Origin of the sequence: Amycolatopsis sp. lyj-112, assembly GCF_046549055.1 — a bacterium.
Lineage (GTDB): Bacteria > Actinomycetota > Actinomycetes > Mycobacteriales > Pseudonocardiaceae > Amycolatopsis.
Window position 1 is genome coordinate 1 of the sequence record NZ_JAJPWS010000001.1, and the last position, 114,033, is coordinate 114,033.

A 114,033-nucleotide genomic window follows, 5' to 3' on the forward strand; every position below is an offset into this window, starting at 1 on the left:
TCCGCTACCAGCAGGGGCGACGGTCTTCACGAAGGTCTCGCAAAACCCAGGCCTCACGAGTGCTCACCCGCCAGCAGCCACCACATCCAAGCCTGCCAAACCCAGCTCGAACACAACCCATTAGGCCTCCTTGAGGGACTCTGATTCCCTCAAGGAGGCCTTCACGGACTCGGTTCCGCGAGGCTCCCGCGGACGTGACCGCCACCAGAGATGCGCGCCCGTTCCCAGTACTCATCACCGAGTTGTCCACAGGCTGATCCCGTTGTGGACAACTCAGCCGTTCAGGCCCGTTTTCGCAGGTCCCGTCGTACCCCGGCGATACGCTGGGCTGGGGACGCCCCCCGGGAAGGGTGGGGGCTGCGCTGGAGTGGCGAGTCACTCACCTTCGATGACGTCGGGTTCGACGCCGAGGTAGCCCGCGACCTGTTCGACGAGGACGTCGTGGACGAGTTCCGCGAGTTCGCCGGGGTCCTTCGCGCGCGCTTCGAGCGGGCGGCGGTAGAGCACGATGCGGGCCCGCGTCGGGAGCCCGGCGCGGTCGACGCCGGCGGGCACGAGTCGCGAGAGCGGGACGGCGCCGTCGTGCAACACGCCGTCGACTCCCGACGGTGCGCCATCCGAGCGAACTTCGGGGACGTCGTCGACGGCCACGTCGAGCTTCGTCAGTTCGTGCCGCCAGCGCGCTTCGATGGGTTCGAGCGCGTCCAAAACGAGTGCGTCGAACCTTTCCGCCCTGCTAGCGGCGGCGGGAAGGGTCGACGGATACAGCGCTCCGCGCAGGCCCCGGCCGTGCCGGTCCCGGCGCATTCGCCGTCGCTGTCGGGAATCACGAGCCGTCGCCACGAACGGAAGGGTACGCGCTCGGCGAGTCGAAGCGCGTGTCGCCGGTACGCCGGGCCCAGGACGCGCTATCGTTCTCGATCGTGCGGAGCGTACGAAAGTGTTCGCGAACGGGTTGCCTCGAGCCCGCTGTCGCCACGCTCACGTATGCCTACAGCGATTCCACCGCTGTCGTGGGGCCGCTGGCCACCGCGAGCGAGCCGCACTCCTATGACCTCTGCGAAGCCCACGCCCTCCGGCTCACCGTGCCCAAGGGCTGGGAAGTCGTCCGGCACGAGGGCGCGTTCGCCGTCCCCGATCCGTCCGCCGACGAGCTGACCGCGCTGGCCGAAGCCGTCCGCGAAGCAGGCCGTTCGGACAAGCCCGCGGCCGCCCCCGAACCCGAAGGTCCCTCCGGCAGGCGCGGCCACCTGCGCGTCCTGCCCGGGCGCGCCTGACACAGGGGCTCGCCGGTAGGCTTTCGACGCGCCAGAGGGCGTTGTAACGAGACTATTGGCGGGGAGCAGGCGTGCCAGACCTTTCGGGCATCGTGAAGGCCTACGACATTCGCGGCGTGGTCGGTGAGCAGCTGGACACCGCGCTCGTACGCGATCTCGGGTCGGCGTTCGCCCTGTTGATCAAACCCGAGTCCGACTCGGTGGTCATCGGCCACGACATGCGCGACTCCTCGCCGGAGCTGTCCGCCGCCTTCGCCGACGGCGTGACCTCGCAGGGCCTCGACGTCGTCTCGATCGGCCTCGCCAGCACCGATCAGCTGTACTTCGCGTCCGGGTCGCTCAACCTGCCCGGCGCCATGTTCACCGCCAGCCACAACCCGGCGAAGTACAACGGCATCAAGCTGTGCCGCTCGGGCGCCGCCCCGGTCGGCCAGGACTCCGGTCTCGCGGAGATCCGCGACACCGTCGAGCAGGGTGTGCCCGCCTTCGCCGGCCAGCGCGGTTCGGTGACCCAGAAGGACGTCCTCGCCGACTACGCGGCCTACCTGCGCAACCTCGTCGACCTGTCGGGCAGCCGTCCGCTGAAGGTCGTCGTCGACGCAGGCAACGGCATGGGCGGCCACACCGTGCCGACGGTCTTCACCGGCCTGCCCGTCGACGTCGTGCCGATGTACTTCGAACTCGACGGCAGCTTCCCGAACCACGAGGCCAACCCGCTCGACCCGAAGAACATCGTCGACCTCCAGGCGAAGGTGATCGAGGAAGGCGCCGACGCCGGCCTGGCCTTCGACGGAGACGCGGACCGCTGCTTCGTCGTCGACGAGCGCGGCGAGCCGGTGTCCCCGAGCGCCATCACCGCGCTGGTCGCGATCCGCGAGCTGGAGAAGGAGCCGGGCGGCACCATCATCCACAACCTGATCACGTCGAAGGGTGTCCCGGAGATCGTCGCCGAGCACGGCGGCAAGCCGGTGCGCACCCGGGTCGGGCACTCGTTCATCAAGGCCGAGATGGCCAAGACCGACGCGATCTTCGGCGGCGAGCACTCCGCGCACTACTACTTCCGCGACTTCTGGCGCGCCGACACCGGCATGCTGGCCGCGTTGCACGTCCTCGCCGCCCTCGGCGAGCAGACCGGCCCGCTGTCCGAGCTGACCGCCGAGTACTCGCGTTACGCGGCCTCCGGCGAGATCAACTCGACCGTGGACGATCAGGTCGCCCGCATGATCGCGGTCAAGGACGCTTTCGCCGCGCGCGACGGGGTCGAGATCGACGAGCTGGACGGGCTGACCGTGCAGCTTCCCGGCGGCGGCTGGTTCAACCTCCGCCCCTCCAACACCGAGCCCCTGCTCCGCCTGAACGTCGAGGCCGCCGATGCCGAGGCCGTCCGGGCACTGACCGAAGACGTACTGGCGATAGTCCGTGGGTAACGAATGTGTCGTGAAAACACACATAGAGATGTCCCACAGGTAGGGAGTAACCATGGCCGTCACGCTTGACGCACAGTTGCTGGAGATCCTGGCCTGCCCGTCCCCCGATCACGCACCGCTCGTGACGGGGACGCCGGCGGATCCGGAGGCCGACGCACTGACCTGCACGGAATGTGGTCGCGTGTATCCGGTCCGTGATGGAATCCCGGTATTGTTGCTGGACGAAGCCACCGAGCCGACGACCCCGGATGGCGCCCATGCCGACGGTCCCTGACGATTCCCTGCTGGACGATCCCGCGCGGTTGGCCGAGGCCGACACCGCGGGGCTTCTGCGTGCCGCAGCGATGGCGGGTGCCCAGGTCCGGGCGACCGCCGAGGCCGCGGCCGAACTCGAGCTGAGCGATCGCCTGGACATCGGGCGCCCGCGTTCGCTCGTGCTGATCGACCGGCCCGGGGTCAGCCGGACGCTGACCCGGCTGGTCGCCGCGCTGCTGACACCGGCGTGCCCGGTGCCGGTGGTCGTCGCCGAAGTGGTGCCGAGCTGGATCGGTGCCCTCGATGTCGTCTTCGCGCACACCGACGACGCCGGTGACCGCGAGCTGGCCGCTTCGCTGGAGCGCGCCGCCCGGTTCGGCGCGACGGTCGTGCTGTCCGCTCCCGGCGAGGGGCCGGTCGCGGCCGCCGTCGCGGGCAAGGGACTGATCCTCGCGCCCAGGCTCCCGGTCCCGCCGGAGATGGCCTTCCCGCGCGGGCTCGCCGCCGCGCTGCTCACCGCGAACGCGCTCGGTCTGCTGGTGGCCGATCTGGAGCAGCTCGCCGACCATCTCGACGCGGAAGCGGAGAAGGACTACCTGGCCAGGGACTCGTTCGCGAACCCGGCCAAGGCGCTGGCGCTGCGGCTGTCCGATCGCCAGCCGCTGCTGTGGGGACTGGACCCGGTCGCGGTCGCCGTCGGCGAGCACGCGGCCCACGCTTTCGCCGCCCACGCGGCCCTCGTCTGTGACGTGGAGGACTATCGCCAGGCGCTGGCCAGGCCCGCTTTGCGGCGTGCGGCATTGTCGGGAACCGTGCAGCGCGATATCTTCGCGGACCCGGAGGAGGGGGTCGGCTTGACGCCGAGGGTGTTACTCCTCTCGGTTCGGACGGGACCTGCCACCGAGGCGGCCCGCTACCAGGCGGAAGACCTGTTGCCCGGTGCGGATGTGATCGCCCCGGCCGAAGAGATCGAAGCGGACGAGATCGTGCGTGCGGCCGTTCTCGCCCTGCGTTTCGAGCTGGCCGCGGTCTATCTGGGGCTGGCCGTGGGCAGCATCGGCGGCGCCGGGAGGTACACGCCCGCAACGGCGTGAACCCCGCGCGCGACGTGAAGGAATGAGGGCCGGCACCACCCGTGCCCGGCGAGGAGTTGAGGTGACAGTGGAGCTGCTGCGCAATGCCGTGCGGCCCTACGCGTGGGGGTCGAGAACGACGATCCCCGAGCTGTTGGGGCGTCCGGTCCCGGCGCCGCACCCGGAAGCGGAACTGTGGATGGGCGCCCACCCGGGTGACCCGTCCCACGTCGTGGGCCCGGACGGCACCGAGCGGAGCCTGCTGGAGCTCGTCGAAGCCGACCCGGTCGGGCAGCTCGGCACGAGCTGCGCCGGACGCTGGGGCGGCAGGCTGCCGTTCCTGCTGAAGATCCTCGCCGCCGAAGAGCCGCTTTCGATGCAGGCGCACCCGTCGGCCGCGCAGGCCTCGGAGGGCTACGCCCGCGAGGAGTCGGCGGGCATCCCTCGCGACGCCTCGAACCGCAACTACCCGGACCCGACGGCGAAACCGGAACTCGTCTGCGCGCTGACGGAGTTCCACGCCCTGGCGGGCTTCCGTGAACCGGAGCGCACGATCGCGCTGTTGAAGGCGATCGAGACGCCCGGGCTGGCGAAGTACGCGGTGCTGCTGGAGGCCCAGCCGGATCCGGCCGGGCTGCGTGCGCTGTTCACCACCTGGATCACGCTTCCGCAGGCCGCGCTCGACGACCTGCTGCCCGAGGTCCTCGATTCGTGCGTGCAGCACATCCGGGACCGCGGCGAGTTCGACGTCGAATGCCGGACCATCCTGGAACTCGGCGAGTCGCACCCGCGGGACGCGGGCGTGCTGGCGGCGCTGCTGCTCAATCGCCTCACCCTCAGCGCGGGCGAGGCGATCTACCTGCCCGCCGGGAACCTGCACCTGTACCTGCACGGCACCGCCGTCGAAATCCTCGCGAACTCGGACAACATCCTGCGCTGCGGGCTGACCCCCAAGCACGTCGACGTGCCGGAGTTGCTGCGCGTCGTCGACTTCGCTTGCGGCGAGATGCCCGTCCAGAGCGGCGAAGCAGACGGTGCCGACGACCGGCGCCTGTCGGTGTACCGCACCGACGCGCCCGAGTTCGAGCTGTCGCGGATCGAGTGGGAGGCCGGTGACGGCGACGAGGTCGCCGTCCACGACGTCGGCCCGCAGATCCTGCTGTGCACCGCGGGCAGCCTGCTGGTGACCGCCGACGACGGCGAGAAGGTCGAACTCCGGCGCGGCCAGTCGGTGTGGCTGCCCGCCGCCGACCCCGCCGTCCGTGTCCGGCCGCTTTCCGGCGACCGCACCCAGGTCTTCCGCGCCACCGCCGGCACCTGCTAGACCCGAACCCCCCCACGCAAGTAGTCCTCTAGTTGCGGTACTTGCGCGTGCAAGTACCGCCACTAGAGGACTACTTGCATAGGTTTCTTGGCCCGAGTTCCTTCCTTGGCCCAAGTGTGTGCGTTCCGTGTGGTGGGTTCCGCGACTATCGCCCGATGGGGTGACCCGGCCGTTGTTGTCGGCTCGTCCCGCAGGTCGATAGCCAAGGAGACAGCTGCAGTGACTTCCCATCCCGACGCGGTGAGCGGGCGCGCCTACCGGGCACTGGCGGCGGCGCCGTCGGCCCTGCGCACCGGCACCTTGCTCGCCGCGCTCGGATTCGCCGTCGTGACCGTGCTCGTCCCGGTCGTCGACGGAGTGAACCTCCTGCCGAGCGGCCACGACCTGGTCTCCTCGGCGCAGGCACTGGCGGGAATCACCGGTGACGCGATCGAGTCCGTCAAAGCCGCCGGCGCCGCCCTGCACGAACTCGCCGTCGACGCGGAGGGCAGGTTGAACCTTCCCCTGGTCGTCATGGTCACGCTCGGCGCGCAGGTGGTGCTCACCGCCGCGCTGGCGGTCTCCGGCGCGCAGCCCGCGCGGGTGATGCTGACCGTCGCCGGACTGATCAACGTGCTCGCGGTCTCGCGGGTCGACGCCACCGAGCCCGCCTGGGACGCCATCGTCAACGGCCTTCTCGTGCTCGTCCTGGCCTGGCTCCCGTCGCTGCGGAGCGCGAACGAGCCGAGGCTCGTCATCCAGTGATTTCCGGGTGGTGCTCGTCTGAGGGGTCGGGCACCACCCGGTCAGGCCGGGGCGGGTTCGGTGAGCGACAACAGCAACCGGACGAGGGTCGAAGTGTTGGTGTCGTGGGGGACTTCCAATCGCTTCGCCTCTTCGCCCGCCGCCTCGGCCGCCTTCGTTTCCCCGACGGCCTCGTACGCCCTGCGCAGCACGTGCAGGGTGAGGCCGGTCGCGGGTTTCCCGCCCATGGCACGGAATTCGTCGAGACATTCGCGCAGCACGGGAATCGCGCGGTCGGCCCGGCCGTCGCCGATCCAGCTGGCCGCGATGGCGCGGGTGCAGGAAAGCTCCCGTGGCCGCTCTTCGAGTGCGCCGGCGAGACGTCGCGCGTTCTCGTAGGCCTTCACCGCGCCGACGCGAAGGCCGGCGCCCGCGAGGATCGCGCCCTGGGTGCGCAACGACTTCGCCAGCGCCGATTTCGCCGTCGTCCGCCGCAGGACTCGGACCGATTCCTCGATCGTCTCCAAGGCCTGCTCCGGACGGCCGTCGAGCATCAGCGACCAGGAAAGTCCTTGCAGGGCAGTGCCGAGCTGGCGGTCGTCGCCGGATTCCCTTGCCTGGAAGAGGATCCTGCGGTCGATCTCCAGTGCTTCGGTGATCTTGCCGAGCCGGTGCAGCGCCGCGGATTCCGCCCGCCGGGCATGGCTCCCCGGCCCCGATGCCTCCACAGTGGACAGTTCGCGGGCCTGGGTGGCGGCGTCCAGGGACTCCCCGGCGCGGCCGAGCCCGACCAGGCAGTGCGCCAGATTGCTCTCCACCCACGCCTGCGCGGAACTGTCGCCGAGCGCCGCCAGTTCCCTCGAACATTCGCGGTATCCCTCGACGGCGCGTTCGTACTCGCCGCGCGCGTGCAGCAGCACCGTCAGGTTCGCCTCGGCGATGGCCGCGATATGCCTGTCGTCCGCCTTTCGGGCGGCGTCGCGCAGGGTTTCGTACGCCGTCCGCATATCGGTGTAGTGGTTGTGCTGGTACAGGTACGCGCTCAGTCTTTCCAGTATTCGCAACGCCTTCCGCCGCCAGCCGAACTCGCACAGCGACGAGACCGCGGAGACCAGGTTGGCGCGCTCCACGGAGAACCAGGTCCCGGGATCGCGCAGCAGCCGCTCGACCAGTTCCTCCGGCAACGGCTGGGCGGGCACGTCCTGATCCGACAACGGCATCGGCACCGTGCGCGGCAGGCGCCGGGCCGCCGTGTCGGCGAGACACAGTGCCGCGTCCGACAGCTTCGCGACCGTCGCCACCCGCTCGGCGAGGGTCTCCACCTCGCGGCCCAGTTCGGTGGCGAACACCCGCACGAGGTCGTGCAGCCGGAACCGCTGCTCGCCCGTCGGGTCGAGGCCGGTCGCTTCGAGGAGGCTCGCCTCGACGAGTTCGTCGATGGCCTCGTCGGCGTCTTCCGCCTCGTTCAGGTCGTCGCCGTCGATGAGTGTCGACACCGCCCAGGCGGGCAGGTCGAGGGTGCGGCAGCGGCCGATCAGCCGGAACGCGTGCCGCGCGGCCGGGTTCAGCGCCTGATAGCTCAACGCGATACTGCCGCGGACCTGCAGGTCGCTCACCTGGAGTTCGTCGAGTCGGGAGACCTCGTCTTCCAGCCTCCCGGCGAGTTTCCCGAGCGCCAGGCCCGGCCGCATGGCGAGCCTGCTGCCGGCGATCCGCAGCGCCAGCGGGAGATTGCCGCAGGCGGCGGCGATGCGTTCCGCGTCGGCCCGCTCGGCACCGACCCTGGCCTGTCCTGCCAGCAGCTCCAGCAACATCATCGCCTCGGCACCGGACAGTGGGGCGAGGTGCAGCCGCTCCGCCCCGGCCAGCCCGGAAAGCCGCTGCCTGCTGGTGATCAGGACGGCGCTGCCCGGTGTGCCGGGCAGCAGCGCGCGGACCTGGTCCGGGCCGGCGGCGTCGTCGAGCACCACGAGCACCCGGCGATCGGCGAGCCGCCCGCGGTAGACCGCCGCCCGTGCCTCGACGTCGTCCGGGATCGCGGGCCCCGTGACGCCCAGCGCGCGCAGCAGGTCGCCCAGAACGTCGGCGAGGTCGCGCGGGCTGGACGCCCCGGCGAGCGGGACGAACAACTGGCCGTCCGGAAAGGACCGCCGGAGCCGGTGCGCGGTGCTGACGGCGAGGGTGGACTTCCCGGCACCGGGTTCGCCGGTGATCACCGCGACCGGGACGCCGGTGCCGCCGTCGAGCAGGCCGGTGAGCCGCGCGATCTCGCGGTCGCGGCCGGCGAGGTCCGCGATATCCGGGGGTAGCTGGCAGAGCGGGAAGACCGGCGGCGCGCTCACCGCCGGGGTGCTCGGCACGGGATCGTCGCCGCGCAGCACGGCGGCGTGCACGCGGCGGACCTCGGCGCCGGGTTCCACACCGAGTTCCTCGACCAGGGTGGCGCGCAGGCCGCGGTAGACGGTCAGGGAATCGGCCTGCCGCCCGGCGCGGTGCAGCGCGATCATCAGCTGGGCGGCCAGTCGTTCGCGCAACGGGTGTTCGGTGATCATCGCCTGGAGTTCGCCGGTCAGTTCGCCGTGCCTGCCGTCGGACAGTTCCGCGTCGACGCAGTCCTCGAAGGCGGCCAGCCGTTCGGATTCGAGCCGGGCGACGTCGGCGTCGAGCAGGGGGATGTGCAGCCCCGAGAGCACCGGCCCGCGCCACAGCGCCAGCGCGCGGCGATAGTGCCCGGCGGCGCCCGCCGGATCACCCGCCCGCGCCGCCCGCTGCCCGGCGGCCGCGGCTTCGCGGAAGGACAGCAGGTCGAGATCGGCGGGATCGATCACCAGCCGATAGCCGTGGGTGTCCCGCTCGATCTCCAGTCCCTCGATCCGGGACCGCAACCGGGAGACGTACGTGTGCAGGTTCGACGCGTACGACTTCGGCGGCGTCTCCGGCCAAAGCGTCTCGACCAGCGTGTCCACCGTGACGGACGAGCTCGCGTTGAGCAGCAGAACGGCCAGCAGGGTGCGCTGGCGATCGCCACGCAGTTCCGTCCGCTGTCCGGGCGGGCTCTCGATCGTCAACGGTCCGAGCACGCCGAATCGCGGCATGGGCACCTCCCCAGGTCATGAGAGGGGCGAGAGTAGCGAGCGGTTCCGACATTTCTGTGACCTGTCCCCGGGCGGGGCCGCCCAGCGCGTCACGGCTGATCTGCACTGCTAGCCTTCGAACCCGGCATATCGGGACACCCTGGGGAGTTGGCACGTGTCAGCAGGTGGCGGAACCAAGGCGATCATCGCCGCACTCGTGGCGAACGCCGGCATCGCGATCGCGAAATTCACCGGCTTCCTCATCACGGGGTCGTCCTCGATGCTCGCCGAGTCGGTGCACTCCCTGGCGGACACCTCGAACCAGGGCCTCCTGCTGCTGGGTCAGAAGACCTCGCAGCGCAAGGCGACCCGCACGCACCCGTTCGGCTTCGGGCGCGACCGGTACTTCTACTCGTTCATCGTCGCGCTGATGCTCTTCAGCCTCGGCTCGGTGTTCGCGCTGTACGAGGGCATCCACAAGATCGGCGAGCCGGAAGCCCTGACCTCGCCGTTCGTCGCGGTCGGCATCCTGGTGGTCGCGATCGGGCTGGAGTGCTACTCCTTCTACACCGCCATCCAGGAGTCGAAGAAGATCAAGGGCGACGCCGGCTGGTGGGCGTTCATCCGCCAGGCGAAGACGCCTGAGCTGCCGGTGGTCCTGCTGGAGGACGCGGGCGCGCTGCTCGGCCTGGTGTTCGCGCTCGCGGGCGTCGGCCTGTCGGTCGCCACCGGCGATCCGATCTGGGACGGCATCGGCACCGTGACGATCGGCCTGCTGCTCGGCATCATCGCGGTCATCCTGATCATCGAGATGAAGAGCCTGCTGATCGGCGAGGGCGCCACCGAGACCGACCACGACACGATCGTCGACGAACTCGCCGCCGGCAAGGTCGAGCGGGTCATCCACATCCGCACCCTGTACATCGGCCCGGACGAGATGCTGGTGGCCGCGAAGCTCGCGCTGGTGCCGGGACTGGACACCGCCGCGGTCGCTCAGGCCATAGACGACGCCGAAGCGCGTGTGCGCGCGAAGGTGCCTACGGCGAAGCTGATCTACCTCGAGCCGGACCTGGACCGCAGTCTGGCCTGATCTCACGCGCTTTCGGAGCGTGTGAGGACCAGGCCCGCGACCGCCGTCCGGAGCGACTCTCCGTGCGGTGCCGACTACCATCCGAACCTCCGCGTACTTCGTTGCTCTCCCACCGCGCTGCCGCCGGGACCTAGGGATAGGGTCGTTCAACCGAGTCAGGCGTAGGAGGTCAAGGGTGCCCGGAAACGGTCTGTGGCGTACGAAATCCATCGAGCAGTCCATCGCGGACACCGACGAACCGGGATCCAAGCTCAGGCGAAATCTGAGCGCGTGGGACCTGACCGTCTTCGGCGTCGCTGTCGTGATCGGTGCCGGGATCTTCACCCTCACCGCGCGCACGGCCGGTGACTACGCGGGGCCCTCGGTCTCGCTCTCGTTCGTGTTCGCGGCCATCGCCTGTGCGCTGGCCGCCCTCTGTTACGCGGAATTCGCGTCGACCGTCCCGGTGGCCGGGAGCGCGTACACGTTCTCCTACGCCACGTTCGGCGAGTTCATGGCGTGGATCATCGGCTGGGACCTCATCCTCGAACTCGCGGTCGGCGCGGCCGCGGTGTCGAAGGGCTGGTCCGCCTACCTCGAAACCGTGCTCTCCTACATTTTCGGCAAGGGCACGAAGACGACGTTCGAGATCGGCGGCGTCCCCGTCGACTGGGGCGCCCTGATCGTGGTGCTGGTGCTGGCCACCCTGCTCGCCGTCGGCACGAAGCTGTCTTCGCGGTTCTCCATGGTGATCACCGGGATCAAGGTCGCGGTGGTGCTGTTCGTGATCGTGCTCGGCATCTTCTACATCAAGGCCGCCAACTACAGCCCCTTCATCCCGGAGGCCCAGACAGGCGCCGAATCGTCGGCCACCGGGGTCGACCAGTCGCTGTTCTCGGTGCTCGCGGGCAGCAGCAGTAGCTCGTTCGGTGTCTTCGGTCTGTTGGCCGCGGCGTCGCTGGTGTTCTTCGCGTTCATCGGCTTCGACATCGTGGCGACCACCGCGGAGGAGACCCGCAACCCGCAGAAGGCCGTGCCGCGCGGCATCTTCGGTTCGCTCGCGATCGTCACGGTGCTGTACGTCGCCGTGTCGCTCGTGGTCGTCGGCATGGTGAACTACAAGGATCTCGCCACTTCGGCGGGTGACGGCAGCAAGAAGACGCTCGCGTCCGCCTTCTCGGTGAACGGTGTCGACTGGGCCGCCAACATCATCTCCGTCGGTGCCCTCGCCGGTCTGACGACCGTCGTCATGGTGCTGATGCTCGGCCAGATCCGGATCATCTTCGCGATGTCGCGCGACGGCTTGATGCCGCGCGGGCTCGCGAAGACCGGTCCGAACGGCACACCGAAGCGGGCGACCATCGTCGTCGGCACGCTGGTCGCGGTCGCGGCGACGTTCTTCCCGGCGGACAAGCTGGAGGAAATGGTCAACGTCGGCACGCTGTTCGCCTTCATCCTCGTCTCCGCGGGCGTGATGGTGCTGCGCCGGACACGGCCGGATCTGCCCCGCGCCTTCCGGGTTCCGTGGGTGCCGGTGATCCCGATCCTGGCGATCCTCGCGTGCCTGTGGCTGATGCTGAACCTGACCGTTTTGACGTGGTTGCGGTTCATCGCGTGGATGCTGCTGGGCGTCGTCGTCTACTTCGCCTACAGCCGTCGTCATTCACTGCTCGGCAAGCAGAACAAGGACGAGACTTCGGCGTCCGTATCGGACTGATCATTCTCGTTTCGGCGGCCCACCATTCCTTTGTGGATGGTGGGCCGCTTTTTTGTCGGCCGGTGGGGGTACCCGCTGTCACCGTAAAATCCGTGTGCGATACCGTCCGGACTCTTACTTCCCCCTGACGGGTGAACGGGGCTCGTGTAGAAGCACCGCGAGTTGACCATCGTCCCTCGGAGGAAGTAACCGCGCTTTGCTCGTTTGTCCCCCGATCGGTACAGGAGAGCTCTGAATGCAGATCATGTCCGGACGGCGCGTCCGTTCCGCAGTCACCATCGTCGCCTTGGCCACCGCCGCCCTGCTGGGCACCGCCGGTTCCGCGCTGGCCTGCCACTCCGACGACGGCCGCGCCAAGCCGATCCCCGGCAGCGCCGCCAAGTGCGAAAAGAGCAAGTCGCTGTCCGACGCGGACTTCAAGTTCACCGGCGGAGCCGGTGAGAAGCGGCTCAACATCACCGGCCTCGGCGAGGGCGTCAAGGTGACCTCGATCGTCGTCATCGGTGGCGACGACGGCTACAACGTCTACGAGCCGGGCAAGCGCAAGCTCGCCGACACCCCGCCGTGGACCGAGCTGCGCGCGCCGTTCAACCGCGACGGCAGCAAGGCGAACATCGACAAGTGGTACGCCTGCGGCGACAAGACCTCCAAGCCGAGCGAGACCCCGAAGCCGACCGAGCCGACGAAGACGACCTCGGCGAAGCCGCCGACCTCGGCTCCGACCACGACGGAGAAGCCGTCCGACACCCCGACCAGCACCACCGCCCCGGCCCCCGCGGTCGGCGGTAACGGTGGCAACGGCGGCGGCCTCGCGGACACCGGTTTCGACAACGCCTGGCTGCTGTGGGCCGGTGGCCTGCTGGTCCTGGGCGGCGCCGCCGTCCTGGTCCTGCTGCGCATGCGCCGCAAGCCCTCCGACAGCTGAAGCTAGCTAGTACGTGAAGGCCCCCTTCCTCGCGCTGGACGCAAGGAAGGGGGCCTTCACGTACTTCAGCGCATCTGCGGGAAGTCCCCGAACAGCGATCCCTGTTCGCCCCGAGTGTTCGCCGAGCCGGGACGGCCGAGGCCCGCGGCCATCGCGACGGCGTTGTCCCATTCGGCGTCCGCGACGTAGTCCGTGTGCTTGAGGACGCCGGGAGCCCAGCGGTGCCGCCCGGTCGGGCCGCGCAGCGGGTCCGGCAGCCAGTGATCGCCGCCGAGGACGAGGACGCCTTCGTCGTCGGCTTCGGCGGCCAGCGGGCCCGTCCCGCCGGTGGTCAGATAGCCGTCGCCGAGAAGTTTCCCGGACACCACCCGGTGCCGCCACGTCGTGACGCCGCCGCCGAAGATGTCCGTGCCGCGGCACAACGACCGCCAGCGGCCGTCGAGATCCTTGTACAGCTCGGACAGCTGCGTTTGCGGCAGCATCGCGGGAAAGGCCCGCTGGTAGCCCCATTGCAGCGGTGAGCCGGCGGTCAGCAGCCCGACGCGTTCGCGGTCCTCCGGCGGGAGATCGGCGAGCACCCGCGCCGCGGCGAGCACGGTCAGCAGGCTGCCGAGGTTGTACCCGGACAGCACGACCCGGGTGCCGGGATCGGCGAGGTGTTCCTTGACCCGGTCGGCCAGTTCCGGGACGACCTTGAGCGCGTAGCTCGGCGGGACGATCGGATGGGCCGCCCGCGGCCAGAAGCACACGAGGTCGGCCAGCGCGCCGAGGTGACGGCTGCGTTTGGGCGTCGTCGCGGCGGCGAACACGACGCGCAGCAGCCCCGCCGCCAGCGCGCCGAGCGCGAACACACCGATCGTCGAAAGCGTCGTGAACCAGCCGGGCAGGCGCCCGAAACCGAAGCGCAGCACCAGAAGAGCGCCCCCGCCCGCCGCCATCGCCAGCGCGACCGTGAGCGCGAGATGGTGCAGGTGCTTGCGTTCCCAGGAGGCGCGGGCCCAGGCACGCGCGGCTTCCTCTTCCTGCGCCTTGTCGATCTCCATCAGCGCGACGATCTTCGGGATGCCCCGCCGCAGCCGCCGCAGCGGCACGGCCACCGCGAACCCGAGGATGCCCAGTACGACCGCCAGCGCGAGCCCGGCGCCCCACAGCACGGTCACCAGGACGTAGGTGTCGGGCAGCCGCAGATCGCCGGCGCCGACCAGTTGCCTTAGCGCGACAGCGAGTCCCGCGCCGAAGCCGCCGCCGAGCAGCCCGGCCAGCGCCACGACCGGCGCCGCGGCCCAGCCGCCGAGCCAGGGCCGCAGCCGGTGCGGCAGATGCTTCCACGTCGACCGGCCCAGCAACGCCGCCGGAATGAGCACCAGTGCGAACAGCAGGGTCACCGCGACCATCGCCGCGCCCAGCGCTTCGACCGTCCCGTCGGCGCCGCCCAGCCCACCACCCGGCAGCCCGGCGGGCAGCGGCGTCCGGCGGACGACGGCGATCCCGACCAGCGCGACGGCCACCGCGATCAGCCCGCCGCGGATCACCGGCCCGGCCGAGAACCCGATCGTCGAGGCCACCAGCGAGGCGAGCACGAGCGCCAGCGCGCAGATCCACACCACCAGGTCGAACGTCGCCGCCGGGATCCGGAACGGACCGCCCAGCATGGGCAGCGCGAGACAGGTCAAGGCGGCGACGGTGTGCAGCGTGCGCAGCCCCGGCGTCCGCGGCATGTCCTGCGGCTGCAACGGGCTCGAACTGGGAGCGCGGTGCAGCCTGTTCCGCGATCGCCAGTCCGACGACGGGATCCGGTCGAGCACGAAGATCAGCACCAGCAGCGGGACCACGCCGATCGCCGTCCGCAGCGGCGCGAACCGCAGGAACGACGGCGCGCCCGCGAGGCACGGCGAACCGGGCGCGAGGCACTGCGCGGCGAAGAGGTCGAGCGAGACCACCGCGAGCTGGCTGATCAGCAACATCGTCAGCAGCAGCGACGCCACCCGCAGAATGCCGCGGCACACCGTGCCGAGCAGCGCCGCGAACCGTTTGCCGGGCGGGACCGGCGGCAGCATCCAGTGCGCGACGTTCGCCAGCGAGAACGGGAACAGCAGCGCCCACGTCGCCTTCGCGGCACCCCCGGAGGTCATCCCGCTCCACAGGTAGCCTTCGAGGATGCGCGGGATCGTGCGACCGAGCGCGGGCAGCACCGGACCGGGAGCGGGCCGGCGCAGCCGGTCCGACGGCCGGATCAGCCTGCCGATCCCGTCGCCCGCGACGTCGACCACCGAGGTCGTGTCCAGCAGGCTTTCACCGCTCGTGCCCACTAGCCCGGGTACGCGTATTTCGACGACGCGGGTATCGGGACCCGGCATGACCACGGTGAAGGCCTCCCAACCGTTTCAGTGAGCTTTGAGCCGACAACGGTACTGTTCCGGTCTCATCCATCCTTGGAGGAAGCGCCCTATGACCCCCGAAAGCGTTGCCAAGCGGCACGACACCCGCAACGGCATCGAGTTCGCCGTCGCCGATCTCGAAGCCGCCGAATTCGGCCGCAAGGAGATTCGCCTCGCCGAGCACGAGATGCCGGGCCTGATGGCGCTGCGCCGCGAGTACGCCGAGGTTTATCCGCTTCGTGGAGCCCGGGTCTCGGGCTCGCTGCACATGACGGTACAGACCGCGGTGCTGATCGAAACCCTCGTTTCGCTGGGTGCCGAGGTGCGCTGGGCCTCTTGCAACATCTTCTCCACCCAGGATCACGCCGCCGCGGCGATCGTCGTCGGCCCGCACGGCACCACCGAGGAGCCGAAGGGCGTGCCGGTGTTCGCCTGGAAGGGCGAGTCGCTGGAGGAATACTGGTGGTGCACCGAAAAGATGCTCACCTGGGACGGTGAGGGTCCCAACATGATCCTCGACGACGGCGGCGACGCCACCATGCTGGTGCACAAGGGAACCGAGTTCGAGAAATCCGGCGTCGTTCCTTCGCCGGACGAGAACACGTCGGACGAGTTCCGCGTGTTCCTCGACCTGCTGCGCACTTCGGTCGCGGCGGACACCGGCAAATGGACCAAGATCGGCGAAGGCATCCTCGGTGTCACCGAGGAGACCACGACCGGCGTGCTGCGGCTCTACCAGCTCGCCGCGGCCGGTGAACTGCTGTTCCCGGCGATCAACGTCAACGACGCGGTGACCAAGTCGAAGTTCGACAACCGGTACGGCATCCGGCACTCGCTGATCGACGGCATCAACCGCGGCACCGACGTCCTCATCGGCGGAAAGGTCGCGCTCGTCTGCGGCTACGGCGATGTCGGCAAGGGCGCCGCGGAATCGCTGCGTGGCCAGGGCGCGCGGGTGATCGTCACCGAGATCGACCCGATCTGCGCGCTGCAGGCGGTGATGGACGGCTACCAGGTCAAGAAGCTGGAGAACGTCGTCGGCGAGGCCGACATCATCATCACGACCACCGGCAACAAGGACGTCGTCCTCGTCGAGCACATGGCGCGGATGAAGCACCAGGCGATCCTGGGCAACATCGGCCACTTCGACAACGAACTCGACATGGCCGGTCTCGCGCGCTACCCGGGCATCCGGCGGATCACCATCAAGCCGCAGGTCGACGAGTGGGTGTTCCCCGACGGCAAGAGCATCCTCGTGCTGTCCGAGGGGCGCCTGCTGAACCTGGGCAACGCCACCGGGCACCCGTCGTTCGTGATGTCGAACAGCTTCTCCAACCAGGTGATCGCGCAGGTCGAACTGTTCACCAAGCACGAGGAGTACGACAACGAGGTCTTCCGTCTTCCGAAGAAGCTCGACGAGAAGGTCGCGAAGATCCACCTCGACGCCCTCGGCGGTGAGCTCACGAAGCTGACCAAGGACCAGGCCGAGTACATCGACGTGGACGTCGAAGGTCCCTTCAAGACGGACCACTACCGGTACTGACCGAATGCCATGAACGGCCCGTTACTTGCGAAATTTGCAAGTAACGGGCCGTTCATGGCACGCGCTAGCGCCACTCGACTTCGATACCGGCCAACCCCGGCCCGGCGTCGCTGAAGTACCCGCTGGTCACTCCGCCCATGTCGCAAGGCAGTTCTTCGGACTCGACCGGCACGGCGTCGTCCCGCGTCCGGAACTGCCGGGTGCAGCGGGCGGGCAGCGTGCCGAGGGCGAACTTCAGCTGCACCAGGTAGCTCGAACACTGGTCCCGCAGCATCCGGAAGTACCCGGGCGACACGGCACCGGAGTCGTCGCGGACCTCGAAGCAGAAGACGTGGATCTCGCCCTCGGCGAGTTTCCGGTCGAAGAGCAGTTCCGTCGCCATCGTCTCGGCCTCGGCGTTGCGCCGGATCCGCCCGACACGGCAGCCCTCGGCGGTGATCAGTTCGACGTCGGCGATATGGCAGCCGGGATCGCCGTTGTAGACCGTGACGTACCGGTCCGGGCCGTGCCGGCGGGCCCGGCACACCAGCCGGGTGTGCAGGGCGACCTGCCGGTGCGCGGCGTCGAAGGTGATCGTGTCGTGGACCGAAAGCATTTCGAGGTCGGCGTTGTAGCGGTTGGCCGAGGGGTAGGCGCCCAGTTCGGCCAGCAGCTGGTCGACGATCGAGCCCATGTCGCCGGAGCGGATGTCGTGAAAGGACGCGGCCATCTGGTGCCCGCGCGCCCGGGTCGTCCGCGGGCCGATCAGCACGACGAGCGCGTCCGGGGGCAGTTGCAGCACCGATTCCAGCGCACGCACGGCCGGCAGTGCCTTGGGTACCTCCGGCTGGCGCAATCCTCGTTGCCAATAGCTCAGCGTCGACTGTCCAATTTGGATACCGCGAAGGCCCAGATGGGCGCGGAGCCTCGCCAGCGAGAGGCCGCGGTAAGCGATCGCTTGGCGCAGCGCGTGGTGGAATTCGCCGCTGCGAAGGGCCTCTACCAGCTCTTTGGGCAAGGCTTCGAGCGGTTGGCGACGCGTGCCATCGATGATCGTCGGGGTGTCCCCGTCTCGTGTCACCGCTCGTCCCTTCACCAGACCAGTGTGTGCGCTGAGCGTGAACACCGCGGAACGTTCACGTTAGCAGCGCACTGTGAACACTACGTCCCCCGTTCGGGGTGGTTGACCCCGGAAGAGTGACCGTTCCGGGGAGGGGGAACGCCCCGGAACGGTCCGTTCCACCGAGTGCCCATCTTGCTCTCTGTGAGCCTTCTGTTCACCGTTGTGACCACATTGGTTCGCCATGGTGACCAGGAGGCCCGCTGTGCCTGAGTTCTCGAGGAGGGTTTGCGCCGCGGGCGCCACGACTCTCGTGGCGTGGCTGGCGATCCAGACCCCGGCGAGCGCACTGCCCCCGCCGGCTCACCAGAACCCCGCTCACGTGAACCCCATAGCGATGCAGGTGCAGGAAAAGTCCCAATGGTGCTGGGTGGCCTCCGGCAACACCATCGCGGCACACCACGGTGTGACCGTCGGCCAGAACGAATTCTGCCGGATCGCCCACGACGAGCGTCGCCGGGAGTGCGCTGACCGCCCCGGAACGCTCGCCGATGTGAAGCACGCCTTCGGCAAGCTCGGCTTTTCCTCGCCGGGGAACTACGTCAAGGGCCGGATCGCCTACTCCGCCGTGCGGGCGCAGACCGGCTCCGGCCGCCCGGTGCAGACCCGGGTCGGCTGGGCGGCCGGTGGCGGTCACATGCACGTGCTCTACGGCCACGACACCGGCCGGAAGTGGGTCTCGTGGGGGGATCCACTGCCCACCGGCAACCGCTACAACTGGTCGACCTACGACTTCTATTCGGGCAACCGGTCCTTCACCTGGACCCACACGCTCACCGGGATCCGGCGATGAGCGCGCGGCGGATCCTCGGGCTCGCCGGGCTGATGGCGGTCGTGCTGCTGGTGTCGGCTCCCGGCGCGCGCGCCGACCAGCTCTCGAATGAAGATCTCGCCGCCGCGAAGGCCGCGGCGGGGGATCCCACGCTCCGTGCCGAACTCGGCCGGTTCTTCACACAGACGGGTGGTTCGGGCCGGACGCCCTCGGTCAGCGTCGTGGACGAATCCTTCCCGGTTTACGAGCTTTCGAGGGATTTCGTCGCCGGGGACGGCGCGGTGGCCGGTCAGCTCGCCTACATCGCGATCCCGGTGACCGCGTCGGACGGGCAGACCGCGACCCTCTGGTCGGTCCGCGGCGAGGACGGCGTCTGGCGCGTCGGCAACATCGCCTCCGGTGACCGGGAAAGCGCACTGGCCCGGCGTCTGCCCGCCGGTGCGACCCTGTTGCACGAACCGCAGGTCGACGCCTGGTACGCGTTGCGGGACGGCCACGTGACCCTGCTCGACTCGGGCGCCGCCGGCTCCGCGGCCGGTGCTTCGGCCACGCTCGCGGAGTACCAGAAGACGGTCTCCGGCCGGTACGGCGGAATGCTCGCGGGCTCGCCGTACGCCCAAGAAGGCAAGGCGGGCGGTTACAACGCCCAAGTGATGCCCCGCGGCGACGGTGGCCCCGCTCCCGACGCGCAGGACACCGGCGTCGTCCCGCTGCTGATCTTCGGCGGTTTGCTCCTCATCGGTGTCGCCGGCTTCTTCCTGCATTCGAAGCGGCGCATCCCCTAGCGGACCGGTGGGCCGGACGTGAGCTGACCCGTCTGGCCCGCCGGTCGACCACGGCGACGTAATCTGTGTGCGTGGGACGACTCGTGGTGATCGAAGGTCTGGACGGCGCGGGTAAGCGCACACTCGCCGACGCGCTGACCGGTGCGCTGAACGCCGCCGGGGCGAGCGTCACGTCGATCGCGTTCCCGCGCTACGGCGAAAGCGTGCACGCCGACCTCGTCCGTGAAGCGCTGCACCGAGGGCACGGCGACCTCGCCGACTCGGTGTACGGGATGGCGATGCTCTACGCGCTCGACCGCCGGGGCGCGGCCGACGAGATCCGCGCCCGGCTCGCCGGGCACGACGTCGTGCTGCTCGACCGGTACGTCGCGTCGAACGCGGCGTACGGCGCCGCCCGGCTGCACCAGGGCGCGGACGGTGAGTTCGTGCGGTGGCTGCGGGAACTGGAGATCGACCGGTTCGGCCTTCCGGTGCCCGTCGCGCACCTGCTGCTTCGGGTCACCGCCGACGTCGCCGCCGAACGCGCCCAGCGCCGCGCGGAGAGCGACGCCGACCGCGCCCGGGATTCCTTCGAGACCGACGACGCGCTCCAGAAGCGCTGCTCGGTGGTCTACGACGAACTCGCCGCCACCGGCTGGCTCGCTCCCTGGCACGTCCTCGACGGTGTCACCGGTGTCGATACCCCCGCCCTGGCCGCCTCCCTCTTACGCGATTAGTCCTCTAATTGCGTGAGCAGCCACTCGTGAAAGCCGCCGATGTGGTGCTCGGACGGCATGAGCACCCCACCGCCGGCGTAGGCACGGGACGCCATCGCGGGCTGGCAGCGCTCGCACGCGTCGAAGTCCTGCTCGTTGACGCGGTGGAACAACTCCACCGACCGTGAGACGTCCCGCCCGGAAGCGACGACCTCCTTCGAGTAGAGCCAGTCGCATTCGACGACCGTCCGGTCCGGCGCGAGCGGGTACATCCGGTGGAAGATCACGTGGTCCGGCACCAGGTTCACGAACACCTGCGGCCGGATGGTGATCGCGTAGTACCGCCTGTCCTGCTCGCCCGCGACGCCGTCGAGCCTGCCGAACCCCGCGCCTCCGTCGATCGTGAAGCCGTCGACGTCCTCGCCGAATTCGGCGCCGTGCCCGACGTAGTACTGCGCCGCGTAGCCGTCGGCGAACTCCGGCAGGACCTCGGTCAGCTCCGGGTGGATCGTCGCGCAGTGGTAGCACTCCATGAAGTTCTCGACGATCAGTTTCCAGTTCGCCTTGACGTCGTAGGTGATGCGGCGCCCGACCGAGAGTTCGTCGAGGGCGTAGCGCTCCATCGACTCGACGTCGCCGAGCCGTTCCCGCACCGCGCCTTCGACGTCGGCCTCGAACGACGGCGGATCCGCGGCGAGGCAGACCCACGCGTAGCCCAGCCATTCCCGAAGGTGCACGGTGTGCAGCCCGTAGGCGGTGCGGTCGAGGCCGGGGAGGCTCGTCAGATTCGGTGCCGCGACGAGCTTTCCGTCGAGCCCATAGGTCCAAGCGTGGTACGGGCACTGGAACGCGCGTTTCACCGTCCCGGATTCCTCGGTGCACAGCCGGGCGCCCCGGTGGCGGCAGACGTTGAGGAACGCACGCAGCCCGCCGTCCCGTCCCCGGCTGACGATCACGCTCTCGCGTCCGATTTGGACGGTCCGGAAGTTCCCGGGAGACGGCAGATCCGACGCCCGCACGGCGCAGAACCACATGCGCTCGAAGAGCTTTTCCTGTTCGGCCGCGAAGATGCCGGGATCGGTGTAGTACCGGCCACCCAGAGTCGGGATCAGGCCGGCCGCCTGGGGTGGCTGCTCGGTCTGCGTCAACTCGGCACTCCCGTCAACCGGGCGGGATCGAACAGTGCGATCGGGTGCCGGGTGGTGCCGTCCACCACCAGGTCGGCGAGCACTTCACCGACCACCGGCACGAATTTGAAGCCGTGCCCGGAGAAACCACAGGCGACCACCACGCGTTCGTGGGCCGGGTGGCGCGAGATGACGAAGTGCTCGTCCGGGGTGTTGGTGTACATGCAGGTGGCCGCGCGCAGGAAACCGCCGGGCAGCGACGGCATCTTCCGGCCGACGAACTCCGAGATCTCGCCGACCTCTTCGTCGTGCACCGTCCGGTCGATCGTCTCCGGCGTGCATTCCTCGCCGCCGCGGAAGAACGCGACCTTCACACTCCCGGCGTCGTCGTGCGAGGGGAACCCGTAGAACTGGCGGCCGTTCTCGCCTTCCCAGACGTAGATCGGATGCCGTTCGGCGCGGAACGGCTCCGCCCCGCCCGACGGCGCGAACCAGTATTGGACCTGACGTTCGATGGTGAAGTCGATGCCGAGTTCGGTGAGCAGCGACGGCGCCCACGCACCGGGGCAGATCACCAGCTGCCCGGCGGTGTAGAAGTTCTGCGAAGTCCCGACCCGGACACCGGTGGAAGTCTCCTGCCACGAAAGGACTTTCTCCTCGTGGTGCAGGTCCGCCCCGGCCCGCGCGGCGAGTTGCAGATGCGCCGCCACGCTGCCTTCCGGCACCACGAATCCGGCATTGTCCTCGTACAAGGCGACTTCGTGATCAGCCGGATTCATCGTCGGAAACCGCCGCCGGATCTCCGGCGCTTCCAGCAGTTCGTGCGGCAGATCCCATTTCCGGGCGCTCAGCAGGCTTCCCGACACCGTCCGCGAATCCGGGCCGCCCAGCATGATCCCGCCGCAGCGGGTGAAGACCTTCCGGCCGGAGTCGCGCTCGATGCCGTCCCACAGTTCGTGTGCCCGCAACAGAAGCGGGACGTACGCAGGATCCTCGAAATACGACTGCCGCGTGACCCGCGAGCCGCCGTGACTGGAACCGAGGTTGTGCACCGGCGCGAACTGGTCGATCCCCAGCACCCGTTGCCCGCGCTGGGCGAGACGGTACGCGGCGGCGCTGCCCATCCCGCCGAGGCCGATGACGATGACGTCGTAGTGGCTCATGCGGCGCTCCTGATCCGGGTCATGCCGGCGTCGAACAGTGGCTCGGCGGCCACGACGGCGGGGATCCGCTCGCCGAAGTACTCGATCTCCAGTGGCCTCCCCGGTACCGAAAGCCCGGCCGGAAGCCAGGCATACGCGATGTTCTTGCCGATCGTGTAGCCATACGCGGCACTGGTGACGTAACCCGCGGGGCGGCCGTCGGCGTACACCGGTTCCTTGCCGAGCACGACCGTGTACGGGTCGTCGACGGTGAGGCAGGTCAGCTTCCGGCTGACGGTCTCCTCCGAGCGTCCCGCCAGCGCGTCCCGTCCGATGAAGTAGCCCTTGTCCATCCGCACGGCGAAGCCGAGCCCGGCCTCGTACGGGTCGTGTTCCGCGGTGACGTCGGTACCCCACAGGCGATAGCCCTTTTCCAGCCGCATGCTGGAGAAGGCGTCCCGTCCGGCGGCGATGACGCCGTGTTCCTGACCGGCTTCCCAGAGCGTGTCCCACAGTTTGCGGCCCAGGTCGGCGCTCGTGTACAGCTCCCAGCCGAGTTCGCCCACATAGGACAGCCGCATAGCGGTGACCGGTACTTGGCCGATGTAGGCCTGTTTCGTCTTGAAGTAACCCATCGACTGGTGCGAGAAGTCCGTTGTGGACAGTGGCTGAAGGACGGCCCTGGCCAGCGGTCCCCACAGGCCGATGCAGCAGGTGCCCGGGGTGGTCTCGTGGATCTGCGCGGCGCCGTCGCCGGGCAGGTGCCGCCGCAGCCAGTCGACGTCGATGTTCCCGTTGACCCCGACCTGGAACCGTTCGACGCCGATCCTGGCCACGGTCAGGTCGCTGCGCACGCCGCCGTCTTCGTCGAGGAGCAGCGTGTAGGTGACCGAGCCGGGTTTCTTGTCGAGCTGGTTCGTGGTCATGGTCTGCAGGAACGGCAGCGCGCCGGGGCCGGTGACCTCGACGCGTTTCAGCGAGGTCATGTCGAACATCGCGACCCGCCGCCGGGCGGCCAGCGCTTCGGCGCCGCCGATCGGCGACCAGTACCGCGCGGCCCAGTCGTTGCGTGCCGGGACGAGATCGACCTCCGGCAGGTTCGCGTTCGCCTCGTACCAGTGCGGCCGCTCCCAGCCGCCCGCTTCGAGGAAGAACGCGCCGAGTTCCGCCTGCCGCTCGTAGAACGGGCTCGTGCGCAGCGGACGCGGTTCTTCCATGGGCTGCAAGGGATGGACGACGTCGTAGACCTCGACGAAACTCTGGCAACTCCGCGCCATCACGTAGTCGGGCGCGAGGTGCACCCGCTCGAACCGGGCGAGGTCGCAGCCGTGCAGGTCCAGTTCGGGCTGCCCGTCCACCAGCCACTCCGCCATCGCCCGCGCGACACCGGCCGAATGCGTGATCCAGACGGCTTCGGCGACCCAGAACCCGTCGAGGTCCGGGTGCTCGCCGAGCAGAGGCATCCCGTCCGGGGTGAACGAGAACAGGCCGTTGACGCCTTCCTCGACCTTGGCCTCGCCCAGCGACGGCAGGAGCCCGACGGCGGCGGACCACGATTCCTCGAAGTCCGCGGGCGTGAACGCGAGTTCCGACGGCATGCCCTCGCTCGTGCGCGGATCGCCGATCTCCCGGGCGGGCAACGGCATCGGCCGGTGCCCGTAGGCGCCGATGCCGAGCCGGTCGCCGTGTTCGCGGAAGTACAGGTCGGCGTCCTGGTGCCGCAGGATGGGCAAGGTGGCTTCTTCGTGTGCGCCGGCGAGGCCGGGCAGGGGACTGGTCCGCGCGTACTGATGCGCCATCGGCACCAGCGGGATCGCGAGCTCCACCAGTTCGCCGAGCACGGGGCCCCACATACCGGCGCAGGAGATCACGATGTCCGCGCGGAAGGCCTCGGTCTCGGTGGTGACGCCGGTGACCCGGCCACCGGCGCGTTCGACGGCGACGACCTTCTGGTGTGAGAGGAACTTCGCGCCGCGGCCGATCGCGCGCCGCGCCTGCGCCTCCGCCGCCCGCAGGGGTTTGGCCAGGCCGTCGGACGGGATGTGGAACCCGCCGAACACCTTGGCCGGATCGAGCAGCGGATGCAGTTCGGCGCATTCGCCCGGTTCGATCAGCCTGCTCTCCACACCCCACGACGTCGCCCAGCCGTGCCGCCGCCGGAGGTCGGTCAGCCGTTCCGGCGTCGTGGCCACTTCCAGCCCGCCGACCGGCTGGAAGCACCGCTTCCCGTCGAGGTCGAGGCCGCCGTATTTGGCGACGGTGTACCGGGCGAATTCGGTCATCGTGCGGCAGCCGGTGGTCTGGAAGACCAGGCCGGGCGCGTGCGAGCTGGATCCGCCGGTGGTGAACAGGTCGCCCTGCTCCAGCACGGTGAGGTCGGTCCAGCCGCGTTCGGTCAGTTCGTCGGCGATCGCGCAGCCGACGATGCCGGCGCCGATCACGACCACTCGAGGTCGGGGGGTCATGGTGGGAGGAACCTCCTGCCCGCCCAGAGTGTCCACAGTGGACACGCGGGCAACGGGGTGACAGGCGCTGTTGCGGACAAGGCACATTGTTCCGTCTTCAGCAACAAAGTGCGGCACATGCGGCGCGCTGTCAAGAGACCGAAAAGGTCGGCCTCTTCAACTCGCGCGTGCTATGAACGGCCCGTTACTTGCAAAATTTGCAAGTAACGGGCCGTTCATAGCGCGCGGTGGGGCCGTGAGCGGGCCGTTCACGTCACTCCGCGAAATACCCCAGCTGGGCCGAGAGGTCCGCGGAGGCTTCGGCCATCGGCCGCACGATCTGCCGCACGCGCTGCTTCGAAAGCCGGTACGACGGGCCGGACGCGCTGATCGCCGCGATGACGTCGCCGCCGGGGCCGAGCACCGGCACCGCGACGGCGTGCATCCCCAGCTCCAGTTCCTCGAAGCAGGCCGCGTAACCGCCCTCGGCGACCCTGTCGAGTTCGGCGGTCAGCTCGTCCGCGTCCACGGTGGTCCGCGGGGTGAACTGTTCGAGTTTCCGCCGGAGCAAACGTTTGCGCTCGACGTCGCCCATATGTGCGAGCAGGATCTTCCCGCTGGACGTCGCGTGCAGCGGCGTGCGCTGGCCGGTCCAGTTCTGCGTGGTGATCGCGGCCGCGCCGCGGGCCTGGCTGATGTTGATCGCGACCCCGTCGTCGGCGATCGCGATGTTGACCGTCTCGCCGAGCGACTCGGCCAGGTCCTGACAGGTCTGCCTGCCCAGTTTCGCCAGGTCCATACGGCCGGTGGCGGCGCCGGCGAGCCGGACGATGCCGAAGCCGATCGCGTATTTGCCCCGCTCGCCGAGCTGCTCGACGAGACCCCGGTTCTCCAGGACGCTCAGCAGGCGCGAAGCCGTCGACTTGTGCACGCCGAGCTCGCCCGCGATCTCCGTGATCCCCGTTTCCCCGTTGCGCGCCAGCAGTTCCAGCACGCTGATCGCACGGTCGACGGACTGCACCTGACTGGGTGTTGCGTTCCCCGGATCCTGGTTCCGCATGACGCAACAGTAGCCGTTTCGCCCGGATCCGCTCGGCTGAGTGGGCGAATCCCTTGACGCACCGGATCCTCAGGGGGATTGTTGCGCAGAGCACGTCCCGTCTCGTAATACGCAACATCAACGAATCCGCCGTCTGGTCCTTTCCCCGGAGGCCCCGATGATCCGTGCCTGTGCTGTTTCCGATCTGCCCGAAGGCGAAGCCCTCCGGATCGAGGGGCCCATGCCCGTCTCGATCTTCCATGCCGAGGGCGGGTTCTACGCCCTGGACGACACCTGCACCCACCAGGACGCGTCGCTCGCCGACGGCTGGATCGAGGGGTGCTTCGTCGAATGCCCGTTGCACGCCGCGCAGTTCGACCTGCGGACCGGCGTCCCGAACTGCCTGCCCGCGAAGCACGCCGTGCGTACGTATCCGGTCGTCGTCGAGGACGGGATGATCTACGTGGACACGGCGGCACCCGAGATCCAGCGGGACGTGGCTTGAGAACCGTCGCCGTCGTCGGAACGTCGCTGGCCGGGCTTCGTTCGGCGCAGGAGTTGCGCTCGCGAGGTTACGACGGACGGCTGGTGCTGATCGGCGCGGAACCGCCTTACGACCGGCCGCCGCTGTCGAAGGATTTCTTGCTGGGCAAGGTTTCCGCCGACGACCTCGCGCTCGCGGACCAGGACGACCTCGACGCGCTGGACGCCGAATGGCATCTCGGTGTCCGTGCCGAGAAGCTCGGCGCGGACGGCGTGACGCTCGATGACGGCACCACGATCGCCGCGGACGGCTACGTGATCGCGACCGGAGCCCGGGCCAGAACCCTGGGCCCGGCAAGGAATCTGAAGGGCGTCCACACCTTGAGGACGCTCGGCGACGCCGTCGGCCTGAAGCGGGAACTCGCGGCCGGGCCCGCTTCCGTGGTCGTCATCGGTGCCGGTTTCATCGGCGCCGAGGTCGCGTCCGCCTGCCGCCTGCTCGGCCACGACGTGACGGTGATCGAGGCGATGCCCGTGCCGCTCGCCCCGGTCGTCGGCGCCGGAATGGGTGCGGTGTGCGGTGAACTGCACACCGAGGGCGACGTCCGGCTGATCACCGGCGTCGCCGTCGCCGGGTTCACCGGCGCCGATCGCGTCACCGGTGTGCGGCTCGCGGACGGCCGCGAACTGACGGCCGACCTCGTCGTCGCCGGGGTGGGCGCGCGACCCTCGACCGAATGGCTCACCGGTTCCGGGCTCGCCGTCGACGACGGGGTGCTGGTCGATTCCGGCTGTGTCACAGTGAATCCCCGAGTGATCGCGGTGGGTGACGTCGCGCGGTACCGCTGTCGCCTTCGCGGCAGAAGGATCCGCGCCGAACACTGGACCGCCGCGAACGAGCAGGCGGGCGTCGCGGTGGAGAACCTGCTCGCGGGCTCGACCGTCACGCATTTCGCACGACACGGTTACTTCTGGTCCGATCAGTACGGACGCCGGATCCAGTTCGCCGGAGTGGCCACGGACGACGTGCGCGTCGTCGAAGGCGATGTCGTTTCGAAGCGTTTCGTCGCCACCTATCACCGTGATGACATCCTGACCGGCGTCTTCGCCATCGACTCGCCACGGCCGTTCACCAAGCTCAGACGCGCCCTCTAGGGGCCGAAGACCCTACTCGGATGGAGCAATTTGCCCGTTTCGATGATCTTTCTGGTGGTCACATCGCCGGGTCGCGCGCCCGCGCGATGAAACTAGTGCGAACATAGGTTTATGAAGGCACGTGTTCTGGTCGTCGACGACGACCCTGCTCTCGCGGAGATGCTCACCATCGTGCTGCGTGGGGAGGGGTTCGACACAGCCGTCGTGGCCGACGGCTCACGAGCGCTTCCCGCGCTGCGTGAGCTGAAACCGGACCTCGTCCTGCTCGACCTCATGCTCCCCGGGATGAACGGCATCGACGTCTGCAAGGCGATCCGGGCCGAGTCCGGCGTGCCGATCGTGATGCTCACCGCCAAGAGCGACACCGTCGACATCGTCCTCGGGCTCGAGTCGGGCGCGGACGACTATGTGGTCAAGCCCTTCAAGCCGAAGGAGCTCGTGGCCCGCGTCCGGGCCAGGATGCGTCGCACCGAGGCCGAGCCCGCCGAGTCGCTGACGATCGGCGATCTCGCGATCGACGTCCCCGGCCACGAGGTCACGCGGGAGGGCAAGGCCATCCCGCTGACCCCGCTCGAGTTCGACCTGCTGGTCGCGCTGGCCCGCAAGCCGCGTCAGGTGTTCACCCGCGAGGTGCTGCTCGAGCAGGTGTGGGGTTACCGCCACGCCGCCGACACCCGGCTGGTGAACGTCCACGTCCAGCGGCTGCGCTCGAAGGTGGAGAAGGATCCGGAACACCCCGAGGTGGTGTTGACCGTTCGCGGCGTCGGGTACAAGGCGGGTCCGCCGTGATCACCCCATGAGAGAACGCCTCCCTTCGTTCGCCCAGGCTGAGTCCACGAGCTCTCCGCAGGATCCTCAGCCGAAAAGCGTTCTTCGAGCCACGATGCGCCACATCCGGCGCATCGTGGTTTTCGTGCGCCGTAAGGCCGTTTCGTTCAACGATCTGTGGCGGCATTCGCTGCAGTTCCGCGTCACCGTGTCCACGCTGGCGCTGTCGTCGGCCGTGGTGTTCGTGCTCGGCATGGTGCTGCAGAACCAGATCACCGACCGGCTGGTGGAGACCAAGCAGAACGCGGCGATCGCGCAGACCAAGGCGGTCGTCGAAACCGCGGCCTCCGAGCTGGTCGGCGTCGGCACCGAATCGCCCGAGGCGATGATCGCGCGGCTCACCAACGCGTTGAAGAAGATCTCCAGCACGACCACGTCGCAGGACGGCGCCGGGTCGGCCGCGGGCACCTTCGAACCGGTGCTCGCCGCGGGCGGCCGCGACCAGTCGAGCTCGCCGGTGGCCGCCGGCCCCTATGACAAGGTGCCGGTGCGGCTGCGCCAGTTCGTGGAGACCGAGCAGATCAGCCATCTGATGCACACCGTCACCGAGGCCGACGGCGGCAAGACGACGTATCTGATCGTCGGGGCCCCGTTGACCACGATGGTCAACCCGCTCCAGCTGTACCTGCTCTATCCGCTGACCAGCGAGCAGAACACCGTCTCGACCGTGCAGAACACGCTGCTCGTCGGCGGTCTCGTGCTGCTGCTCCTGCTGGCGGGCATCACGAACCTGGTCACCCGGCAGGTGGTCCGGCCGGTCCGCCAGGCCGCCGCGGCGGCCGAACAGTTCGCGGGCGGTGACCTGGACCAGCGGCTCGCCGTGCTCGGCGAGGACGACCTGGCCAAACTCGCCGTTTCCTACAACGGGATGGCCGCGAGCATCCAGCGGCAGATCCGCCAGCTGGAGGACTTCGGCGGTCTGCAGCGCCGGTTCACCTCCGACGTCTCCCACGAACTGCGGACGCCGCTGACCACCGTCCGGATGGCCGCCGACGTGCTGCACGCCTCGCGCGAGCAGTTCCCGGCCGGGCTCGCCCGGTCCACCGAACTGCTGGTCGACGAGCTCGACCGGTTCGAGGCCCTGCTCGGCGACCTGCTGGAGATCAGCAGGCTCGACGCGGGTGTGGAGGAACTGTCCGCCGAACTGATCGACGTCCGGCCGATCGCGACCAGGGCCGTCGAACAGGTCCGGGTGATCGCCGGGAACGCGGGCAGTTCGGTCGAACTGGTGCTGCCCGACGACGAGTCGTCCGCCGACGTCGACTCGCGCCGGGTCGAGCGGATCCTGCGTAACCTGCTGGCTAACGCGGTGGACCACAGTGAAGGGAAACCGGTGGAGCTGACCCTCGCGGTCAACGAGACCGCCGTCGCCATCACGGTGCGCGATCACGGCGTCGGGCTCCGGCCGGGCGAGGCGGAACTGGTGTTCAACCGGTTCTGGCGCGCCGACCCCTCCCGGAACCGCCGCACCGGCGGCACTGGGCTCGGCCTGGCGATCAGCCAGGAGGACGCGCGGCTGCACGGCGGTGTCCTCGACGCCTGGGGCGAACCCGGATACGGCGCCTGTTTCCGGCTCGTGCTGCCGCGGCACCAGGACACGCCGATGGGGGAGAGCCCGTTGATCCTGCCGCCACCGGACGCCAAGGTGAGCGACGCGCACGGTTCGCCGTCCGGCCTGCTCGAAGTCCGGCCCGCGCCCGAGGCGATCCTCGCCGAACCCGAGGAGGTCGGCCGGTGAAAAGGCTGCTCGCCCTGCTCGCGGTGTGCCTGCTCCTGGCCGGCTGCGCGAATATCCCGCTCGAATCGCAGCCCGTCGTCGTCCCGGGGGACAAGGCCGGGCAGACGCCGGTGGACGTGCCCGAGCCGGAGGCCGGGATCGACCCGTTGACCGTCGCCCGCAAGTTCGTCCGCACGTCCGCGGAGCCGGGGGCCGCGAACGCGGGCGCGAGGGTCTACCTGGACGACGAGGCCCGGCGCACGTGGAAGCCGTCGCCCGGGCTGACGATCATCGACGACACGTTCGGCACCGTGTACGAAACCTCGGTGCCCTCGGGCGACCCGAGCGAACAGGTGGTGACCGTCCGAGGGTTCAAACTCGGCACGCTCAGCCCCGACAGCGCGTTCATCCCCCAGAAGGGTGACTACGCGACGCAGTTCAAGCTGCGGAAGCAGCAGAACGGCCAGTGGCGGATCGTGAACCCGCCCCAGGACCTCGCGGTCATCGAGACGGACTTCTCGGTCAACTACTTCCGGGTGCCGGTCAGCTTCTATTCGCCCGATTCCGGCGCCTTCGTGCCCGACCTCCGTTACGTCGCGGCCAAGCCGCAGTCCGGGCTGCCGGGCCGCGTGATGGACCTGGTGCTGCAGGGCCCCTCGGACGGGCTGAAAGGCGCGGTCAAGGACCTGCTCGGCGACCAGATCATCACCGACACCAACGTGCGCAGCCAGGACGACGGGACACTGGTCGTCGCCCTCGCCAAGGTCGGCGAGCTCAGCTTCGCGGACCGGAGTCTCATCGCCGCGCAGATCGTCCTCTCCCTGCAGACGGTGACGCTGAGCCGTATCCGGCTGCTGGCCGACGGCGCCCCGCTGGTGCCGGGTCACGAGTACTGGCGCGCCAGCGAACTGCTCGCGTACAACGCCAGCGTCGCGCCCAGTTCCGACCTGAACGGGCTGATGACCGTGAACGGGCGGGTGCGGTCGCTCGGCGACGGTGCCCCGGTCGACGGACCGGCGGGCAACGGCGGCTACAAGGTCGTCAGCGCCGCGCAATCCGTCGACGGGAAACGGCTCGCCGTGGTCGAAGAACGCGACGGCAGACAGTGGCTGCGGGTCGGCGAACTGGGCCGTGACCTCGGCTCGGTGGACCTGTTCGGCGGCAGCCTGAGCCGCCCGACCTGGCGGCCGGTCGCCCCCGGCGGCGGCGTCTCGAGCGAGGTCTGGACGGTCGTCGACCACACGACGGTCGCGAGGGTCACGCTGGCCGCAGATGGGCGCTGGGTGAACACCGGCGTCGACGCGACCGCGCTCACCGGGATCGGCCAGATCACCGAACTGCGGCTTTCGCGCGACGGCTCCCGGCTGGCCGCGGTCGTCAACGGCCAGCTGGTGATCGCCTCGATCGTCCGGACGGCGGACTCGGTGGCCCTGCGGTCACCGCGGGCGCTGCAGGAACGCGAGCTCAAGGACGTCGTCGACGTCGACTGGGCGACGCAGGACCACCTCATCGTCGCGACGTCGTCGACCTCGCTGCCGGTGGTCAAGGTGCCGCTGGACGGGCAGCGGATGGACACGTTCAACAGCTCGAACCTGACCCCGCCGGTGCACGGCGTCACCGCCGCACCGAACAAGCCGAACCTGGTCGCCGACGCCGGCGGGCTGTGGGTCGCTTCCGAGCTGGGCGAGGTCTGGCGGCCGCAGGCGCACACGGTCACCGACGCGGACCCCTTCTACCCGGGCTGAGCGCCCGCTGGTCGGGAGTGGCCATTCGTTCCGCGTGGTCACGGGCTGACGATGCAGGAATTGGGACACTCAACGTCCCAATTCCTGCATCATCAGCCTCACTCCCGCCTTCGTGTCGCCCGCCCGCCCGACCGGCCAGGCAAGTCAGGTCCCGGCGGGAGCAAGGGACCTTTGGTATCGCTAGTTTTCCTAGCAGTGCTAATCAGCCATGAGCGCACGCGCTTCCAGCGAGACCTTCTCTCGACTGCGCACATGACGGGTCACCTCAGGGCCGGAAGTGTCCAAAGCGGACCTTTCGCGACAAAACCGGCCCGGAAGTGTCGGAGCCACCGGCGACACTCGCCGCCATGACCCACCTCCTGGACCTCCTCATCCCCGCCCGCTGCGCTGCCTGCGGAAAGCCCGGCGCCCCGTGTTGCACCACCTGTCAGACCGCTTGGGGTTCGCTCAGCGAGATCGCCCGCGGCCCGACCAGCGGACTCGTCCCCGCGTACGCCCTGGCCCGCTACGCCGACGAAGCACGCCGCCTGATCCTCGCCTACAAGGAACGCGGCCGCCGCGACCTCGCGCCGTACCTCGGGCGAGCCGTCGCCGAAGCCCTGCCCCACCTGCCCTGTCTGCCCCACGCGACGGCCACCGGACACTGCCTCGTCCCGGTCCCGTCCCGGCGGCACGCCTCGCGCGTCCGCGGCGGCCCGCATATCGAGCGACTGGCCGTGGAGTGCGCGAAAGCTTTGGCGGAGAAGGGGATCCCGGTGGCCGTCGCGCCCGCGCTCAAGCTCAGGCCGGGCGTCCGCGACGCTGCCGGACTCACCCGGGCCGAGCGGGCGGCGAACCTCGACGGCCGCGTCCGCCTGGTCCCCGGCGCCGCCCCGCCGGGGGGTGCGGCGGTCATTCTTCTTGACGACGTGATCACAACCGGAGCGACGGTCGCCGCTTGTGTACGAATGTTGGATGCAAGCGGAATTCACGTTTCCGCAGTTGTTGCACTGGCCGCCGCCGGGTGATCGGCTAGTCACCTACAAGAGTGATGAATGATCGGGAACGGGAATGGGTACAACGTCGTTGACGGGATATGAGGGAGCTTCCGGGGAACACATCGGGCGCCCGCCACTCCACCGGGGTGGCGGCGGATTCCCCGGAGTGCGTCACCCTCGGCTTTTCCTTGTCCGAAGGCTTGCGCCGTCCGCGTGAAAACACCTCACCGGGACGACGCACTACAGGTCGGATTGCCCCGCTGGCCACGGCCGCTTCGTCGCGTGCGGTGACGAGGTCTCACGTCCTGATATCCCCCGGCTCGGGGGCTGTTGCTCGCGGCGTGATGCAGCTAACGTGCAGCGCTATCAGCAATCCCGGCAGGCAGGGAGGTGACCAGCCCATGTCTCTGGCGCCGGAGCCGCGCTGAGTCCGCGCTCGGGCATCCGACACGAGACGTCGTGGCCGTATCCCGAGTTCTCTCATCGCCCGCTAACACGGGCTTCGTCCCCGCTTTACCGGCGCCCTACTGAACACATCTACAGCTCGCAGTCATTTCAGCGAGGGAGGTCGTGTATGGACATCGTCGTTAAGGGCCGCAACGTGGAGGTGCCCGAGCACTATCGGGCACTCGTCAGTGAAAAGCTGGCCCGGCTAGAGCGCTACGACAAGAAGGTCATCCGTTACGACGTGGAGCTCTTCCATGAGCCCAATCGCAGGCAGTCGAAGAACTGCCAGCGCGTCGAAATCACCGGGAAGGGCCGGGGCCCCGCCGTACGCGCCGAAGCGTGTGCTGGCGACTTCTACGCAGCGCTGGATTCCGCACTCACCAAGCTCGAGAACAGGTTGCGGAAGACACACGACCGCCGGCGCGTGCACTACGGCCGCAGCCGCCCGGAATCCGTCGCCGAGGCGACTTCGATGGCGGCCGCCGGTGGCATGACCACCGATTCCGGAACTCTGGCAGGCACCGCTGTGCTCGAAGCGCCCGAGGCCGAACCCATGGCCAACGGTTTCGCTGTCGGGAGCGGTGACGACTTCGAGATGCCCCAGCAGCGCTGGGATGACGGGGTGACCGAACATCAGCCCGGTCGCGTCGTCCGCGAGAAGAAGCACGACGCGGAACCCATGACGGTGGATCAGGCCCTCTACGAGATGGAACTGGTCGGCCACGACTTCTATCTGTTCAACGACTCCGACGCCGGCTGTCCGAGCGTCGTCTACCGGAGGCGAGGCTTCGACTACGGCGTCATCCGGCTCAGCTAGCCGGACCTACACGCCCACAGCGTCCGATACGGCGGCCCGCACGAGTTCGCGTGCGGGCCGCCGTCGCGTCCTGTCCAGGGGACACGCACCTCAATCACGAGGTCCCGACGGACGGTGCGTGCGCGAACACCGAGGTGTTCCCTACGATGGGGTCGGACGGTGGTGCGTTACCGGTGCGCCACCGCGTACGAGATTGCCCGGGATCGGCTCGGGTGCGATCACCAAATCAGCTAGTGAGGTCGACCGGATGGTGCTGAACCGCCTGCTCCGCGCGGGCGAGGGCAAGATGGTGAAGCGGCTGCGCAACATCGCCGATCACATCAACACTCTCGAAGACGACGTCAAGGAACTCTCGGACGCTGCCTTGCGCGCGAAGACCGACGAGTTCCGCAAGCGGCACGCGGACGGCGAGTCCCTCGACGACCTCCTGCCGGAGGCGTTCGCGGTGGCCAGGGAGGCCGCGTGGCGAGTGCTCGGCCAGCGGCCCTACGACGTCCAGCTGATGGGCGGCGCGGCGCTGCACCTCGGCCAGGTGTCGGAGATGAAGACCGGTGAGGGCAAGACCCTGACCCAGGTGCTCCCCGCGTACCTGAACGCGGTGGCCGGCAAGGGCGTGCACGTCATCACGGTGAACGACTACCTCGCCAAACGTGACGCCGAGTGGATGGGCCGCATCCACCGCTTCCTCGGCCTCGAGGTCGGCGTCATCCTCGCCGACCAGTCGCCCGAGATCCGCCGCCAGCAGTACGCGGCCGACATCACGCACGGCACGAACAACGAGTTCGGCTTCGACTACCTGCGCGACAACATGGCGTGGAGCCTCGAAGACTGCGTCCAGCGCGGCCACAACTTCGCCATCGTCGACGAGGTGGACTCCATCCTCATCGACGAGGCGCGGACCCCGCTGATCATCTCGGGCCCGGCGGACCAGTCCTCGCGCTGGTACGTCGAGTTCGCGCGGCTGACCCCGCTGATGAAGGTGGACATCCACTACGACGTCGACATCCGCAAGCGCACCGTCGGTGTCAGTGAGAAGGGTGTCGCGTTCGTCGAGGACCAGCTCGGTATCGAGAACCTCTACGAGGCCGCGAACACGCCGCTGGTCGGCTACCTGAACAACGCGCTGAAGGTCAAGGAACTCTACAAGCGCGACAAGGACTACATCGTCCGCGACGGCGAGGTCCTGATCGTCGACGAGTTCACCGGCCGCATCCTGCACGGCCGCCGCTACAACGAGGGCATGCACCAGGCGATCGAGGCCAAGGAAGGCGTCGAGATCAAGGCCGAGAACCAGACTCTCGCCACGATCACGCTGCAGAACTACTTCCGGCTCTACGGCAAGCTGTCCGGTATGACCGGTACCGCCGAGACCGAGGCTGCCGAGTTCCACCAGACCTACAAGCTGGGTGTGGTGCAGATCCCGACCAACAAGCCGATGGTCCGCGCCGACCAGGCCGACCTGATCTACAAGACCGAGCAGGCCAAGTTCGAGGCCGTCGCCGAGGACATCGCCGAGCGGAACGAGAAGGGCCAGCCGGTACTGGTCGGCACCACGAGTGTCGAGAAGTCCGAGCACCTGTCGAAGCTGCTGCTCAAGCTGGGTGTCCCGCACGAGGTCCTCAACGCCAAGCACCACGACCGGGAGGCGCTCATCGTCGCCCGCGCCGGGCGCAAGGGCGCGGTCACCGTCGCCACCAACATGGCCGGCCGTGGTACCGACATCGTCCTGGGCGGCAACCCGGACCTCATCGCCGACGAGGTGCTGCGGCAGCGCGGCCTCGACCCGGTGGAGCACTCCGAGGAGTACGAGGCCGCTTGGCCGAAGGTGCTCGAAGACATCCAGGCCGAGACCAAGGCCGAGGCCGGCGAGGTCCGTGACGCCGGCGGCCTGTACGTGCTCGGCACCGAGCGGCACGAGTCGCGCCGGATCGACAACCAGCTCCGCGGTCGTTCCGGCCGTCAGGGTGACCCGGGCGAGTCCCGGTTCTACCTGTCGCTGGGTGACGAGCTCATGCGCCGCTTCAACGCGACGATGGTCGAGCGGGTCATGACCACCATGCGGCTGCCGGACGACGTGCCGATCGAGCACAAGATGGTCTCCAAGGCCATCAAGAGCGCTCAGACGCAGGTCGAGATGCAGAACATGGAGATCCGCAAGAACGTCCTCAAGTACGACGAGGTGATGAACGAGCAGCGCAAGGTGATCTACGCCGAGCGCCTGCGCGTCCTCGAAGGCGAGGACATGCGTGAGCAGATCGAGCACATGCTGGTCGACGTCATCAACGCCTATGTCACCGAGGAGACCTCTTCGGGCTACGCCGAGGACTGGGACCACGAGAAGCTGTGGACGGCACTGAAGACGCTGTACCCGGTCAAGGTCACCTGGGAAGAGCTCACCGAGGACGACGACCTGGACGCCGACAGGCTGCGCGAAGCGCTGCTCGATGACGCCCACCACGCCTACGACGAGCGTGAGGCCGACATCGACGCCAAGGTCGGCGAAGGCGCGATGCGCAGCCTGGAGCGCCAGGTGATGCTCACCGTGCTCGACCGCAAGTGGCGTGAGCACCTCTACGAGATGGACTATCTCAAGGAGGGCATCGGCATGCGCGCCCTCGCGCAGCGTGACCCGGTGATCGAGTATCAGCGCGAGGGTTACGACATGTTCAAGGCGATGCTGGAGTCGCTGAAGGAGGAGGCCGTCGGCTTCCTGTTCAACCTCCAGGTCGAGCAGGCCGAGCCCACCGCGCCGTCGCCCGAGGCCGCGTCCGCGTTGCCCGCGGGTGTCTCGTCCGGGAACGGCCAGGCCGGCGGCGATGGGCGCCACGCCCGTCCGGCGCCTCCGCAGGGCCCGGCGACCGACACCGAATCCGTGCCGAACGCGTTGCGGGGCAAGGGACTCGGCGGCGGTTCGCAGAGCAACCTGACCCTGTCTGGCCCGTCCGAGGACGGCGGCGTCGAGTCGCATTCGGACAGTGGCGACGGCGACGGTGACGACCAGAGCGGGACCCGCCGGGAGCGTCGCGCCGCGCAGCGCGCCGCCCAGAAGAAGGGCAAGAAGGGCCCGCGCCGCTAAGCAGCACCTGAAGGGGCCTCTCACCGCATGAAAGCGCGGTGAGGGGCCCCTTTCTCATGCCGTGAGGCGGAGACCGGGGCCGCGGGAAGGCTCCAGCAGGTGGAAACGGGTGCACAGCCAGCCGGACTCGGTCCGCTCGAAACGGGCGGCCAGGGCGAGGAAACGGCTCCCGTGTTCGACGGTCGCGCAGGCCTCGATCGCCCCGTCGGCCGGATGGCATACGTGCAGGGACCGGGGCCGGTAGCCGCTTTCCGGACGGGGGCGACGGCGGTCGAGCAGCACGCCGTAGAGCGCGGGATCCAGCAGCGGCCGGACCTGGATCACCGGACGGCGCCCGTCGCAGGCCTCCAGGATCGTGGTCAGCAGCCTGCCGATCTGACGGCCGCCGAGTGTCTCCGGCACCTGCTGCGGCAGGGGCGCCGTCCGGAGCCGCCCGCCGTGCAGGGGCAGGTCCAGCACGAGCTGATCGTCCGGCCGTGGAACGCGGTGCACCGTCCGGCTCCGGCGGCTCACCGTCCGGCAGGCAGGCTCGCAGTCCTTCAGCGGTCTCAGTACGTACATCGCCATCAGGTCGTCCCCCTTCGCGGCCCCCTCGGCCGCGCCCAGCTATAAGGGACCGAGGGGAGTGCGCTCGGTGACAGGGACCGCCCGAGCGGATGAAACCGCCCGTTTCCCCACCGGCGCCCGGGATCGTGCGGTAGTCCGCTGTGGAATCAGTAGAGCGGAGATTCCGGAGTGGACGGCGCCGGTAAGGTCGAACCGGTGCTGAAGGGGCTGGTAATCGACTACGTCGGGGTGCTCACCGAACCCGAGGCGGACGAGCTGTACGACTTCCTGCTCGCCGTCCGGGCACGCGGCATCCGCACCGCGCTGCTCTCGAACGCCCCCGGTGCGCCGGACGAGGCCAGACAGGCGCTGAACCCGTTCTTCGACGCGCTCGTCTTCTCCGGCGAGGTCGGCGTGGGCAAACCCCAGCGCGAGGTCTACCTGCTCACCGCGGACCGGCTCGGCCTGCCCGCCGGCCTGTGCGTATTCGTCGACGACGCCGAGCGCAACGTCCGCGGCGCGGTGGCGGCCGGGATGGCGGGAATCCACCACACGTCGGTCGAGGAGACCCTGACCGAGCTCAGCGCCCTGTTCTTCGAGAGCCGCTAGGTCCGTATTGGCAAGTCCGTGAAGGCCACCTTGAGGGACTCAGAGTCCCTCAAGGTGGCCTTCACGGACTTCAGCTTGAACCTAGCCTCGAGAGGGGTTAGCGCGGCGGGCCAGTTCGAACGAGAGTACGGCGGCGGCCGCCGACACGTTGAGCGACTCGACCTCGCCCGGCATCGGGATCGACACCCAGTCCGTCACCAGTTCGCCGACCTCGGCGCCGACGCCGTTCGTCTCGCCGCCCAGCACGAAGGCCGCGCGCTGCGGCAACTCGACGTCGAACACGGAAGTGTGTGCCGACGCGCCCAGCGCGTAGAGCTCGTACCCGGCCTCGGTGAGCATCTCGGCGGCTTCGCGGGCACTGCCGCACCGCAGCACCGGCGCGCGGAACGCGACCCCGGCGGACGCCTTGACCACCATCGGGTCGAGGGCGGCGACCCCGCGCCGCGGCACCACGACGCCGTCCAGCCCCGCGGCGGTGGCGGTGCGCAGGATCATCCCGACGTTGGCTGGCGTGGTGATCCCGTCGAGCAGCAGCACTCTCGACGGCGGCCTGCCCTGCGAAAGCGCCGCGTGCAGCGACCGCATGCGCGGCGCGACGACGTCGGCCAGCACCCCCTGGTCCTGCTTGCCGTTCCCGGCCAGCACCTTGACCCGGTGCGCGCTGGCGCGCTGCACCGGCACCCCGGCGGCCTTGGCCGCGCGCTCGATCTCGGCGGCGTTCGACCCGCGGACGGTGTCGGCGAGAATCACCTTGTCCACCTCGAGCGCCGCGTCGTCCAATGCCTCGAGCACCGGTTTCCTGCCGTACACCGTCAGGAACCGGTCCTTCGGCGAAATCACCGACTCATCACCCACACCGGCGAGTCTCCCACTGTGTAAGGATCGGCCCATGCCCGACCGCCTCTCCGCGCTGGACGCCTCGTTCCTGTACGTGGAAGACCACTCGACCCCGATGCACGTCGGCGGCGTGGCGATCTTCGAACGACCGCGCGACGGCTTCACCTATGAACAGCTGCTCGCCCTGATCGGTCAGCGCCTGGCCTACCTGCCCAGATACCGGCAACGGGTGCTCGAAGTCCCGGGGCATCTCGCCCGGCCGGTGTGGGTCGACGACGTCGATTTCGACCTCAACTACCACGTGCGCCGGTCCGCGCTGCCGCAGCCGGGTTCCGATGATCAGCTGTTCGACCTGGTGGCACGGCTCATGTCCCGCCGGCTCGACCCGGGAAGGCCGCTGTGGGAGGCGTACTTCGTCGAGGGGCTTTCCGGGGACCGCATCGCGCTGGTGACCAAGACGCATCAGTCCGTTGTGGACGGGATCGGCACCATCGATCTCGGGCAGCTGATCCTCGACGTCGCCCCGCAGGAGCCGGAACCGTTCGACGACCACTGGCATCCGCGCCGTGAGCCGAGCCGCACCCAGCTGATCCTCGACGCGGTCGCCGAGACCGTGCAGCGGCCGACGGAACTGGTGGAGAACGTCCGCTCCATCGCCCACGACGCCACCGCGATGGCGAGCAAGGTCACCGAGACCGTCGGCGACGTCGCGTCGGCGCTCAAGACGATGGTGAACCCGGCGCCGTCCGGGCCGCTCAACGTGCGCACCTCCGGCGGCCGCATGTTCGCGGCGGTCCGCACGCGGCTGGAGGATTTCCGCAAGGTCCGGGCCGAGCACGGCGGCACGGTCAACGATGTCGTACTGGCGGCGATCACCGGTGCGCTGCGGGAATGGCTGCTCTCCCGAGGTTCGACCTTGACCGCGACGACCACGCTGCGCGCGCTGGTGCCGATGGCGGTCCGGGACGCCGAGACGGCCGAGTATTCGACGCCGGCGCTGCTCGGGAACCAGGTCGACGCGTATCTGATCGATCTCCCGGTCGGCGAGCCGAACGCGGTGCTGCGGCTGCAGCACATCGGCCACGCGATGACGGACCATCTCGATTCCGGTCGTTCGGTCGCCGCGCGCGGACTGCTGACGGTCGGCGGGTTCGCACCCGCGACGCTGCATTCGCTGGGCGCGCGGGCGGCCGGGTCGATGTCCGGCCGCATCTTCAACGTGCTGATCACGAATTCGCCGGGGCCGCAGGTGCCGCTCTACGCGGGACAGGCGAGGATGGTGGAGATGTACCCGGTCATGCCGCTGGTGCGCAATCAGGCACTGGCGATCGGGGTCACCTCGTATCACGGGGGTGTCTACTTCGGACTGAACGGCGATCGCAAGGCCGTGTCCGATGTGGACCTGCTCGCCGGGATGATCGAGGAATCGTTGGAAGAGCTGAAGGGTGCGCACTGGTGAGGGTCTATCTACCCGGGACGATCGCGATGCTTCGTGATCTCGAGACCGCCGGTGAGTTCCGGGCGCGCAGCGGTACGGCGTTCGCGCTGACGCCGGCGCTGCGGGAGTCCTACGCCAGCGGGTCCGACGAGGAACTGGAGTACGCCGCGCTGCTGGACGCGGCCAGGGCGTCGCTCCGGCTGATCGCGGCCGAGGAGAAGCCCGAAGCCCGGCGGGTGGTGATCTCCGCCGACGTCGAAGGGGTCACGCTGCGCGCGGACCTCGACGCCGCCGTCGTCCGGCTCGCCGGACCGGTGAAGCTCGAAGACATCGCCGCGATCCACGTCGACGCGGCCGAGGCCGCCGAATCCGTGCAGGCCGCCGCCGCGGTCATCGACGAGGCCGATCTGGGCGACCCGGACGCGGAGTTCACCCTCGGCGACGCCGAAGACCACGAACTCGCCTGGTACGCGCCCCAAGAACTGCCGTTCCTTTTGGAACTTCTCTGACTCGCGTTTAGTCCTCTGGTCGCGGTCCTTGCGCGTGCAACTACCGCAACCAGAGGACTACTTGCCTGGTCTTTTGCGTGGACTAGCCCGCCGGGATCTCCCCGATCTGGTCCGGCGGCGGCGCCTGGATGTCGGCTTGGGTTCCCCACTCGGTGTAGAGCGTGGTGATCCTGGCCATCGCGCTGTCCGGGACGCCCGAAGCGGCGAGGACGGGAGCCAGGTCGAGCAGGACCTGCAGAGGCCGGTGGGAGTCGTCGAGCCAGAGCTCCATGGGGATCTTGACGTTGCCGCGTAGTTCGCCGACGGCCTCCGCCGACAACCCGGCGGGCAGGTCGGTGCCCAGCTTGGCCATGTCGAGGTCGAGCCGGTAGTGCTCGGTGGACACCCCGCCGAGGTCGGCGTGCTCGGCACCGGTCAGCGTGCCGGCCCGCCGGACCTGGTCGAGCACGCGGCCCGAGTCGTTCTGCTTGATCAGCTGGTCGACGCTGCCGCCGAGGACCTGCGAGAACGGGTCGGTGCCGTCGGGGGTGACCTTGACCCACGGCTTGCCGTCGGGAACCTCCTCGCGCGAGGCCTCGGGGACCTGCGCGTAGACGGCCTTGTCGACCAGCCGGAGTTCGAGCGGTTCGCCGAGGAAGTCCGTCGTCATCGCCAGTGCGGTGCCCGCGCTCGCGAACCTGGCCTGCCCGACGCTCTTCGACCGCATCGCGCCGGCCGTGACGTCGGTGGTGAACTTCGCGGTCTTCCCTTCGACGGCGACCGTGGCCCCGTCGGCGAGGGCGCGGGCGTCCGCGAACGTCACGCTGTCGCCGTCACACCCGCCGAGCAACGCGCCGAGTACGAGCACGACGGCGGGCAGGGCCGTTCTCCGCATGGGGACCGTCCTCGGCTGTGGGGCGAAACTGCGGGCACCCCAAGCGAAACACAGCCAGGCTCCTCGACCTGATCGGGGGAACGGCTCAGCGGCTGACGGGCTCGCCGACCGCCTCGGGCGGCGGCGCGATGATCACCACGTCGGAGGCCCAGCTGTCGTACTTGACCGTGGCCTTCCCCAGGCTGACCTGAACCGGCCGCTGTTCGGCGTCGAGCCACACCTCGGCGGGCGCGCCGTCGAGTTCGAGGGTGTAGTGAGTGGTCCGGGTGCCGTTCAGATCGGCCTGCGCGGACTGGGTGACCTTGCCGGACTTCGAGATCCGCTCGATCGTCCGTGTCGGATCCATCGCCTCGACGACGCCCGCCATCAGCTTGCCGTTGGCCGCGGAGACCGCGTCCTTGCCGTCGGCGGAGATCTTGACCCATTCCTTGTCGGTCTTGAGTTCCAGGACCTGCGCCTCGGACAGGTGGTAGTAGAGGACGCCGTCGGAGAAGATCAGGTCGCGCTTCTCGCCGTCGACCTCGGCGACCATGGAGAACTTGCTGTTCGGCCCCTCGTAGAGCCCGGAACTGGTCACCATGACCTTGCGGCCGTCGTCGGCGGTGGTCTCCACGGACACCTTCGAGGAGCGGGCCTTCTGCGTGCTCGCACCGGCTGCCGAGGCCAGCTGCGCCGCGTCCCCGGCCGGTGGTGCCGCCGGTTTCTCTTCCGCGGAACAGCCGCTCAGCAGCAGGAGGGCGGTGCAGACGGCGGCGAATCCGGTGGCACGCATAGGACTCCCTCGGGTGAATGGTCTGTACCACCACCGTAGTGAAGGAAGGCCCGCTCCGGTAGACGCGTGAGGGCCACCTCAGGGACTCAGAGTCCATGAGGTGGCCCTCACGCACTTCAAGGGGCCTAGCGGCCGGACTTCTTCATGATCTCGACCAGGTCGCCGACCTGGTCGGCGGGCGGCGCGGTGACGTTCACCGGGACACCCCAGTCGCTGTACTTGACGGTGGTCTTCGCCTCGCCGGCGCCGGGGGCGCCCATGGCCTTCAGGAACGCGCTCTGGTCCATGGTGACCTGCAGCGGGAGCTGGTCGGCGTTGAGCCACAGCTCGGTGGGGATGGTGACGTTCTTGCCCTTGAGCTTCGCGTCGAGCTGCTTCACGACCTCGGCGGGCAGGGGCACGCCCATGTCGCCCACGACGAGCGCGATGGCCTTCTCGACCTCGATCTCGACGACGTAGTGGTTGGTCAGCTCACCGTTCAGCTCGACCTGGTCCGACTTCGTGATCTTGCCCGCCTTCGAGACCTGCTCGATGGTGCGGGACGGGTCGCTTTCCTTGACGGCCTTCGACATCATCTTGCCGAGCAGCTGCGAGATCGGGTCCTGACCGTCGGCCGCGATCTTCACGTACGCTTTGTCGGTCTTGAGCTCGGCCTTGTCCGCGGCGTCGAGCTTGAAGAACAGGGCGTTGTCGACGAAGAGGATCTCCATCTTCTTGCCGTCGCTGTCCAGGACCATCGAGACTTTGCTGTTCTCGCCGTCGTACAGGCCCTGGCCCGTCGCCGTGCTGGTCTGGCCGCCCGCGACGGACTCCATCGTCACCTTCGACGACTTGGCCTTCTTGGTGCTCTCGCGGGTCAGGGCCGCGAGCTGGATCGGGTCGCCGAGCGGCGACATGAGAGAGCTCTTCGCTTCGGAAGGAGCGGGAGCAGCCGTGCCCGGCTTCGTCTCGGCACCGCAAGCGGACAGCGCCAGGACGGCGGCGGCGCAGACGGCGGCGAGTGTGGATACGCGCTTCAAGTGGACCCCTCAGAACAGTTGTACTAATCCGAACGGGTTATCGAGCTGAGGCGGATTTAGTTACTGCTCGTCTTCATGCCCGGCTCGGGAGCCCAAAAGGCGACGCAAAGAGACCAGTCGCTCCGCGCTGGCGTGACCTTCGGTGACGACGTCGTCGAGGGCGCAGTCGGGGTCGGAAGGCGGCCCCAGGTGCCCGCAAGCCGACGGGCACTCTTCGGCCGCCGCGGCGAATTCCTCGAACGCGAGCACGATGTCGTCGGCGGTCACATGCGCGAGGCCGAACGAGCGGATACCCGGGGTGTCGACCACCCAGCCGCCGCCGGGCAGCGAGAGCGCGACCGCCGCGACCGACGTGTGCCTGCCCTTGCCGATGGCGCTGACCACGCCGGTCGCCAGCCCGGCGTCCGGCACCAGCCGGTTGACCAGAGTGGACTTCCCGACGCCGGAATGCCCGACCAGGGCGGTGACCCGGTCCTTGAGCCGTCCGACCAGTTCGTCCGGGAACTCGTCGTGCCGGGTGACCACGGCCGGGATGTCGAGGCCCGCGTAGCCGGCGAGGAGTTCGTCCGGGCTCGCGAGGTCGGCCTTCGTCAGGCACAGGATGGGTTCGAGGCCGCCCGCGTAGCAGGCGACCAGGCAGCGGTCGATGAACCCGGTGCGCGGCGGGGGATCGGCCAGCGCGGTGACGATCAGCAACTGCGCGGCGTTCGCGACGACGACCCGTTCGAAGGGATCGGTGTCGTCCGCGGTCCGGCGGAGCACGCTGGAACGTTCATCCACCCGGATGATCCGGGCCAGGGTGTCCGGCTTGCCGCTCACGTCGCCGACGATGCCGACGGTGTCGCCGACGACGACCGAGACCCGGCCCATCTCGCGGGCCCGCATCGCGGTGACGACGCGCTCCGGATCGGAGTCGATCGCGCAGGTCCAGCGGCCCCGGTCCTTGCCGACGACCATCGCTGTGGAGGCGTCGGCGTGCTCGGGACGACGTTTGCTGCGCGGTCTGGTGCCCTTCCCGGGACGGATCCGCACATCGGATTCGTCCAGTCTGCTCCAGTCCTTGCCCGTCAAACCGCCTCCTGCTCTTCGAACACCGCGCAAGAATGATCCCATGCCGCTCGCCATCGCTTGGCGAGCGTGTAACGATGACTGCTTCAGGAGGAGGTTTTCCCATGTGCGGGCGTTATGCCGCCACCAAGGATCCCGCCGCGCTGATCGACGAGTTCGCCGCGGTGGACCTGACCGAGGGCCGGGTCCGGACCGATCACAACGTGGCGCCGACCAAGGAGGTCGCCACCGTGGTCCAGCGGCATCCGCGGGACGCCGACGGTGCGGTGCTGGAGGACGAACCCGCCGTCCGGTCGCTGCGGATGATGCGCTGGGGCCTCGTCCCGTTCTGGGCGAAGGACCCCGGAGTCGGTTCGAAGATGATCAACACGCGCGCCGAGACCGCCAAGGAGAAGCCGTCGTTCCGCAAGGCGGTGTCCTCGCGGCGCTGCCTGGTCCCGGCCGAAGGCTGGTATGAGTGGCAGCGCGACGGCAAGGCGAAGCAGCCCTTCTTCATGACCGGCCCGGATGACGCCTCGCTCTCCTTCGCGGGTATCTGGGAGAGCTGGCGCCCGAAGGACGACAAGGACGCCGACCCGCTGATCACCTTCTCGGTGATCACCACGGACTCGGTCGGCAGGCTCACCGACATCCACCACCGCATGCCGCTGCTGATGCCGCGGGAGAAGTGGGACACCTGGCTCGACCCCGACCTGACCGACGTCACCGAACTGCTCGTCCCACCCGCCGTGGACCTGGTCGACACGATCGAGGTACGGCCGGTCTCGAGCCTGGTCAACAGCGTCCGCAACAACGGTCCGCAGCTGCTGGAACGGGTCGATCCGGCGGTGGCGGTCGAGGACGAGAGCGCGCTCTTCGAGCAGCCGAAGTCATGACCAAGCTGGAGATCGACACCGCCTACGGCCCCGCGCGGGCCGAGTTGCACTGCGCCGAGGAAGGGGTCGCGGTGCTGATGCTCGGCCACGGCGCGGGCGGCGGGATCGGGGCGAAGGACCTGGTCGCGGTCACGCGGGCGGCGCAGGCGGCGGGCGTGCACGTCGCGCTCGTGGAGCAGCCGTACCGGGTGGCGGGCCGTCGTGCGCCCGCGCCCGCCAACCAGCTCGACACCGCCTGGCTCACCATCGCCGACGACGTCTCCGAGCGGTTCGACGATCTCCCGCTGGTCTTCGGCGGCCGGTCCTCCGGGGCCAGGGTCGCCTGCCGGACCGCGTCGGCGGGACAGGCGGTGGCGGTGCTGTGCCTCGCGTTCCCCGAGCATCCGCCGGGGAAACCGGAGAAGACCAGGCAGGGCGAACTGGACGCCGTCGAGGTCCCGACCCTGGTCATCCAGGGCGAGCGTGACCCGTTCGGCTTGCCCAAGGCCGGTCCCCATCACGAGATCGTGGTGCTCAAGGGCGACCACAACCTCAGCGCCGATCTCGAAGGCGTGTCACGCGCGGCCGCCGAGTGGCTCGAGCGTGTGCTGCGCCCGCTTGCCTGAGAGACGTCGCCAGGCGTAGTGCGCGGTGACCACGGCCAGCAGCGGTCCCCAGAGCAGCAGCGGCGCGTAACAGACGGCCATCACGACGTCGAAGAACACCGAGTCCTCCCGGGTGCCCGGCACCAGCGTGATCCCGGCGTCGGCCCAGCGGAACGCCCCCGGGGTGATGATCAGCGTGAGGGCGATCGCGCCCGCGGCGGCCGGGACGATCGCGACGAGCGGCGGGATCGCGCGCCCCCGCAGGAACGGGATCCAGCGCGGCCACACCTCGCCCCACGGCCGGATGAGCCCGAGGGTGAGGAAGGCCAGCGCCTCGGCGAACAGGCTCAGCCCGAAGACGTACAGGACGCCCCAGCCGGGGATGGAGAACTCGGCCAGTCCCTTCTCGGTGAACCCGACCGGGATCTGCAGGCCCATCGCGATCCGCCACAGCCCGGACGGCAGCGTCGCCAGCACTGTCGCGTGCGCCGCGATCCTCGCCCACTTCGGCACGTCGGGCAGGGTTTTGGTCATTTCCGTACTCCCCAGGGGTCGTCTTCGTCTGCCGATGACGATTCCCCAGGCGAGGCGCGCGATCTTCCCGCGCGAGACCGATCCTTCTCCCTCCCGAGGGGGAGCGCCCTCCCGCAATTCGTCCTCTAGTTGCGGTAGTTGCACGCGCAAGGACCGCAACTAGAGGACGAAACGCGGGGTGGGTGAGGGGTGGCGAGGGGCCGTCAGCTCGCGATCGGGGCCACGACGGCACCGGTGAGACGTACGAGGTCGGCAGGCGCGAGTTCGACTTCGAGACCGCGTCGCCCGGCCGAGCAGTGCACGGTCTCGAAGGCCTCCGCCGACGCGTCGACGACCACCGGGAGCCGGCTCCGGTGCCCGAGCGGCGAGATCCCGCCGAGCACGTAGCCCGTCGCGCGCCGGGCGGCGGCGGGGTCGGCCATCTTGGCCTTCTTCCCGCCGGCCGCGGCCGCGAGCGCTTTCAGGTCGAGCTGACCGGTGACCGGGACCACGCCGACGGTCAGTTTCCCGTCGACCTCGGCGACCAGCGTCTTGAACACCCGCGCGGGGTCGAGCCCGAGCGCCTCGACGGCTTCGAGGCCGTACGACTCGGCTCGCGAATCGTGCTCGTAGGCGTGCAGAACGTGGGTCACCTTCTGCTTCGCCAGCAGCGCCGTCGCCGGGGTTCCCTTGCCTGCCATGGGCGGGAGTCTACGAGCGCGCGGATCACACCGGGGAATGCCTGACCGGCGAGCACTGTTGGAACGGACGTGTCCACCACACTGGAAGCTCCCCGAATCCTGATCCCGCGCACGCCGGGCGGCCAGGTGATCCGCCCCCGCGTAAACTCGACGACGTCTCATGCGCACAAGCGCATCGACGCCGATCGGGAAGGGAACGGTTTGCCGAGCACGCAGAATCCCGCGCCGGACACGGGTACGGACGCCGAACAGGCGGCCGCGCGGGCCGAGCGCTTCGAGCGGGACGCGATGCCCTTGCTCGACCAGCTGTACTCGGCCGCGATGCGGATGACCCGGAACCCCGCCGACGCGGAGGACCTCGTCCAGGAGACGTATCTGAAGGCCTACGCGGCCTTCGCCTCCTTCAAGGCGGGTACGAACCTCAAGGCGTGGATGTACCGCATCCTCACCAACACCTACATCAACGGCTACCGCAAGCGCCAGCGCCAGCCGGTCCAGCAGCCCACCGAGGAGATCACCGACTGGCAGATCGCCAAGGCGGAGAACCACACCTCCAGCGGGCTGCGCTCGGCCGAGGTCGAGGCGATGGACAACCTGCCTGACGCCGACGTCAAGGAAGCGCTGCAGAAGCTGCCCGAGGACTTCCGTCTCGCGGTCTACCTCGCCGATGTCGAAGGCTTCGCGTACAAGGAGATCGCCGAGATCATGGACACGCCCATCGGCACCGTGATGTCCCGGCTGCACCGCGGCCGCGCCCAGCTCCGTGACCTGCTCGCCGACGTCGCCCGCGAGCGGGGCTTCATCCGCGCGGGCGAACAGCAGGAGGTGGCGGGGCGATGACCAGCGACTACTGCGCCGGCGCGGACGACAAGGTCAAATGCGAGGAAGCCCTCGCCGACATCTACCTGCTGCTCGACAAGGAGTGCAGCGCGGAGCGTGACGAGGCCCTGCGCAAGCACATCGACGATTGCCCTCCGTGCCTCGAGGAATACGGCATCGACGAGCACCTCAAGCAGCTTCTCGCCCGCAAGTGCGGTGGTGACCACGCGCCGGACGACCTGAAGTCCCGGCTGCGGGCCTCGATCCGCCAGACCGTGGAGACCAAGGGCGCGCTCACCATCGAGCGCACCGAGGTCCGGATCGAGCAGACCTTCGAGTAGCCGCTCGAAGTCACTCAGGACACACGCGAAGGCCCCCGTACCGAATCCGGTGCGGGGGCCTTCGCTGTCTGATCGATGATCAGGAGTTGGGCTTCTTGCCGTGGTTCGCGCCGTTCTTCTTACGGTCGCGACGCTTGCGGGCGCGCTTCGACATGTTTCACTCCTTGTCCAGGTGGCCCTCGCGGGGTGATACGACACCGCTGGGCCAGGGTCAACCTCTCCAGTGTGTCATGCGGCCCCCGGCCTGCTTGGATGGGGACGTGTCGACCCTCTCCGATCTTCTCGCCGAGAACACCGGCCTGTCCGGCGAAGCCGCGGACCACCTCCAGACCGTGGTGGCCGAATGGCAGCTGCTGGCCGACCTGTCCTTCGCGGACTTCCTGCTCTGGGTCGCGGTTTCCGAGGAACTGCAGCCCGACGGCGGTGACTTCGTCTGCGTCGCGCACGCGCGCCCGACGACGGCGCCGACGGCCCATCCGGAGGACGTCGTCGGTTCGAGGTTCACCGTGGACGAGCACCCTCAGCTGGCGAAGGCCTGCCGTGAGGTGCGGATCTGCCGTGAAGAGGACCCGCACTGGTATCGCGACCTGCCGATGCGCCGCGAGGCCATCCCGGTGGTGTTCGGCGGGACCGTGATCGCCGTCCTCAGCCGCGAGACGAACCTGGCGGCTTCGCGGGTGCCGAGCCCGCTCGAAATCGCCTACCTCGGCAGCGCCGGCGACCTGTGCCAGATGATCGTCGACGGCACCTTCCCCAGCCCGGGGAACCAGACCGACACGCACACCAGCCCGCGCGTCGGCGACGGCCTGATCCGTCTCGACCCGACCGGGACCGTGGTGTTCGCCAGCCCGAACGGGCTTTCGGCCTATCACCGGATGGGGCACGAATCGGACCTCGTGGGGCAGCGGCTCGCGCCGCTGACGAGGTCGCTCATCCGCGACCCGTTCGACGCGACCGAGGTGTCCCACCGGGTCATCGAGGCACTCGACGGCAAGCCCAGCAGCCGGACGGAGGCGGATTCGCGACGCGGAGCCGTCGTGCTGTTCCGTGCGCTGCCGCTGCGCCCGGCCGGGCAGGCCGCCGGCGCGCTGGTCCTGGTGCGCGACGTCACCGAGGTGAAGCGCCGCGACAGGGCACTCCTGTCGAAGGACGCGACGATCCGCGAGATCCACCACCGGGTGAAGAACAACCTGCAGACCGTGGCCGCGCTGCTGCGCCTCCAGTCGCGCCGCACCTCCAGTGAGGAGGCACGGCTCGCGCTCGGTGAATCGGTGCGCCGGGTCTCGTCGATCGCGATGGTGCACGAGGCGCTGTCCATCTCCGTGGACGAGCGGGTCGACCTGGACAAGCTGCTCGACAACGTCCTGCCGATGGTGGGCGAAGTGGCGACGGCCGAATCCCAGGTCGGGCTTTCGCGCAAGGGCTCGTTCGGCATCGTCGTCGCCGAGATCGCGACGCCGTTGGTGATGGTGCTGGCCGAACTGGTCCAGAACGCCATCGAGCACGCGTTCCCCGGCGGACGGCCCGGCAAGGTCGAACTCGAGGTGGAACGTTCGGCCCGCTGGCTCGACGTCGTCATCCGCGACAACGGGCGCGGGCTGCCTTCGGGTTTTTCACTGGAGCGCAGCGACGGCCTCGGCCTGCAGATCGTGCGGACCCTGGTGGAATCGGAACTGCGGGGCTCGCTTTCGCTCCGCGGCCTGCGCGGCGAATCCGAGGAGTCCGGGGCACGCCGGGCCGGAACGGAAGCCGCCTTGCGTATCCCGTTGTCGCGCCGTCTGTAGCGGACAGTCCTTTTTGATCGTCCTTTGTGGACTGTCTGATCCGGACACGTTTAAGGGCCGGCGCCAGAAGAGAAGATGGCGCCGGCCCTGCAACGGTTCCGCGGGAGGACTTGAAGGTCCTGTGAAGCCATACCCCCGTGGGGATGCTTTGGCTTCGCTTGTTAAGCTGAACTCGGGTAGGTATCACCTCACGACGCACGGCCATACAGCCACTGCGCCGCGGGATTACCCGAAGCTTGGATCCTGCTGAATTGTGGTTTGATCAGGTGAAGCGTGCTGAGCCTTGGCTCAGGCAGAGGTACGCGTGCCGATGTGCGTACGACGGCGCTTCAGGGCCCGTCGCTCGTCCTCGCTCATCCCGCCCCATACGCCTGCGTCCTGTCCGCTGGCCAAAGCCCAGGCCAAGCAGTCGGAGGCGACGGTGCAACGGTGGCACACGGATTTCGCCTGAGTTACCTGCGACAGAGCAGGACCGCTGGTTCCCACCGGGAAGAACAGCTCGGGGTCCTCGTCTCGGCAGGCCGCGTCATGGCGCCAGTCCATGTTTCTGAGCTCCTTCATAACGGCGCGGTACTCCGCGCCATAGTCGTCATGGCGGTCGTTTTTTTGGGTGCTTGTGAATGCTTTCACGAAGCACCCGTTTCGACAAGGGTTTTCTGAAGATCGGTGAGTCAGCTCACCCGGCCGAGCGACGCTTCTGACCTGCGGTTTCGTTCCGAAACGGCCCCCTCAAGGGAAGGCCGATGCGGTGAGTGGAGGTTCTGCGTCGATAAGCGGCAGGTTGCACTTTGCCGCAGGCGATCAGTGGTCCGGTCGTCAGATGGTCACTGTCAGTGCTTCCGGAACGCTGAAGAACTCCACTCGCTTCCGCTGGCCGACAAGGTCGCCGTCCACCTGGAAGTTTACCGGTTCAGCAGCGTCGATGCGGATCATCGGCAGGTCATCGTGACGAAGGAGACGTCGTCCTCGTTGGTTGCTCTTCGTGAGCAATGCTTGCCGTACATGCTTGAACACGGTGGGCAATCCCAGACCGTTCAACGCGAAAAGGCCCAATCCGGTGTCGAACGAGCTGCCCGAGTTGAGGTGGACGGGACGCTCGCCCAGGTAACTCCATGGATCGGTGTTGGACACGAAAGCGGTCAGCACTTCGGTGGGTTCTTCACCCGGTATGCGGACCGTGAGGGGCGGGCGGCCCAGCGGAGGCCGCAGATGGGACGCGACGGCGGCCCTCAGATAGAGGCCCGCGGTGGTCTGTTTGCCCCGGCGCTTGGCGACGCGGCCGACGACGTCGGCGTCCCAGCCCATGCCGGCGTTGAAGGTGAACCAATGGCCGTCGGCGATCCCGAGGCCGACCTTGCGGCTCCGGTCGTTCTCGATGGCGTTGAGAAGCTGGTGGGTCGCTTCCACCGGGTCGTGCGAGATCCCCAGCGCGCGGGCGAACACGTTCGCCGAACCACCCGGCACGACGCCGAGCATCGGGACGTGGCCGATTTCGGCGGGATCGCCGTCGGCGTCCGCGAGCAGGCCGTTGACCACTTCGTTGACGGTGCCGTCGCCGCCGTGCGCTACCACCAGGTCGATCCCGTCCCGGGCGGCGGAGCGGGCCACGGCCATCGCGTGGCCGCGGTAATCGGTCTCCACCACGTCGAGCTTGACCTGGCTGGCCAGCGCGTGTGCCAGCACGTCACGGCCACCGGCGGTGGTCGAGGTGGCCTGGGGGTTCACGACGAGGATCGCACGCATTACCGCAGGGTAAGTGACTTCGGCCCGAAGGGGGGAGCCTCGGGTGACGCACTGCTCAGTCCTGGCCGCGTCGTCGAGGCAGCACCGTATGACCCTGTGGCGGGCGTCCCTCCTCGCTACCGGCGAATGACAGCCCGTCGTGACAAGTGCACCCGGGCCGACCGCCCGCTCATCGACGACACCCTGATTTTCGGCTCTCGGCGGCCGGACGAAAACAGCTGACCGGGTGGCATACGATCGAATGTGCTCACGTACGGTGACCCGCCCTGGTGGAGTGCCGTGTCCGGAAGCCTGGAAGGCTGTTTCGCCGTGTCCATCGCCGACAAGTTCTCGCCCGCGCCCCGTGAAGTCCGCCTCGCCGGGGCCATCACCGCGCTGCCGGGGCTCGCCCTGATCGTTTTCGCGGTCCTCCTGCTGATCAACGGGCAGGCCACCCCGTCGAATCTCCTCGCGGAGGCCGCCTACTACCTCGTCCTCGCCGCCGGAACGCTGGCTTGCGCCGGTGGACTGGCGATGGGGAAGACGTGGGCGAGGTCGCCGGGGGTCGTCGTCGCACTGATCCTGGTCGGCGTCGGCTGGTACGGCGCGGGCCCGTCCGGGCAGCCGGTGTGGGGCGTGCCGTTGGGCCTCATCGGCGTCGCCGTCCTCGTGCTGCTGTTCCGCCGCCCTTCGCGGGCGTGGGCGCTGGGCATGCGGGAGGGCGAGACCGAAGAAGAGGCCGCCGAACGCGACGGTGCCGCCGGCCGGGCCGCGCGCCGCGAACGCGAGGAACGGGACTAGGCGTGCGGCACTCAAGGCAAAGGAGGCTAGACCTGGGCCGCGAGCGCCTTCAGGGGTTCGTCGGTGAGCCGGTCCACGGTCCACTCGTCCATCGGCACCGCGCCGAGCGACTTGTAGAACCCCTGGGCCGGGTTCCAGTTCAGCACCGACCATTCGAGCCGGGCGTAGCCGCGCTCGACACAGACGGCCGCGAGGGTGGCCAGCAGGGCCTTGCCGAGCCCGGAGCCGCGCTGTTCGGGGCGGACGTAGAGGTCCTCGAGGTAGATGCCGTGCACTCCACGCCAGGTGGAGAAGTTGAGGAACCACAGCGCGTAGCCGACGATCTCGCCGTCGACCTCGGCGACGTGCCCGAACAGCGCCGGTGCCTCGCCGAACAGCGCGGTGCGCAGCTGCTCGGGCGTGAGGTGGCATTCGTCCGGGGCGCGTTCGAACTCGGCGAGGTCGTAGACGAGCCGGACGACGGCGTCGACGTCTTCTTCCCGGATACGCCGGATGCGGTCGTCGGCCACTAGTCCTCCGTGGTGGGGAGCAGGTTGAGATGCTCGATCTGCGGCTCGCCGCGCTCGTCTCCGAGTACCGCGACGCCGGCCGGGTCGAGTCCGAAGTGGACGCCCGCGGTGGACGGCAGCCCGACCCAGCGCGCGACCAGGACGCGGCTGAAGTGACCGTGGCCCACCAGGATCACGTCACCCGTGCCGAGTGGCTCGCGGACGCGTTCGATCAGCTTGTCCGCACGGGCGTTGACGTCTTCCGCGCTTTCGCCGCCCGGTATCGGGTGCGTCCAGACCGTCCATCCGGGAACGGTCTCGCGGATCACCGGGGTGGCGATGCCCTCGTAGTCGCCGTAATCCCATTCGGCCAGTTCTTCGGTGACCTCGTCGACCCGCAGCCCGGCCAGCTCGGCCGTCCGTTGAGCGCGGGCGCGGGGGCTGGACAGGACGAGGGCGGGCGAGCCGCCGAGGACCGCGCGCAGGGTGCCGCCCGCGGCTCTGGCCTGCCCTTCGCCCGCGGAAGTCAGCGGGATGTCGGTGCGTCCGGTGTGCCGCCCGTTGACGGACCACTCGGTCTGACCGTGCCGGAGAAGGAAGAGCCGATTCGCCACGGTTGCGAATATAGCCTGCGGTCCGGTTATGCTACTGGTGAGTAACATGATGAGGAGACCGTGATGGCACAGAATTCGACCTACGCGATGTGGACCCGGCTGGCCGGGAAGCCGGTGGGGAAGCAGCTGTTCTCGGCGGCGATGTGCCTGCGTGTGCCGTACTTCCGGACCGTGCTCCCCACGGTGCGCGACCTGGGTCCCGGCCGGTGCGAGGTCACCTCACCCAAGTGGTGGGGTGTTTACAACCACATCAAGACCTTTCACGCGATCGCGGCCTGCAATCTCGCCGAGATCGCCATGGGCATGCTCGCCGAGGCGACCGTCCCGACGACACATCGGTGGCTCCCCAAGGGGATGACCGTCGAGTACGTCGCCAAGGCCGAGACGGGCCTGCGCGCCGTCGCCGAACTGCCGGAGCTGCCGGAATTCGGCGACGAGGGATTCGAGCTTGCGGTGCCGGTGACGATCACCGACACCCACGGCAAGCCGGTCGTCACCGCGACCATCACCATCTGGGTGACCAAGAAGAAGTAAGGTGCTCCCCGACTTTCGCAATTCGTCCTCTAGTTGCGGTCCTTGCGCGTGCAACTACCGCGACCAGAGGACGAAACGCGGTGGGTCAGAGGGGCTTGAACTGCACGTAGGTCACCTGCTTGAAGGTGTTCTTCCCGCTCGCCGACGGCAGGCCGAGCAGGTGGTCGGCGACGGGCTCCAGACGTCCGCAGCCGGTCGTGCGCGGCAGGGCGAGCTGCGAGTCGACGACGCCGAACTTCACCGTCGTCGGGTTCTGCGAGATCACCTCGAACGGGACGGTGGGATCGTCCTTCACGACCGAGTGGAGCGGCGCGTCGAGCGTGCCGATCGTGCATCCCTTGGGCAGCAAGGGATGACGCAGTACCGCGTAGAGGTCCAGTTCCCCGCGTCGCTCGTCGTTCGACAGGAAGTCCGAGTAGCCGCCATACCGCAGTTGCATGCCGGCGCCGAAGCCGTCACGGATCCGGGCGGGGGCGTGGCGCATCTCGCCGAACACCTGCGCGTACTTTCCGTCCACTTTGCCTTCGGAGAACGTCAGGCGGATCTCTCCGAGCGGGATCTCGCGGCCGTCGATGGTCAGGGTTCCTTGGGCGACAAAGGCTTCGCAGCGCCAAGTGCCCGGGTCGGCGTTGGCGGGCGGCGCGGGGCAGGCGGAGAAGTCGAATTCGGGCAAGGGGTCCGGCGCCGCGGAAGCGGGACTGGGAAGGACGACGAGGGCGGCGGCGGACAGTGCGGCCGCGGCCGCTGCGAGAAGACGTCTCATGACCGGAAAGAGTGGTCTGTCGCGGTCTGCGTCACATCGGGGAAGTCACCCAGGGGGATCCCGGAAATTGCCACGTTCGAGTGAACTTAACGGTGTTTACCCAGTTGACGCGAATCCGTTTCGGATTCCGTCTTGAAGGTCACGGAAGCCGCGGGTGATCATCGGCTCATGTCCCCACTGTCGCGCCGCAAGTTCCTCGGGTACACCGCGCTCAACTCCGCCGCAGCCCTCGGGCTCGGCACGATCTCCACAGCGGAGGCCAAGGAGGCCAAGGCTTCACCGGGGTTTTCGCCCGCCGTCGTCATCGGCACCGGGTACGGCGCGGCGGTCACCGCGCTGCGTCTCGGCGAGGCCGGGATCCCCACGGTCATGCTCGAAATGGGCAAGCTGTGGAACCGGCCCGGCCCCGACGGCAAGATCTTCTGCGACATGCTCCAGCCCGACCGGCGGGCGATGTGGTTCAAGAACCGTACGCAGGCGCCGCTCGCGTCCTTCCTTTGGCTGGACCTGGCCAACCGCGACATCGAGCAGCACCCCGGAGTGCTCGACAGGGTGAACTACGGCGACATGTCCGTCTACGTCGGACGAGGGGTCGGCGGCGGTTCGCTCGTCAACGGCGCGATGGCCGTGACGCCGAAACGTTCCTACTTCGAGGAGATCCTGCCCGCCGTCGACGCGGAAGAGATGTACGGAACGTACTTTCCCCGCGCCAACCAGGCCCTCGGCGTCAACCACATCGACCGGCGCTGGTTCGAAACCTGCAAGTCCTACCGCTACGCGAGGGTTTCCCGGAAGGCGGCGGCGCGCGCGGGGCTCAAGACGGTGTTCGTGCCCAGCGTCTACGACTTCGAGTACATGAAGCGGGAAGAGGCGGGCACGGTGCCGCGCTCGGCGCTGGCGTCGGAAGTCATCTACGGCAACAACCACGGCAAGCGGTCACTCGACAAGAACTACCTCGCGGCCGCGCTGGGCACCGGGAAGGTGACCATCCAGACGCTCCACCAGGTCCGCGGAATCACCCGGCAGACCGATGGAACCTACGTCCTGACCGTCCACGAGACGTCCGAGAACGGCACGGTCGTGGCCAGGAAACAGCTCGGCACGAAGTACCTGTTCCTCGGCGCGGGCAGTCTCGGCTCGACGGAACTGCTGGTGCGGGCGCGGGAGACCGGCACGCTGCCCGAACTGAACGACGAGGTCGGACGCGGCTGGGGGACCAACGGCAATGTGATGCTGGGCCGCGCCAACCACGCGTGGAACATCGGCGGTTCGCTGCAGTCGGGGATGCCCGCGCTCGGCATCGACGCCTGGGACGACCCGGTGAACCCGGTCTTCGCCGAGGTCGCGCCGGTGCCGGCCGGGATCGAGACCTGGCTGAGCCTGTACCTGGCGATCACGAAGAACCCCGAACGCGGCCACTTCACCTACGACGCCGGGAGCGACTCGGCGCGGCTACAGTGGAGCGCTTCGCAGGGAAAGCCGTCGATCGACGCGGCGAAGTCGTTGTTCGACAAGGTCAACCGGGCGAACGGCACGATCTACCGGAGTGACCTGTTCGGGGACACGCGATCCTTCGAGAACCGTTTCACCTATCACCCGTTGGGTGGGTTGGTGCTGGGTAAGGCCACCGATCTGTACGGCCGGGTGAAGGGGTACCGGAATCTCTACGTGACCGACGGGTCGCTGATCCCGGGCAGTACCGGGGTAAACCCGTTCGTGACGATCACCGCGCTGGCGGAGCGGAACGTGGAACGGGTCTTGCGCGAAGACGGTCTGCGCTGAGTCAGCCCTGGGCCCTCAGCTTCTCGTAGTGCGCGACGCATTCGTCGTAGTGCGGCAGCAACCCCTTGTCCAGCGCCTCCTGGAAACCGGGCGCGTCAGTGTCCTTTTCGGACAGTACCGGCTCGATGTCCCGCGGCCACGGCAGTGCGAGGTCGGGGTCGAGCGGGTTGATGCCGTGCTCGCCGGCCGGGTTGTAGGGCTCCGAACAGATGTAGGCCATGACCGTCTCGTCTTCGAGCGCGACGAAGGCGTGACCGAGGCCTTCGGCGAGGTACACCGACTTGTACTGGACGCTGTCGAGGACGACCGAGGTCCATTCACCGAAGTTCGGCGAGCCGACGCGGAGGTCGACGATGACGTCGAGCAGCGAGCCGCGCGGGCAGTACACGTATTTCGCCTGACCTGGCGGGGTATCCGCGAAGTGCACGCCGCGGATGGTCCCGCGCCGGGAAAAACTGTGGTTGGTCTGTGCCAGGCGAAGCGGATGACCCACCGCTTCGATGAAGGCCTCCTCTTGGAAAGGCGCCGCGAACAGGCCGCGATGGTCCGGAAAAACACGAGGGGTGAACTCGAAAGAGTCGGGGATGCTGAGGCGCCTGGCTTGCATGGGGTCATGCTAACCGGCCTTCCCAAACCGGATGGACGTCTTGCAATAACGCTTTGAGCTGCGCAAAGTCGGCCCTGTTTGTGACATCAACCGCACCAGAGGGGCACACTGGTCCGTAGTCCTGTCACAATGATCTGACCGCTGCGTCCGCGGCCGTCGCCACACCCACGGCACCGATGGCCGAATGGACGCTTCGCCGACAGGCCGGCGCTACCGCGCTGGGCTGCCGTGTCGGAGGACGAGTACCCCAGGTGGCCGGGCCATGCCCTTGGCGCGCCCATCTACCAGTTCCCCCGCTCGCAGTCCCAGGAGAATCCAGTGACTTACGCACGAATCGAGACTTCGCCGTCCTTAGCTACGGCGGAAGCTATGACGGGAACCACGATGACCACGCCAGTGACCGACACCGAGATCTTCGACGGACACGAGGGCGGCAAGCTCTCCGTGGCCGCGACGCGCCCGATCTCCTCGCCCCGTGACCTCGCGATCGCCTACACGCCTGGGGTGGCGAAGGTGAGCCGGGCCATCGCCGAGGACGCGGCCAAGGCGAAGCGGTACACGTGGGCGGACAGGCTGGTCGTGGTGGTCAGCGACGGTACGGCGGTGCTCGGCCTCGGCGACATCGGCGCGAGCGCGTCGCTGCCGGTCATGGAAGGCAAGTCGGTCCTGTTCAAGACCTTCGGCGGGCTCGACTCGATCCCGCTGGTGCTCGACACCACCGACGTCGACGAGATCATCGAGACCCTGGTCCGGCTGCGCCCGTCGTACGGCGCGGTGAACCTGGAGGACATCTCGGCCCCGCGGTGCTTCGAGCTGGAAGACAGGCTCAAGGAAGCCCTCGACTGCCCGGTCATGCACGACGACCAGCACGGCACGGCGATCGTCACGCTGGCGGCGCTGCGCGGGGCGAACCAGGTCCTCGGCAAGGACATCACCGGCCAGCGCGTGGTCGTCTCGGGAGCCGGCGCGGCGGGTGTGGCCTGCGCCAGGATCCTGCAGAACGCCGGCGTCGCGGACGTCACGGTGCTCGACTCGCGCGGCATCATCCACGAGGGCCGCGAGGGCCTGAACCCGATCAAGCAGAAGCTCGCCGAGACGACGAACACGGCCGGCCTGCGCGGCGGCCTCGGTGAGGCGCTCAAGGGTGCCGACGTCTTCCTGGGCCTGTCCGGGGCGACCATCGACGAGACCCTGCTGGCCGGGATGTCCGATGACGCGATCGTGTTCGCGCTGTCCAACCCCGACCCGGAGGTTCACCCGGGCGTGGCATCGCGGTACGCCAAGATCGTGGCGACCGGGCGCAGCGACTTCCCGAACCAGATCAACAACGTGCTGGCGTTCCCCGGTGTCTTCCGCGGCGCGCTGGACTCCGGTGCGCGGGCGATCACCGAGAACATGAAGCTGGCCGCGGCCGACGCGATCTTCTCCGTCGCGCAGGACGACCTGGGCCCGGACCGCATCGTGCCGAGCCCGCTCGACCCGCGTGTCGCTCCCGAGGTGGCCGCCGCGGTCGCGAAGGCCGCCGAAGCGGACGGCGTGGTCGGATAGTCCCTTTCACGCTCGCTCAAGTGCTATGAACGGCCCGTTACTTGCAAATTTTGCAAGTAACGGGCCGTTCATAGCATCCGGGGGTCGTGCACCTCAGCCGGTCGGGACGGCCAGATCGGCTCCGGTGACGAGTATGGAACCGGTCAGCTGTGAGCCGGGCGAGTGGATCGTGCAGAAGACGGTGCGCACGCCGTGTTCCCAGGTGTCGCGCTCGGGCTTCAGGTAGCTCAGGTCGGCGTAGACACCGGCCGCGTCGAGTCGCGGACGGTCCACGTTCTTGGCCATGATCCGCTGACAGTGGGCCAAGGCTTCCGCTTTCAGTTCTCCGCCACCGGGCCAGGGGCCCTCCGTCGCGGTGAAGGCCCCGATCGTCTCGGTGCTGTGCGCGCTCCCGCACGCGGCGAGTTCGACGCTGGTGAAAGTGCCCGTGACCGTGGGCTGTTGGAAGCAATCACCCGGCTTCAAGGTGCATGCGTTGGCGTGGCCGGGCGACGGGGTCGCACAACTCGCGCTCGGCGGGCTCGCGGTGTAGCGGTCCGGGTTCCCCATGGTGTTCCCGAGCAGGGCGACCCAGCCGACGGTCCAGACCCCGGCGGCCGCGAGGCCACCGATCGCCAGACCGCGGCCCGGCCGCTTCCCCGGACCGGTCTGGGTGAGCGCGACGATGCCCAGGATGATCGCGGGCAGCAACGCCAGCGGCAGGCAACCGGCCAGGCCCAGTACGAGCGTGGCTATCGCCAGGCCGCTGGTCTTGTGGTGTGGTGGCGGGTAGGGAGGCCAGTACGGCGGAGCGGGCACGCCGATCGGTGCTTGCGGTCCGCGCGGTTCGTTCATGGAGCCGAATCTAGGTACGGCTCCATGAAGTTCCGATGACAGCCGGTGGCTCAGGCGAGTAGTTCCGTGAGCCGGTGCCGCGGCAGGTCGATGAGCCGGGCGTCCGTCAGGTCCGACGGGACATCCAGGGAGACGTTCGCCAGCCGTGCGTGCGCCCTGGTCAGCAGCTCTTCGGGATGCTCGACAGAGTCCGCGACGACGATCGCGTGCCGGTTGTCGGGCGTGCTCCGCAGCAGCCGCAGCTTGTACTTGGCCCCGACCAGCCGGTTGAGCGCGCCCTGCGCCTCGGCGTTCGTCAGATCCGGGTGGGAGTTCGGCACCAGCAGCGCCAGCCGTCGCGCGTTGGTGCCCAGTAGCGTCCGCAGCAGCCACGGGCCGGGGTCGGCCGAGAGATCCATGGCGACCGCGTCGCCTTCCGGGCCGGAAACGGACCAGTCGACGGGCCGCGACTCCAGCGCCAGGCCGCCTTCGACGGCGATCTCGTGCAGCTTGTCCAGCAGCGAGGGCTTGGCCGACCCGGCGGACTCCACCGACTGGGGGCCGTGCGTGTAGATCGCTGCCTTCCCCTTGCCTCCACGGTTCTTCTTCGACTTCGCGGTGGGCTGGCAGACGTAGAGGTCCGCCGCGCTCCCGATCGCCTGCGCGCCGAAGTACCGGTTGAAGTCCGGCAGGATCGCTTCGAAGGTCAGCCCGAGCGTCGCCAGTGCCCGCTGCACCTGCGCGCCCAACGCGGGATGCCGGGGGCTGTAACCGTAGGCGAGCAGCAGTCGCCCGTCCGAGGGTTCGGTCAGCGCCTGCACCCCGCGCGCCGCGAACAGCCCCATTCCCTCGGGAGTGTAAGGCGGATCACTGAACACGAGATCCATCCGGCCGGTCACCGACGGTGGCAGCCCGACGCGCAGATCCGTGTGCAGAGTGCGGATGGAGCGTTCGCCGAGTTCGTCGATGTAGGCCAGCACGCGGTCGTCGAGGTCGACGACGGTGAGGTCGGCGTCGGGCCGCAGCGTGCGCACGGCCAGCGAAGTGAGGTCATGGTCACCCAGGAACAGCAGCTTGGCCGTGCCGAGGTCGTACCGCTCGTCCAGCCACAGCGCGCGGTTCAGCACGGTCTCCGGCGTCGCCTGGACGTGGTCGAGCGCGGACAGCGGCGGGGGCACGTTCTCGATGTAGCCGGTGATGGTCTTCAGCAGGTCGGGATCGGTTTTCCGGTCCTGTGCCCCGAAGCGCGCGTACTTCTCGCGGGCGGACGGCGCCAGCCGGAACCGTGATTCGACTCGCTCGAGGTCTTCGCCGAGCGCGCCCAGGACGTCTTCGACGCTCCGGCGCGGCGCGGCGCTGAGCCGGATCAGCTCGCCGAGGTCACGCCAATCCGTCCGGAGCAGGGAAATCACCTGATGGAGCGGTCGCACGTGGACACCGTGCGCCGCGAGGACGTCGTCGACGAGTGAGCTCACGCACGCAGCCTAGGCCGTGTCCTGTGAGGCACGCTCGCGGTCTCCGCGCCCAGGCGGCCCCTGACAGCACGGGCGGGCCGGCCGAGTACGACCGGTACGAGGCCGAACCGCCCGCGCCGCCAGGAACCACCTGGATCACGAAGCCCATCGAGCGTGCCTCACAGGACACGGCCAGACCCGGTTCGTGGGACACCGTGCCAACAGGCGCGACTTGGGCTACGGTTTTTCGACCAGACATGGGGAGAGACACGTGACTATCGAGTTCCGTGGCGTGACCAAGCGGTATCCGGACGGGACGGTCGCGGTCGACGACCTGAACCTCACCGTCGAAGACGGCACCATCACGGTCTTCGTCGGACCGTCCGGCTGCGGCAAGACGACGTCGCTGCGGATGATCAACCGCATGGTCGAGCCGACGTCGGGCGCGGTGCTGCTCGACGGCAAGGACGTCAGCGAGGGCGACCCGGCGCTGCTGCGCCGCGGCATCGGCTACGTCATCCAGCACGCCGGCCTCTTTCCACACAGGACGGTCCTGGACAACATCGCCACCGTGCCGTTGCTGTCCGGCTGGGACAAGGGCAAGGCGCGCAAGCGCGCGGCCGAACTGCTCGAAACCGTGGGCCTGCCCACGGAACTCGGCAAGCGGTACCCGGCGCAGCTTTCCGGCGGCCAGCAGCAGCGTGTCGGCGTCGCCAGGGCGCTCGCGGCGGATTCGCCGGTGCTGCTGATGGACGAGCCGTTCTCCGCCGTCGACCCGATCGTCCGCGAGGAGTTGCAGGACGAGCTGCTGCGGCTGCAGTCGCAGCTGGGCAAGACGATCGTGTTCGTCACCCACGACATCGACGAGGCCGTGCGGCTCGGCGACAAGATCGCCGTGCTCCGCGTGGGCGGTGTGCTGGCGCAGTACGGCACTCCGTCGGAGGTCCTGCGCCACCCCGTCGACGACTTCGTCGCGTCGTTCGTGGGCAAGGATCGCGGCTACCGCGGCCTTTCCTTCCTTTCGGGGGACGGGGTCGTCATCGAAGAGGTCGAGCGCGTCGAGGTGGGCAAGCCGTCGCCGGGCCCGTCCGAGGACTGGCGGGTGGCCGTCAACGCCGACGGGCAGCCGCGCGGCTGGCTCCGGCCCGGCTCCACTGTGGACGGTGAAGTGACCGAGAATGACCTCGTCGCGGGCGGATCGCTGTACGTGCGGGGAACCCCGGTCCGCGGCGCGCTCGACGCGGCGCTGTCGTCGCCCGCGAGCCTCGGCGTCGTCGTCGATTCCGGCAACAAGGTCCTCGGCGTGGTCAGAGCCAGACAAGTTCTCGAAGTGATCGAAGCGCTGCCACTGGGTTCCTGATGGGGGACTTCTTCGCCGAACTCGGGCGCTACCTCGGCAGCGCCAACAACCGCTCACAGTTCTTCGGCGACCTGCTGGACCACATCTATCTCTCGCTGGTCCCGTTGGTGCTGGGCCTGCTCATCGCGGTACTGGCCGGCTGGCTCGGCCACCGGTTCCAGGCGGTGCGCAACGTCCTGCTGGTGGTGTCGAACCTGCTCTACACGATCCCGTCGCTGGCGTTGTTCGTGGTGATCCCGGGCATCATCGGCTCGAAGATCCTCGACAGCGTCAACGTGATCGTCGCGCTCACCGTCTACACGTCCGCGCTGCTGGTGCGCCCGGTGCTGGACGCGCTCGACGCCGTCCCGCCGCATGTCGTCGCGGCCGCGACCGCGATCGGCTACAAACCCGCGCGCCGGTTCCTGTCCGTGGAACTCCCGCTTTCGGTGCCGGTGCTCGCGGCCGGGGTGCGGGTGGCTTCGGTCAGCAACATCAGCCTGGTCAGCGTCGGCGCGCTGATCGGCACCGGCGGGCTCGGCGTGCTGTTCACCGACGGGTTCCAGCGTGAGTACTTCTCCCCGATCGTCGTCGGCATCGTCGCGACCTTGCTGCTGGCGCTGATCGTCGATCTGGTGCTGGTGCAGGTGCGCAATCTCCTCACACCCTGGGACCGGGTGGCGACGACGGCGGGGGCGAAATGATCGGCGACGTCCTGAACTGGTTCGGCGACCCGGCCCACTGGCAGGGCACGGACGGCATCTTCACCCGGCTGCTGCAGCATCTCGGCTACACCTTGCTGGCGCTGGTCTTCGCGCTGATCATCGCGATCCCGCTCGGGCTCTACGTCGGGCACACCGGACGCGGCGCGGTCTTCCTGGTGAGCGGGGGCAACGCGATCCGCGCGCTGCCGACGCTCGGCCTGGTGACCTTCCTGTTCCTGCTCTTCACCGAAAGCGAGATCTCGACGATCATCGGGCTCGTGGTGCTCGCGATCCCGCCGATCCTCGCCGGCACGTACGCAGGCCTGCAGGCGACCGATCACGGCGTGGTCGACGCGGCGCAGGGCATCGGAATGACCGGCTGGCAACGGTTGTGGAAGGTCGAGGTGCCCATCTCGCTGCCGCTGGTGCTCGGCGGGGTGCGGAACTCGGTGCTGCAACTGGTGGCCACGGCGGCCGTCGCCGCCTACGTCGGGCTCGGCGGGCTCGGCCGGTTCCTGCTCGACGGACTGGCCATTTTGGACTATCCGCAGGTGGTCGCCGGCGCCGTGCTGACGACGTTGCTCGCCGTGGCCCTGGATCTCGTCCTGGCGGCGGTCCAGCGCGCGCTGGTGCCCAAGGGAGTGCGGCTGGCGCAGATCGCCAGCGGGAAGAAGGCGAAGGCATGAGGCGGACAGCGGTGGCGCTTCTGGCCGGGATCGCTTTGCTGGCGGTGCTGTCGGGATGTGGCAACCCGCTCGCCGGGGGCGCCGAGGGCGGCGCGACCGGCGACATCATCATCGGCGCGTCCGACGTCGGGGAAAGCCTTCTGCTGGCCCAGATCTACGCCGGCGCGCTGCGCAACGCCGGTGCGGAGAACGTGACCGTGCGCCCGCCGGTCGGCAGCCGCGAGGTCGTCGTCAAGGCGTTGCAGGACAGGTCGCTCTCGGTGGTGCCGGACTACAGCGGGAACCTCCTGCGCTACTTCGACAAGGAGACGCAGGCGACCACACCGCAAGACGTCTACGCGCAGCTGAAGCAGAAACTCCCGGCCGGGTTCGAGGTGCTCGAACAGGCACCTGCCGAGGACAAGGACCTTCTGGTGGTGCGGAAGGAACTCGCCGATTCGGGCGTGAAGACCTTCTCCGAACTCGGAACCCGGTGCAAGGATCTCGTCTTCGGCGGTCCCGGCCAGTGGAGCAGTCGCTGGAAGGACAAGATCAAGACGCTCTACGGCTGCGAGTTCGCCGAGATCCGGACCACCGACACCGGTGGCCCGGTCACGGTCGCCGCGCTGAAGTCCGGGGACATCCAGGTCGCGGACCTGTTCAGCACGTCGTCGACGATCGCCGCGAACGGCTTCGTACCGCTGGTGGACGACAAGAACATGTTCCCCGCGCAGAACATTGTGCCGCTGGTGGCGAAGGGGACGCTGTCGCCGAAGGAGGTCGACGCGCTGAACCGGGTTTCGGCGGCGCTGACCACCGATCAGCTGACCGAATTGAACGTCCAGTTCAGCGAAGAGAAACGGAACCCGCTCGACGTCGCCGAGGAGTTCCTGCGCCGGAACAACCTCCTCGCGCCCGCGTGACCCCTCTCGCGATTAGTCCTCTAGTTGCGGGACGTCAGAGGCGGTCGAAGGCGGCGGAGTAGCGGAACTCGCCCTGGAGGGCGGGGTCGTACGCGCGAAGGGTGCGCACCTGGAAATGCGGCGCCCATTCCGCGACCGGCGGCGTGATCCCGTGCTGTTCGGCGAGCACGAAGCCGAAACGGGAGTAGTACTTCGGGTCGCCCAGCAGAACCACCGCGCCATAGCCGAGTGCGTCCGCCGCGCCGAGTACCGCGTGCACGAGCGCGGAGCCGATGCCGGAGGCGTGGTACTCGGGCAAGACGCCGAGCGGGCCGAGGCCGACCGCCGACCTCTCGTCGGAACCGAGCCGGGCCGGACTGCAGCAGACGTGTCCGACGACCTTCCCGTCGCGTTCGGCCACGATGGACAGTGCGGCGATCAGATCGCCGTCCTCACGCAGTTCGTCGACGAGCTTCGCTTCGACCACCGGGACACTGAGTTTCGCGAAAGCGGCCAGGTGGACGGCGTGGATGGCCGGACCGTCGGCCGGGAGTTCCTGTCGGAGCAGCATGCGCCCGAGTGTGCTCCCTCCGAAGGTAGGATGGAAAACGATTTCTGCTCGGCGAGGTCGCGACTTTAGTCGTCGGCCATCCGTGTGTACTTGAACGGCACTGAAACGACAGGTGACCGGGAAAGCGACCACCACGCGTGCGGATTCCCCATTCTTCGTGGGCCGTACGGCGCAAAACGCGACTAAAGGCGGGGGCTGAACGGTGCCCGACCTGCGCCGGGAGTGCGACCAATACTACCGAGATGTCCGTAATGCAAGGTCTTCCTTGGGGTGAATCCGCGACTTAGTCTCAGCCTGCGCTCCTAAGTGGAACGCGCTTCACCTCTGAGTCATCCCCTGATCCGGCGGGCCATTCCATGCCCGTGGGTCGCCCCTGCCTGGGAGGAATATCTTGAACAATTCCCTGGGAACCTTGAAGAGACGTCTGCCCGTCTTCGGTGTGGCCGCGGCCGTCGCCGTGCTCACCGCGCTCGGTGCCACCTCCGTCGCCTCGGCGGCGGAGGGCTCGATCGTCAACGCCGGCAGCGCCAAGGCGATCAAGGACAGCTACATCGTCGTGCTGAAGGACGGCACGTCGGTCGAAGCGACCGCGAAGAGTTTGACGGCCCGGCACGGCGGCACGGTCGAGAAGACCTTCGCGTCGTCGGTCCGCGGCTTCTCCGGCGCGCTGACCGAAAAGCAGGCGAAGCGCGTCGCCGCGGACTCCGCGGTGGCCTACGTGGAGCAGAACCAGACCGTCTCGATCTCGACGGACCAGCTGAACCCGCCGTCGTGGGGCCTGGACAGGGTCGATCAGCAGAGCCTCCCGCTGGACCAGAAGTACAGCTACAGCACCACGGCGTCGAACGTCACCGCGTACGTCGTCGACACCGGCATCCTCACCACGCACCCTGACTTCGGCGGGCGCGCGACCCACGGTCGCGACACCGTCGACAACGACAACGACGCCACGGACTGCCAGGGCCACGGCACCCACGTCGCCGGCACCATCGGCGGGACCGCGCACGGGCTGGCCAAGGGCGTCAAGCTCGTCGCCGTCCGCGTGCTGAACTGCTCCGGTTCCGGGACGACCGCCGGCGTCATCGCCGGTGTCGACTGGGTGACCGCGAACGCCGTCAAGCCCGCCGTCGCGAACATGAGCCTCGGTGGTGGCGCTTCGGCGACCCTCGACCAGGCCGTCCAGCGGTCGATCGCGTCGGGTGTCACCTATGGTGTCGCGGCCGGTAACGACACCGGCGCCAACGCGTGCAACGTCTCGCCCGCCCGTACTCCCGAGGCGATCACGGTCGGCTCGACGACGAACACGGACGCGCGGTCGAGCTTCTCCAACATCGGCACCTGCCTCGACATCTTCGCGCCGGGCAGCAGCATCACGTCGACGTGGCTGAACAACGGCACCAACACCATCAGTGGCACCTCGATGGCGACCCCGCACGTCGTCGGCGCGGCCGCGCTGTACGCCTCGGCCAACCCGTCGGCCACGCCGGCACAGGTCCGCGACGCGCTGGTCAACGCCGGCACCAAGGGCAAGGTGACCAGCCCGGGCACCGGTTCGCCGAACGTGCTGCTGTACACGGGTTCCGGTGGCCCCGGCCCCGAGCCGACGCCCTGTGGCACGCAGACCAACGGTACCGCCGTCGCCATCCCCGACGCCGGCGCCGCGGTGACCAGCGCGGTCACCGTCGCCAACTGCGCCCGCAACGCTTCGGGCACCACCAAGGTCGCCGTGAACATCACGCACACCTACGTCGGTGACCTGGTCATCGACCTGGTCGCGCCGGACGGCACCTCGTACCGCCTGAAGGGTTCGAGCAACGACTCGTCCGACAACATCAACACCACCTACACCGTCAACGCCGCGGCCGAGGCCGCGAACGGCGCCTGGAACCTGAAGGTTCAGGACGTCTACCGGGTCGACACCGGCCGCATCAACAGCTGGTCGCTGACCCTCTGATCCACCCCCGTAGTACGTGAAGGCCCCCTTTCCCCTGCTGGGAAGGGGGCCTTCCCGTATCCGGAGGGTGATTCGGCACCGAGTTCCCGCGTTCGTCCTATGAGGACCGTCGTGAGGCTTTACCCTCTGCGCATGCAGCCCGGACCGCCCTACCAGCAGGGACCCCAGCAGCCGTATCCGTCACAGGGATTCCCGCAGCAGGGATACCCGGGTTACCCGCAGCCCGGGTACGGTCCGCCGCCCAAGAAATCCAACACCGGCCTCATCGTCGGGCTGGTCATCGGCGCCGTGGTCCTGCTCGGCGGCGGCGGTGTCGGCGCCTTCCTGCTGCTTTCGGGTGACTCCGGCTCGTCGTCGTCCGCGGGCTCCTCGCCGACGTCGTCCAAGAAGTCCGGGCCGCCGGACAAGTACACCGTGATGCCCGGCTGCCAGAAGATCGGGAGCGGGGTGAAGAACCTGCCGCCGCTGGAGACGCCGAAGGGCGAGGAACCGGCGAGCACGTCGAACGACGAGATCACCTACACCCGCTCGTTCTGCAGCTGGCGCGAGCCCGACGCGCCCTCGGCTTCGGTGGGCATGTACCTGTCGAAGTCGAAGGAACCGGGCTCGGGTGCGGGCGAGGCCTGGGCCAAGGCCGGGATCGAGAACGCCGTCGACGACGGTGGTGTGGTCATCCCCAGCATGGCGAAGGCGACGAAGGCCGTGTACGCCAAGCTTAATTCCGCGAGTCAGTGCCAGATCAAGTTCCACCAGGGCAACGTCGAGGCGGAGATCATCGTGACCGGTTCCGACCCGTCCGGGACGGTGGACCAGACGCGCTGCAAGGAGAACGCCCTGAAGGTCGCGAAGGCGACCTCCGAGGCGATCGGCTAGGCGACGTCGAGCCCTTGCCTCAGGAAGGGTGGCGCGGGATCGCCGCCACGGCTTCCACTTCGACGGTGTACTCCGGCGCCGCGAGTGCGGCCACCACGGCCAGCGACTGCGCCGGGAAGTCCCCCTCCGGGAACCAGCGCCCGAAGGCCTCCGCTTGGGCGGCGCGATAGCCGGCCAAATGCTCGGTGCCACTGATGAGCGTCAGCAGTTTCACCAGGTGCCGCGGTTCGCCGCCGGCGGCGGCCAGCAACGCTTCGATGTTGGCGAAGACCTGCCGTCCCTGAGCCTCCGCTTCCGGGCCCGCCAGGGTGCCGTCCGGGAGAACACCGAGCTGTCCCGCCAGGAAGACGATCTCGCACTCCGGTGGCGTGACGGCCAGGTGGCTGTATCGCCCGGCGGGGGGTGCGACTTCTGGGGGATTCCATCGTTGTGGGCTCACCCTGCCATGATCCGCGCCCGCGCCCGAACGCCGTGAAGGCCCCCTTCCTTGCGTCCAGCGCAAGGAAGGGGGCCTTCACGTACTTCTCAGGAGATCAGCTGAAGGCTCGCGCGATGAGCGCCTTCTGCTCGACCTCGTGCACCTTGGACGAACCGGCCGACGGCGCGGCCATCGGGCGCCGCGAGACGACGTCCAGGCTCGAGAACACCTCCGGCAGCTTCCGCGGCAGGTTCAGGCCGAAGAACGGCCAGGCACCCTGGTTTTCCGGCTCCTCCTGGACCCAGACCGCCGGAGCACCGTTGTAGCGCTCGAGTGCCGCCAGCAGCTTCTTCTTCGGCAGTGGGTAGTACTGCTCGACCCGCACGATGGCGACGTCGTTCGCCTCGCGCTTCGTCCGCTCGGCCACCAGCTCCCAGTAGAGCTTGCCCGAGGTCAGCAGGACCTTGCGCACCTTGGCGGGATCGACGACTGCGTCGTCGATGACCGACATGAACTTCGTCTGGCCGGTGAAGTCCTCGACCGCCGAGGTGGCGGCCTTGTTGCGCAGCATCGACTTGGGGGTGAAGACCACCAGCGGGCGGTTCACTCCGTCGAGAGCGTGACGGCGGAGGAGGTGGAAGTAGTTCGCCGGGGTCGACGGCACCGAGACGGTCATCGAGCCTTCGGCGCACAGCGAGAGGAAGCGCTCGATGCGGCCGGAGGTGTGGTCCGGGCCCTGGCCCTCGTGGCCGTGCGGCAGCAGCAGCACGACGTCCGACAGCTGGCCCCATTTGGCCTCGCCGGAGGAGATGTACTCGTCGATGACGGTCTGCGCGCCGTTGACGAAGTCACCGAACTGCGCTTCCCACATGACCAGCGCTTCGGAGTTGGCCACGGAGTAGCCGTACTCGAAGCCGACGGCCGCGTACTCGGACAGCGCCGAGTCGTAGATCATCACGCGGCCCTGGCCGTCGGCCAGGCTCGCCAGCGGCGAGTACTCCTGGCCGGTCTTGCGGTCGATCAGCACCGAGTGGCGCTGGGTGAAGGTGCCACGGCGGGAGTCCTGGCCGGACAGCCGCACCAGGCGGCCTTCCATGGCCAGTGAACCGAAGGCGAGCAGTTCGCCGTACGCCCAGTCGATGCCGCCTTCGCGGGACATCTTGTGGCGGCGTTCCATGACCGGCTTGACCCGCGGGTGCGGGGTGAAGCCCTCGGGTACGTTGAGGAACGCGTCCCCGATGTGCTCGATGACCTCGGTGGTGGTCGCGGTGGGCACCTTGGCCGGGACCTGCTGCTCCTCTTCGACCGAGGGGCTGGCCTTCGCCGGGTGCTTCTCCAGCTCACGGACCTCGTTGAACACGTGCTCCAGCTGGCTGGAGAAGTCGCGCAACGCGGCCTCGGCCTCTTCGACGGAGATGTCGCCCCGGCCGATCAGCGATTCGGTGTAGGTCTTCCGGACCGAACGCTTCGTGTCGATGATGTCGTACATCGCCGGCTGCGTCATCGAAGGGTCGTCGCCCTCGTTGTGGCCGCGGCGGCGGTAGCAGATCAGGTCGATCACGACGTCCTTGTGGAACGCCTGGCGGTAGTCGACGGCCAGCTTGGCCACCCAGTGCGCGGCCTCCGGGTCGTCACCGTTCACGTGGAAGATCGGCGAGCCGATCATCTTCGCGACGTCGGTGGCGTACTGGCTCGACCGCGAGTTCTCAGGCGCGGTGGTGAAGCCGACCTGGTTGTTCACGATGAGGTGCACGGTGCCGCCGGTGCGGTAGCCGCGCAGCAGCGACAGGTTCAGCGTCTCGGCTACGACGCCCTGGCCCGCGAAAGCCGCGTCGCCGTGCATCAGGACCGGGAGGACGGTGAAGCCCTCGCCACCCTTGTCGAGGAGGTCCTGCTTCGCGCGGACGATGCCCTCGAGCACCGGGTCGACGGTCTCCAGATGCGACGGGTTCGCGGTCAGCGACACCCTGGTCTCGCCGTCACCGAACATGCGGAAGTACTTGCCCTCGGCGCCGAGGTGGTACTTCACGTCACCGGAGCCGTGCGCCTGGCCCGGGTCGAGGTTGCCCTCGAACTCCTGGAAGATCTGCGCGATCGGCTTGCCGACGATGTTGGCGAGCACGTTCAGCCTGCCGCGGTGCGGCATGCCGACGACGACCTCGTCGAGCTCGTACTCGGCGGCCTTGTCCAGCAGCGTGTCGAGCAGCGGGATCGTCGTCTCGCCGCCTTCGAGGGAGAACCGCTTCTGGCCGACGTACTTGGTCTGCAGGAACGTCTCGAACGCCTCGGCGGCGTTGAGCTTCGAGAGCACGTACTTCTGGACCGCGGGGTCCGGCTTCTCGTGCGGGATCTCGACGCGTTCCTGGATCCAGCGGCGCTCCTCGGGGTCGAGGATGTGCGTGTACTCGATGCCGACGGTGCGGCAGTAGGAGTTGCGAAGCACGCCGAGGATGTCGCGCAGCTTCATCCGCTCCTGGCCGGCGAAGCCGCCGACCGGGAACTCGCGGTCCAGGTCCCACAGGGTCAGGCCGTGGGAGAGGACGTCGAGGTCGGCGTGGCTGCGCTGCCGGTAGTTCAGCGGATCGGTGTCGGCCATCAGGTGACCGCGCATGCGGAAGGCGTCGATCAGCTCGATCACGCGCGCGGTCTTGTCGACCGGGCCGTCCGGGATGTCGGCGACCCAGCGGATCGGCTCGTAGGGCAGGCGCAGGCTGGTGAAGACGTCGTCGTAGAAGCCGTCTTCGCCGAGCAGCAGCTCGTGGATCCGCTTGAGGAACTCGCCCGACTCCGCACCCTGGATGATGCGGTGGTCATAGGTCGAGGTCAGCGTCATGATCTTCGAGACGCCGAGGTCGACCAGGGCCTTCTCGCTGGTGCCCTCGAAATGCGCCGGGTACTGCATGGCGCCGACGCCGATGATCGCGCCCTGACCGGCCTGCAGACGGGGCACCGAGTGGTTGGTGCCGATGCCGCCGGGGTTGGTCAGCGAGATCGTGGTGCCGGCGAAGTCGTCGGCCGTCAGCTTGCCGTTGCGGGCCTTCTTGACGATCTCCTCGTAGGCCTGCCAGAACTGCATGAAGGTCATGTTCTCGGTGGCCTTGATGGAGGCCACGACGAGCGTGCGAGAGCCTTCCTTGCCCTTCATGTCGATCGCGAGACCGAAGTTCACGTGCTCCGGCGTGATCGCGAACGGCTTCCCGTCGATCAGCTGGTAGTGCCGGTTCAGGTTCGGGAAGTTCTTCAGCGCCCGGACCATCGCGTAGCCGATGAGGTGCGTGAACGAGATCTTCCCACCGCGCGTGCGCTTGAGGTGGTTGTTGATCACGATGCGGTTGTCGGCCATCAGCTTCGCCGGCACGGCGCGCACGCTGGTCGCGGTGGGCACGGACAGCGAGGCGTCCATGTTCTTCGCGATCGCGGCGGCTGCGCCACGGAGCTGCTTCGACTCCGGCTCCGCGTCCTTCTCGGCGGACTTGGCGGGCGCCGCGGCCTTGGACGCGGCCGCCTTCGGCGCGGCCTGGGCGGGCGGCTTGGCAGCCGGCTTCGCGGGAGCCGCGGTCTTCGCCGGGGCGGTCTGCTTCGCGGTGGATTCGGCGTTGCGGACCGTCTGCGCCGTCGGCTTGGTGGCGGCCTGGCCGTTGGCGTCCGGGCCTTCCTTGGCCACCGCTGTGGCGGGCTGACGTGTGTCGTCGGCCTCGGCCTGCGCGTCCTGTGTGGGCTTGTAGTCCGCGAAGAAGTCGTGCCAGGCGGCATCGACTGAGGTGGGGTCTGCCAGGAACTGGTCGTACATTTCCTCGACAACCCACTCGTTGGGGCCGAATTGTGACGCAGGGCTGCTGCTGGACACGGCTTGGGCTCGCCTCTATCCGTCTCGAGATCTTGAACACCGCTGATGCGCCTACCAGGCTAACCCCCTCGGTGACGGCCGTGTGATGGAACTGGCCTGTGTGAGGCGTGGCGCACTAGGTCATGAGTCACTGTCTCGATCAAGAGACCGAAAATGAGCCACCCCGCGGCCGGGCCCGAATCCGCTCGCGGGAGCAAGGGACCTTTGCTGTCACTTCGCCGTCTGCGCAGGTCAGGTCACTGTTTCTTCGGTGAAGGTTGGCGAGGTGGTCGTGCCTGGACAGCCCTTCGTTCATCTCCGAGGGCTTTTCTGGGTGGAGGATGCGGCCGGTGTCGTGCCGGCCGCCGATCGCCGCGAGGTGGTGGCAGACGATGTGGCTGGACGAGTGTCCGTCGTTCTGGGACGAGGGGCGCGTGCGCCCGTTGGTCACCGAGTCCGGGAAGGTCGTGCTGATGTGCGACTCGTGCACCGCGGTCTGGCCGACGCTCTCCGACTTCAAGGAGATGGAGCACGTCGAACCCGACGAGCCGGACTGGGCGGTGACGGCGGGGGTGCACGTCCGGCCGGGGACTTTCCGGTGGGCTTCGGCGGAGGACCTCGAAGTCGCCGGAATGAGCGGGCTCACCTGGCGGCCTTAGCCGGGGTACGGACGCTCCGCGGGGCGCCGATCTCGCGCATGACCGGTGTGACGTCGGTGACAGCGTGATGTCTTTGTCGACATAGCGATCGGCGTCCTCGCCGCTGATGAGTAATTCCCTTGCTCGACCGGGCATGCTGATTTCGAGAAAGGGGGCCGGTATGTCTTTGGTACGCAAGGGGTCGCGGCGGATCGTGGTCGACGAGATCGCTTACCGGTGGGTCGTCCGGCGGAAGCCGACCTATACCCAGGAACAGGGCTGTGCCATGTCCTACGCGGTGGAGCTCGAAGACGCGCGTGGCGCGGTGCTGGTCGTCCAGACCGACCACGCGCACCCGTTGAACTTCATGGGGGAACCGTCGAAAGCGGTGCTGCCTTCGGATGTCGAGCGGGCGATCCGGCTGGCGCTGGCGCAAGGGTGGGCGCCCGAGGTGCCGGGGGCGCAGTTCCAGCTGGACCTTTCGGCCGCGTGAGTCGTGAGTGTTTCGGGTCGTTAGAAGGACCCGAAACACTCACGAGGTCGCTAGCCCAGGGCCCACAGGCGTGCGTAGTGGCCATCGGCCGCCAGCAGTTCCGTGTGCGTGCCCTGTTCGAGGATCCGGCCGTGGCCGAGGACCACGATCCGGTCGGCCTTGGCGGCGGTGGCGAGGCGGTGCGCGACGACGAAGGTCGTGCGGCGGCGGGCGAGTTGTTCCGTCGCGCGCAGCACGGCCGCTTCGGTGGACGGGTCCAGTGCCGCGGTCGCCTCGTCGAGCAGGAGGACGTCGGGGTCCACGAGTTCGGCGCGGGCGAGCGCGACGAGCTGGCGTTGCCCGGCCGAAAGAGATCGCCCGCGTTCGCCGACGGGCTGGTGGAAACCGGCCGGGAGGGCCGCGACGCCGTCGAGTGCGCCGACGGACCGGACGGCCGCCTCGACCTCCGCGTCGGACGCGGAAGGCCTGCCGTAGCGCACGTTGTCCGCGACGGTCCCCGAGAACAAGTGCGCTTCCTGTGGCACCACGCCCATCCGTGTGCGCAATGTGGCCAGGTCGTACTCGCGGACGTCCACGCCGTCGATCCGGACCACGCCGCCGGTCGCGTCGTAGAACCGCGCGACGAGCTTCACCGCCGTCGACTTCCCGGCACCGGTCTCGCCGACCAGCGCGATGGTCTCGCCGGCCGCGACCTCCAGTGTCAGCTGCCTCAGCGCGGGCTCATCCTTGGCCGTGTAAGCGAAATCGACCTCCTTGAAGGAGACCTCACCCCGCAGCCGCTCCGGTACCGCGACCGGTTTTTCCGCCTGCGGAACGGAAGTCGGCGTGCGCAACAGGTCGCCGATCCGTTCGAGACCGACCCGCGCCTGCTGGTATCCGTCGAAGACCGAGGACAACTGCTGGATCGGTGAGAAGAACTGGCCCAGGTACAGCAGGAACGCCACCAGCACACCGGCCGACAGGCTGCCCGCCGCGACCCGGTTCGCGCCGACGACCAGTACGACGACTTCGGCGAGTCCGGAAAGCATTGCGGCGAAGGGGAAGTACGTCGCGACGAGGCGCTGCGCGCGCAAGCGCGAACGCCGGTACTCGTCGCTGCGGGAAGCGAACTTCTCCGCCGTGCGCTCTTCGCGCGTGTACGCCTGCGCGACCCGCAGCCCGTTCACGTTCTCCTGCATGTCCGCGTTGACGACGCTGACGCGTTCCCGCGCTTCGGTGTACGCCTTCGACGAGGCTCGGCGGAAGATCACCGTCGCCACGATGAGGATCGGCAGCACGGCGAGCGCGTACGCCGCCAGCCCGATGTCGGTGATCATCAGGGCCGCCGCGATCCCGACCAGGGTCAGCGCGCTCACCACGGCCTGTGCGACACCGGTCTGCAGGAACGTCGACAGCGCGTCGACGTCGGTCGTCATCCGGGTCATGATCTTCCCGGACAGTTCGCGTTCGTAGAAGTCGAGCCCGAGCCGTTGCAGGTGCGCGTAACTGCGCACGCGCAGCGAAAACAGCACCGTTTCGCCGACCCGCGCGGTCATCTTGGTCTGGAAGTAGATCGCCAGCCAGTCCACGACGATCACCAGCGCGCCGATCCCGGCGGCCAGCCAGATCACCGCCTCCAGCCCGGTGCGCACACCGTTGTCGATGCCGTACTGGTACAGCGCCGGCATCGCGATGGTGGCCAGCGCGTCCGCCGCGACCAGGCCGATCACCACGGCGAGCGGGCCGCGCACCGGTTTCAGCAGCCGGCCGAGGCGGAACTTCGGCTCGGGCGCGGTGATGTCCGTGCCAGGGAGCTTCGGCGTATCCGTGGCGGGTGGGAGTTTCCGGACCCCGTCGAGGAGCTCGCCGGTCGGCGGAAGGTCGACGTCCCACTCGCCGCCGCTGCCCTTCCGCTCGGCTGCCAGTTCATCGGTGTCGTCCTGCGCCGGCCACAGCGCGGCGGTGACGCCCTCGGGACCGCAGTCGAGTCCTTCGCAGCGGTGCGGTTCCTCGACGTCGTCTCCCGGCCCCGCGACGAGTTCGCGGAACAGCGGGCACCGCGCCAGCAGTTCCTCCTCCGTGCCGACATCGACCACGCGGCCCTGGTCCAGGACTGCGATCCGGTCGGCGAGGGAGAGGGTGGAGCGGCGGTGCGCGATCAGCAGCGTCGTCCGGCCTTCGGTGACCGAACGCAGGGTGTCGTGGATCGCGGCTTCGGTGACGGTGTCGATGGCGGACGTCGCGTCGTCGAGGACGAGCACGCGTGGATCGGTCATCAACGCCCTGGCCAGGCCCAGACGTTGACGCTGACCGCCGGACAGCGTCAGGCCACGCTCGCCGACGAGCGTCTCGTAGCCGTCCGGGAGGCGCTGGATGAACTCGTCCGCTTCCGCCGCCCGCGCGGCCGCGCGGATCTCGTCGTCACTCGCGTCCGGCCTGCCGTAGGCGATGTTGTCGCGCACCGACGAAGAGAACAGGAACGCCTCTTCGAAGACGACGCCGATCGCGCTGCGCAGGTCGTGCTGCCGGATGTCTCGCACGTCGAGGTCGCCGACCTGGACCGAACCGCTGTGCACGTCGTAGAACCGGGGCAGCAGCAGGGAGATCGTCGATTTCCCGGAACCGGCCGTGCCGACCAGGGCGAGCGTCTCGCCCGGCCGGGCCTCCAGCGTCAGGCCGTCGAGTACCGGATCCGACCGCGTGTAGCCGAAACCGACGTCCTCCAGCCGGACCCCGAGCGGGCCCTCGGGCAGTGGCCGCGCGTCCGGGCTGTCGGTGACGTCCGGCTGCGCGTCGATCAGTTCGTTGACCCGTTCCGCGCCCGCGCGGGTGAGCTGCGCCTGCACGACCAGGCTCGAGATCATCCGGGCCGGGCCGATCAGGATGGAGAGATAGGTCGCGAACGCCAGGAAGGTGCCGAGGCTGATCTCGCCCTTCAGCGCGAGCACACCGCCGACGGCCAGCACCGCGACCTGGCCCGCCGCGGGCAGCGCCGCCGTCGTGGCCGTGGGCAGCGAGGACAGCCGGGCCGCGCGCATGCGTTCGGCGAAGAGCTTCCTCGCCGTCTTCTCCAGCTTCGCGACTTCGCGCGCCTCCTGGCCGAAGCCCTTAACCACGCGTACGCCGGTGACGGTCTCCTCGACCTGCTGCGCGACATCGGCGGCGCGCTGCTGCGCTGCCCACGTCGCGGGGAACAGCCGTTTCCGGCTCACCGCCATGATGATCGCGATCGCCGGGGCGACCACCATCGCGATCAGGGTCAGCGTCGGCGACATCCACAGCATCGCGCCGAGCGAGAGCAGCGCGAAGATCACCGACCCCGCCGAGAGCGGCACCTGCATCAGGACCGAGGTGACCAGCTGCAGATCCGAGATCGCGCGCGAGGCGACCTGCCCGGTGCGCAGCGCGTCCTGTTTGCCGCCGTCGAGCCGGGAGACCGCGTTGAAAACCTGGCGGCGCAGGTCGTGCTGGACGTCGAGCGCGAGCCGGCCGCCGACGTACCGGCGGGCGAAGGCGTTGCCGAAGGTCAGTACCTGCAGGACGGCCATCACGGCGGCGAGCAGGCCGAGGCGGGAGTTGTCCCCGGCGACCGCGCCGTCGAGCGCCTCCCGGATCAGCAGCGGCCCGGCGGCCTGCAGCCCGACGCCGATGATCGCCGCGCCCAGCGACAGGACGACCAGCCAAGGATGTTTCCAGCACGAAGCGGCCAGCCGGCGGATCCAGCCTCCGGTGGGAATGGGGGCCGTCTCACGGGACGGGCCGGCTTGACGCGGACGAGGTGGAGCAGTAGTCACCTCGCCAGCCTATGTGCCCGCACCGACAGGCTCGGACGAGTTTCGCCGGCCGAACGCTATGAACGGCCCGTTACTTGCGAAATTTGCAAGTAACGGGCCGTTCATGGCACGCGGTGGTGAGGGACTACGTGATGTCCTTCTTCTGGTTCACGGCCCAGCCGGCGAGGAAGAAGATCATCGTCCAGCCGAAGAAGATGAGCGCGGACGCCCACCACGAGAACGCGCCGGGAGCGCCGGCCGCGTACTGCAGTGCCCATGCCGTCTCGTCCTGCAGGCCGGGCACCTTCACGCCGGCGGCGCCGAACGCTTCCGCGCCGATGGCGCCCACGATGCCGTTGACCGTGCCGTTCGGCAGGACACCGCCCAGCCACGTGATGTCGGCGGCGCCGAACATGACGAACACCAGGACGTTCTCGACGACGAGCATCCAGATGGTCAAGGTGATGATGCTGCCGACCACGCTGCGCCACACCGCGCCGACCCCGATGCCGAACAGGGTCGCGAGGATCGTCGCGAGGACGCCGGCACCGAGCACGCCCAGCCACTGGCCCGCCGTCGGCAGGCGCGCGCTGTCGACCGTGATCACTGTGCCGAGGCTCGCCGCGGCCACGATGATCACACCGTAGATCGCGCCCCACGCGACGTAGGTGATCATCTTCGCGCTCAGCGCCGAAACCCGGTTCGGGGCGGTGAGGAACGTCGTCGTGATCGTCTTCTTCGTGTACTCACCGGCGAGCGCGAAGACACCGAAGATGATCGGGATCATCGTGCCGATGTTGATGCCGTGCCCGAGCGCGAGCAGGCCGACGGGCAGTTCGCCGGTCGAGATGCCGAGTGCTTCGGTCAGTTCACGGGTGTCGGAGCGCCCGAGGAAGTCGCTGAAGTCGTTCGTGATCATGCCCCAGAACAGGGCGAACGCGAACGCGAAGACCACCGCGGGGATCATCAGCGCCCACCACGCCTTGAGCGTGAGCGTCTTGCGGAACTCCGCCTTGATCAGGTTGCCCATCAGCCCTGGCCTCCCCAGCCCTCGTTCTGGCCCTGCTGCGCCGGCTGCTGCGGCGGCTGCTGGTACTGCTGCTGCTGTTGCTGCGGCGGCTGTCCCTGCTGGTACTGCTGCGGCGGCGCGAATCCGGGAGCCGGGGTGTTCGGCGGCGCGAATCCGGGCGGCGGCGTGTTCTGCGGGGCGTACCCCGGCGGCGGACCCTGGTAGCCGGGCGGCGGGCCCTGATAACCCGGAGGCGGACCCTGCTGGAACCCGGGCTGCGGGGCGGCGTACTGCCCCTGGGTCAGCTGGAAGAACATCCGCTCCAGATCCGCCGTCTCCTCCTGCATGCCGTAGACGGCGATGCTCGCCTTCGCGGAGATGTCACCGATCTGCTGCACCGTCGCACCGGCGACCGCGACCCGGCCGTCCGGCATCGGCGAGACCTGCGTGATGCCCGCTTCCTGCATCGCGGCCACCAGGCCGTTCGCGTCGGCGGACTGCACCAGCACCCGCGACTGGTTGCTCTTGCGCAACTGGTCCAGCGAGCCGTTGTAGCGCGTCATGCCCTGGCTGATGATGATGACCTGGTCGATCGTCTGCTCGACCTCGTTCAGCAGGTGGCTCGAGACCAGCACCGTGCGTCCCTCACGCGCATAGGCGCGCAGGAAGTTCCGCAGCCACAGGATGCCTTCGGGGTCGAGGCCGTTCGTCGGCTCGTCCAGCACCAGCACCTGCGGGTCGCCCAGCAACGCCGTGGCGAGCGCCAGCCGCTGCCGCATACCGAGCGAGAAACCGCCGGCCTTCCGATCCGCCGCGGACGACAGGCCCACCAGGCCGAGTACCTCGTCCACCCGCTGGTCCGGCATCCCGATCGCGGCCGAATACACGCGCAGGTGATTCCGCGCCGTGCGTCCCGGGTGGAAACCCTCGTTCTCCAGCACCGAACCGACGACCCTGGCCGGAGTGCCCAGCTGGTCGTGCGGGCGCCCGTTGATGGTCGCCGTGCCGTTGGTGGGGGTCACCAGACCCAGCAGCATCCGCAGCGTCGTCGTCTTCCCGGCGCCGTTCGGGCCGAGGAAGCCGGTCACCGAGCCCGGTTCCACCGTGAAACTGAGGTTCTGGACCGCATTGACCGCACCGAACTGCTTGCTGAGGTTCTGTACCGCGATGCGGCCACTTCCGTCGTGCATACCGTCCCCTTTTGTTGACGAAGGCCGATCACGCGACATCCTGCCGTACGCGCCGAGTCCGCACCTGCGGAAGGGGTCAATCCGCCGAAAGCGACCTTCATCACGTTCGGCCGGTGACCGGGTGGTTCCGCAGCGCAGCCGAAGCTGGGCCGAACGGCCGCTGACTACCGGTTTTGGCGCGGCGATCGCGGAAGTTCACCGAGTGCGACGGCATCTCGTGAGGAAATAATTCGAACGACATGGCAACCCCATGCAGCGCTGCGGCGACTTATTACCTACGATGTAGGAGGCGGCCCGCTCCCAATGACCCCCAGGTTGGTTGAGCGGGCCGCCGTTATATCTGGGGCATGTTCGTGAAGAAGCGCGTGAGGGCCACCCTCAGGGACTCAGAGTCCCTGAGGGTGGCCCTCACGCGCTTTGTGCGGCCGGGTCAGGCCAGGACGGACGCCAGGTCCGTGGCCGGCAGGCCGTGGGCGGCCGCGACCGGGGCGTTGGTCAGGGCACCCGCGTGGGTGTTGAGGCCTATCGCCAGCGACGCGTCGGCCTGCAGCGCCTTGTGCCAGCCGTGCTCCGCCAGCTGGACGGCGTAGGGCAGCGTCACGTTGGTGAGGCCGTAGGTCGACGTACGCGGGACAGCGCCCGGCATGTTCGCGACGCAGTAGAAGACCGACTCGTGGACCTTGTAGGTCGGCTCGTCGTGCGTGGTCGGACGCGAGTCGGCGAAGCAGCCGCCCTGGTCGATCGCGATGTCCACCAGCACGCTGCCGGGACGCATCCGCGAAACGAGGTCGTTCGAGACCAGCTTCGGCGCCTTCGCGCCGGGAACGAGCACCGCGCCGATGACCATGTCGGCTTCGAGCACGGCCTGTTCGACCGAAAGCGCGTTCGACGTCACCGTGCGGATGCGGCCGCCGAAGTCGTTGTCGATCTGGCGGAGGCGGTCGACGTTGGTGTCGAGGATTTCGACGTCCGAGCCGAGCCCGAGCGCGACCCGTGCCGCGTTGATGCCGGCGACCCCGCCGCCGATGACGACCACTCGCGCCGGGTGGACGCCGGGGATGCCGCCGGGCAGCACACCGCGGCCACCGCTCGGCTTCATCAGCGAGTACGCGCCCACCTGCGGGGCCAGCCGGCCGGCGACCTCGGACATCGGCGCGAGCAGCGGCAGCGCGCGATTCGGGGTCTGCACCGTCTCGTACGCGATCCCGGTGGTGCCCGCCGCGAGCAGCGCGTCGGTCAGCGGGCGGTCCGCGGCGATGTGCAGGTAGGTGAACAGCACCTGGTCGCCCCGCAGCCGCGGGTACTCCGAGGCGATCGGCTCCTTGACCTTGAGCACCAGTTCGCCTTCGGACCAGGTCTCCTCGGCCGTCGCGAGCACCTTCGCGCCCGCGGCGACGTACTCCTCGTCGGTGATGGACGAGCCCAGGCCGGCGCCGGTTTCGACGAAGACGTCGTGGCCGCGCCCGGTCAGTTCGTGCACGCCCGCCGGGGTGAGCGCCACCCGGTACTCGTGCTTCTTGATTTCACGGGGGACGGCGATACGCACTGCGTGCCTCCTGCTGCGGTCTACGGATGTACGGGCGTACACAAAGGTGCTGCCACTCACGGTGATGTACCCGGACGGCGGTGTCATCGTGCGGCGGGAACAGTCTTGAAAGCCAACCGTGGTGACCTCGGCACAATCCCTTGACCTCCAGTCAGCTGGAGCTTGCACCTTGGGTGACATGAGAGCCGTGTGGTTGAAAGAGTTCGGCGGACCCGAGGTGCTCGTCGCCGGGGATGCCCCCGACCCGGTCCCGGCAGCGGGCCAGGTGCTGATCGAAGTGGCCTTCGCCAACATCACGTTCGTCGAGACGCAGTTCCGGGCGACCGGGAGCGGGCCCTATCGCGCGGAATTGCCGATGATCCCGGGCAACGGCGTCGGCGGCGTGATCAGCGCGATCGGTGAAGGCACCGATCCCGGACTGGTCGGGAAACGGGTCGTGACCTCGACCGGCGGCTCCGGGGGATACGCGCAGCGGGTCGCCGTCGCGGCCGAGTCCGTGTTCGAGGTCCCGGACGGCCTGGCCCTCGACGCGGCGGTGGCGATCCTCGCCGACGGCCGCACGGCGACGGCGCTGGTGACCGCCGCGGGGATCGAGCCGGGGGAGCGCGTGCTGGTCGAGGCGGCGGCCGGGGGTGTCGGCGGGCTGATCGTCCAGCTCGCCAAGGCCGCGGGCGCCGAGGTCGTCGGGGCGGCAGGCGGCCCCGCGAAGGCCGGTCATGTCCGGGAACGGGGCGCTGACCTGGCGGTCGACTATCTCGAACCGGACTGGGCAGCGAAGGCGGGCGAGGTCGACGTCGTGTTCGACGGGGTCGGCGGGGAGGTCGGGACGTCGGCGTTCGGGTTGCTGAAGCCCGGCGGGCGGATGTTGATCTACGGGTTGTCGAGCGGCTCGTGGACCGAGGTGTCCGAAGAGGACGCGGCCGCGCGCGGGGTCACCGTGATCCAGCGGCTCGGCGGTCCGGCGCAGATGCGGGCGTTCACCGAATCCGCGCTCGCCGCCGCCGCGGCCGGGCTGCTGGAACCCGTCATCGGGCAACGATTCCCGCTCGATCGCGCGGCCGACGCGCACGCCGTCATGCAGTCGCGGGGCGCGATCGGCAAGACGTTGCTCGAGGTCTGATGCGGCATCGGTGAAACGAAAGGGGATGGCGGGATTTCGTTCTTGTCTGCACGATGATCGGAGGATGTACGGCCGCGTTCGCTGGGGGTGAGCGCGGCCGTGCATCCTGCAGATCGGTAAATGCAGCACGATCGAGTCAAGATGTTGATCTTACTGGCCGGTAAGGTGCCATTCTGTTCCGCATGACAAATCAGGACTGGCGGCGGGAGCGGCGTGTCCGCACCGTCGACACCGAAGGCAATCCGGCTGATGTCATCGTGGGCCTGGTCGAAACTCCAGGACACGGTTACGAAGCCGCGTTGCGGGTCGATGGCGGCCCCGGTGTGCTTCTGCCGCTTTACCCCGGGGCGGATCTGCTCGCCGCGGTACGCCAGACCATTGAGGACGGATACCGGGCCAGCGCTCACTAGCCGCCGGATGTCAGGAAAGGGTCTTTCGAGACGCGCCGGGAAATCGGCGCCGGTGTCTTGAAAGACCCTTTCATGACGTCCGCACATCTTTTTGTCACGCTACAAAGTGTTCGTTTGTGAAGACTCTTTTGTTGAACCTGTCAGCTCCACCGCAGGGAAACGAGTTGTGTGGTCAACGCGAGCCGGACATCGGGATCGTCCAGGTCGAGCGGGACGAGATCGAGCAGCCGCCGCATGCGGTACCGCAGGGTATTGGGATGGATCCGGAGTTCCTTCGCGGCCGCGCGCGGGTTCCCGGGATGTCGCAGCCACTGGTACAGCGTGTCGACGTAGCCGGTCTCGTGGGTTTCGTCGTGTGTCCGCAACAGACCGAGCGGGCCGAGTTCGGCGACCTTCGCGGTACTCGCCACCGTCGCGCCGCGGTGTAGCGAAAGCGCCGTCCACGCCTCGTCGAAGACCACGACGCGGCCGGGAACGAGTCTCGCGCGCAGAAGCCCCAGCGCTTCGTCGGCCTGGATCCGCGAGGTCGCGAGTTCGCCGATCTCGCAGGCCGACCCCGCGGCCGCCCGCGGTGTCCCGCCCCGGCGCGACGCCGGCAGTGCTTCGAGCGCGGCGCGGAGTTCGTCCCAGCCGTCACCGTCCGGGACGACGGCGTAGAGCAGGCCGCCGAGTTCGGTGGCCATCGGCCGTCTGCCCACTCCCTGCGAGATCCGTTCGAGGAGGGCGAGCCGCAGCCCTTCGTCGTCACGGCCGTCGCCACCGGAGACCTCGATGACGACGACGCGATGTGGTTCCTCGGAGAGGTCGAGCTCCGCGATCGCCTTGCGCGGGCTGACCTTCCCTTCGAGCACGGCACGCAGCAGTTCGGCCGAGACGCGGCGCTGCGAGTCGGTATGCGCGCGACGGCGCAGCAGGTGCAACGCGACGACGGGGGCGGCGTCGGCGAAGGCCGCCGCGCGTTCGTCGGACACCGGGCCCGCGACGACCGCCCACATCGAACCCAGCAGTTCACCGCCCATCCGGATCGGCACGATGAGCCGGGGCAGCGTTCCGTCGCGCTGCGCGGGCACGAAGATCGTTTGCCGCCCCCGGGAAAGCTCGCGGAACACCCCGCGTGAACGGAACCGCGCGAGGACGTCGTCGGGGATGCGGCGGCCCATGATCGTGGACACGCGCGCGGAGTCGGTCAGGTCCTGGCGGGCCGAGTAGGCGAGCACCCGCGAGTTGGTGTCCTCGATGGTCACCGGCGCGTCGACGACCGAGGCGACCGCGTCCGCGAGCCGGAACAGGTCGCCGGAGCCGGGGCCGCCGCCGTCCTCCAGCGCGTCGGATTCGTCGGCCAGCGCGTCGAGGACGGTCCGGAGCAGCCAGACGAGCTGGGCCCACGACGTCGCCGAGCGCACCTCGATCAGCGCGATTTCCGCCGTTTTCGCCGCCCGCTTCACCGACGGTTTCGCCGCGAGCGGCGGTTTCAGCAGGACCGCGGCGGCACCTTTCGACGCGCTGAGCCGGACGAGTTCGGCGGCCTCCGACGTCTCGGTGATGGCCACGCCGAGCACGAGGTCGCCGGCGGCGAGGGTGGCCGGGCTGCCGGGTTCCGCGATGACGACGTCGCCGACGGCGGGAGACTCTTCGGGGACCTGCAGCGCGTGCAACAGCGTCGGCCCCACCCGGTCGACGACGCTGCGCACAGAAACCATGAGGTGATTGTCCAGCAGGTGAGACCGCGGCACACGTCAGACCTCGGGCGGGGTCCTCGCGTCGATGTCCTCGGGGGTGAACTGCTCCCGTTTGGTCGTCAGCGCCCACCGGTGCCCGTCGGGATCGACGATCCGGCCGTACCGCTCGCCGAAGAACATCTCCTCGACCGGCGCCTCCACCCGGGCACCCGCGAACACCGCGCGCCGCACCACGTCATCGGGGTCTTCGGTCTCCATCGTCAGCAGCATGGGCGTGCCGCCGAGGGTGGCCGGCGCCAGGGCGTCGAGCTGTGGGATCTCCTGGCTCACCAGCAGCCGCGCGTCGCCGACGGCGAGTTCCACGAACAGCACGACGCCGTTCGGCAGTACGTTGCGGAACAGTTCCACCGCGCCGAACGCCTTGCCGTAGAAGGAAAGTGACGTGTCGACGTCCTTGACGAACAGATGCGGCACGAGGCCGAGCGCCCGGCTCACGCCGATTCCGCCCGCTTCAGCAGACCGGCCTGACCGGCGACGGCGACGAGGCGGCTCAGGAACTCCGCCTCGCGCGCGGCGACTTCGCGGCCCGCGCGGGTCAACCGGTAGTAGCGGCGGCGCGAGTCGTGGGGCTTGTCCTCGCTCGCGTCGGCGGCTTCTTCGACCAGGCCGTCGGCGACCAGCCTCGCCAGCGTCCGGTACAGCGTGCCCGGTCCGAGCTGGGCGCCTCCGCCGCTCACTTCGTCGACGAAACCCATGATCGCGTAGCCGTGCGCGCGCCCGCCCTTGCCGTTCGCGAGGGCGAGCAGGGTCTGGAACGCCGCGGGGGTGAGCTGCGGGTTGCCGTCGGCCATGCGGGGAGCATACACTCCGATCTCGTTATATCCATGATGGATACACGAGGAGCGAGACGTGACGATTCGAGGCGTGCACAAGATCGTCGTCGGAGTACACGATCAGGAGCGGGCGAAGAAGTTCTGGTCGGAGGTCGTCGGATTCGAGATCACCACCGATGTGCCTTACGACGACAAGGGCAGCCGGTGGGTCGAAGTCACCTCGGCCGACGGCGGCACGGCGCTCGTCCTCAGCACCGCGCCGGAGGACCTCAAGCGCTTCGCGGTACGCGACGAAGTGCCGACGGCCAACTTCTTCTTCTACGCGGATGACATCGAGAAGACCTACGCGGAACTTTCGGCGAAAGGTGTCGAGTTCCCGGCCCGTCCGGAGAAGCAGCCGTGGGGCTGGTGGGCGATGTTCGTCGACTCCGAGGGCAACAGGTTCGCCCTTCAGGAAAGGAATCCCACCTCCTGAGAGTGGTTGGGTGCTCCGTTCGGCGGAGCTAGCTTCGGTGACAACAGCCGAACCCCTTGAACCGCTAGGAGAATCGCGATGAGCGCGGACGGATGGTCGTTCGAGACCAAGCAGATCCACGCGGGCGCGGCGCCGGACACGGCCACCGGCGCGCGGGCGACCCCGATCTACCAGACCACTTCGTACGTGTTCCGCGACAGCCAGCACGGCGCCGATCTGTTCAGCCTCGCTGAGCCCGGCAACATCTACACGCGGATCAACAACCCCACGCAGGACGTCCTCGAACAGCGTCTCGCCGCGCTCGAAGGCGGTGTCGCGGCACTGGCGTTCGCCTCCGGGAGCGCGGCCACGACGGCGGCCATCCTGAACCTCGCGAACGCGGGTGACCACTTCGTCTCCAGCCCGTCGCTCTACGGCGGCACGTACAACCTTTTCCATTACACACTACCGAAACTCGGCATCGAGGTCTCGTTCGTCGAGGACCAGGACGACATCGAGCAGTGGAAGGCCGCGGTCCGGCCCAACACCAAACTCTTCTTCGCCGAGACGCTGGCCAACCCGGGCAGCAACGTGCTCGACATCCGCGCGGTCGCCGACGCCGCGCACGAGGTCGGTGTCCCGCTGGTGGTGGACAACACCGTGCCGACCCCGTACCTGGTGCGTCCGATCGAGCACGGCGCCGACATCGTGGTCCACTCGGCCACGAAGTACCTGGGCGGCCACGGCACCACCGTCGCCGGCGTGCTGGTCGACGGCGGCACGTTCGACTTCGGCAAGGACCCCGCGCGGTTCCCGGGCTTCAACGAGGCCGACCCGAGCTATAACGGTCTCAAGTACTGGGAGGCGCTCGGACCGGGCGCGTACGCCGCCAAGGCCCGCGTGCAGATCCTGCGCGACACCGGTGCCGCGATCGCGCCGCTGAACAGTTTCCTGATCTTGCAAGGGATCGAGACGCTGTCGCTGCGTCTGGAGCGGCACGTGGCGAACGCGCAGGCGCTGGCCGAATGGCTGGAGCAGCGCGACGAGGTCGAGAAGGTGTACTACGCCGGGCTGCCGTCGAGCCCGTTCCACGCGGCCGCGCAGAAGTACCTGCCGAAGGGCGCCGGCGCTGTCCTGTCCTTCGACCTGCGCGGCGGTGTCGACGCCGGACGGGCCTTTGTGGACGGTACGGAACTGCACAGCCAGCTGGTCAACATCGGTGACGTGCGCAGCCTGATCGTGCACCCGGCATCGACGACGCACAGCCAGCTCACGCCGGAAGAGCAGGCGTCGAGCGGTGTCACGCCGGGGCTCGTGCGGCTCGCCGTCGGGCTGGAAGGCATCGAAGACCTCAAGGCCGACCTCGAGGCGGGATTCCGGGCGGCCAAGGCGGCTCTGTGACCCAGGCTCCCGTTCCCCCTTCCGTCGCCGGTGCGTGGCGGGAGGGGGATCCGCCTGGGCGCCGCCGGTTCGTCACCGGTACCCAGGCGCTCGAAACCGGGAACGCGGTGCCTTTCACGCTCGCTTACGAAACGTGGGGAACGCTGAATTCCGGCGGTACCAACGCGATTCTCGTCGAGCACGCACTCACCGGGGACAGCCACGCCGTCGGCCCGGCGGAGGACGGGCACGGCAGCCCGGGCTGGTGGGACGGCCTGATCGGACCCGGTAAGGCGATCGACACCGGCGAATTCTTCGTCGTGGTCCCGAATGTGCTCGGCGGCTGCCAGGGATCGACCGGTCCGTCGTCGCCGCATCCGCAGGGAAATTCTTGGGGCAGCAGGTTTCCCGCGGTCACCGCGCGCGATCAGGTGGCCGCAGAAGTCGTCCTCGCCGACGCGCTGGGCATCGACCGGTGGGCCGCGGTCCTCGGCGGATCGATGGGCGGCATGCGCGCGCTGGAATGGGCGGTGAGCGAGCCGGAGCGGGTCGCGTCGCTGCTCGTCCTGGCGTCGACGGCGCAGGCGTCGGCCGACCAGATCGCCTGGGCCGCGCCGCAACTGCACGCCATCCGGTCCGACCCGGGCTGGCACGGCGGCGACTACCACGACATCCCCGGTGCCGGGCCGCACCACGGGCTCGGCATCGCGCGCCGGATCGCGCACGTCACCTATCGCAGCGAACCCGAACTGGCGCAACGGTTCGGGCGCCGGGCCCAGGACGGCGAAGACCCGCTGCACGGCGGCCGGTTCGCCGTCGAGTCCTATTTGGACCATCACGCAGGGAAGCTGTCACGCCGCTTCGACGCCGGCAGTTACGTGGTCCTCACCGAATCGATGAACACCCACGACGTCGGCCGCGGGCGGGGCGGCGTCGCGAGCGCGCTCGGCCGGATCACCGCGCGTACGGTCGCCGCCGGGGTGGACAGTGACCGGCTCTACCCGCTGTACCAGTCGCAGGAGATCGCGGACGGCGTCGAGGGCGCGGAGTTCGCCGTCATCAGCTCGCCATATGGGCACGACTCGTTCTTGATCGAGACCGAGCAGATCGCTCGGCTGGTGAAACTGCTGCTCGGTTAGCGCCGCACCACGCGAGATCGCCGCCCAATCACGTGAGATCGCCCTTCAATCACGCGAGATCGCCGTCTAGTCCGCGACGGCGTCCGAAATCCACGGCGCGACCGGCAGGTCCCGGTCCAGGCATTCCGCGGAGAGCCGGATCGTCCAGCGCAGGGCCTGCAGGACGAGGCTGTCGACCTCGTCCGGAGCGGCGTTGGCGAGGGCGATCTCGACCTGTTCCTGCGCGGCCTCGCTGTTGCCGTGCACTTCGGCCAGCAGGGTGCGCACGGCTGTCCGCACCGGCGGATCGGCCTGGTCGATGGAGACCTCTTCGCCGTCTTCGTCGAACACCTGCACCTTGACCGGCGCGCTGCCGCCGTCGCCCAAAGTCGACACCATGGCGCTGCACTCGCCGAAGAGCATCATCACGAGTTCTTTGGTCTCGTCGGTGCGGGCCTGCGGTTCGGCGGCGGTCGGCGCGAGTTCGTCGAGCGCTTCGGCGTCGTCCCCGAGGCTGATCGCCACGAGCGCACGCTGCGCTTTCTCGACGAGCCTCCGCTCGTACTCGCTCCTGTCCGACTCCACGTGCCTATCAAACACCAGAGGATGGAAAAGTGGCGATAGGCCGAAACCCGGACGTGGTCACCGGGCGGCGTGCAGTGCACCCAGCGCAAGGCGGCGGAGCATTTCGGCCAGTTCGCTGTCACCGAGATGGCGGTTGTACGGCGTCGAGTTGATCAACCCGAAGACAGCGTGTGCCGCCGAGCGCGCCTGCCGCTCGCCGATCCCGGGGACGGCGTCGCTGATCGCGCGTACCCACACCTCGACGTACTGGCGTTGCAGCGCGCGCACCTGCTTGCGGTCGGTGTCGGTGAGATTGGCGAGATTGCGCTCTTGAACGGTGATCAACGCGGGGTGCGTGAGCGCGAAGTCGACGTGGAAATCGACCAGCGCGTCGAGTACCCCGCCGGGCTCGTCGCGCTGGCTCGCGCGAGCCGTCCCGCCGTCGAGGAGGTAGCGGCTGATCGAGTTCAGCATCTCCCCGAGAATGGCGTCCTTGCTGCGGAAATGCCGGTACAGCGCCGGTCCGGAGATGCCGACCGCCGCCCCGATGTCGTCGATGCCGACACCGTGGAAACCGTGATGGGCGAAGAGCTCGGCGGCGGCGGCCATGATCTGTTCGCGCCTGTTCGCCTTCTCGCCGTTCACGAGTGGGGTGGGGTTCGCCGGCATCTGGCCATATTAGGACCGCGTGTTAGCGAGCGCTAACACGTGGCCGTACTTCCAGCCTGAGCCAAGCGGGTTACCTGGGGAAATGACCCTTTTGCGTTGAGCTACCACCTGGTAATGCTGTGTCTCGTTAACTTGTCACAAAGGAGTGACCATGGCCGTCCCTGCTCGGTTCACCTCACGTTCCTTCACCCGTTTCGGTGCGGTCTTCGTGACCGCCGTCCTCGCCACCTTCGGCTTCGTCGGTACCGCGCAAGCGGCCACCAACTACGTGGCCCTCGGTGACTCGTACTCGTCCGGCGTCGGCGCCGGCAGTTACGGGAACTCGGGCGACTGCATGCGCAGTGCCAACTCCTACCCCCAGCTGTGGGCCAACGCCCATGCCGGGACTTCGTTCAAGTTCGTCGCGTGCTCGGGGGCGCGCACCGGCGACGTGCTCGGCCAGATCGCCAACGTCACCTCGGCCACCACGCTGGTCACGGTGTCCGTCGGCGGCAACGACGCCGGGTTCGCCGACGTCATGACCACCTGCACCACCGGTGGCGACCAGACGTGCGTCAACCGGGTCAACACCGCGAAGACCTACGTGAACAACACGCTGCCCGGGCTGCTGAACAACGTCTACAGCGCGATCAAGTCGAAGGCGCCGAGCGCGAAGCTGGTCGTCCTCGGCTACCCGCGCTTCTACACGGTGCCGGGTTCGTGCTCGGTCGGACTGAGTGACACCAAGCGTTCCGCGATCAACTCGGGCTCCGACGCGCTCGCTGCGGTGCTTTCGGCTCGCGCTTCCGCCCACGGTGCGAAGTTCGTCGACGTGCGGAGTGCCTTCACCGGGCACAACATCTGCTCGTCCGCGAACGACTACCTGCACAGCCTCACCTGGCCGATCGTGAACTCCTACCACCCGACGGCCGCCGGCCAGCGCGGCGGCTACTACAACCCGCTGGTCTCCGCGATCGGCTGACGGTTTGCGCGTGAAGGCCCCCTTTCCTCGGCTCAGCCGAGGGAAGGGGGCCTTCACGCGCTTATGGGGCGTGGTGGACAAGCGAGGTTAGTGGGCGTTAACCTGAGCGAGCGAGTTAACGACGGCTAACTTGGCGACGAGGAGCCATGGACACACCCGTACTGAGCACTTCCGCCGACCCGGGCAGCGACGAATACGCCCGTGGTGTCATCTCCCACGCCGAACTGGTCGAGGACCTGCGCAAGCGCCTCGCCACGGCCCGGCTCGGGGGCCCGGAGAAATCCCGCACCCGCCACGTCGAGCGGGGCAAGCTGCTGCCCCGCGACCGGGTGGACACCCTTCTCGACCCGGGGTCGCCGTTCCTGGAACTGTCCCCGCTGGCCGCCACGGGACTGTACGACGACGAGGCGCCCTCGGCCGGGATCATCACCGGTATCGGGCGGGTTTCCGGCCGCGAATGCGTGATCGTCGCGAACGACGCCACGGTCAAGGGCGGCACGTACTACCCGATGACCGTCAAGAAGCACCTGCGCGCGCAAGAGGTCGCGCTGCACAACAATCTGCCGTGCGTCTACCTGGTGGACTCCGGAGGCGCGTTCCTGCCCAGGCAGGACGAGGTCTTCCCGGATCGTGAGCACTTCGGCCGGATCTTCTTCAACCAGGCGACCATGTCCGCGCGCGGCATCCCGCAGATCGCCGCGGTGCTCGGTTCCTGCACCGCGGGCGGCGCGTACGTCCCGGCGATGAGCGACGAAGCCGTCATCGTGCGCAACCAGGGCACCATCTTCCTCGGCGGCCCGCCGCTGGTGAAGGCCGCGACCGGCGAGGTCGTCACGGCCGAGGAACTGGGCGGCGGCGACGTCCACTCGCGCCAGTCCGGCGTCACCGACCACCTGGCCGACGACGACGCCGACGCACTCCGCATCGTTCGCTCGATCGTGTCTACTTTGGGCCCGCGTACGCCGCGGCCGTGGGACGTCCTCCCGGCCGAGGAGCCGGTCGCCGACCCGAACGAGTTGTACGGCGTCGTGCCGACCGACCCGCGTGTGCCCTACGACGTCCGCGAGGTCATCGCCCGGATCGTCGACGGCAGCCGGTTCGGCGAGTTCAAGAAGGAGTACGGCTCGACGCTGGTCACCGGGTTCGCCCGGATCCACGGCCACCCCGTCGGCATCATCGCGAACAACGGCGTCCTCTTCGCCGAGTCCGCGATGAAGGGCGCCCACTTCATCGAACTGTGCGACAAGCGCTCGATCCCGCTGCTGTTCCTGCAGAACATCACCGGTTTCATGGTCGGAAAGGCCTACGAGGCGGGCGGCATCGCCAAGCACGGCGCGAAGATGGTCACCGCGGTGGCCTGCGCGCGGGTGCCCAAGCTGACCGTCGTCATCGGCGGCTCCTTCGGCGCGGGCAACTATTCGATGTGCGGCCGCGCGTACTCGCCGCGGTTCCTGTGGATGTGGCCGAACGCGCGGATCTCGGTGATGGGCGGTGAGCAGGCGGCGTCGGTGCTTTCGACGGTCCGCCGGGACGCCATCGAGTCCCGCGGCGGGGAATGGTCCACAGAGGACGAAGAGACCTTCAAGGATCCGATCCGTGAGCAGTACGAGGCGCAAGGCAGCCCGTACTACTCGACGGCACGGCTGTGGGACGACGGCGTGATCGACCCGGCGGACACCCGCACGGTGCTCGGCCTCGCGCTGTCCGCGGCGGCCAACGCGCCGCTTTCCGATGTCAACTACGGCGTTTTCCGGATGTGAGCATGTTCGACACGGTTCTGGTCGCCAACCGCGGGGAGATCGCCGTCCGCGTGATCCGTTCGCTGCGAGGGCTCGGCATCCGCTCGGTCGCGGTGTACAGCGACGCGGACGCCGACGCCAAGCACGTTCGCGAGGCGCATACGGCTGTCCGCATCGGCCCCGCCGAAGCGGCGAAAAGCTATCTGTCCATCCCGGCGATCGTGCAGGCGGCGCTCGACACGGGCGCGCAAGCGATCCACCCCGGCTACGGGTTCCTCGCGGAGAACGCGGAATTCGCTCGCGCCTGCAAGGAAGCCGGACTGGTCTTCATCGGCCCGCCGGTCGAGGCCATCGACGCCATGGGCGACAAGATCCGCGCCAAGGCGACGGTGTCGAAGGCCGGTGTCCCGGTCGTGCCCGGCGCGTCCGATATGGACATTCCCGAGGGCGGGTACGCGGCCGCCGCGGACAAGGTCGGTTATCCGCTGCTGCTCAAGCCGTCCGCCGGTGGCGGCGGCAAGGGTATGCGGCTGGTGAACGAACTGTCCGAATTGGACGCCGCGGTGGAGTCCGCCCGCCGTGAGGCCAAGGGTTCCTTCGGTGACGACACGCTGCTCATGGAGCGGTTCGTCACCACGCCGAGGCATATCGAGATCCAGGTCCTCGCCGACACGCACGGCAACGTGATCCACCTCGGTGAGCGTGAGTGCAGTCTGCAGCGGCGGCACCAGAAGATCATCGAAGAGGCGCCGTCGGTCCTGCTCGACGGCCCCTCGCGCGCGCGGATGGGCGCGTCCGCCGTCGAGGCCGCGCGCTCGGTCGGGTACGTCGGCGCGGGAACGGTCGAGTTCATCGTGTCGGCCAAGGCGCCGGACGAGTTCTTCTTCATGGAGATGAACACGCGGCTGCAGGTCGAGCATCCGGTCACCGAACTGGTGACCGGGCTGGACCTCGTCGAATGGCAGGTCAAGATCGCCGCGGGCGCCGTGCTCACCGTGGCGCAGGACGACGTCCGGCTGAACGGCCACGCCGTCGAAGCCCGTGTCTACGCCGAGGATCCCGCCCGTGGCTTCATCCCGACCGGTGGGACCGTGCTCGCGGTCCACGAACCGGCGGGCGACGGCGTGCGCGTCGACTCGTGGATGAGCGAGGGAGCGGTCATCGGCTCGAACTACGACCCGATGCTGGCCAAGGTCATCGCCTGGGGGCCGGACCGCGCGGCCGCGCTGCACCGGCTCGATCTGGCGCTCGCCGACACCGCTTTACTCGGCCTGGGCACGAATGTCGCGTTCCTGCGCGGGCTCCTGGCCGACGAGGACGTCCGTGACGGCAAGCTCGACACCGGGCTCGTCGATCGTCAACTGTCCACTTTGGTCTCCGAGGTGGTACCGCCGGAGTTCTTCGTCGCGGCGGCACTCGACAGGCTGCTTTCCTTGCAGCCCCAGGGCCCTGTCATCGATCCGTGGGACGTTCCCGACGGCTGGCGGCTCGGCGCGTCCGGCGGCATCGACTTCGCTTTGAAATCGGGAAGTTCCGAAGCCGTCGTGCGAGTGCAGGGCACCCCGGCGAACGCGCTCGTCAGTGTCGATGGCGCCGTGCCGGTCCGCGTTTCCGCGCGGCGCGAGGGAGATCTGCTGGAAGTCCGGCACCCCAGCGGTTTCCACCGCTACCGGCACGCCGCCGGCCGCAGGAAGACCGTATGGCTCGCACGGGACGGCCACAGTTTCGCGATCGGTGAACGCGAACGGCTGCGGTCGGCCGCCGGTGCCGCGGGCGGGGCCGGACCGGTCACCAGCCCGATGCCCGGCACCGTGCTCGTGGTCAAGGTCGCCGCCGGTGACGTCGTGAGCGCCGGGACGCCGCTAGTGGTCGTCGAGGCGATGAAGATGGAGCACACGATCACCGCGCCGATCGACGGCGTGGTCAGTGAACTCCCCGTCCGAGCGGGCCAACAGGTCGCGCTGGACGAGACGGTAGCCGTTGTGACACCCCAAAAGGATGCGTAATGATCGACTTTCGGCTGGATGAAGAGTACGAGGCGCTGCGCAAGACCGTCGAGGAGTTCGCGCGGTCCGAGGTCGCCCCGGTCATCGGAGACCTGTATGAGCGGGAAGAGTTCCCGTACGAGATCGTCGCGAAGATGGGCGAGATGGGCCTGTTCGGCCTGCCGTTCCCCGAGGAGTTCGGCGGGATGGGCGGAGACTACTTCGCGCTCTGCCTGACGCTGGAGGAACTGGCGCGGGTCGACTCGTCGGTCGCGATCACCGTCGAGGCCGGGGTTTCCCTGGGCGCCATGCCGATCTACCGGTTCGGCACCCAGGAGCAGAAGGAGAAGTGGCTCCCGGAACTGTGCGCCGGTACCGCGCTCGGCGCGTTCGGGCTCACCGAACCGGGCGGCGGCTCGGACGCCGGCGCCACCCGCACGCGGGCGAAGCTCGACGGAGACAGCTGGGTCATCAACGGCAGCAAGTCGTTCATCACCAACTCCGGCACCGACATCACGAAACTGGTCACGGTCACCGCCGTCACCGACGTGAAGGAGAACGGGCGCAAGGAGATCTCGGCGATCCTCGTCCCGTCCGGCACCCCGGGCTTCGCGGTGGCGCCGAAGTACTCCAAGGTCGGCTGGAACTGTTCGGACACCCACGAACTGTCCTTCGACGACGTCCGCGTCCCGGCGGAGAACCTGGTCGGCGAACGCGGCCGCGGCTACGCCCAGTTCCTGTCCATTTTGGACGAAGGCCGGGTCGCGATCGCCGCGCTGAGCGTCGGGCTCGCGCAGGGCTGTGTCGACGAATGCCTGCGCTACGTCAAGGAACGCGAGGCGTTCGGGCACAAGATCGGCGAGTACCAGGCGATCCAGTTCAAGATCGCCGACATGGAGGTGCGCACGCACACCGCGCGGCTGGCCTACTACGCGGCGGCGTCGAAGATGCTGCGCGGCGAGCCGTTCAAGAAGGAGGCGTCGATCGCGAAGCTCGTCGCGTCGAACGCCGCCATGGACAACGCGCGCGAAGGGACACAGATCTTCGGTGGCTACGGCTTCATGAACGAGTTCCCGGTGAGCCGCTTCTACCGCGACGCGAAGATCCTGGAGATCGGCGAGGGCACCTCCGAGGTTCAGCGGATGCTGATCGCGCGGCACCTCGGCGTCGCTTGACGCATACGATAACTATACCGGTATAGTTATCGTCATGGTTGAGTTGAAGTCCCAGAGTGAGCTGGACGCGATGCGCGAGTCCGGCCGTGTCGTGGCGCAGACGTTGCAAGCGGTGAAGGAGGCGTCGGCGATCGGCGTCAGCTTGAAGGAGCTGGACGACATCGCCGCGCAGGTGATCAGGGACGCCGGCGCCAAGCCGTCGTTCCTGCACTACCAGCCGCATTCCGCCCCGACGCCGTATCCCGCCGTGATCTGCGCGAGCGTCAACGACGCCGTCGTCCACGGCATCCCCTCGGACTACCGCCTGCGTGACGGCGACCTGGTCAGCATCGACTCCGGCGCCTACATCGACGGCTGGCACGGTGACTCGGCGATCAGTTACGTCGTCGGCACGGCGAACCCGGCCGACCTCGAACTCATCGCGACCACCGAACGCGCGCTGGCCGCCGGGATCGCGGCGGCGCTGGCCGGGGGCAAGATGGGCGACATCTCCCACGCCGTCGGCACTGTCGGTCGCGAAGCCGGGTACGGCCTCCTCGACGGCCACGGCGGCCACGGCATCGGCCGCGCGATGCACGAGGACCCGCACCTGCCGAACGAAGGCAGGCCGGGTCGTGGCATGCGGCTCAAGCCGGGGCTGGTGCTGGCGATCGAGCCGATGCTCATCGCCGACGGCGTCGACGACTACCGGCACGCCGAGGACGGCTGGACGCTGGTCACCGCGAGCGGTTGCCGGGCGGCGCACGTCGAGCACACGGTCGCGATCACCGCGGACGGCCCGCGCGTCCTCACGATGTTGTAGAACGGAGGACATGAGCGATTTCATCATCCGGCAGGGTGGTTCTGGGGACTTCGAGACGCTGCTGAACATGTTCGACGAGGCCGTCGCCTGGCTGGTCGAACGCGGTAGTGAGGGCCAGTGGGGCACCGAGCCGTGGTCCACGATCCCGAAGCGGGTCGAGCGCGTCCGCGAGATGGCGAGCGAGCCGGAGCTGTACATCGGCGAGATCGACGGCGAGGCCGCCGGGGCGATTATCCTGGGCCAACCGCTCCACTACACCCCGCCGGTCGACGAACCCGAGATCTACCTCCGGCTGCTCCTCACCTCGCGCCGGTTCTCGGGGCACCGGGTCGGCTCGCGGCTCGTCGAGTTCGCGCTGGCCGAGGCCGTGAAACGCGAGATCGGCCTGGTCCGGGTCGACTGCTGGGCCGGCGGCGACGGCGCCCTGCAGCGCTACTACGAGAGCCAGGGATTCAAGCCGACCGAGCGGTTCGACGTCGACGGCTGGACCGGGCAGGTGCTGGAACAACGGCCGTAGGGCTGGCGGTCTCGCGGCTCCGGGTGCACCATAGTTGACACATCGCCAACAGTGCCCCGGACAGCGCAGTCGCATAAGGAGCCCGCCATGGCCAAGCGTGAACGTTCCCTCGCCGGCAAGGTCGTCGTGATCACCGGAGCGGCGCAGGGCATCGGGGCCAGTACCGCGACGGTGCTGTCCCGGCTCGGCGCCAAGGTGGTCATCGGCGACCTGGACCAGGTCCTCGCCGAGAAGACCGCGGCCGAACTGGGTGCGGAGGCGCTGCCGCTCGACGTCACCGACACCAAGGGCTTCACCGAGTTCCTCGACGAGGTCGAGCGGCGCGTCGGCCCGATCGACGTGCTGATCAACAACGCGGGCATCATGCCCCTCGCGCCGCTCGACGAAGAGGACGACGCGGCGACTCGGCGGCTGCTCGAGATCAATCTGCACGCCGTCATCCACGGCACCCGGGAAGCGGTCAAACGGATGCGCCCGCGGGGCACCGGCCACATCGTGAACATCGCGTCGATGGCCGGAAAGGCCGGATTCCCCGGCGCGGCCACCTACTGCGCCACGAAACACGCCGTCGTCGGCTTGTCGGAATCGGTGCATCTGGAATTGCGCGGAACGGGTGTCCTGGTTTCCTGCGTGATGCCCGCCGTGGTGCGCACGGAACTGGCGAGCGGGCTCGGCGAGGCGAAGTTCTTCAAGTCGGTGCAGCCCGAAGATGTGGCGCAGGCCATTGCCGATGCGTTGCGCCGTCCCAAATTCGACGTCTTCGTTCCCGCATCCCTGGACGCCATGGGAAGGATCACACGGCTGCTCCCGCGCCGGGCCGCCGAGGGGCTGCTGCGCGCACTCGGCGGGGACAAGATTTTGGCTTCGGCAACGCATTCCAGTGCTCGCGCGGAGTACGAATCACGCGCCGCGCGCAGCGCCCCGGCAGCGGAAAAGGATGCCGATTCTTAACTCGGACGGCCTAGCCACCGTCCGAAGTGGACGGCCTGGACGGGCGGCGGTGTTGAGTCGTGCGCCCCCACGCGGCAAGATTGCCCTCACCGCGTTCATCTCTCCAGGAGGCACCTCATGGCCACACCCCCGGCACGGCTCGCCGCCGCCGCGTCGAACGTCGTCGGGAAGGTGCTGCACGGTGGTGTCGCCGATCTCCGCCCGGTTCCGCGCGTCCTGATCGACCAGGGCCCCAACCGTTCGGTCTACCGGCTGCGCAACGGCGGGGAGCAGGCGTCCGGGCCGCCGGTGCTGCTGGTGCCGCCGCTGGCCGCGCCCGCGCTGTGCTTCGACCTCCGCCGCGGCTGCAGCCTCGCCGAGCACCTGGTCGACGGCGGCCGCAACACCTACCTGGTCGACTACGGGAACGTCGCCTTCTCCGACCGGCGCCTGGGTATCGAGCACTGGATCGACGAGGTGCTCCCGCGCGCGATCCGCAAGGTCAGCGAGGATTCCGGTGGCCAGGGCGTGCACATCATCGCCTGGTGCCTCGGCGGGATCTTCTCCCTGCTGACCACGGCCGACCAGCCCGAACTGCCGATCGAATCGATCGCGACCATCGCGTCGCCGTTCGACTTCACCGCGATCCCGCTGATCGCGCCGTTCCGGCCGCTGGTGGACCTCACCGGCGGACACCTGCTGACCCCGATCTACCGCGTGCTCGGCGGCGCACCGTCCTATTTGGTCAGCCGGGTCTTCCGCGCGACCGGGATCAGCAAGGAGATCACCAAACCGCTCGCCATCCTGAAGAATCTCGATGACCGGGACTACCTGGCGCAGATCGAGGCCGTCGACCACTTCATGGACAACATGATCGCCTACCCCGGGCGGACGTTCGGCCAGATGTACCACCGGTTCTTCCGCGCCAACGACCTCGCCGAGGGCACGGTGGACCTCAACGGCCGGATCATCGCGCTCTCCGGGGTCAAGGTGCCGACCCTGGTCATCGCCGGGCAGAACGACACGATCGCCCCGCGCGCGGCCGTCGAGCGGCTCACCGGCCTGCTGGACAACTCGCCGTCGGTGAAGTTCGAGACCGCGCCCGGCGGCCACCTCGGCGTGCTCACCGGCCGCAAGGCCCGGGGGACCACCTGGCGGTACCTCGACCGGTTCCTCGACGAACGGGCCGCCTGAGCCTCAGCCGGCCAGCTTGTCGCTCTTGGGTGACTCGCGCTGGTTCGTCATCGCGCTGCGCAGGGACTGGCGCGGCGCGATGAGGTCGACCATTTCGGTGATCTGAAGCCAGGCGTCGGTGATCTCGGCGGTCGCCCGGTCACGCTGCAGGACGATCGTGGACAGCACCAGCGCGGTCAGCCCGACGGTGGCGTCGAAGGCCTGTACGTGCAGCATCCGGGTGGCCAGTTCGTAGGAACCGTAGGGGCCGAGCCCGCGTACGGCGGCGAAGATCGTGAAGGTGCAGACGCACAGCGAACACAGCAGCGCCCCGGCCTGCCGGAACCGCAGCGCCGCCCAGACGAGCACCGGGAAGACCAGGAACAGCTTCGACGACGTCGTGGACGCGAGGATCGCCGTGCCGAGGCCGAAGAGCACGAGCGCTACCGCTTCACCCCAGCGGACGAACGAAACCCGCTTCGGCATCCGGAACCTCGGCGCCAGCAGCAGCAACGGCGTGATCGTCAGGACGCCCATCGCGTCGCCCGTCCACCAGACCAGCGCCGTCGGCCAGAACTCCGCCGGGCCGAGCGCGCCGTCGAGGACCAGAATCCCGGTGCCCAGGGTGGCGCTGACGGCCGTGCCGCCGATCGCCCCGGCCACCAAGAGGACGGCGTCGGGGAGCCGGTCCAGCTGGTTGCGAAAGCCCAGCCGCCGCATCACCGCGTAGGCGAGCAGCGGGCCGAGCGTGTTGCCCGTGGCGATCACCAGCACCACACCGAGGGACGGGCCGAAGGCGATGTTCGTCAGCAGCGCGCCGAGGGCGATCCCGGGCCAGTATCGAGGCCCCAGCAGCATCGGCACCGCCAGCGCGACCCCGGCCGCCGGCCACAGTGGCGAGATCTGGTCCCGCACGATCGCCCATTGGATGCCGATCTGGCCGGCGGCGAAGTAGCAGGCTGTGACAGCGAGGGCGATGAGGCACCACTGTGCCGCGGGGGAGAGCTGTCGAGCAGCGAGTCTCATCGCGACTCCGGCCGTAGCGGGCTGGGGAAAGGTAAAAGAGTACCTCGGTGCCGCCGGCTCGAAGGTGGTGGAAATAAACGGGCCTCGTGAGTGGTAATGACGGTTCTAACCGTCATTACCACTCACGACCCCACTCCCTACTTGAGCTCCGAGCTTGTCTTGCCCAGAATCCGGCGCGCCACGATCAGCTGCTGGATCTGCTGCGTCCCCTCGAAAATGTCGAGAATCTTCGCGTCCCGGCTCCACTTCTCCAGCAGCGATTCCTCGGTGTACCCCAAGGTCCCGGTCAGCTCGACGCACTTGAGCGTGATCTCGACGACCGAGCGGCCCGCCTTCGCCTTGGCCATCGAGGCCTGCAGCGAGTTCGGCTTGCGGTTGTCGGCCATCCACGCCGATTCCATGGTGAGCAGGTACGCCGATTCGTAGTCGGCCTCCAGCTGCAGGAAGGCCGCCGCGGCCGCGTGCTGGCTGTGGACGGGCTTGTCGTAGTCGATCGTCACGCCGGCCTCGGTGAGGATCCGCTTGGTCTCCTCCAGCGCCGCGCGGGCGACGCCGATGGCCATGGCGGCGACCAGCGGGCGGGTGTTGTCGAAGGTCTGCATGACCCCGGCGAAACCCTTGGCGGTGTCGATCTCCGGCGTGCCGAGGAGGTTCTCCCGGGGCACGCGGACGTTTTCGAAGCGCAGCACGGCGGTGTCGGAGGCGCGGATACCGAGTTTGTGCTCGACGCGCACCACCTCGAAGCCGGGCGTGCCCTTCTCCACGACGAACGACTTGATCGCCGCGCGGCCCTTCGTCTTGTCCAGGGTGGCCCAGACGACGACGGCGTCGGCGCGCTCGCCCGCGGTGACGAAGATCTTCTCGCCGTTGAGCACGTAGTCTTCGCCGTCGAGGCGCGCGGTCGCGGTGATCGCGGCCGAGTCCGAGCCGCAGTCCGGTTCGGTGATCGCCATCGCGGCCCACAACCCGGAGAACTTCTTGAGCTGCTCGTCGGTGGCGACCGAGCCGATGGCGGCGTTGCCGAGACCCTGGCGCGGCATCGACAGCAGCAGACCGACGTCGCCCCAGCACATCTCGATCGTGCCGAGCACGATGTTGAGGTTGGAACCGTTGCGGTTGCCCGGTTTCTCGTCCTTCTCGGACCGGCGGACACCTGCCGCGCCCGCACCGCCCTCACCGGAGGAGTTCAGCCCGTCCAGCAGTGCGGCGAACATGTCGAGCTCGGCCGGGTAGGTGTGCTCGGCGCGGTCGTACTTGCGCGAGATCGGCCGGAACACCTCGGCCGCGGCCTGGTACGCCTGGTTGATCAGGGTGCCGGCCTTCTTCGGAACCTCAAGGTTGATCATGATTGCCTTTCGAAAAGTCCTAGAGGAGGACGGCGCCTTCCATCACGCCGATCGCACGGAGGTCGCGGTACCAGCGTTCGACCGGGTGTTCCTTGACGAACCCGTGCCCGCCGAGCAGCTGGACACCGGCGCTGCCGATCTGCATTCCCTTGTCTGCGGCCAGTTTCCGGGCCAGTGCGACCTCGCGGGCGTACGGCTTGCCCTGTTCGGCGCGAGCGGCGGCGCGCAGCGTGACCAGCCGCAGGCCCTCCAGCTCGATGGCGATGTCGGCGACAGAGAACGCGACGGCCTGCCGGTGGCTGACCGGTTCGCCGAACGCCTTGCGCTCGTTGACGTAAGGCACGACGTAGTCGAGGACGGCCTTCGCGGTACCCGCGGCTAGCGCGGCCCAGCCGAGCCGTGAGAGCCGGACGATCTCGGTGAAGACCTCGGCCTTGCCGCCGCCGAGCAGCGCTCCGGCGGGCAGGGCGACCTTCTCCAGGTGGAGCTTGCCGGTCGCCGCCCCGCGCAGGCCCATCGCGGGCTCGCTCTCGATGGTGACACCGGCGTTCGACGACTCGACGAGGAAGAGCGCCGGACCCCGGCCTTCCAGGTCGGCCGAGACGATGAACAGTTCGGCGTCCGCAGCGCGGGGGACCAGCGACTTCACGCCGTCGAGCTGGTAGCCCTTCGGGGTGCGGCGGGCCTTCGTGGCCGGTTTGAACGGGTCGAACAGCGCCGTCCGCTCCTGCAGTGCGAGCGCCGCGGCCGGGACGTTCTCGCCGACGAACGCGGGCAGGTAGTCCGCCTGCTGCTGCTCGTCGCCGTAGGACACCAGCGCGGTGCTGACCGCGGACGGCGCGAGGACCGCGACCGCCAGGCCGAGGTCGCCGTGCGCGAGGGCCTCGGCGACCAGCGCGTTCGTGACGACCGAGCGTTCGGTGCCGATACCGCCCAGTTCCTCGGGGATGCCGACCAGCGAGATCCCGAGTTCGGCGGCGCGGCTCAGCAGGCCTCCGGGCGCGCTGAGCTTCGCGTCGGCGTCGGACGCCGCGGGCCGCAGCTGTTCGGCCGCGAACTCCGTCACCGTCTCGACGATGAGCTGCTGATCCTCGCTCGGGGTGAGGTCGAACAGCCCGGTGTCCCCGGCGGGCGCGAGCCGCGCGGGCTTGCCCAGCCGCTGGGCGGACTTGAACGTCCTTCCCGCCGCGCCGGCGACCCGGAAGCCGCCTCGTGTCCCGGCACTGACCAGGTTCTGCACGGGCTTCCGCAAACCTGCCCGTTCAATGACCTTGCTCCCGGCCAGCCGGGTGAGCGCGGACAGGCCGAGGCCCATCGCGTCTCGTTTCCTAGGCGCACCCACGGTGAGTTCTCCCTGCCTCGCTTACCTACTCGTGAGTAGGTTAACTCCCTTTGGGTGGGAGCGCCACCAGGGGGGAGGCGAACGTCACGCTCGTGAGTGATTTGGGTCGTCTAACGACCCGAATCACTCACGACCTTGAGTCGTGTCCGCTCGAACATCACCAGCCCCACGGCCGCCGCCGCCACAATGCCGACGAGCACGATCGCCGGGACCAGTTCCAGCAGCGGCGTCGCCGCCAGCAGAAGCACCGCGAGCACCAGCCGCCGCACGTTCCACGCGCCCAGGTTCCGCCGCCGCATCCCGCTCAACGCGATCAGGTACAGCGCGATCCCGCCGGTGAGCGCCCAGATCGGCGTGCCGTGCAGGCCGTCGGCGAGGCTGTGGTGTTCGGTGTCGGACACGTACAGCAGCGACTTCTTCAGTCCCAGCGCCACGAGCACGATGCCGGCGATGAGCGGGAGGTGCAGGAAGGTGTAGGTGTCCGTGCCGATCCGGACCCGTTCCACCCCTTCCGCCCGCTTGAGGTTGCGCTCGGAGACGTGCGCGACGACGGAGAAGTACATCCACCACATCGACGACGCCAGCACGAGCCCGAAGATCGCGGCCAGCGTGATCGGCCAGGACATCGGGTACGAGCTGATCCCGATGCCGATCGCCACGATCGACTCGCCCAGCGCGATGATCACGATCAGCCCGAACCGCTCGGCGAAGTGGCCGGGCTGGTGCAGCCGCCAGTCCGACGAGCGGGTCCGGAAGACGTTGAGATAGTCGATCAGCATGGCGACGGCCCAGATGCCGAGCTGGATCCAGCCGGAGAAGAACGCCGCGGTGGTCAGGAGTGCGACGCTCGGCAGCAGGCCGACGAACATCTTCACCAGCACCTTGCGCAGCGCCGGATCCTGCCGCGCGGCACCGAAGTACGCGATCAGGTGCAGCAGGCGCACGAGGAAGTAGCAGCCGACGAACATCAGCGGCGCGTACAGCCCGCCGGGCAGGTCGGTGAATGCCTCGGGGATGGTCAGCGAGACCAGGAACATCGTCGCCATCGCGGCGAACATCGCCAGCTGGGCGATGCCCCGGTCGACGTGCAGGGTGTTGGCCAGCCAGGCGTAGGCGCACCAGCACCACCACAGCACGGCGATCGTGGCGATGCCCTGCCCGATGCCGAGCGGGCTGAGGTGATCGGCCATCAGCTGGGTGGTCTGGGTGATGGCGTAGACGAAGACCAGATCGAAGAAGAGCTCCAGCGTGGTGACCTTGTGGTCTTCTTCCCGGGTCACCAGGTGCAGGCCGCGTTTCGTGGGCACGCGCATATCGTGCCCGTCACCCCTTTGCGGCACACTCGAGTTTGCTTAAAGCGGACTTTCAGTTCACGCCGAGCACCGCGTGCATCAGCGTCGTCAGCTCCGCCTCGATATTCGGGCGACCGTTGACCCGCCGGGTGCGGGCGAGGTCGTTCGCGATGGTCAGCGCCGCGTGCACGGTGATCTTCACTTCGCGCAGGCTCAGCTCCGGCCGGACCTCCGACGCCAGCGCGATCCAGCGCCCGACGTAGTCCCGCTGGACCCGGATCAGGTCCGCCTTGTCCTTCTCCGGCAGCTCCATGGGGCTGCCGGAGAAGGACACGAGCAGCTCGGGCGTGTGCAGCAGAGTGTGCACATAGGACGCCGCCAGCCTGCGCAGCGCGTCGCGTTCGTCGCCGGTCCGCAGCGCGCGTTCCGCGGCGAGCGCCAGCCTGTCCGCCGCGCGGTGCCCGATCGCCACCATCAGCGCGGCCTTGCTGGGGAAGTGCCGGTACACGCTGGGCCCGGCGATCCCGGCCGCCGCGCCGATCTCCTCCATGCTCACCGAGCGGAACCCGCGTTGCCCGAACAGCCCGGTCGCGGCCGCGAGGATCTGCTCGCGCCGGGACGGCTCCCCGAGCGCGATCGACGGCGTCTCGGGGGAGGGTTCGACGGGCTCGGGGAGTGTGACATGCAGCACTGACTCCGCCAGCTGCACCAGGATTTGCGCGAAGCGTTTCTTCGCCGCCGACGTGTGATGTACCGACACGCTGCCGAACACGCTCAGCCCCGCCCAGCAGTGCAGTTCGGCGTCCTCGGCGATCAGTTCGGGGCGCAGCGCGAGCAGCGCCTTCGTCCACGCCGCGAGCACCGCGCCGGAGCGGCGGCGGATCTCCCGCTGGTCCTCCTTGGGCAGATGCCTACCCTCCCAGCGCCACAGCGCGGCGACCTCGCGCCGCTCCACCGCCTGCGCGGCGAGCGTCCCGAGCAGGGCGTTGACCTGGGCGGGGACCGGGATGTCGACGTCGGCGAGCGTCTCGGTGGTGGCCTTCTCCATGTCGTCGATGCCGGAGAGGACGACGTAGGAGAGCACCGCCTGCTTGTCCGAGAAATGCCGGTACAGCGCGGGCCCGGTGATCCCGGCCGCGGCGGCGATGTCGTTGATGCCGACCCCGTGGAACCCCCGGGCGCGGAAGAGCTCCGCGGCGAGGCCGGCCAGCTGGGCCTTGCGGTCGCGCGGTCGGGGAGAACGCTCGGTCGGGTGATCCATAGGTGAACACACGATAGCGCCGGTTGCGTACATCGCAACCCATTGACACCATGGGGTTAGCGCGGTTTATGTTAATGGCCATTAGCATGGCTACTGGCCGGTACGATCCGGCTGTGTTCATCCCTGATACAGCGCCGTACTGCGGAGGAGTTTTTCTGTGAGTAGCGAGGCCTACATCTACGAGGCGATCCGTACGCCTCGCGGCAAGAACAAGGGCGGTGCCCTCCACGGCACCAAGCCGGTCGATCTCGTGGTCGGCCTCATCGAGGAACTGAAGGTCCGCCACCCGAACCTCGACCCCGCCGTGATCGACGACGTCGTCCTCGGCGTGGTCTCCCCGGTCGGTGAGCAGGGCGCCGTGATCGCGCGCACCGCCGCGCTGAACGCGGGCCTGCCGGAGTCGGTGGCCGGCGTACAGCTGAACCGCTTCTGCGCCTCCGGCCTCGAAGCCACCAACACCGCCGCGCAGAAGGTGCGCTCGGGCTGGGACCAGCTGATCATCGCCGGTGGCGTCGAGTCGATGTCGCGTGTGCCGATGGGCTCCGACGGCGGCGCGCTGTTCATGGACCCCGCCACCGCGTACGACAACTACATCGTCCCGCAGGGCACCGGCGCCGACCTGATCGCGACCATCGAGGGCTTCACCCGCGATGACGTCGACGCGTGGGCCGTCCGCTCGCAGGAGAAGGCCGAAGCGGCCTGGTCCGGTGGCTACTTCGCGAAGTCCGTCGTCCCGGTCAAGGACATCAACGGCGTCACCATCCTCGACCACGACGAGCACCGTCGCCCGGGTACCACCGTCGAGGGCCTCGGCAAGCTCAAGCCCGCCTTCGCGGGCATCGGCGAACTGGGCGGCTTCGACGCCGTCGCGCTGCAGAAGTACCACTCGGTCGAGCGCATCAACCACGTCCACACCGGCGGTAACTCCTCCGGCATCGTGGACGGCGCCGCGGTGGTGCTGGTCGGCAGCGAGCAGATCGGCAAGGACTTCGGCCTGACCCCGCGCGCCCGCATCGTGGCGACCGCGACCGTCGGCTCCGAGCCCACGATCATGCTCACCGGCCCGACCCCGGCCACCGAGAAGGTCCTCAAGCTCGCCGGCCTCACGCCGGACGACATCGACCTGTGGGAGCTGAACGAGGCCTTCGCCTCGGTCGTCCTCAAGTGGATCAAGGACCTGAACCTCGATGAGGAGAAGGTCAACGTCAACGGCGGCGCCATCGCGATGGGGCACCCGCTGGGCGCCACCGGCGCGATGCTGGTCGGCACCGTCGTCGACGAGCTGGAGCGTCGTCAGGCGCGCCGCGCCCTGGTCACCCTGTGCATCGGCGGCGGCATGGGCGTCGCCACCATCATCGAGCGGGTCTGAGGGATAGAGACATGACTGAAGCGAAGACCATCCGCTGGGAGCAGGACGCCGACGGCATCGTCGTGCTCACCCTGGACGACCCGAAGCAGTCCGCCAACACGATGAACGCCGACTTCCGCGAGTCGCTCGGCGTGGTCGTGGATCGCCTGGAGGCGGAGAAGGACAGCATCACCGGTGTCGTCCTCACCTCGGCCAAGAAGACCTTCTTCGCCGGTGGTGACCTCAACGACCTGATCAAGGCCAAGCCGGAGAACGCGGCCGAGATCACCGAGAGCAGCGGCCTGATGAAGGGCCAGATGCGCCGGCTCGAGCAGCTGGGCAAGCCGGTCGTGGCCGCCATCAACGGCGCCGCGCTCGGCGGCGGTCTCGAACTCGCGCTCGCGACGCACCGCCGCATCGCGGCCGACGTCAAGGGCAGCCAGATCGGCCTCCCCGAGGTCACCCTCGGCCTGCTCCCCGGCGGCGGCGGCGTGGTCCGCACCGTGCGTCTGCTGGGCATCCAGAGCGCACTGCTGAACGTACTGCTGCAGGGCCAGCGTCACCGTCCGGCGAAGGCGCTGGAACTCGGCCTCGTGCACGAACTCGTCAGCAGCGTCGAGGAACTGGTCCCCGCCGCGAAGGCGTGGATCAAGGCGAACCCCGAGGGCGGCGTCCAGCCATGGGACGTCAAGGGCTACAAGATCCCGGGCGGCACGCCGTCCAACCCGAGCTTCGCGGCGAACCTGCCCGCGTTCCCGGCGAACCTGCGCAAGCAGATCAAGGGCGCGAACATGCCCGCCCCGCGGGCGATCCTGGCCGCGGCGATCGAGGGCGCGCAGGTCGACTTCGACACCGCGATCACCGTCGAGACGCGCTACTTCATCAGCCTCGCGACCGGCCAGGTCTCGAAGAACATGACGAAGGCGTTCTTCTTCGACCTCCAGAGCATCAACTCCGGTGGGTCGCGGCCGGACGGCTTCGAGAAGTTCACGGCCAAGAAGGTCGGTGTCGTCGGCGCGGGCATGATGGGCGCCGCGATCGCGTACGTCTCGGCCAAGGCCGGCATCGACGTCGTGCTCAAGGACGTCACGCTCGAAGGCGCCGAAAAGGGCAAGGGCTACGCGGCCAAGCTGGAAGAGAAGGCCCTCTCCCGCGGCAAGACCACGCAGGAGAAGTCCGACGCGCTGCTCGCCAAGATCAAGCCGACCGACAAGGCGGAGGACTTCGCCGGCGTCGACTTCGTGATCGAGGCCGTCTTCGAGAGCGTCGAGCTTAAGCACAAGGTGTTCAAGGAGATCGAGGGCTTCGTCAACCCGGACGCCGTGCTGGGCTCGAACACCTCCACGCTGCCGATCACCTCGCTCGCCGAGGGCGTGCAGCGGACCGAGGACTTCATCGGGATCCACTTCTTCTCGCCGGTGGACAAGATGCCGCTGGTCGAGATCATCTGTGGTGAGAAGACCTCGCCCGCCACGCTGGCGAAGGTCTTCGACTACACGCTGCAGATCAAGAAGACCCCGATCGTCGTCAACGACAGCCGCGGTTTCTTCACCTCGCGCGTCATCGGCACCTTCATCAACGAGGCCGTCGCCGCACTGGGCGAGGGTGTCGAGCCCGCGTCGATCGAGCAGGCCGGCTCGCAGGCCGGTTACCCGGCCCCGCCGCTGCAGCTGATGGACGAGCTGACCCTGACGCTGCCGCGCAAGATCCGCAAGGAGACGCGCGAAGCGATCGAGGCTGCCGGTGGCACCTGGGCGCCGCACGCGTCCGAGGCCGTGATCGACACGATGCTCGACGAGTACGACCGCAAGGGCCGTTCCACCGGCTCGGGCTTCTACGACTACGACGAGGCGGGCAAGCGGACCGGGCTGTGGCCGGGCCTGCGCGACGCGTTCAAGTCGGGCAGCGCGGAGGTCCCGTTCGAGGACCTCAAGGAGCGCATGCTGTTCGCCGAGGCGCTCGAGACCGTGAAGTGCTTCGACGAAGGTGTGCTGACCACCATCGCCGACGCCAACATCGGCTCGATCTTCGGTATCGGCTTCCCGGCGTGGACCGGCGGTGTCATCCAGTACATCAACCAGTACCAGGGTGGCCTGCAGGGCTTCGTCGACCGCTCCAACGAACTGGCCGCGCGCTACGGCGACCACTTCACCCCGCCCGCTTCGCTGGTCGAGAAGGCCGCGAAGGGCGAGATCTACGAATAACCACGTGCTATGAACGGCCCGTTACTTGCAAATTTCGCAAGTAACGGGCCGTTCATAGCGTCCGGGACCTACCGGGACGAAGGTTCCAGCGCCACGTGCGGCAGCCGCCGGTCCAGCCAGCGCGGCAGCCACCACGCCCGCTCGCCGAGCAGCCGCATCACCGCGGGCACCACGAGGCAGCGGATGACGAACGCGTCCACCAGCACGGCCACCGCGAGCCCGAGCCCGAACTGCGCCAGCATCCGGTCCGGGTTGAGCAGGAACGCCCCGAACACCAGGATCATGATCACCGCCGCGGCCGTGATCACCCCGCCGGTGGTCGCGAGCCCTTCGCGGACGGCGAGGCGCGCGTCGCCGGTGCGCCGCCATTCCTCGTGCATCCGGGATACCAGGAACACCTCGTAGTCCATGGAAAGCCCGAACACGATCGCGAAGATCATCACCGGCACGAACGCCTCGATCGGCCCCGGCTGCGCCCCGAACAGGCCGTCGCCGAACACGGCCGTCATGACGCCGAGCGCGGCGCCGATGCTCAGCAGGTTCAGCAAGGCCGCCTTGAGCGGGATCAGGATCGACCGGAACACCACCATCAGCAGCAGCGCCGACAACCCGACGACCACGAGCACGAACAGCGGCAGCCGGTCGCCGACGGCGTCCGCGAAGTCCACGGCCGCCGCGACCGAACCGCCGACCAGGTACTTCCCGGGCAACGACGGCAGCACTTCGGTCCGCAGCCGCTCCACCAGCTCGCCGGTCGCCTCGTCCTGCGGTGACGACGTCGGGAAGGCGAGCACCGTCGTGACACCCTGGCCCATCGGTGGTGTCACCTCGGCGATTCCAGGAGTCGCTTCGAGTTTCTGTTGCAGCGCAACACCGTCGCCGTTCTCGGCGACCACGATCAGCGGTTCGCTGAAGCCGGGGCCGAAACCTTCGGAGAGCAGGTCGTAGGCCTGGCGGGTGGTCGACGTCTCGGGATCCGTGCCGGCGTCGGCGAATCCGAGCCGCATACCGAGCGCGGGGAACGAGAGTCCGATGAGGACGATCAGGCCGATCGCCAGCGGGACCAGCGGACGCCGTTGTACCGCGTCGCCCAGCTTCCGCCATGCCTTGCCGTGCTCCCGTTTCCGAGCGTGTTTACGGATCCCCTTCTCCAGACGGCGGCCGAAGAGGGAGAGCAACGCGGGCAGCAGGGTGACCGAAGCGAGCATCGTCACCAGCACGGTCAGTGCCACCGCGAGAGCGACCCCGCGCAGCGAACCGAGACCGAGCGCGAGCAGGCCGAGCAGCGCGATGATCACCGTGCCGCCGGCGAACAGCACCGAACGGCCGGCGGTGTCGAGTGCGCGCCGAGCCGCCTGTTCGCGGTCGAGCCCGCCCAGGATTTCGCTGCGGTAGCGGGAAAAGATGAGCAGCGCGTAGTCCACGCCGACACCGAACCCGACCAGCATCATCAACGGCGCGGTATAGCCGGCGATGTCGACGAACCGGGAGACGAGCACGATCACGCCGAGCGTGCTGCCGACGGCGAAGATCGCCGAGATCACCGGGAGTCCCGCGGCGAGCAGCGAGCGGAACAGGAAGACGAGCACGACCAGCGCGGCCAGCAGCCCGACGCCCTCCGCGGGACCACCGCCTTCACCGGTTCGCTCGATCGGTTCGCCGCCGAGTTCGACCCGCAGCCCGGCCGACTCCGCCTTGTTCGCGGTCTCGACCACCCGGACGATGTCGTCGTAGGGGAGATCCGCCGATTCGAGGTCGAAAGCGAGTGCGGCGTAACCGATCGTGCCTTCACGCGAAAGCGCGGACGGAGTGTCGAACGGGCTCGTCACCGACTTGACGTGGGGCTGGTTCCGGACTTCGGCGAGCATCGCGTCGATGGGCCCGCGTGCCGTGGCGAGTCCGCCGTCGGCCTTGAGCACGATCTCGGCGGTGGCGCCGGTCTGCGCGGGCGCCTGCGTCCTGAACAGGTCCATGATCTGCTGGGATTCGGTACCCGGCAGGGAATGATCGTCGTGGTAGGCGCTTCCGGCGAGTTGCGAGCCGAGGGTGACGCCGATGAGGGTGAGCAGCCAGAGCGAGACGGCGAGCCAGCGGTGGCGCTGCGACCAGCCCGCCAGCTTCGAGAGGCTGCCCCCAGGCCGCCGCTCGGGCCGTCTCTCGGAAAGAGTGATGGTGTCCATGACGGAAAGCATCGGCTTTCCGTGGCTGGATATCGTCGGGCCCGGGCGGGCACTCCGGCCACAACTTCTGGGTACCCCTAAGGCCCTTCCCGTACTACTGGAGTTGTGGTCAGGGGGTCAACCAGCGGGGGGTGACCATGCCCGATTCGTAGGCCAGCACGACGAGTTGCGCGCGATCACGGACGTCCACTTTGGTCATGATCCGGCTGACGTGCGTCTTTGCCGTCGCCGGGCTGAGCACGAGTTCCTTCGCGATCTCGTCGTTGGAGAGGCCGGCCGCGACCAGGCTCATCACCTCGCGTTCGCGTTCGGTGAGCCGGTTCAGGGTCGGCGACGGCCCCGGCCGCGCCACCCGGCCGGCGAACTCGGAGATCAGGCGGCGGGTGATCGACGGCGCGAGCAGCGCGTCACCCCGGGCGACGACCCGGACGCCGTGGATCAGTTCCTCCGGTTCGGTGTCCTTGACCAGGAACCCGCTGGCGCCCGCGCGCAGCGCGCCGTAGACGTCCTCATCGAGGTCGAAGGTGGTGAGGATGACGACCTTGATCCCGGTCAGCGCCGGGTCTTCGAGCAGGTGCCGGGTCGCGGTGAGGCCGTCCATCCCGGGCATCCGGATGTCCATCAGGACGACGTCGGGCCGATGTTCATGTGCGGCTTCGAGGGATTGCCGCCCGTCGGCCGCCTCGGCGACCACGGTGATGTCTTCTTCACTGTTCAAGATGGACTTGAACCCGGCGCGGACGAGCCGCTGGTCGTCGACGAGCAGGACCCGGATCATTTCGCCGCTCGCAGGGGAAGCCGGGCCCGCACCCGGAAACCGCCGTCCTCGCGCGCGGCCGCGGTCAGGTCTCCGCCGAGCGCCTCGGTCCGTTCGGTCATGCCGCGGATGCCGTTGCCGGGTTCCGCGGGATGACCGAGGGGGCCGCCCCGGCCGTCGTCGTCGATCTGCACGGACACATCATGGTCGGTGTAGCCGATGCGCACCACGACGGTGCGCGCGGCGGCGTGGCGTGCGACGTTGGTCAGCGCCTCCTGGACGACCCGGAAGGCGGCGTGCTCGACGGCGGGCGGCAGATCCCTTGCCGTGCCGTCGATCTCGGTCCGGACGGTCAGCCCGTGCGCGCCGACCGCCTCGGCCAGCTCGGCGACCCTCGCCAGGCCCGGTGTGTCGGCCTGGCGCAGCATTCCCAGCGTGGCACGGAGTTCGCGCAGGGCGTCCTTGCTGGTCCGCTTGATCGTGGTGAGCGCTTCTTCGGACTGGGCGGGATCCTTGCCGTGCAGGGCCGCGCCGGCCTGGACGTTGATGAGCGCGAGGTTGTGCCCGAGGACGTCGTGCAGTTCGCGCGCGATCCGCAGCCGCTCTTCGGTGGCGCGGCGCCGGGCTTCACTCTCCTTGGTGCGTTCGGCTTCGCGGCGGTAGAACGTCACCGCCCCGACCGCGACCAGCGCGATGAACCAGCCCGCCATCAGCAGGAACGCGAAGTTGTCCACCTGGCGGCCCGTCCGCGATTGCACCTCGCCGATCGCGACGCCGCCCATCGCGGCCGCCGCGACGATCGCCGCGCCGCGGATCCGCCCTGTCGACGCGGCGTTGTACAGCGCGAAGGCGAACGCGAGCAGGACGAACCCGTCGGGATCGGTGCGGGGGTAGTAGATCGCGCAGCACAGCAGGGTGAAGGCCGCGACCGACGTCGGGTACCGGCGGCGCAGGAACAACGCGGCACAGGCCAGTACCGCGCAGACCCAGCCCGCGACGGCGTTGCGAGGCGGCTCGGCCGCTTCGCCGAACGTGATCACGACGGAGCCCGCGAGCACCGCGAGGGTGACCGCGATTTCCGCCACGTACCGCCGCAGGATCGCCACAGCACGAGAGTAGCGCGCCCATCGCCGATTGACAAAAGAGATTTTTACGTACAAACTCTTTTTTGTGAGAGAGGTGGCGCAGTGAAGGACCTCGAGTACCTGGAGCGGCTGGATCAGGCGGAGGCGTTGCTGAAACCGCAGCGTGTCGACGTCCTGCGGCAACTCGCGGAGCCGCGGTCCTGCACCGAGGTGGCCGCGGTGCTGGACCAGACGCCGCAGCGGGTCTACTACCACGTGAAACGCCTGGTCGAGGCCGGTGTCGTCAAGCAGGTGTCGGAACGCCGGGTGCGCGGCATCAGCGAGGGCGTGTACCAGGCGAGCGCGCGTTCGTACTGGCTGTCGCCGCGGCTGGTCGGCCGGATCGGCCCGCGGGCGGTGCGGGACGAACTGAGCCTCGGCTACCTCGTGGACCTGATGGAAGAGGTCCAGGCCGACGTGGCCGTGCTCGACCGCGCCGCGCCGGAACTGCCGTCGATCGGTGTTTCCGGCGAGATCCGGGTGGAGCCGGAGCGGCGCCAGGAGTTCCTCGACGAACTGAAGACGACTTTGCAGGACCTGTTCACGCGCTACGGCGGTGCGGAAGGTGATGCCTTCAAACTCGCCGTGGCCTGCTATCCGAAGGGAGAACCCCATGACTGAACCGATGAGGTTCCAGGTGCGTCTGCGCGCGCCGGTCCAGGACGTCTGGCACGCGCTCACCGACGCCGGGGCACTGCGCTCCTGGCTCTCGGAACACGCCGCCGTGGACCTGCCGGGGCGGTACGAATTCTGGGGCCGCTACACACCGGTGGGCGACGTTCCGCGGCAGAAGCTCTTGCAGGCCGAGGACAACGTCCTGCAATACGCCTGGGAAATCGACGGCACCGAGACCGTCGTCGAGTTCAAGCTGGCTGAGGATGGTGAAGGGACGGTGATCACCTTCAGCCAGACCGGTCTGCCGGACTTCGAGGCGCTGCTCGCGGACCCCGATTCGCCACTCGGCATGATTCACACGTTCTGGGCGCTGTCGGTCTCGAACCTCGTCGATCACGTCGAGGGCCGTCCGATCACCGCACGCTGCGATCTCACCTCCCCGCGGATGCGCGAGGAAGTGCGGATCGACGCGCCGCGCGGGGAGGTCTACGCGTCGATCGCCGATCCCGCCGAGTTCACGCGCTGGTTCGGTGCGCGGATCGAGGCCGAGCCCCACGTCGGCGGTCGCTGGGCGATGGGCTCGCTGGAGATGGATCCGAGG

At 68.7% G+C, this 114,033-nt stretch carries 103 protein-coding genes (1 of these 103 only partly in view); 58 read left to right on the forward strand and 45 right to left on the reverse strand.

The window, feature by feature from the left end:
* Positions 1-375 precede the first annotated feature (375 nt).
* Entirely contained in the window at positions 376-807 is a 432-nt protein-coding gene (locus tag ACLJRL_RS00005) for a metallopeptidase family protein (RefSeq protein WP_037306554.1), read from the reverse strand.
* A 116-nt stretch (positions 808-923) separates the two neighbouring features.
* On the opposite strand from ACLJRL_RS00005, the gene ACLJRL_RS00010 reads away from it, so the two are divergent.
* The 6 genes from ACLJRL_RS00010 (at position 924) to ACLJRL_RS00035 (ending at position 6,100) form a co-directional block, all read left to right on the forward strand.
* Positions 924-1,277 (forward strand): DUF3499 domain-containing protein, encoded by a 354-nt coding sequence (locus ACLJRL_RS00010; RefSeq protein ID WP_410653879.1) that lies wholly within the window; start codon positions 924-926, stop codon positions 1,275-1,277.
* Positions 1,278-1,348: 71 nt separating this feature from the next.
* Complete coding sequence (locus tag ACLJRL_RS00015) at positions 1,349-2,704, forward strand: phosphomannomutase/phosphoglucomutase (RefSeq protein WP_410653880.1); 1,356 nt, start codon at positions 1,349-1,351, stop codon at positions 2,702-2,704.
* A 52-nt stretch (positions 2,705-2,756) separates the two neighbouring features.
* On the forward strand, positions 2,757-2,978 hold the full coding sequence (locus tag ACLJRL_RS00020) for a Trm112 family protein (RefSeq protein WP_410653881.1): 222 nt from the start codon (positions 2,757-2,759) through the stop codon (positions 2,976-2,978).
* Complete coding sequence (locus ACLJRL_RS00025) at positions 2,962-4,053, forward strand: hypothetical protein (RefSeq protein ID WP_410653882.1); 1,092 nt, start codon at positions 2,962-2,964, stop codon at positions 4,051-4,053. Before ACLJRL_RS00020 ends, ACLJRL_RS00025 begins: the two co-directional genes overlap by 17 nt.
* 67 nt (positions 4,054-4,120) lie before the next feature.
* On the forward strand, positions 4,121-5,356 hold the full coding sequence (manA, locus tag ACLJRL_RS00030) for a mannose-6-phosphate isomerase, class I (RefSeq protein WP_410655108.1): 1,236 nt from the start codon (positions 4,121-4,123) through the stop codon (positions 5,354-5,356).
* A 219-nt stretch (positions 5,357-5,575) separates the two neighbouring features.
* Complete coding sequence (locus ACLJRL_RS00035) at positions 5,576-6,100, forward strand: hypothetical protein (protein ID WP_410653883.1); 525 nt, start codon at positions 5,576-5,578, stop codon at positions 6,098-6,100.
* 41 nt (positions 6,101-6,141) lie between these two features.
* On the opposite strand, the gene ACLJRL_RS00040 is transcribed toward ACLJRL_RS00035, so the two are convergent.
* A complete protein-coding gene (locus tag ACLJRL_RS00040; RefSeq protein WP_410653884.1) occupies positions 6,142-9,174 on the reverse strand; it encodes a BTAD domain-containing putative transcriptional regulator in 3,033 nt (1,010 codons plus the stop codon).
* A 154-nt stretch (positions 9,175-9,328) separates the two neighbouring features.
* On the opposite strand from ACLJRL_RS00040, the gene ACLJRL_RS00045 reads away from it, so the two are divergent.
* The 3 genes from ACLJRL_RS00045 (at position 9,329) to ACLJRL_RS00055 (ending at position 12,864) form a co-directional block, all read left to right on the forward strand.
* Positions 9,329-10,243, forward strand: a complete 915-nt coding sequence (locus tag ACLJRL_RS00045; protein WP_410653885.1) for a cation diffusion facilitator family transporter — start codon at positions 9,329-9,331, stop codon at positions 10,241-10,243.
* A 175-nt stretch (positions 10,244-10,418) separates the two neighbouring features.
* Positions 10,419-11,939, forward strand: a complete 1,521-nt coding sequence (locus ACLJRL_RS00050) for an amino acid permease (protein ID WP_410653886.1) — start codon at positions 10,419-10,421, stop codon at positions 11,937-11,939.
* 235 nt (positions 11,940-12,174) lie between these two features.
* Positions 12,175-12,864, forward strand: coding sequence for an LPXTG cell wall anchor domain-containing protein (locus tag ACLJRL_RS00055; RefSeq protein WP_410653887.1), 690 nt, complete (start codon positions 12,175-12,177; stop codon positions 12,862-12,864).
* Positions 12,865-12,929: 65 nt separating this feature from the next.
* On the opposite strand, the gene ACLJRL_RS00060 is transcribed toward ACLJRL_RS00055, so the two are convergent.
* Positions 12,930-15,221: a hypothetical protein gene (locus tag ACLJRL_RS00060; RefSeq protein ID WP_410653888.1), complete on the reverse strand. Its 2,292-nt coding sequence runs from the start codon at positions 15,219-15,221 to the stop codon at positions 12,930-12,932.
* 91 nt (positions 15,222-15,312) lie between these two features.
* Here ACLJRL_RS00060 and ahcY point away from each other — a divergent pair, with 91 nt between their 5' ends.
* The gene (gene ahcY / locus ACLJRL_RS00065; protein ID WP_410653889.1) at positions 15,313-16,785 is read left to right on the forward strand and encodes an adenosylhomocysteinase; all 1,473 of its coding nucleotides are present in this window, start codon (positions 15,313-15,315) and stop codon (positions 16,783-16,785) included.
* Between the two features lie 64 nt (positions 16,786-16,849).
* Here the strand turns inward: ahcY and ACLJRL_RS00070 are convergent, their stop codons facing one another.
* Positions 16,850-17,845: a hypothetical protein gene (locus ACLJRL_RS00070; RefSeq protein WP_410653890.1), complete on the reverse strand. Its 996-nt coding sequence runs from the start codon at positions 17,843-17,845 to the stop codon at positions 16,850-16,852.
* A 244-nt stretch (positions 17,846-18,089) separates the two neighbouring features.
* Here ACLJRL_RS00070 and ACLJRL_RS00075 point away from each other — a divergent pair, with 244 nt between their 5' ends.
* From ACLJRL_RS00075 to ACLJRL_RS00085, 3 genes are all read left to right on the forward strand, one after another.
* Positions 18,090-18,677 carry a papain-like cysteine protease family protein gene (locus ACLJRL_RS00075; protein ID WP_410653891.1) on the forward strand — a complete coding sequence of 196 codons (588 nt, stop codon included), beginning with the start codon at positions 18,090-18,092 and terminating at the stop codon, positions 18,675-18,677.
* Positions 18,674-19,441: a hypothetical protein gene (locus ACLJRL_RS00080; RefSeq protein ID WP_410653892.1), complete on the forward strand. Its 768-nt coding sequence runs from the start codon at positions 18,674-18,676 to the stop codon at positions 19,439-19,441. The genes ACLJRL_RS00075 and ACLJRL_RS00080 overlap by 4 nt, the downstream gene beginning before the upstream one ends.
* Positions 19,442-19,524: 83 nt before the next feature.
* A complete protein-coding gene (locus ACLJRL_RS00085; RefSeq protein WP_410655109.1) occupies positions 19,525-20,157 on the forward strand; it encodes a dTMP kinase in 633 nt (210 codons plus the stop codon).
* Here the strand turns inward: ACLJRL_RS00085 and ACLJRL_RS00090 are convergent.
* The 4 genes from ACLJRL_RS00090 to ACLJRL_RS00105 all read right to left on the reverse strand — a co-directional run bounded on the left by ACLJRL_RS00090 (position 20,154) and on the right by ACLJRL_RS00105 (position 25,909).
* A complete protein-coding gene (locus ACLJRL_RS00090) occupies positions 20,154-21,284 on the reverse strand; it encodes an aromatic ring-hydroxylating oxygenase subunit alpha (RefSeq protein ID WP_410653893.1) in 1,131 nt (376 codons plus the stop codon). The genes ACLJRL_RS00085 and ACLJRL_RS00090 overlap by 4 nt on opposite strands.
* On the reverse strand, positions 21,281-22,426 hold the full coding sequence (solA, locus tag ACLJRL_RS00095; RefSeq protein WP_410653894.1) for an N-methyl-L-tryptophan oxidase: 1,146 nt from the start codon (positions 22,424-22,426) through the stop codon (positions 21,281-21,283). The genes ACLJRL_RS00090 and solA overlap by 4 nt, the downstream gene beginning before the upstream one ends.
* Complete coding sequence (locus tag ACLJRL_RS00100; RefSeq protein ID WP_410653895.1) at positions 22,423-24,870, reverse strand: GcvT family protein; 2,448 nt, start codon at positions 24,868-24,870, stop codon at positions 22,423-22,425. Before ACLJRL_RS00100 ends, solA begins: the two co-directional genes overlap by 4 nt.
* 253 nt (positions 24,871-25,123) lie before the next feature.
* Complete coding sequence (locus ACLJRL_RS00105; protein ID WP_410653896.1) at positions 25,124-25,909, reverse strand: IclR family transcriptional regulator; 786 nt, start codon at positions 25,907-25,909, stop codon at positions 25,124-25,126.
* Positions 25,910-26,066: 157 nt separating this feature from the next.
* Between ACLJRL_RS00105 and ACLJRL_RS00110 the strand changes: the two genes are divergently transcribed.
* The 8 genes from ACLJRL_RS00110 (at position 26,067) to secA (ending at position 37,133) form a co-directional block, all read left to right on the forward strand.
* Positions 26,067-26,393: a bifunctional 3-phenylpropionate/cinnamic acid dioxygenase ferredoxin subunit gene (locus tag ACLJRL_RS00110; protein WP_410653897.1), complete on the forward strand. Its 327-nt coding sequence runs from the start codon at positions 26,067-26,069 to the stop codon at positions 26,391-26,393.
* Positions 26,390-27,526 (forward strand): NAD(P)/FAD-dependent oxidoreductase, encoded by a 1,137-nt coding sequence (locus tag ACLJRL_RS00115; protein ID WP_410653898.1) that lies wholly within the window; start codon positions 26,390-26,392, stop codon positions 27,524-27,526. The genes ACLJRL_RS00110 and ACLJRL_RS00115 overlap by 4 nt, the downstream gene beginning before the upstream one ends.
* 111 nt (positions 27,527-27,637) lie before the next feature.
* Positions 27,638-28,315 carry an MtrAB system response regulator MtrA gene (mtrA, locus tag ACLJRL_RS00120; protein WP_005150760.1) on the forward strand — a complete coding sequence of 226 codons (678 nt, stop codon included), beginning with the start codon at positions 27,638-27,640 and terminating at the stop codon, positions 28,313-28,315.
* 94 nt (positions 28,316-28,409) lie between these two features.
* Positions 28,410-30,092 carry an MtrAB system histidine kinase MtrB gene (mtrB, locus tag ACLJRL_RS00125; RefSeq protein WP_410653899.1) on the forward strand — a complete coding sequence of 561 codons (1,683 nt, stop codon included), beginning with the start codon at positions 28,410-28,412 and terminating at the stop codon, positions 30,090-30,092.
* Positions 30,089-31,816: an LpqB family beta-propeller domain-containing protein gene (locus ACLJRL_RS00130; protein ID WP_410653900.1), complete on the forward strand. Its 1,728-nt coding sequence runs from the start codon at positions 30,089-30,091 to the stop codon at positions 31,814-31,816. The genes mtrB and ACLJRL_RS00130 overlap by 4 nt, the downstream gene beginning before the upstream one ends.
* Positions 31,817-32,163: 347 nt before the next feature.
* Positions 32,164-32,823 carry a ComF family protein gene (locus tag ACLJRL_RS00135; RefSeq protein WP_410653901.1) on the forward strand — a complete coding sequence of 220 codons (660 nt, stop codon included), beginning with the start codon at positions 32,164-32,166 and terminating at the stop codon, positions 32,821-32,823.
* Positions 32,824-33,367: 544 nt separating this feature from the next.
* A complete protein-coding gene (hpf, locus tag ACLJRL_RS00140) occupies positions 33,368-34,057 on the forward strand; it encodes a ribosome hibernation-promoting factor, HPF/YfiA family (RefSeq protein ID WP_410653902.1) in 690 nt (229 codons plus the stop codon).
* Positions 34,058-34,304: 247 nt separating this feature from the next.
* Positions 34,305-37,133 (forward strand): preprotein translocase subunit SecA, encoded by a 2,829-nt coding sequence (secA, locus tag ACLJRL_RS00145; RefSeq protein ID WP_410653903.1) that lies wholly within the window; start codon positions 34,305-34,307, stop codon positions 37,131-37,133.
* A gap of 54 nt (positions 37,134-37,187) precedes the next feature.
* On the opposite strand, the gene ACLJRL_RS00150 is transcribed toward secA, so the two are convergent.
* Positions 37,188-37,700: an Rv3235 family protein gene (locus tag ACLJRL_RS00150; RefSeq protein WP_410653904.1), complete on the reverse strand. Its 513-nt coding sequence runs from the start codon at positions 37,698-37,700 to the stop codon at positions 37,188-37,190.
* Between the two features lie 168 nt (positions 37,701-37,868).
* Here ACLJRL_RS00150 and ACLJRL_RS00155 point away from each other — a divergent pair, with 168 nt between their 5' ends.
* Positions 37,869-38,288 carry an HAD-IA family hydrolase gene (locus ACLJRL_RS00155; RefSeq protein WP_410653905.1) on the forward strand — a complete coding sequence of 140 codons (420 nt, stop codon included), beginning with the start codon at positions 37,869-37,871 and terminating at the stop codon, positions 38,286-38,288.
* A gap of 81 nt (positions 38,289-38,369) precedes the next feature.
* Here the strand turns inward: ACLJRL_RS00155 and ACLJRL_RS00160 are convergent, their stop codons facing one another.
* Positions 38,370-39,143 (reverse strand): TrmH family RNA methyltransferase, encoded by a 774-nt coding sequence (locus ACLJRL_RS00160; RefSeq protein WP_410653906.1) that lies wholly within the window; start codon positions 39,141-39,143, stop codon positions 38,370-38,372.
* Between the two features lie 34 nt (positions 39,144-39,177).
* Here ACLJRL_RS00160 and ACLJRL_RS00165 point away from each other — a divergent pair, with 34 nt between their 5' ends.
* Together ACLJRL_RS00165 and ACLJRL_RS00170 are read left to right on the forward strand one after the other, a co-directional pair.
* Positions 39,178-40,584: a WS/DGAT/MGAT family O-acyltransferase gene (locus ACLJRL_RS00165; RefSeq protein ID WP_410653907.1), complete on the forward strand. Its 1,407-nt coding sequence runs from the start codon at positions 39,178-39,180 to the stop codon at positions 40,582-40,584.
* Positions 40,581-41,072 carry a DUF6912 family protein gene (locus ACLJRL_RS00170; RefSeq protein WP_410653908.1) on the forward strand — a complete coding sequence of 164 codons (492 nt, stop codon included), beginning with the start codon at positions 40,581-40,583 and terminating at the stop codon, positions 41,070-41,072. Before ACLJRL_RS00165 ends, ACLJRL_RS00170 begins: the two co-directional genes overlap by 4 nt.
* Positions 41,073-41,154: 82 nt before the next feature.
* Here ACLJRL_RS00170 and ACLJRL_RS00175 read toward each other — a convergent pair whose 3' ends face one another.
* From ACLJRL_RS00175 to rsgA, 4 genes are all read right to left on the reverse strand, one after another.
* Positions 41,155-41,946: a hypothetical protein gene (locus ACLJRL_RS00175; RefSeq protein WP_410653909.1), complete on the reverse strand. Its 792-nt coding sequence runs from the start codon at positions 41,944-41,946 to the stop codon at positions 41,155-41,157.
* An 85-nt stretch (positions 41,947-42,031) separates the two neighbouring features.
* Positions 42,032-42,718 (reverse strand): hypothetical protein, encoded by a 687-nt coding sequence (locus ACLJRL_RS00180; protein WP_410653910.1) that lies wholly within the window; start codon positions 42,716-42,718, stop codon positions 42,032-42,034.
* Positions 42,719-42,843: 125 nt separating this feature from the next.
* Positions 42,844-43,737, reverse strand: a complete 894-nt coding sequence (locus ACLJRL_RS00185) for a hypothetical protein (protein ID WP_410653911.1) — start codon at positions 43,735-43,737, stop codon at positions 42,844-42,846.
* Positions 43,738-43,797: 60 nt separating this feature from the next.
* Positions 43,798-44,808 (reverse strand): ribosome small subunit-dependent GTPase A, encoded by a 1,011-nt coding sequence (rsgA, locus tag ACLJRL_RS00190; RefSeq protein ID WP_410653912.1) that lies wholly within the window; start codon positions 44,806-44,808, stop codon positions 43,798-43,800.
* 101 nt (positions 44,809-44,909) lie between these two features.
* Here rsgA and ACLJRL_RS00195 point away from each other — a divergent pair, with 101 nt between their 5' ends.
* Both ACLJRL_RS00195 and ACLJRL_RS00200 read left to right on the forward strand, forming a co-directional pair.
* Positions 44,910-45,680: an SOS response-associated peptidase gene (locus ACLJRL_RS00195; protein ID WP_410653913.1), complete on the forward strand. Its 771-nt coding sequence runs from the start codon at positions 44,910-44,912 to the stop codon at positions 45,678-45,680.
* On the forward strand, positions 45,677-46,285 hold the full coding sequence (locus ACLJRL_RS00200; protein WP_410653914.1) for an alpha/beta family hydrolase: 609 nt from the start codon (positions 45,677-45,679) through the stop codon (positions 46,283-46,285). The genes ACLJRL_RS00195 and ACLJRL_RS00200 overlap by 4 nt, the downstream gene beginning before the upstream one ends.
* Here ACLJRL_RS00200 and ACLJRL_RS00205 read toward each other — a convergent pair.
* Positions 46,235-46,798: a hypothetical protein gene (locus tag ACLJRL_RS00205; protein ID WP_410653915.1), complete on the reverse strand. Its 564-nt coding sequence runs from the start codon at positions 46,796-46,798 to the stop codon at positions 46,235-46,237. The genes ACLJRL_RS00200 and ACLJRL_RS00205 overlap by 51 nt on opposite strands.
* Before the next feature lie 203 nt (positions 46,799-47,001).
* Positions 47,002-47,478 carry a Cys-tRNA(Pro) deacylase gene (ybaK, locus tag ACLJRL_RS00210; RefSeq protein WP_410653916.1) on the reverse strand — a complete coding sequence of 159 codons (477 nt, stop codon included), beginning with the start codon at positions 47,476-47,478 and terminating at the stop codon, positions 47,002-47,004.
* Positions 47,479-47,679: 201 nt separating this feature from the next.
* Between ybaK and ACLJRL_RS00215 the strand changes: the two genes are divergently transcribed.
* Positions 47,680-48,318: a sigma-70 family RNA polymerase sigma factor gene (locus ACLJRL_RS00215; protein WP_410655110.1), complete on the forward strand. Its 639-nt coding sequence runs from the start codon at positions 47,680-47,682 to the stop codon at positions 48,316-48,318.
* A complete protein-coding gene (rsrA, locus tag ACLJRL_RS00220; RefSeq protein WP_410653917.1) occupies positions 48,315-48,638 on the forward strand; it encodes a mycothiol system anti-sigma-R factor in 324 nt (107 codons plus the stop codon). The genes ACLJRL_RS00215 and rsrA overlap by 4 nt, the downstream gene beginning before the upstream one ends.
* 79 nt (positions 48,639-48,717) lie before the next feature.
* Here the strand turns inward: rsrA and ACLJRL_RS00225 are convergent, their stop codons facing one another.
* The gene (locus tag ACLJRL_RS00225; RefSeq protein WP_369299112.1) at positions 48,718-48,792 is read right to left on the reverse strand and encodes a 50S ribosomal protein bL37; all 75 of its coding nucleotides are present in this window, start codon (positions 48,790-48,792) and stop codon (positions 48,718-48,720) included.
* A 106-nt stretch (positions 48,793-48,898) separates the two neighbouring features.
* Here ACLJRL_RS00225 and ACLJRL_RS00230 point away from each other — a divergent pair, with 106 nt between their 5' ends.
* Positions 48,899-50,422, forward strand: a complete 1,524-nt coding sequence (locus ACLJRL_RS00230) for a sensor histidine kinase (RefSeq protein ID WP_410653918.1) — start codon at positions 48,899-48,901, stop codon at positions 50,420-50,422.
* A 288-nt stretch (positions 50,423-50,710) separates the two neighbouring features.
* On the opposite strand, the gene ACLJRL_RS00235 is transcribed toward ACLJRL_RS00230, so the two are convergent.
* Positions 50,711-50,965, reverse strand: a complete 255-nt coding sequence (locus ACLJRL_RS00235; RefSeq protein ID WP_026466945.1) for a WhiB family transcriptional regulator — start codon at positions 50,963-50,965, stop codon at positions 50,711-50,713.
* Positions 50,966-51,238: 273 nt separating this feature from the next.
* Positions 51,239-52,165, reverse strand: coding sequence for a diacylglycerol/lipid kinase family protein (locus ACLJRL_RS00240; RefSeq protein ID WP_410653919.1), 927 nt, complete (start codon positions 52,163-52,165; stop codon positions 51,239-51,241).
* Between the two features lie 279 nt (positions 52,166-52,444).
* On the opposite strand from ACLJRL_RS00240, the gene ACLJRL_RS00245 reads away from it, so the two are divergent.
* Positions 52,445-52,945 (forward strand): hypothetical protein, encoded by a 501-nt coding sequence (locus ACLJRL_RS00245; protein ID WP_410653920.1) that lies wholly within the window; start codon positions 52,445-52,447, stop codon positions 52,943-52,945.
* Between the two features lie 26 nt (positions 52,946-52,971).
* Here ACLJRL_RS00245 and ACLJRL_RS00250 read toward each other — a convergent pair whose 3' ends face one another.
* Both ACLJRL_RS00250 and ACLJRL_RS00255 read right to left on the reverse strand, forming a co-directional pair.
* On the reverse strand, positions 52,972-53,454 hold the full coding sequence (locus tag ACLJRL_RS00250; RefSeq protein ID WP_410653921.1) for a GNAT family N-acetyltransferase: 483 nt from the start codon (positions 53,452-53,454) through the stop codon (positions 52,972-52,974).
* Positions 53,454-54,047 (reverse strand): acid phosphatase, encoded by a 594-nt coding sequence (locus ACLJRL_RS00255; RefSeq protein ID WP_410653922.1) that lies wholly within the window; start codon positions 54,045-54,047, stop codon positions 53,454-53,456. The genes ACLJRL_RS00250 and ACLJRL_RS00255 overlap by 1 nt, the downstream gene beginning before the upstream one ends.
* Before the next feature lie 63 nt (positions 54,048-54,110).
* On the opposite strand from ACLJRL_RS00255, the gene ACLJRL_RS00260 reads away from it, so the two are divergent.
* Positions 54,111-54,581 (forward strand): hotdog fold domain-containing protein, encoded by a 471-nt coding sequence (locus ACLJRL_RS00260; protein ID WP_410653923.1) that lies wholly within the window; start codon positions 54,111-54,113, stop codon positions 54,579-54,581.
* A gap of 85 nt (positions 54,582-54,666) precedes the next feature.
* Here ACLJRL_RS00260 and ACLJRL_RS00265 read toward each other — a convergent pair whose 3' ends face one another.
* On the reverse strand, positions 54,667-55,344 hold the full coding sequence (locus ACLJRL_RS00265) for a hypothetical protein (RefSeq protein WP_410653924.1): 678 nt from the start codon (positions 55,342-55,344) through the stop codon (positions 54,667-54,669).
* Positions 55,345-55,512: 168 nt separating this feature from the next.
* Here ACLJRL_RS00265 and ACLJRL_RS00270 point away from each other — a divergent pair, with 168 nt between their 5' ends.
* Positions 55,513-57,126: a GMC oxidoreductase gene (locus ACLJRL_RS00270; protein WP_410653925.1), complete on the forward strand. Its 1,614-nt coding sequence runs from the start codon at positions 55,513-55,515 to the stop codon at positions 57,124-57,126.
* Position 57,127: 1 nt separating this feature from the next.
* Here the strand turns inward: ACLJRL_RS00270 and ACLJRL_RS00275 are convergent, their stop codons facing one another.
* Positions 57,128-57,733 carry a dTDP-4-dehydrorhamnose 3,5-epimerase family protein gene (locus ACLJRL_RS00275; protein WP_410653926.1) on the reverse strand — a complete coding sequence of 202 codons (606 nt, stop codon included), beginning with the start codon at positions 57,731-57,733 and terminating at the stop codon, positions 57,128-57,130.
* 369 nt (positions 57,734-58,102) lie between these two features.
* Here ACLJRL_RS00275 and ACLJRL_RS00280 point away from each other — a divergent pair, with 369 nt between their 5' ends.
* Positions 58,103-59,281, forward strand: coding sequence for an NADP-dependent malic enzyme (locus tag ACLJRL_RS00280; protein WP_410653927.1), 1,179 nt, complete (start codon positions 58,103-58,105; stop codon positions 59,279-59,281).
* A gap of 93 nt (positions 59,282-59,374) precedes the next feature.
* On the opposite strand, the gene ACLJRL_RS00285 is transcribed toward ACLJRL_RS00280, so the two are convergent.
* Both ACLJRL_RS00285 and ACLJRL_RS00290 read right to left on the reverse strand, forming a co-directional pair.
* On the reverse strand, positions 59,375-60,115 hold the full coding sequence (locus tag ACLJRL_RS00285) for a DUF4190 domain-containing protein (protein WP_410653928.1): 741 nt from the start codon (positions 60,113-60,115) through the stop codon (positions 59,375-59,377).
* A gap of 50 nt (positions 60,116-60,165) precedes the next feature.
* Positions 60,166-61,569, reverse strand: coding sequence for a bis-aminopropyl spermidine synthase family protein (locus ACLJRL_RS00290; RefSeq protein WP_410653929.1), 1,404 nt, complete (start codon positions 61,567-61,569; stop codon positions 60,166-60,168).
* A 250-nt stretch (positions 61,570-61,819) separates the two neighbouring features.
* On the opposite strand from ACLJRL_RS00290, the gene ACLJRL_RS00295 reads away from it, so the two are divergent.
* From ACLJRL_RS00295 to ACLJRL_RS00310, 4 genes are read left to right on the forward strand one after another with little or no spacing between them, the layout of a single operon-like run.
* Positions 61,820-62,908: an ABC transporter ATP-binding protein gene (locus tag ACLJRL_RS00295; protein ID WP_410653930.1), complete on the forward strand. Its 1,089-nt coding sequence runs from the start codon at positions 61,820-61,822 to the stop codon at positions 62,906-62,908.
* Positions 62,908-63,591: an ABC transporter permease gene (locus ACLJRL_RS00300; RefSeq protein ID WP_410653931.1), complete on the forward strand. Its 684-nt coding sequence runs from the start codon at positions 62,908-62,910 to the stop codon at positions 63,589-63,591. Before ACLJRL_RS00295 ends, ACLJRL_RS00300 begins: the two co-directional genes overlap by 1 nt.
* Positions 63,588-64,277 (forward strand): ABC transporter permease, encoded by a 690-nt coding sequence (locus tag ACLJRL_RS00305; protein ID WP_410653932.1) that lies wholly within the window; start codon positions 63,588-63,590, stop codon positions 64,275-64,277. Before ACLJRL_RS00300 ends, ACLJRL_RS00305 begins: the two co-directional genes overlap by 4 nt.
* Complete coding sequence (locus ACLJRL_RS00310; protein ID WP_410653933.1) at positions 64,274-65,179, forward strand: ABC transporter substrate-binding protein; 906 nt, start codon at positions 64,274-64,276, stop codon at positions 65,177-65,179. Before ACLJRL_RS00305 ends, ACLJRL_RS00310 begins: the two co-directional genes overlap by 4 nt.
* A 34-nt stretch (positions 65,180-65,213) precedes the next feature.
* Here ACLJRL_RS00310 and ACLJRL_RS00315 read toward each other — a convergent pair whose 3' ends face one another.
* Entirely contained in the window at positions 65,214-65,729 is a 516-nt protein-coding gene (locus ACLJRL_RS00315; protein ID WP_410653934.1) for a GNAT family N-acetyltransferase, read from the reverse strand.
* A 391-nt stretch (positions 65,730-66,120) separates the two neighbouring features.
* Here ACLJRL_RS00315 and ACLJRL_RS00320 point away from each other — a divergent pair, with 391 nt between their 5' ends.
* Together ACLJRL_RS00320 and ACLJRL_RS00325 are read left to right on the forward strand one after the other, a co-directional pair.
* A complete protein-coding gene (locus ACLJRL_RS00320) occupies positions 66,121-67,683 on the forward strand; it encodes a S8 family serine peptidase (protein WP_410653935.1) in 1,563 nt (520 codons plus the stop codon).
* A 132-nt stretch (positions 67,684-67,815) separates the two neighbouring features.
* Positions 67,816-68,556, forward strand: a complete 741-nt coding sequence (locus ACLJRL_RS00325) for a hypothetical protein (protein ID WP_410653936.1) — start codon at positions 67,816-67,818, stop codon at positions 68,554-68,556.
* A gap of 19 nt (positions 68,557-68,575) precedes the next feature.
* Here the strand turns inward: ACLJRL_RS00325 and ACLJRL_RS00330 are convergent, their stop codons facing one another.
* Both ACLJRL_RS00330 and ACLJRL_RS00335 read right to left on the reverse strand, forming a co-directional pair.
* Complete coding sequence (locus tag ACLJRL_RS00330; RefSeq protein WP_410653937.1) at positions 68,576-68,995, reverse strand: RidA family protein; 420 nt, start codon at positions 68,993-68,995, stop codon at positions 68,576-68,578.
* Between the two features lie 94 nt (positions 68,996-69,089).
* Entirely contained in the window at positions 69,090-72,821 is a 3,732-nt protein-coding gene (locus ACLJRL_RS00335; protein WP_410653938.1) for a multifunctional oxoglutarate decarboxylase/oxoglutarate dehydrogenase thiamine pyrophosphate-binding subunit/dihydrolipoyllysine-residue succinyltransferase subunit, read from the reverse strand.
* Between the two features lie 329 nt (positions 72,822-73,150).
* Between ACLJRL_RS00335 and ACLJRL_RS00340 the strand changes: the two genes are divergently transcribed.
* Positions 73,151-73,459, forward strand: a complete 309-nt coding sequence (locus ACLJRL_RS00340; RefSeq protein WP_410653939.1) for a hypothetical protein — start codon at positions 73,151-73,153, stop codon at positions 73,457-73,459.
* A 160-nt stretch (positions 73,460-73,619) separates the two neighbouring features.
* Entirely contained in the window at positions 73,620-73,931 is a 312-nt protein-coding gene (locus ACLJRL_RS00345; RefSeq protein ID WP_410653940.1) for a hypothetical protein, read from the forward strand.
* 50 nt (positions 73,932-73,981) lie between these two features.
* On the opposite strand, the gene ACLJRL_RS00350 is transcribed toward ACLJRL_RS00345, so the two are convergent.
* From ACLJRL_RS00350 to ald, 4 genes are all read right to left on the reverse strand, one after another.
* The gene (locus ACLJRL_RS00350; protein WP_410653941.1) at positions 73,982-77,704 is read right to left on the reverse strand and encodes an ABC transporter ATP-binding protein; all 3,723 of its coding nucleotides are present in this window, start codon (positions 77,702-77,704) and stop codon (positions 73,982-73,984) included.
* 124 nt (positions 77,705-77,828) lie between these two features.
* Positions 77,829-78,713, reverse strand: coding sequence for an ABC transporter permease (locus tag ACLJRL_RS00355; protein WP_410653942.1), 885 nt, complete (start codon positions 78,711-78,713; stop codon positions 77,829-77,831).
* Positions 78,713-79,882 (reverse strand): ABC transporter ATP-binding protein, encoded by a 1,170-nt coding sequence (locus tag ACLJRL_RS00360; RefSeq protein WP_410653943.1) that lies wholly within the window; start codon positions 79,880-79,882, stop codon positions 78,713-78,715. Before ACLJRL_RS00360 ends, ACLJRL_RS00355 begins: the two co-directional genes overlap by 1 nt.
* 430 nt (positions 79,883-80,312) lie before the next feature.
* The gene (ald, locus tag ACLJRL_RS00365) at positions 80,313-81,428 is read right to left on the reverse strand and encodes an alanine dehydrogenase (RefSeq protein ID WP_410653944.1); all 1,116 of its coding nucleotides are present in this window, start codon (positions 81,426-81,428) and stop codon (positions 80,313-80,315) included.
* Between the two features lie 178 nt (positions 81,429-81,606).
* On the opposite strand from ald, the gene ACLJRL_RS00370 reads away from it, so the two are divergent.
* Entirely contained in the window at positions 81,607-82,548 is a 942-nt protein-coding gene (locus ACLJRL_RS00370; RefSeq protein WP_410653945.1) for a zinc-binding dehydrogenase, read from the forward strand.
* A 182-nt stretch (positions 82,549-82,730) separates the two neighbouring features.
* Positions 82,731-82,958, forward strand: a complete 228-nt coding sequence (locus ACLJRL_RS00375; RefSeq protein ID WP_007033850.1) for a hypothetical protein — start codon at positions 82,731-82,733, stop codon at positions 82,956-82,958.
* Between the two features lie 140 nt (positions 82,959-83,098).
* On the opposite strand, the gene ACLJRL_RS00380 is transcribed toward ACLJRL_RS00375, so the two are convergent.
* The 3 genes from ACLJRL_RS00380 to ACLJRL_RS00390 are packed head-to-tail and all read right to left on the reverse strand — an operon-like array spanning position 83,099 to position 85,488.
* Positions 83,099-84,658, reverse strand: coding sequence for a PucR family transcriptional regulator (locus ACLJRL_RS00380; protein WP_410653946.1), 1,560 nt, complete (start codon positions 84,656-84,658; stop codon positions 83,099-83,101).
* 36 nt (positions 84,659-84,694) lie between these two features.
* Positions 84,695-85,132 (reverse strand): VOC family protein, encoded by a 438-nt coding sequence (locus ACLJRL_RS00385; protein WP_410653947.1) that lies wholly within the window; start codon positions 85,130-85,132, stop codon positions 84,695-84,697.
* Positions 85,129-85,488, reverse strand: a complete 360-nt coding sequence (locus ACLJRL_RS00390) for a PadR family transcriptional regulator (protein WP_410653948.1) — start codon at positions 85,486-85,488, stop codon at positions 85,129-85,131. Before ACLJRL_RS00390 ends, ACLJRL_RS00385 begins: the two co-directional genes overlap by 4 nt.
* Before the next feature lie 58 nt (positions 85,489-85,546).
* Between ACLJRL_RS00390 and ACLJRL_RS00395 the strand changes: the two genes are divergently transcribed.
* The 3 genes from ACLJRL_RS00395 (at position 85,547) to ACLJRL_RS00405 (ending at position 88,443) form a co-directional block, all read left to right on the forward strand.
* Positions 85,547-85,945 (forward strand): glyoxalase superfamily protein, encoded by a 399-nt coding sequence (locus ACLJRL_RS00395; protein WP_410653949.1) that lies wholly within the window; start codon positions 85,547-85,549, stop codon positions 85,943-85,945.
* A 78-nt stretch (positions 85,946-86,023) separates the two neighbouring features.
* Positions 86,024-87,325 carry a bifunctional o-acetylhomoserine/o-acetylserine sulfhydrylase gene (locus tag ACLJRL_RS00400; RefSeq protein WP_410653950.1) on the forward strand — a complete coding sequence of 434 codons (1,302 nt, stop codon included), beginning with the start codon at positions 86,024-86,026 and terminating at the stop codon, positions 87,323-87,325.
* Positions 87,322-88,443, forward strand: coding sequence for a homoserine O-acetyltransferase (locus ACLJRL_RS00405; RefSeq protein WP_410653951.1), 1,122 nt, complete (start codon positions 87,322-87,324; stop codon positions 88,441-88,443). Before ACLJRL_RS00400 ends, ACLJRL_RS00405 begins: the two co-directional genes overlap by 4 nt.
* Positions 88,444-88,509: 66 nt before the next feature.
* Here ACLJRL_RS00405 and ACLJRL_RS00410 read toward each other — a convergent pair whose 3' ends face one another.
* Entirely contained in the window at positions 88,510-89,007 is a 498-nt protein-coding gene (locus ACLJRL_RS00410; RefSeq protein ID WP_410653952.1) for a hypothetical protein, read from the reverse strand.
* Positions 89,008-89,064: 57 nt separating this feature from the next.
* Positions 89,065-89,655, reverse strand: a complete 591-nt coding sequence (locus ACLJRL_RS00415; RefSeq protein ID WP_410653953.1) for a TetR/AcrR family transcriptional regulator — start codon at positions 89,653-89,655, stop codon at positions 89,065-89,067.
* 151 nt (positions 89,656-89,806) lie between these two features.
* On the opposite strand from ACLJRL_RS00415, the gene ACLJRL_RS00420 reads away from it, so the two are divergent.
* The 8 genes from ACLJRL_RS00420 to ACLJRL_RS00455 all read left to right on the forward strand — a co-directional run bounded on the left by ACLJRL_RS00420 (position 89,807) and on the right by ACLJRL_RS00455 (position 98,958).
* Positions 89,807-90,616: an SGNH/GDSL hydrolase family protein gene (locus ACLJRL_RS00420; protein WP_410653954.1), complete on the forward strand. Its 810-nt coding sequence runs from the start codon at positions 89,807-89,809 to the stop codon at positions 90,614-90,616.
* 146 nt (positions 90,617-90,762) lie between these two features.
* Positions 90,763-92,376, forward strand: coding sequence for a carboxyl transferase domain-containing protein (locus ACLJRL_RS00425; RefSeq protein ID WP_410653955.1), 1,614 nt, complete (start codon positions 90,763-90,765; stop codon positions 92,374-92,376).
* A gap of 2 nt (positions 92,377-92,378) precedes the next feature.
* Entirely contained in the window at positions 92,379-94,361 is a 1,983-nt protein-coding gene (locus ACLJRL_RS00430) for a biotin carboxylase N-terminal domain-containing protein (protein WP_410653956.1), read from the forward strand.
* Entirely contained in the window at positions 94,361-95,515 is a 1,155-nt protein-coding gene (locus tag ACLJRL_RS00435; RefSeq protein ID WP_410653957.1) for an acyl-CoA dehydrogenase family protein, read from the forward strand. Before ACLJRL_RS00430 ends, ACLJRL_RS00435 begins: the two co-directional genes overlap by 1 nt.
* Before the next feature lie 34 nt (positions 95,516-95,549).
* Entirely contained in the window at positions 95,550-96,317 is a 768-nt protein-coding gene (gene map / locus ACLJRL_RS00440; RefSeq protein WP_410653958.1) for a type I methionyl aminopeptidase, read from the forward strand.
* 10 nt (positions 96,318-96,327) lie between these two features.
* Positions 96,328-96,834: a GNAT family N-acetyltransferase gene (locus tag ACLJRL_RS00445; RefSeq protein WP_410653959.1), complete on the forward strand. Its 507-nt coding sequence runs from the start codon at positions 96,328-96,330 to the stop codon at positions 96,832-96,834.
* 87 nt (positions 96,835-96,921) lie between these two features.
* Positions 96,922-97,785, forward strand: coding sequence for an SDR family oxidoreductase (locus ACLJRL_RS00450; protein ID WP_410653960.1), 864 nt, complete (start codon positions 96,922-96,924; stop codon positions 97,783-97,785).
* Positions 97,786-97,902: 117 nt separating this feature from the next.
* A complete protein-coding gene (locus tag ACLJRL_RS00455; protein WP_410653961.1) occupies positions 97,903-98,958 on the forward strand; it encodes an alpha/beta fold hydrolase in 1,056 nt (351 codons plus the stop codon).
* 3 nt (positions 98,959-98,961) lie between these two features.
* On the opposite strand, the gene ACLJRL_RS00460 is transcribed toward ACLJRL_RS00455, so the two are convergent.
* The 5 genes from ACLJRL_RS00460 to ACLJRL_RS00480 all read right to left on the reverse strand — a co-directional run bounded on the left by ACLJRL_RS00460 (position 98,962) and on the right by ACLJRL_RS00480 (position 105,204).
* Complete coding sequence (locus tag ACLJRL_RS00460; protein ID WP_410653962.1) at positions 98,962-99,963, reverse strand: MASE1 domain-containing protein; 1,002 nt, start codon at positions 99,961-99,963, stop codon at positions 98,962-98,964.
* A gap of 137 nt (positions 99,964-100,100) precedes the next feature.
* A complete protein-coding gene (locus ACLJRL_RS00465; RefSeq protein ID WP_410653963.1) occupies positions 100,101-101,309 on the reverse strand; it encodes an acyl-CoA dehydrogenase family protein in 1,209 nt (402 codons plus the stop codon).
* A gap of 19 nt (positions 101,310-101,328) precedes the next feature.
* Positions 101,329-102,624: an acyl-CoA dehydrogenase family protein gene (locus ACLJRL_RS00470; RefSeq protein WP_410655111.1), complete on the reverse strand. Its 1,296-nt coding sequence runs from the start codon at positions 102,622-102,624 to the stop codon at positions 101,329-101,331.
* A gap of 137 nt (positions 102,625-102,761) precedes the next feature.
* Complete coding sequence (locus ACLJRL_RS00475) at positions 102,762-103,964, reverse strand: low temperature requirement protein A (protein WP_410653964.1); 1,203 nt, start codon at positions 103,962-103,964, stop codon at positions 102,762-102,764.
* Between the two features lie 52 nt (positions 103,965-104,016).
* The gene (locus ACLJRL_RS00480; protein WP_410653965.1) at positions 104,017-105,204 is read right to left on the reverse strand and encodes a TetR/AcrR family transcriptional regulator; all 1,188 of its coding nucleotides are present in this window, start codon (positions 105,202-105,204) and stop codon (positions 104,017-104,019) included.
* A gap of 157 nt (positions 105,205-105,361) precedes the next feature.
* Between ACLJRL_RS00480 and ACLJRL_RS00485 the strand changes: the two genes are divergently transcribed.
* Positions 105,362-106,573 carry an acetyl-CoA C-acetyltransferase gene (locus ACLJRL_RS00485; RefSeq protein ID WP_410653966.1) on the forward strand — a complete coding sequence of 404 codons (1,212 nt, stop codon included), beginning with the start codon at positions 105,362-105,364 and terminating at the stop codon, positions 106,571-106,573.
* 11 nt (positions 106,574-106,584) lie between these two features.
* Entirely contained in the window at positions 106,585-108,756 is a 2,172-nt protein-coding gene (locus ACLJRL_RS00490; RefSeq protein ID WP_410653967.1) for a 3-hydroxyacyl-CoA dehydrogenase NAD-binding domain-containing protein, read from the forward strand.
* 68 nt (positions 108,757-108,824) lie between these two features.
* Here the strand turns inward: ACLJRL_RS00490 and ACLJRL_RS00495 are convergent, their stop codons facing one another.
* The 3 genes from ACLJRL_RS00495 to ACLJRL_RS00505 all read right to left on the reverse strand — a co-directional run bounded on the left by ACLJRL_RS00495 (position 108,825) and on the right by ACLJRL_RS00505 (position 112,799).
* Complete coding sequence (locus ACLJRL_RS00495) at positions 108,825-110,936, reverse strand: MMPL family transporter (protein WP_410653968.1); 2,112 nt, start codon at positions 110,934-110,936, stop codon at positions 108,825-108,827.
* A gap of 109 nt (positions 110,937-111,045) precedes the next feature.
* Positions 111,046-111,714 carry a response regulator gene (locus ACLJRL_RS00500; RefSeq protein ID WP_410653969.1) on the reverse strand — a complete coding sequence of 223 codons (669 nt, stop codon included), beginning with the start codon at positions 111,712-111,714 and terminating at the stop codon, positions 111,046-111,048.
* Positions 111,711-112,799 carry a sensor histidine kinase gene (locus ACLJRL_RS00505; protein WP_410653970.1) on the reverse strand — a complete coding sequence of 363 codons (1,089 nt, stop codon included), beginning with the start codon at positions 112,797-112,799 and terminating at the stop codon, positions 111,711-111,713. Before ACLJRL_RS00505 ends, ACLJRL_RS00500 begins: the two co-directional genes overlap by 4 nt.
* An 81-nt stretch (positions 112,800-112,880) precedes the next feature.
* On the opposite strand from ACLJRL_RS00505, the gene ACLJRL_RS00510 reads away from it, so the two are divergent.
* Both ACLJRL_RS00510 and ACLJRL_RS00515 read left to right on the forward strand, forming a co-directional pair.
* A complete protein-coding gene (locus tag ACLJRL_RS00510; RefSeq protein ID WP_410653971.1) occupies positions 112,881-113,438 on the forward strand; it encodes an ArsR/SmtB family transcription factor in 558 nt (185 codons plus the stop codon).
* Positions 113,431-114,033 carry the 5' portion of an SRPBCC family protein gene (locus tag ACLJRL_RS00515; protein WP_410653972.1) on the forward strand. Its footprint extends 285 nt past the window's final position, so 603 of the gene's 888 nt are visible here — the first part of the coding sequence; its start codon is at positions 113,431-113,433; the stop codon falls past the right edge of the window. The genes ACLJRL_RS00510 and ACLJRL_RS00515 overlap by 8 nt, the downstream gene beginning before the upstream one ends.

What these genes read in the sequence shown, in the direction of transcription:
- ACLJRL_RS00005 (WP_037306554.1), bottom strand. Translation starts at nt 807, where the DNA reads ATGCGCCGGGACCGGCACGGCCGGGGCCTGCGCGGAGCGCTGTATCCG.
- ACLJRL_RS00020 (WP_410653881.1), top strand. Translation starts at nt 2,757, where the DNA reads ATGGCCGTCACGCTTGACGCACAGTTGCTGGAGATCCTGGCCTGCCCG.
- ACLJRL_RS00025 (WP_410653882.1), top strand. Translation starts at nt 2,962, where the DNA reads ATGCCGACGGTCCCTGACGATTCCCTGCTGGACGATCCCGCGCGGTTG.
- ACLJRL_RS00040 (WP_410653884.1), bottom strand. Translation starts at nt 9,174, where the DNA reads ATGCCGCGATTCGGCGTGCTCGGACCGTTGACGATCGAGAGCCCGCCC.
- ACLJRL_RS00055 (WP_410653887.1), top strand. Translation starts at nt 12,175, where the DNA reads ATGCAGATCATGTCCGGACGGCGCGTCCGTTCCGCAGTCACCATCGTC.
- ACLJRL_RS00060 (WP_410653888.1), bottom strand. Translation starts at nt 15,221, where the DNA reads ATGCCGGGTCCCGATACCCGCGTCGTCGAAATACGCGTACCCGGGCTA.
- ahcY (WP_410653889.1), top strand. Translation starts at nt 15,313, where the DNA reads ATGACCCCCGAAAGCGTTGCCAAGCGGCACGACACCCGCAACGGCATC.
- ACLJRL_RS00080 (WP_410653892.1), top strand. Translation starts at nt 18,674, where the DNA reads ATGAGCGCGCGGCGGATCCTCGGGCTCGCCGGGCTGATGGCGGTCGTG.
- solA (WP_410653894.1), bottom strand. Translation starts at nt 22,426, where the DNA reads ATGAGCCACTACGACGTCATCGTCATCGGCCTCGGCGGGATGGGCAGC.
- ACLJRL_RS00100 (WP_410653895.1), bottom strand. Translation starts at nt 24,870, where the DNA reads ATGACCCCCCGACCTCGAGTGGTCGTGATCGGCGCCGGCATCGTCGGC.
- ACLJRL_RS00105 (WP_410653896.1), bottom strand. Translation starts at nt 25,909, where the DNA reads ATGCGGAACCAGGATCCGGGGAACGCAACACCCAGTCAGGTGCAGTCC.
- ACLJRL_RS00110 (WP_410653897.1), top strand. Translation starts at nt 26,067, where the DNA reads ATGATCCGTGCCTGTGCTGTTTCCGATCTGCCCGAAGGCGAAGCCCTC.
- mtrA (WP_005150760.1), top strand. Translation starts at nt 27,638, where the DNA reads ATGAAGGCACGTGTTCTGGTCGTCGACGACGACCCTGCTCTCGCGGAG.
- mtrB (WP_410653899.1), top strand. Translation starts at nt 28,410, where the DNA reads ATGCGCCACATCCGGCGCATCGTGGTTTTCGTGCGCCGTAAGGCCGTT.
- ACLJRL_RS00135 (WP_410653901.1), top strand. Translation starts at nt 32,164, where the DNA reads ATGACCCACCTCCTGGACCTCCTCATCCCCGCCCGCTGCGCTGCCTGC.
- hpf (WP_410653902.1), top strand. Translation starts at nt 33,368, where the DNA reads ATGGACATCGTCGTTAAGGGCCGCAACGTGGAGGTGCCCGAGCACTAT.
- secA (WP_410653903.1), top strand. Translation starts at nt 34,305, where the DNA reads ATGGTGCTGAACCGCCTGCTCCGCGCGGGCGAGGGCAAGATGGTGAAG.
- ACLJRL_RS00150 (WP_410653904.1), bottom strand. Translation starts at nt 37,700, where the DNA reads ATGGCGATGTACGTACTGAGACCGCTGAAGGACTGCGAGCCTGCCTGC.
- ACLJRL_RS00165 (WP_410653907.1), top strand. Translation starts at nt 39,178, where the DNA reads ATGCCCGACCGCCTCTCCGCGCTGGACGCCTCGTTCCTGTACGTGGAA.
- ACLJRL_RS00175 (WP_410653909.1), bottom strand. Translation starts at nt 41,946, where the DNA reads ATGCGGAGAACGGCCCTGCCCGCCGTCGTGCTCGTACTCGGCGCGTTG.
- ACLJRL_RS00180 (WP_410653910.1), bottom strand. Translation starts at nt 42,718, where the DNA reads ATGCGTGCCACCGGATTCGCCGCCGTCTGCACCGCCCTCCTGCTGCTG.
- ACLJRL_RS00195 (WP_410653913.1), top strand. Translation starts at nt 44,910, where the DNA reads ATGTGCGGGCGTTATGCCGCCACCAAGGATCCCGCCGCGCTGATCGAC.
- ACLJRL_RS00200 (WP_410653914.1), top strand. Translation starts at nt 45,677, where the DNA reads ATGACCAAGCTGGAGATCGACACCGCCTACGGCCCCGCGCGGGCCGAG.
- ACLJRL_RS00205 (WP_410653915.1), bottom strand. Translation starts at nt 46,798, where the DNA reads ATGACCAAAACCCTGCCCGACGTGCCGAAGTGGGCGAGGATCGCGGCG.
- ybaK (WP_410653916.1), bottom strand. Translation starts at nt 47,478, where the DNA reads ATGGCAGGCAAGGGAACCCCGGCGACGGCGCTGCTGGCGAAGCAGAAG.
- rsrA (WP_410653917.1), top strand. Translation starts at nt 48,315, where the DNA reads ATGACCAGCGACTACTGCGCCGGCGCGGACGACAAGGTCAAATGCGAG.
- ACLJRL_RS00235 (WP_026466945.1), bottom strand. Translation starts at nt 50,965, where the DNA reads ATGGACTGGCGCCATGACGCGGCCTGCCGAGACGAGGACCCCGAGCTG.
- ACLJRL_RS00240 (WP_410653919.1), bottom strand. Translation starts at nt 52,165, where the DNA reads ATGCGTGCGATCCTCGTCGTGAACCCCCAGGCCACCTCGACCACCGCC.
- ACLJRL_RS00260 (WP_410653923.1), top strand. Translation starts at nt 54,111, where the DNA reads ATGGCACAGAATTCGACCTACGCGATGTGGACCCGGCTGGCCGGGAAG.
- ACLJRL_RS00265 (WP_410653924.1), bottom strand. Translation starts at nt 55,344, where the DNA reads ATGAGACGTCTTCTCGCAGCGGCCGCGGCCGCACTGTCCGCCGCCGCC.
- ACLJRL_RS00270 (WP_410653925.1), top strand. Translation starts at nt 55,513, where the DNA reads ATGTCCCCACTGTCGCGCCGCAAGTTCCTCGGGTACACCGCGCTCAAC.
- ACLJRL_RS00275 (WP_410653926.1), bottom strand. Translation starts at nt 57,733, where the DNA reads ATGCAAGCCAGGCGCCTCAGCATCCCCGACTCTTTCGAGTTCACCCCT.
- ACLJRL_RS00280 (WP_410653927.1), top strand. Translation starts at nt 58,103, where the DNA reads ATGACGGGAACCACGATGACCACGCCAGTGACCGACACCGAGATCTTC.
- ACLJRL_RS00285 (WP_410653928.1), bottom strand. Translation starts at nt 60,115, where the DNA reads ATGAACGAACCGCGCGGACCGCAAGCACCGATCGGCGTGCCCGCTCCG.
- ACLJRL_RS00300 (WP_410653931.1), top strand. Translation starts at nt 62,908, where the DNA reads ATGGGGGACTTCTTCGCCGAACTCGGGCGCTACCTCGGCAGCGCCAAC.
- ACLJRL_RS00305 (WP_410653932.1), top strand. Translation starts at nt 63,588, where the DNA reads ATGATCGGCGACGTCCTGAACTGGTTCGGCGACCCGGCCCACTGGCAG.
- ACLJRL_RS00310 (WP_410653933.1), top strand. Translation starts at nt 64,274, where the DNA reads ATGAGGCGGACAGCGGTGGCGCTTCTGGCCGGGATCGCTTTGCTGGCG.
- ACLJRL_RS00315 (WP_410653934.1), bottom strand. Translation starts at nt 65,729, where the DNA reads ATGCTGCTCCGACAGGAACTCCCGGCCGACGGTCCGGCCATCCACGCC.
- ACLJRL_RS00325 (WP_410653936.1), top strand. Translation starts at nt 67,816, where the DNA reads ATGCAGCCCGGACCGCCCTACCAGCAGGGACCCCAGCAGCCGTATCCG.
- ACLJRL_RS00345 (WP_410653940.1), top strand. Translation starts at nt 73,620, where the DNA reads ATGTCTTTGGTACGCAAGGGGTCGCGGCGGATCGTGGTCGACGAGATC.
- ACLJRL_RS00355 (WP_410653942.1), bottom strand. Translation starts at nt 78,713, where the DNA reads ATGGGCAACCTGATCAAGGCGGAGTTCCGCAAGACGCTCACGCTCAAG.
- ACLJRL_RS00360 (WP_410653943.1), bottom strand. Translation starts at nt 79,882, where the DNA reads ATGCACGACGGAAGTGGCCGCATCGCGGTACAGAACCTCAGCAAGCAG.
- ACLJRL_RS00370 (WP_410653945.1), top strand. Translation starts at nt 81,607, where the DNA reads ATGAGAGCCGTGTGGTTGAAAGAGTTCGGCGGACCCGAGGTGCTCGTC.
- ACLJRL_RS00375 (WP_007033850.1), top strand. Translation starts at nt 82,731, where the DNA reads ATGACAAATCAGGACTGGCGGCGGGAGCGGCGTGTCCGCACCGTCGAC.
- ACLJRL_RS00380 (WP_410653946.1), bottom strand. Translation starts at nt 84,658, where the DNA reads ATGGTTTCTGTGCGCAGCGTCGTCGACCGGGTGGGGCCGACGCTGTTG.
- ACLJRL_RS00390 (WP_410653948.1), bottom strand. Translation starts at nt 85,488, where the DNA reads ATGGCCGACGGCAACCCGCAGCTCACCCCCGCGGCGTTCCAGACCCTG.
- ACLJRL_RS00400 (WP_410653950.1), top strand. Translation starts at nt 86,024, where the DNA reads ATGAGCGCGGACGGATGGTCGTTCGAGACCAAGCAGATCCACGCGGGC.
- ACLJRL_RS00415 (WP_410653953.1), bottom strand. Translation starts at nt 89,655, where the DNA reads ATGCCGGCGAACCCCACCCCACTCGTGAACGGCGAGAAGGCGAACAGG.
- ACLJRL_RS00420 (WP_410653954.1), top strand. Translation starts at nt 89,807, where the DNA reads ATGGCCGTCCCTGCTCGGTTCACCTCACGTTCCTTCACCCGTTTCGGT.
- ACLJRL_RS00425 (WP_410653955.1), top strand. Translation starts at nt 90,763, where the DNA reads ATGGACACACCCGTACTGAGCACTTCCGCCGACCCGGGCAGCGACGAA.
- ACLJRL_RS00430 (WP_410653956.1), top strand. Translation starts at nt 92,379, where the DNA reads ATGTTCGACACGGTTCTGGTCGCCAACCGCGGGGAGATCGCCGTCCGC.
- ACLJRL_RS00435 (WP_410653957.1), top strand. Translation starts at nt 94,361, where the DNA reads ATGATCGACTTTCGGCTGGATGAAGAGTACGAGGCGCTGCGCAAGACC.
- map (WP_410653958.1), top strand. Translation starts at nt 95,550, where the DNA reads ATGGTTGAGTTGAAGTCCCAGAGTGAGCTGGACGCGATGCGCGAGTCC.
- ACLJRL_RS00445 (WP_410653959.1), top strand. Translation starts at nt 96,328, where the DNA reads ATGAGCGATTTCATCATCCGGCAGGGTGGTTCTGGGGACTTCGAGACG.
- ACLJRL_RS00450 (WP_410653960.1), top strand. Translation starts at nt 96,922, where the DNA reads ATGGCCAAGCGTGAACGTTCCCTCGCCGGCAAGGTCGTCGTGATCACC.
- ACLJRL_RS00455 (WP_410653961.1), top strand. Translation starts at nt 97,903, where the DNA reads ATGGCCACACCCCCGGCACGGCTCGCCGCCGCCGCGTCGAACGTCGTC.
- ACLJRL_RS00460 (WP_410653962.1), bottom strand. Translation starts at nt 99,963, where the DNA reads ATGAGACTCGCTGCTCGACAGCTCTCCCCCGCGGCACAGTGGTGCCTC.
- ACLJRL_RS00465 (WP_410653963.1), bottom strand. Translation starts at nt 101,309, where the DNA reads ATGATCAACCTTGAGGTTCCGAAGAAGGCCGGCACCCTGATCAACCAG.
- ACLJRL_RS00470 (WP_410655111.1), bottom strand. Translation starts at nt 102,624, where the DNA reads ATGGGCCTCGGCCTGTCCGCGCTCACCCGGCTGGCCGGGAGCAAGGTC.
- ACLJRL_RS00475 (WP_410653964.1), bottom strand. Translation starts at nt 103,964, where the DNA reads ATGCGCGTGCCCACGAAACGCGGCCTGCACCTGGTGACCCGGGAAGAA.
- ACLJRL_RS00480 (WP_410653965.1), bottom strand. Translation starts at nt 105,204, where the DNA reads ATGGATCACCCGACCGAGCGTTCTCCCCGACCGCGCGACCGCAAGGCC.
- ACLJRL_RS00490 (WP_410653967.1), top strand. Translation starts at nt 106,585, where the DNA reads ATGACTGAAGCGAAGACCATCCGCTGGGAGCAGGACGCCGACGGCATC.
- ACLJRL_RS00495 (WP_410653968.1), bottom strand. Translation starts at nt 110,936, where the DNA reads ATGGACACCATCACTCTTTCCGAGAGACGGCCCGAGCGGCGGCCTGGG.
- ACLJRL_RS00500 (WP_410653969.1), bottom strand. Translation starts at nt 111,714, where the DNA reads ATGATCCGGGTCCTGCTCGTCGACGACCAGCGGCTCGTCCGCGCCGGG.